The sequence below is a fragment of the Microcoleus sp. F10-B2 genome, from assembly GCF_036704965.1.
Lineage (GTDB): Bacteria > Cyanobacteriota > Cyanobacteriia > Cyanobacteriales > Microcoleaceae > Microcoleus.
Genome location: NZ_JAUBTB010000001.1, coordinates 90959 through 204795 on the forward strand (window position 1 = coordinate 90959; position 113837 = coordinate 204795).

At 44.9% G+C, this 113837-nt stretch carries 89 protein-coding genes; 37 read left to right on the forward strand and 52 right to left on the reverse strand.

Annotated features, from left to right (window positions below; genetic code table 11):
- On the reverse strand, window positions 1-1199 hold a 1199-nt coding region (locus QUA99_RS00440), incomplete at its 3' end, for a sulfotransferase (protein ID WP_333460283.1).
- 1267 nt (window positions 1200-2466) lie between these two features.
- Here QUA99_RS00440 and QUA99_RS00445 point away from each other — a divergent pair.
- From QUA99_RS00445 to QUA99_RS00460, 4 genes are all read left to right on the forward strand, one after another.
- Window positions 2467-3498 (forward strand): class I SAM-dependent methyltransferase, encoded by a 1032-nt coding sequence (locus QUA99_RS00445; RefSeq protein WP_333234455.1) that lies wholly within the window; start codon window positions 2467-2469, stop codon window positions 3496-3498.
- Window positions 3499-3874: 376 nt separating this feature from the next.
- Window positions 3875-4576, forward strand: coding sequence for a DUF1698 domain-containing protein (locus tag QUA99_RS00450; protein ID WP_333234456.1), 702 nt, complete (start codon window positions 3875-3877; stop codon window positions 4574-4576).
- Between the two features lie 138 nt (window positions 4577-4714).
- Window positions 4715-7570: a tetratricopeptide repeat protein gene (locus QUA99_RS00455; RefSeq protein ID WP_333234457.1), complete on the forward strand. Its 2856-nt coding sequence runs from the start codon at window positions 4715-4717 to the stop codon at window positions 7568-7570.
- A gap of 133 nt (window positions 7571-7703) precedes the next feature.
- Window positions 7704-10103 (forward strand): tetratricopeptide repeat protein, encoded by a 2400-nt coding sequence (locus QUA99_RS00460; RefSeq protein ID WP_333234458.1) that lies wholly within the window; start codon window positions 7704-7706, stop codon window positions 10101-10103.
- A 5-nt stretch (window positions 10104-10108) separates the two neighbouring features.
- Here QUA99_RS00460 and QUA99_RS00465 read toward each other — a convergent pair whose 3' ends face one another.
- The 9 genes from QUA99_RS00465 to nadD all read right to left on the reverse strand — a co-directional run bounded on the left by QUA99_RS00465 (window position 10109) and on the right by nadD (window position 18834).
- Complete coding sequence (locus QUA99_RS00465; RefSeq protein WP_333234459.1) at window positions 10109-10873, reverse strand: CmcI family methyltransferase; 765 nt, start codon at window positions 10871-10873, stop codon at window positions 10109-10111.
- A gap of 53 nt (window positions 10874-10926) precedes the next feature.
- Window positions 10927-11838: an NAD(P)-dependent oxidoreductase gene (locus QUA99_RS00470; protein WP_333234460.1), complete on the reverse strand. Its 912-nt coding sequence runs from the start codon at window positions 11836-11838 to the stop codon at window positions 10927-10929.
- Window positions 11835-12368, reverse strand: coding sequence for a dTDP-4-dehydrorhamnose 3,5-epimerase (rfbC, locus tag QUA99_RS00475; protein WP_333234461.1), 534 nt, complete (start codon window positions 12366-12368; stop codon window positions 11835-11837). The genes QUA99_RS00470 and rfbC overlap by 4 nt, the downstream gene beginning before the upstream one ends.
- The gene (locus QUA99_RS00480; RefSeq protein WP_333234462.1) at window positions 12365-13597 is read right to left on the reverse strand and encodes a class I SAM-dependent methyltransferase; all 1233 of its coding nucleotides are present in this window, start codon (window positions 13595-13597) and stop codon (window positions 12365-12367) included. The genes rfbC and QUA99_RS00480 overlap by 4 nt, the downstream gene beginning before the upstream one ends.
- Before the next feature lie 67 nt (window positions 13598-13664).
- The gene (locus QUA99_RS00485; RefSeq protein WP_333234463.1) at window positions 13665-14663 is read right to left on the reverse strand and encodes a GDP-mannose 4,6-dehydratase; all 999 of its coding nucleotides are present in this window, start codon (window positions 14661-14663) and stop codon (window positions 13665-13667) included.
- Window positions 14660-15436, reverse strand: coding sequence for a glucose-1-phosphate cytidylyltransferase (gene rfbF / locus QUA99_RS00490; protein WP_333234464.1), 777 nt, complete (start codon window positions 15434-15436; stop codon window positions 14660-14662). Before rfbF ends, QUA99_RS00485 begins: the two co-directional genes overlap by 4 nt.
- A 90-nt stretch (window positions 15437-15526) precedes the next feature.
- Window positions 15527-16486 (reverse strand): GDP-mannose 4,6-dehydratase, encoded by a 960-nt coding sequence (locus tag QUA99_RS00495; RefSeq protein WP_333234465.1) that lies wholly within the window; start codon window positions 16484-16486, stop codon window positions 15527-15529.
- 421 nt (window positions 16487-16907) lie between these two features.
- Window positions 16908-17927 carry a type I glyceraldehyde-3-phosphate dehydrogenase gene (locus QUA99_RS00500; RefSeq protein ID WP_333234466.1) on the reverse strand — a complete coding sequence of 340 codons (1020 nt, stop codon included), beginning with the start codon at window positions 17925-17927 and terminating at the stop codon, window positions 16908-16910.
- A gap of 190 nt (window positions 17928-18117) precedes the next feature.
- Window positions 18118-18834 carry a nicotinate (nicotinamide) nucleotide adenylyltransferase gene (gene nadD / locus QUA99_RS00505; protein ID WP_333234467.1) on the reverse strand — a complete coding sequence of 239 codons (717 nt, stop codon included), beginning with the start codon at window positions 18832-18834 and terminating at the stop codon, window positions 18118-18120.
- Between the two features lie 629 nt (window positions 18835-19463).
- Here nadD and murC point away from each other — a divergent pair.
- The 4 genes from murC (at window position 19464) to QUA99_RS00525 (ending at window position 23206) form a co-directional block, all read left to right on the forward strand.
- Window positions 19464-21017, forward strand: a complete 1554-nt coding sequence (gene murC, locus QUA99_RS00510; protein ID WP_333234468.1) for a UDP-N-acetylmuramate--L-alanine ligase — start codon at window positions 19464-19466, stop codon at window positions 21015-21017.
- 161 nt (window positions 21018-21178) lie between these two features.
- Complete coding sequence (murB, locus tag QUA99_RS00515; RefSeq protein ID WP_333234469.1) at window positions 21179-22135, forward strand: UDP-N-acetylmuramate dehydrogenase; 957 nt, start codon at window positions 21179-21181, stop codon at window positions 22133-22135.
- Window positions 22136-22197: 62 nt separating this feature from the next.
- Window positions 22198-22548 (forward strand): YbaB/EbfC family nucleoid-associated protein, encoded by a 351-nt coding sequence (locus QUA99_RS00520; RefSeq protein WP_333234470.1) that lies wholly within the window; start codon window positions 22198-22200, stop codon window positions 22546-22548.
- A gap of 166 nt (window positions 22549-22714) precedes the next feature.
- Window positions 22715-23206, forward strand: a complete 492-nt coding sequence (locus QUA99_RS00525; protein ID WP_333234471.1) for a low molecular weight protein-tyrosine-phosphatase — start codon at window positions 22715-22717, stop codon at window positions 23204-23206.
- Window positions 23207-23216: 10 nt separating this feature from the next.
- Here the strand turns inward: QUA99_RS00525 and QUA99_RS00530 are convergent, their stop codons facing one another.
- Window positions 23217-23957 (reverse strand): response regulator transcription factor, encoded by a 741-nt coding sequence (locus tag QUA99_RS00530; protein ID WP_333234472.1) that lies wholly within the window; start codon window positions 23955-23957, stop codon window positions 23217-23219.
- 565 nt (window positions 23958-24522) lie between these two features.
- Window positions 24523-26145: a glucose-6-phosphate isomerase gene (locus QUA99_RS00535; RefSeq protein ID WP_333234473.1), complete on the reverse strand. Its 1623-nt coding sequence runs from the start codon at window positions 26143-26145 to the stop codon at window positions 24523-24525.
- Window positions 26146-26608: 463 nt separating this feature from the next.
- Between QUA99_RS00535 and dusB the strand changes: the two genes are divergently transcribed.
- Together dusB and argF are read left to right on the forward strand one after the other, a co-directional pair.
- On the forward strand, window positions 26609-27622 hold the full coding sequence (dusB, locus tag QUA99_RS00540; RefSeq protein ID WP_333234474.1) for a tRNA dihydrouridine synthase DusB: 1014 nt from the start codon (window positions 26609-26611) through the stop codon (window positions 27620-27622).
- Between the two features lie 196 nt (window positions 27623-27818).
- Window positions 27819-28739, forward strand: a complete 921-nt coding sequence (gene argF / locus QUA99_RS00545; protein ID WP_333234475.1) for an ornithine carbamoyltransferase — start codon at window positions 27819-27821, stop codon at window positions 28737-28739.
- Between the two features lie 125 nt (window positions 28740-28864).
- Here the strand turns inward: argF and QUA99_RS00550 are convergent, their stop codons facing one another.
- From QUA99_RS00550 to QUA99_RS00570, 5 genes are all read right to left on the reverse strand, one after another.
- Window positions 28865-29449, reverse strand: coding sequence for a Uma2 family endonuclease (locus QUA99_RS00550; RefSeq protein ID WP_333234476.1), 585 nt, complete (start codon window positions 29447-29449; stop codon window positions 28865-28867).
- Between the two features lie 250 nt (window positions 29450-29699).
- Entirely contained in the window at window positions 29700-31199 is a 1500-nt protein-coding gene (locus tag QUA99_RS00555) for a family 10 glycosylhydrolase (protein WP_333234477.1), read from the reverse strand.
- Between the two features lie 218 nt (window positions 31200-31417).
- Window positions 31418-31567 (reverse strand): alpha-E domain-containing protein, encoded by a 150-nt coding sequence (locus tag QUA99_RS00560; RefSeq protein WP_445242185.1) that lies wholly within the window; start codon window positions 31565-31567, stop codon window positions 31418-31420.
- Window positions 31568-31571: 4 nt separating this feature from the next.
- Complete coding sequence (locus QUA99_RS00565) at window positions 31572-32354, reverse strand: hypothetical protein (RefSeq protein WP_333234478.1); 783 nt, start codon at window positions 32352-32354, stop codon at window positions 31572-31574.
- Window positions 32347-33714: a ParA family protein gene (locus QUA99_RS00570; RefSeq protein ID WP_333234479.1), complete on the reverse strand. Its 1368-nt coding sequence runs from the start codon at window positions 33712-33714 to the stop codon at window positions 32347-32349. The genes QUA99_RS00565 and QUA99_RS00570 overlap by 8 nt, the downstream gene beginning before the upstream one ends.
- 201 nt (window positions 33715-33915) lie before the next feature.
- On the opposite strand from QUA99_RS00570, the gene QUA99_RS00575 reads away from it, so the two are divergent.
- Together QUA99_RS00575 and QUA99_RS00580 are read left to right on the forward strand one after the other, a co-directional pair.
- A complete protein-coding gene (locus QUA99_RS00575; RefSeq protein WP_333234480.1) occupies window positions 33916-35964 on the forward strand; it encodes an Eco57I restriction-modification methylase domain-containing protein in 2049 nt (682 codons plus the stop codon).
- Between the two features lie 134 nt (window positions 35965-36098).
- Window positions 36099-37463 carry an MFS transporter gene (locus QUA99_RS00580; protein ID WP_333234481.1) on the forward strand — a complete coding sequence of 455 codons (1365 nt, stop codon included), beginning with the start codon at window positions 36099-36101 and terminating at the stop codon, window positions 37461-37463.
- Window positions 37464-37671: 208 nt separating this feature from the next.
- Here the strand turns inward: QUA99_RS00580 and QUA99_RS00585 are convergent, their stop codons facing one another.
- Both QUA99_RS00585 and QUA99_RS00590 read right to left on the reverse strand, forming a co-directional pair.
- Window positions 37672-39027 (reverse strand): calcium-binding protein, encoded by a 1356-nt coding sequence (locus QUA99_RS00585; protein ID WP_333234482.1) that lies wholly within the window; start codon window positions 39025-39027, stop codon window positions 37672-37674.
- A 215-nt stretch (window positions 39028-39242) separates the two neighbouring features.
- Complete coding sequence (locus tag QUA99_RS00590) at window positions 39243-40604, reverse strand: calcium-binding protein (RefSeq protein ID WP_333234483.1); 1362 nt, start codon at window positions 40602-40604, stop codon at window positions 39243-39245.
- A 136-nt stretch (window positions 40605-40740) separates the two neighbouring features.
- On the opposite strand from QUA99_RS00590, the gene QUA99_RS00595 reads away from it, so the two are divergent.
- The 4 genes from QUA99_RS00595 to QUA99_RS00610 all read left to right on the forward strand — a co-directional run bounded on the left by QUA99_RS00595 (window position 40741) and on the right by QUA99_RS00610 (window position 43774).
- Complete coding sequence (locus tag QUA99_RS00595) at window positions 40741-40944, forward strand: hypothetical protein (RefSeq protein WP_333234484.1); 204 nt, start codon at window positions 40741-40743, stop codon at window positions 40942-40944.
- Between the two features lie 4 nt (window positions 40945-40948).
- Window positions 40949-41488 carry a GNAT family N-acetyltransferase gene (locus tag QUA99_RS00600; RefSeq protein ID WP_333234485.1) on the forward strand — a complete coding sequence of 180 codons (540 nt, stop codon included), beginning with the start codon at window positions 40949-40951 and terminating at the stop codon, window positions 41486-41488.
- 551 nt (window positions 41489-42039) lie between these two features.
- Window positions 42040-42786, forward strand: a complete 747-nt coding sequence (locus QUA99_RS00605) for a HEAT repeat domain-containing protein (RefSeq protein WP_333234486.1) — start codon at window positions 42040-42042, stop codon at window positions 42784-42786.
- A gap of 40 nt (window positions 42787-42826) precedes the next feature.
- Entirely contained in the window at window positions 42827-43774 is a 948-nt protein-coding gene (locus QUA99_RS00610; RefSeq protein ID WP_333234487.1) for an Rpn family recombination-promoting nuclease/putative transposase, read from the forward strand.
- A gap of 111 nt (window positions 43775-43885) precedes the next feature.
- Here QUA99_RS00610 and QUA99_RS00615 read toward each other — a convergent pair whose 3' ends face one another.
- From QUA99_RS00615 to QUA99_RS00645, 7 genes are all read right to left on the reverse strand, one after another.
- Window positions 43886-44659: a class II aldolase/adducin family protein gene (locus tag QUA99_RS00615; protein WP_333208643.1), complete on the reverse strand. Its 774-nt coding sequence runs from the start codon at window positions 44657-44659 to the stop codon at window positions 43886-43888.
- Window positions 44660-44720: 61 nt separating this feature from the next.
- Window positions 44721-45458, reverse strand: coding sequence for a hypothetical protein (locus QUA99_RS00620; protein WP_333234488.1), 738 nt, complete (start codon window positions 45456-45458; stop codon window positions 44721-44723).
- A 108-nt stretch (window positions 45459-45566) separates the two neighbouring features.
- Window positions 45567-46847: an NAD(P)/FAD-dependent oxidoreductase gene (locus QUA99_RS00625; RefSeq protein ID WP_333234536.1), complete on the reverse strand. Its 1281-nt coding sequence runs from the start codon at window positions 46845-46847 to the stop codon at window positions 45567-45569.
- Window positions 46848-46871: 24 nt separating this feature from the next.
- Entirely contained in the window at window positions 46872-47030 is a 159-nt protein-coding gene (gene rd, locus QUA99_RS00630; protein WP_333234489.1) for a rubredoxin, read from the reverse strand.
- Between the two features lie 366 nt (window positions 47031-47396).
- Complete coding sequence (locus tag QUA99_RS00635; protein ID WP_333135748.1) at window positions 47397-48164, reverse strand: ChaB family protein; 768 nt, start codon at window positions 48162-48164, stop codon at window positions 47397-47399.
- 174 nt (window positions 48165-48338) lie between these two features.
- Window positions 48339-48710: a DUF5615 family PIN-like protein gene (locus QUA99_RS00640; RefSeq protein ID WP_333234490.1), complete on the reverse strand. Its 372-nt coding sequence runs from the start codon at window positions 48708-48710 to the stop codon at window positions 48339-48341.
- Window positions 48707-49000: a DUF433 domain-containing protein gene (locus tag QUA99_RS00645; RefSeq protein WP_333234491.1), complete on the reverse strand. Its 294-nt coding sequence runs from the start codon at window positions 48998-49000 to the stop codon at window positions 48707-48709. The genes QUA99_RS00640 and QUA99_RS00645 overlap by 4 nt, the downstream gene beginning before the upstream one ends.
- 79 nt (window positions 49001-49079) lie before the next feature.
- Between QUA99_RS00645 and QUA99_RS00650 the strand changes: the two genes are divergently transcribed.
- The 5 genes from QUA99_RS00650 to QUA99_RS00670 all read left to right on the forward strand — a co-directional run bounded on the left by QUA99_RS00650 (window position 49080) and on the right by QUA99_RS00670 (window position 55028).
- Window positions 49080-49754, forward strand: a complete 675-nt coding sequence (locus tag QUA99_RS00650) for a polysaccharide deacetylase family protein (protein WP_333234492.1) — start codon at window positions 49080-49082, stop codon at window positions 49752-49754.
- 132 nt (window positions 49755-49886) lie between these two features.
- Window positions 49887-52034 (forward strand): M10 family metallopeptidase C-terminal domain-containing protein, encoded by a 2148-nt coding sequence (locus QUA99_RS00655; RefSeq protein ID WP_333234493.1) that lies wholly within the window; start codon window positions 49887-49889, stop codon window positions 52032-52034.
- Between the two features lie 89 nt (window positions 52035-52123).
- Window positions 52124-53605, forward strand: a complete 1482-nt coding sequence (locus tag QUA99_RS00660; protein ID WP_333234494.1) for an S-layer homology domain-containing protein — start codon at window positions 52124-52126, stop codon at window positions 53603-53605.
- A gap of 279 nt (window positions 53606-53884) precedes the next feature.
- Window positions 53885-54559, forward strand: a complete 675-nt coding sequence (locus QUA99_RS00665) for an acetoacetate decarboxylase family protein (RefSeq protein ID WP_333234495.1) — start codon at window positions 53885-53887, stop codon at window positions 54557-54559.
- 37 nt (window positions 54560-54596) lie between these two features.
- On the forward strand, window positions 54597-55028 hold the full coding sequence (locus QUA99_RS00670) for a VOC family protein (RefSeq protein WP_333234496.1): 432 nt from the start codon (window positions 54597-54599) through the stop codon (window positions 55026-55028).
- Between the two features lie 224 nt (window positions 55029-55252).
- On the opposite strand, the gene QUA99_RS00675 is transcribed toward QUA99_RS00670, so the two are convergent.
- Window positions 55253-55732 (reverse strand): orange carotenoid protein N-terminal domain-containing protein, encoded by a 480-nt coding sequence (locus QUA99_RS00675; protein ID WP_333234497.1) that lies wholly within the window; start codon window positions 55730-55732, stop codon window positions 55253-55255.
- Between the two features lie 287 nt (window positions 55733-56019).
- Here QUA99_RS00675 and QUA99_RS00680 point away from each other — a divergent pair, with 287 nt between their 5' ends.
- Window positions 56020-56607, forward strand: a complete 588-nt coding sequence (locus QUA99_RS00680; protein ID WP_333234498.1) for a Uma2 family endonuclease — start codon at window positions 56020-56022, stop codon at window positions 56605-56607.
- A gap of 86 nt (window positions 56608-56693) precedes the next feature.
- Here QUA99_RS00680 and QUA99_RS00685 read toward each other — a convergent pair whose 3' ends face one another.
- From QUA99_RS00685 to QUA99_RS00700, 4 genes are all read right to left on the reverse strand, one after another.
- The gene (locus tag QUA99_RS00685; protein ID WP_333234499.1) at window positions 56694-59822 is read right to left on the reverse strand and encodes an MFS transporter; all 3129 of its coding nucleotides are present in this window, start codon (window positions 59820-59822) and stop codon (window positions 56694-56696) included.
- Window positions 59823-60191: 369 nt separating this feature from the next.
- Window positions 60192-60533: a hypothetical protein gene (locus QUA99_RS00690; protein ID WP_333234500.1), complete on the reverse strand. Its 342-nt coding sequence runs from the start codon at window positions 60531-60533 to the stop codon at window positions 60192-60194.
- Window positions 60534-60613: 80 nt separating this feature from the next.
- Window positions 60614-61531: a hypothetical protein gene (locus QUA99_RS00695; RefSeq protein WP_333234501.1), complete on the reverse strand. Its 918-nt coding sequence runs from the start codon at window positions 61529-61531 to the stop codon at window positions 60614-60616.
- A gap of 303 nt (window positions 61532-61834) precedes the next feature.
- Window positions 61835-62140: a hypothetical protein gene (locus tag QUA99_RS00700; RefSeq protein WP_333234502.1), complete on the reverse strand. Its 306-nt coding sequence runs from the start codon at window positions 62138-62140 to the stop codon at window positions 61835-61837.
- An 85-nt stretch (window positions 62141-62225) separates the two neighbouring features.
- On the opposite strand from QUA99_RS00700, the gene proS reads away from it, so the two are divergent.
- From proS to QUA99_RS00715, 3 genes are all read left to right on the forward strand, one after another.
- Window positions 62226-64031, forward strand: coding sequence for a proline--tRNA ligase (proS, locus tag QUA99_RS00705; protein ID WP_333234503.1), 1806 nt, complete (start codon window positions 62226-62228; stop codon window positions 64029-64031).
- Window positions 64032-64367: 336 nt separating this feature from the next.
- Window positions 64368-67340 (forward strand): adenylate/guanylate cyclase domain-containing protein, encoded by a 2973-nt coding sequence (locus tag QUA99_RS00710; RefSeq protein ID WP_333234504.1) that lies wholly within the window; start codon window positions 64368-64370, stop codon window positions 67338-67340.
- A 114-nt stretch (window positions 67341-67454) separates the two neighbouring features.
- A complete protein-coding gene (locus tag QUA99_RS00715) occupies window positions 67455-69515 on the forward strand; it encodes an adenylate/guanylate cyclase domain-containing protein (protein ID WP_333234505.1) in 2061 nt (686 codons plus the stop codon).
- 84 nt (window positions 69516-69599) lie between these two features.
- Here QUA99_RS00715 and rpmB read toward each other — a convergent pair whose 3' ends face one another.
- The 6 genes from rpmB to rppA form a co-directional block, all read right to left on the reverse strand.
- Window positions 69600-69836, reverse strand: coding sequence for a 50S ribosomal protein L28 (gene rpmB / locus QUA99_RS00720; RefSeq protein WP_015177569.1), 237 nt, complete (start codon window positions 69834-69836; stop codon window positions 69600-69602).
- Between the two features lie 245 nt (window positions 69837-70081).
- Entirely contained in the window at window positions 70082-72070 is a 1989-nt protein-coding gene (htpG, locus tag QUA99_RS00725; RefSeq protein ID WP_333234506.1) for a molecular chaperone HtpG, read from the reverse strand.
- A 253-nt stretch (window positions 72071-72323) separates the two neighbouring features.
- Window positions 72324-73655 carry a two-component system sensor histidine kinase RppB gene (gene rppB, locus QUA99_RS00730; protein ID WP_333234507.1) on the reverse strand — a complete coding sequence of 444 codons (1332 nt, stop codon included), beginning with the start codon at window positions 73653-73655 and terminating at the stop codon, window positions 72324-72326.
- A 20-nt stretch (window positions 73656-73675) separates the two neighbouring features.
- Window positions 73676-74023 carry a type II toxin-antitoxin system PemK/MazF family toxin gene (locus QUA99_RS00735; protein WP_333234508.1) on the reverse strand — a complete coding sequence of 116 codons (348 nt, stop codon included), beginning with the start codon at window positions 74021-74023 and terminating at the stop codon, window positions 73676-73678.
- A complete protein-coding gene (locus tag QUA99_RS00740; protein WP_333234509.1) occupies window positions 74020-74250 on the reverse strand; it encodes a hypothetical protein in 231 nt (76 codons plus the stop codon). Before QUA99_RS00740 ends, QUA99_RS00735 begins: the two co-directional genes overlap by 4 nt.
- 86 nt (window positions 74251-74336) lie before the next feature.
- Window positions 74337-75026 carry a two-component system response regulator RppA gene (gene rppA, locus QUA99_RS00745; protein WP_333234510.1) on the reverse strand — a complete coding sequence of 230 codons (690 nt, stop codon included), beginning with the start codon at window positions 75024-75026 and terminating at the stop codon, window positions 74337-74339.
- 206 nt (window positions 75027-75232) lie between these two features.
- On the opposite strand from rppA, the gene QUA99_RS00750 reads away from it, so the two are divergent.
- The 3 genes from QUA99_RS00750 to QUA99_RS00760 all read left to right on the forward strand — a co-directional run bounded on the left by QUA99_RS00750 (window position 75233) and on the right by QUA99_RS00760 (window position 78455).
- Window positions 75233-76237: a multicopper oxidase domain-containing protein gene (locus QUA99_RS00750; RefSeq protein WP_333234511.1), complete on the forward strand. Its 1005-nt coding sequence runs from the start codon at window positions 75233-75235 to the stop codon at window positions 76235-76237.
- Window positions 76238-76394: 157 nt separating this feature from the next.
- Window positions 76395-77423, forward strand: coding sequence for a helix-hairpin-helix domain-containing protein (locus QUA99_RS00755; protein ID WP_333234512.1), 1029 nt, complete (start codon window positions 76395-76397; stop codon window positions 77421-77423).
- Between the two features lie 87 nt (window positions 77424-77510).
- Window positions 77511-78455, forward strand: coding sequence for an FTR1 family protein (locus tag QUA99_RS00760; protein ID WP_333234513.1), 945 nt, complete (start codon window positions 77511-77513; stop codon window positions 78453-78455).
- Between the two features lie 114 nt (window positions 78456-78569).
- Here the strand turns inward: QUA99_RS00760 and QUA99_RS00765 are convergent, their stop codons facing one another.
- The 6 genes from QUA99_RS00765 to QUA99_RS00790 all read right to left on the reverse strand — a co-directional run bounded on the left by QUA99_RS00765 (window position 78570) and on the right by QUA99_RS00790 (window position 87554).
- Window positions 78570-79049: a hypothetical protein gene (locus QUA99_RS00765; protein ID WP_333234514.1), complete on the reverse strand. Its 480-nt coding sequence runs from the start codon at window positions 79047-79049 to the stop codon at window positions 78570-78572.
- 39 nt (window positions 79050-79088) lie between these two features.
- Window positions 79089-82202, reverse strand: a complete 3114-nt coding sequence (locus tag QUA99_RS00770) for an efflux RND transporter permease subunit (protein ID WP_333234515.1) — start codon at window positions 82200-82202, stop codon at window positions 79089-79091.
- Window positions 82203-82452: 250 nt separating this feature from the next.
- Window positions 82453-83694, reverse strand: a complete 1242-nt coding sequence (locus QUA99_RS00775) for an ABC transporter substrate-binding protein (protein WP_333234516.1) — start codon at window positions 83692-83694, stop codon at window positions 82453-82455.
- 398 nt (window positions 83695-84092) lie between these two features.
- Window positions 84093-86036, reverse strand: coding sequence for an efflux RND transporter periplasmic adaptor subunit (locus QUA99_RS00780; protein WP_333234537.1), 1944 nt, complete (start codon window positions 86034-86036; stop codon window positions 84093-84095).
- A gap of 202 nt (window positions 86037-86238) precedes the next feature.
- Complete coding sequence (locus QUA99_RS00785) at window positions 86239-86436, reverse strand: hypothetical protein (protein ID WP_333234517.1); 198 nt, start codon at window positions 86434-86436, stop codon at window positions 86239-86241.
- A 398-nt stretch (window positions 86437-86834) separates the two neighbouring features.
- Window positions 86835-87554, reverse strand: a complete 720-nt coding sequence (locus QUA99_RS00790; RefSeq protein WP_333234518.1) for a DUF305 domain-containing protein — start codon at window positions 87552-87554, stop codon at window positions 86835-86837.
- A gap of 319 nt (window positions 87555-87873) precedes the next feature.
- Between QUA99_RS00790 and QUA99_RS00795 the strand changes: the two genes are divergently transcribed.
- The 4 genes from QUA99_RS00795 (at window position 87874) to gloA (ending at window position 91599) form a co-directional block, all read left to right on the forward strand.
- Window positions 87874-88074 (forward strand): heavy-metal-associated domain-containing protein, encoded by a 201-nt coding sequence (locus QUA99_RS00795; RefSeq protein WP_333234519.1) that lies wholly within the window; start codon window positions 87874-87876, stop codon window positions 88072-88074.
- A 198-nt stretch (window positions 88075-88272) separates the two neighbouring features.
- Window positions 88273-90528: a heavy metal translocating P-type ATPase gene (locus QUA99_RS00800; RefSeq protein WP_333234520.1), complete on the forward strand. Its 2256-nt coding sequence runs from the start codon at window positions 88273-88275 to the stop codon at window positions 90526-90528.
- A gap of 19 nt (window positions 90529-90547) precedes the next feature.
- Complete coding sequence (locus tag QUA99_RS00805; protein ID WP_333234521.1) at window positions 90548-91060, forward strand: cupredoxin domain-containing protein; 513 nt, start codon at window positions 90548-90550, stop codon at window positions 91058-91060.
- A gap of 110 nt (window positions 91061-91170) precedes the next feature.
- Window positions 91171-91599, forward strand: a complete 429-nt coding sequence (gene gloA / locus QUA99_RS00810) for a lactoylglutathione lyase (RefSeq protein ID WP_333234522.1) — start codon at window positions 91171-91173, stop codon at window positions 91597-91599.
- 114 nt (window positions 91600-91713) lie between these two features.
- Here the strand turns inward: gloA and QUA99_RS00815 are convergent, their stop codons facing one another.
- From QUA99_RS00815 to QUA99_RS00825, 3 genes are all read right to left on the reverse strand, one after another.
- Window positions 91714-93486, reverse strand: coding sequence for a hypothetical protein (locus QUA99_RS00815; RefSeq protein WP_333234523.1), 1773 nt, complete (start codon window positions 93484-93486; stop codon window positions 91714-91716).
- A gap of 279 nt (window positions 93487-93765) precedes the next feature.
- Window positions 93766-94731, reverse strand: a complete 966-nt coding sequence (locus QUA99_RS00820; protein WP_333234524.1) for a DUF459 domain-containing protein — start codon at window positions 94729-94731, stop codon at window positions 93766-93768.
- A 5-nt stretch (window positions 94732-94736) separates the two neighbouring features.
- Window positions 94737-96152: an MBOAT family O-acyltransferase gene (locus tag QUA99_RS00825; protein ID WP_333234525.1), complete on the reverse strand. Its 1416-nt coding sequence runs from the start codon at window positions 96150-96152 to the stop codon at window positions 94737-94739.
- A gap of 275 nt (window positions 96153-96427) precedes the next feature.
- On the opposite strand from QUA99_RS00825, the gene QUA99_RS00830 reads away from it, so the two are divergent.
- The gene (locus QUA99_RS00830; protein WP_333234526.1) at window positions 96428-99379 is read left to right on the forward strand and encodes an AAA family ATPase; all 2952 of its coding nucleotides are present in this window, start codon (window positions 96428-96430) and stop codon (window positions 99377-99379) included.
- Window positions 99380-99581: 202 nt separating this feature from the next.
- On the opposite strand, the gene QUA99_RS00835 is transcribed toward QUA99_RS00830, so the two are convergent.
- Entirely contained in the window at window positions 99582-99812 is a 231-nt protein-coding gene (locus QUA99_RS00835; protein WP_333234527.1) for a photosystem II protein, Psb35-related, read from the reverse strand.
- Between the two features lie 589 nt (window positions 99813-100401).
- Here QUA99_RS00835 and treS point away from each other — a divergent pair.
- Entirely contained in the window at window positions 100402-103770 is a 3369-nt protein-coding gene (treS, locus tag QUA99_RS00840; protein WP_333234528.1) for a maltose alpha-D-glucosyltransferase, read from the forward strand.
- A gap of 292 nt (window positions 103771-104062) precedes the next feature.
- On the opposite strand, the gene QUA99_RS00845 is transcribed toward treS, so the two are convergent.
- Complete coding sequence (locus QUA99_RS00845) at window positions 104063-104383, reverse strand: 2Fe-2S iron-sulfur cluster-binding protein (protein ID WP_190663324.1); 321 nt, start codon at window positions 104381-104383, stop codon at window positions 104063-104065.
- Between the two features lie 112 nt (window positions 104384-104495).
- Window positions 104496-105143, reverse strand: a complete 648-nt coding sequence (locus tag QUA99_RS00850; protein ID WP_333234529.1) for a sigma-70 family RNA polymerase sigma factor — start codon at window positions 105141-105143, stop codon at window positions 104496-104498.
- A 217-nt stretch (window positions 105144-105360) separates the two neighbouring features.
- Here QUA99_RS00850 and QUA99_RS00855 point away from each other — a divergent pair, with 217 nt between their 5' ends.
- Window positions 105361-106149, forward strand: a complete 789-nt coding sequence (locus QUA99_RS00855; protein ID WP_333234530.1) for a phage Gp37/Gp68 family protein — start codon at window positions 105361-105363, stop codon at window positions 106147-106149.
- On the opposite strand, the gene QUA99_RS00860 is transcribed toward QUA99_RS00855, so the two are convergent.
- The 3 genes from QUA99_RS00860 to QUA99_RS00870 all read right to left on the reverse strand — a co-directional run bounded on the left by QUA99_RS00860 (window position 106130) and on the right by QUA99_RS00870 (window position 111920).
- The gene (locus QUA99_RS00860; protein WP_333234531.1) at window positions 106130-107254 is read right to left on the reverse strand and encodes a three-Cys-motif partner protein TcmP; all 1125 of its coding nucleotides are present in this window, start codon (window positions 107252-107254) and stop codon (window positions 106130-106132) included. The two genes, QUA99_RS00855 and QUA99_RS00860, sit on opposite strands and share 20 nt — an antisense overlap.
- Window positions 107255-107291: 37 nt before the next feature.
- Entirely contained in the window at window positions 107292-110999 is a 3708-nt protein-coding gene (locus tag QUA99_RS00865; protein WP_333234538.1) for a hydantoinase B/oxoprolinase family protein, read from the reverse strand.
- 72 nt (window positions 111000-111071) lie between these two features.
- The gene (locus tag QUA99_RS00870; protein WP_333234532.1) at window positions 111072-111920 is read right to left on the reverse strand and encodes a M20/M25/M40 family metallo-hydrolase; all 849 of its coding nucleotides are present in this window, start codon (window positions 111918-111920) and stop codon (window positions 111072-111074) included.
- Between the two features lie 47 nt (window positions 111921-111967).
- Between QUA99_RS00870 and QUA99_RS00875 the strand changes: the two genes are divergently transcribed.
- Both QUA99_RS00875 and QUA99_RS00880 read left to right on the forward strand, forming a co-directional pair.
- Window positions 111968-113137: an AAA family ATPase gene (locus tag QUA99_RS00875; protein WP_333234533.1), complete on the forward strand. Its 1170-nt coding sequence runs from the start codon at window positions 111968-111970 to the stop codon at window positions 113135-113137.
- 1 nt (window position 113138) lies between these two features.
- Window positions 113139-113771, forward strand: coding sequence for a phage tail protein (locus tag QUA99_RS00880; RefSeq protein ID WP_333234534.1), 633 nt, complete (start codon window positions 113139-113141; stop codon window positions 113769-113771).
- Window positions 113772-113837: the final 66 nt, after the last annotated feature.

Consider the following 113837-nt stretch of genomic DNA (forward strand, 5'->3'; position numbering starts at 1 on the left):
TGAGACTGGGATTGTTCTAACAAACCCTCTGTTTGGTGCAGTTGAGACTGGGATTGTTCTAACAAACCCTCTGTTTGTTGCAGTTGAGACTGGGATTGTTCTAACAAACCCTCTGTTTGTTGCAGTTGAGACTGAAAATGTGCCAGTAAACCCTCAGTCTGGTAAAGTTGAGATTGGCGTTGTTCTAACAAGTCCTCTGTTTGTTGCAGTTGAGATTGGCGTTGTTCTAACAAGTCCTCTGTTTGTTGCAGTTGAGATTGCGATTGTTCTAACAAGTTCTCTGTTTGTTGCAGTTGAGATTGCGATTGTTCTAATTGTTCTAATTGAGAACACAGGTTTTTATTTTCTTTTTCCAGTTTACATACATTCACCCAATCTCGAAAAGCCCAAACTCTATAAGGAGATGGTTTTATTAGTTCCCGCCATGATAAGTCAGGATTACTTTGTGGAAACCACGCTCTGGAGTCTAGCTCTTGGTATAAGTTTACAGCTTCGGGGAACTGAGACTCTATCAAACTCGGCCTGTAACTATCTAATCCTTGACTGCGAAATAACGAGGGGTCATAGATACTCGCATCCGGCGGGGCTAAATGAAGCTTGAATTTTTGGTTGATTGCTTCTATGGATGCAGCCGGGTTTTGAATGAGCGTTTTTGTGTTCACCAAAAGGCAGCGACTGGATGAGTGATTGTAGAAATTGATAATCTTCTGGTTGTAATGCTTCCAAAGTTTGACTGCTAATTCTGGCTGATCTTTAAACAAGCTATGATTTTGTCGATATAGAGATTCTACGACTTCCCAAGGCGATCTATAGATTAACAAGAAATTTGCTGACGGCAACAAATCCGCCCAAAATTCTAGAAAAAGAGTGGTTCTAGGTTCTTTCCAACCCCAAACGCTACTCACTGAAGCTTGGGCGACAATTTCTTTTGCTTCTTCTCTAAAACGGTCTTCTACTTCTATTTCTTCCTGCAAAGTCCAGCCATTTTCATCTACCCCTTGAGAAGCCAAGACTCTTCTGTGAAAATCATTAAAATCAAGATTTTCATAATAACCCTTGATATTGTTTTCATCGCCCTGTATCAATTTTCGTCCAATGTGCAAGCCCGCACTTTGCAGCACAGAAGCTGTTAATGAGCTACCCGAACGGTGCATACTAATTATTACCAGGATGTCTGATTTTGTGATATAATTTGTCATTTGTATAAACTCCTCCTAACTTGTAACCCTAAAAATTTTAACCAACATAATGTGATTTTCAAAAAAATCTTGAACACTGAGTTTATGCAAGATTAAAAATGTTTTCACTAATTAATTTTTTATAAAAAATTACATTTTTGTAAGAAACAAAACTTCTTCATTTTTTGGATAATTCCAATCACTTATTTAACTTATTGTCTACAATCTAAATTCTGCCTCTCTCTAATGGTTGCTGAGAAATCTATAGTAAAACCATTTGATTTGTAAACAATCGATTCAATGATCACAAGCGTTTCAGGTGGTTCTACATTCATGACTCAAATAGACTTGCTATATCACAATTTAGAGATTTTTTTGCTAATCGTCCGTAATAATCTCAAGCCGTCACTTTACCAAGGATATGACACTAGGATCCCTGTAAGGATGTTCCCGCACGTACCATGTATTATAGACGGTCTATCGCACTGAAACGATAGACCAATACGCACGATCGGCTAAACTAGAAAGGTCGGTCAGACTCTCTACCTGTGTTCGTAAGTGCCAATGAAATCAAGCGCTCGCCCCCAATGAACTCCCACTCAACTCAAGCCGTTGCTTTACCAAAGGTATCAGACTAAGACCCCTCTGAGGAGGTTCCCGCACGCACCAGGTATTATAGACGGGCGATCGCCCCCTTGCCCCAAGCCATCAAATTTACCATAAATATTATCCCAACAATAAACTCAGACGATCGCACTCAAGCGAGCAACAAATACGGGCGATCGGGTGAACTAGAAACGTCGATCAGTCTCTCTACCTCTGTTCGTAAGTGCCAATGAAATCAAGCGCTCGACCAATACGCCCGATCGCCCCCAATGAACTCAAGCCGTTGCTTTCCCAAGGATATCAGACTTCAGCCCTCTGAGGATGTTCCCGCAGGCACCAGGTATTATAGATGGGCGATCGCCCCCAAGCCCTAAGCCATCGAGCTTAACAATAGATCTTACCCCAAAAATCAACACACGAAGACGTTCGCACTCAATCGCTCGACCAACACGCGCGATCGGGTAAACTAGAAACGTCGATCGCATCCCCGTGCCATTGACTCAGGGCATAACTATAGCTTTTCTCATAAAGATGGAGTAGGCCGAAACCCTCTGTTGTCAAGCTTTTGAAGTTTAATTGTGTACCTCATCTACCCAAGAACCGCTATAATGTTGACCTCACTCTCACTGAGGATGACCCATTACTAAACTAACGAGAAAAAAAATAGTTACGGATAGACGCTATGACAATCGAGCAAGACGATAATTTAATCTTGGCGATAGACGACCATTCGTGGTCTGATGACTGCGGACTCAGAATCCAAGGATGGATTCTGAGCAAGCAAGAAGGAATGCTAGATGAAGTAGCAGTGTGCGTGGGAAATACTTGCGTGCCAATTACTACATGGTATCCCCGCCCTGATGTGGCCACAACGTTTCCTCAATACTACAGTGATAACTGTGGTTTTGTTGTGAACCTGGATTATACCGACAAAGGTCGAGTCATCTTTGAGGCTAAAATTCAAGGAAAAATATTGACTAAAAGCGTAGCCATAGGTGAAACAATAGAGGCTCCTCATAGAACTATTGTTACCGAAGAAAATGAGGTGCCCAAGCAATATTTTAAGCTCGATCTAGGCTGTGGTTCCAACAAACAACCAGGAACTTTGGGGTTAGATATCATCAACCAATCAGGAGTGGACTATGTAATAGATTTGCAGAATGAGAAGTTGCCATTTCCCAACCGGAGCGTAGATTATGTCTACTCTGCTCATTTCTTGGAACATCTGACTCCACCTGCACCCATACCTATATTCCAAGAAATTAACCGTGTTTGTACTGAGGGAGCGCATTTAGAGTTTTGGACCCCCTTCATGTGGCACAACGCAGGATTTATTTTCGGACATACGCAATACTATAATGAAGATCACTATATGCACCTGTGCGTATGGTTCTCCGAATTTTGGGAAAAAGGTCTTGGGGCTAGATGGCTTCTCAAGGAATTCGTCTACGTTGTAGATCCAGAAGTTTTAATAGATCTGCACAATAACAAAGTTAAGCTTGAATTTGCTATCAAGTATTATAAAGGTGTTGTAAGAGAATTTGGAGTTATAATCGAAGTTCGTCACGACTATAAAGGAGAGACTATATATCCTAAACGTACCTTTACTACAGAGCGGCATAAAGAACGACATATGCTGCAATTTTATTCCCAAACGATTGATGAAGAAAAAGAGTTGCAGCAAGCAATCAATTGGTTTTCAGGAAATGAATAGAACAGCTTGGCCAGATAAAAAACTGTAACTCATTTAAAAGAAAAAATGAATAATTTGAGGTATGTAACAGGCAAAAAAAACAAATCCGACTTAGAAGGGGTGCAGTGATGAATCTTGCTCCGATGACTGTGCAATAAATATTACTTCAAAAATAAGTAAAAAAAGGGAACTCAAGCGCTAAAATAACACCCGCGTTAGAGTCAACTACAAGGGGCGATCGCCATGTCTCAAAACTAATTGTAAATTCACTTAACCTGTAGCAAAACGCAACTGTATGGAAATTCTGGATTCTTATATAAAGTTGGCGCCGAGCAGCCAGAACGCGCTGAATATTTTCAAAGGTGAGTGGGCATCTAGATTTCCCGGGAATTCGTCATTGGTAGCTGGAACAGTTCCACTGTTTGAAGATAACCGCATCACCTGGGCGGTTGACCAATTAACGGGAGTTCAAGGGAAAGATATTGTTGAACTCGGACCTCTCGAAGCCGGACACACCTATATGCTGGAAAAACTGGGAGCTGCTTCAATTACAGCAGTTGAGGCAAACAGCCGCGCCTATCTAAAATGCCTGATTGTGAAAGAAGTTATGGAACTTCAAAAAGCGCATTTCCTGTACGGAGACTGTGTAGAATACCTGCGGACAAGTCAGAGGAAATTTGATGTTTGCTTGGCTAGCGGTATTCTTTACCACATGGCTAACCCCGTAGAGCTAATTTCTTTGATTGCTAAAGCCTCAGACCAAGTATTTATTTGGACTCACTATTACGACGGCGATATTATCCACAACCAACCTCACCTCAGTCCCAAGTTTACGGCGCAAATAGCGACTGAGTACGACGGATTTAATTACACAGCATACCGCCAAGAATATCAAGTAGCGCTAGAGTATGCTGGCTTCTGCGGAGGTAGCAGTGCCTTTAGCCACTGGCTGAGTCGCGAGGATATCTTATCGTGTTTGAAGTATTTTGGCTTAACTGATATTCATGTTAATTTTGAGCAGCTAGACCATGCTAACGGGCCGTGCTTTGCCTTAGTAGCGATGCGGCCTGGATCGTCCCCAAGGAATGCTAATTTTTAGTAGAGGCGGGTTTAACCAAAGATATATTGGCTTGGTCAAAATATCGGAAACCCGCCCTCCCGGGAACCCACTCAGTTTCAACTGATAATTTAATATTTGTATATAAAAAGTAATCGCAGATATAAGGATGATACAGCTATGAGCGAATTCCACAAGGAGCGGCAATTGCAAGAGGAAGGTAATCTAGAAGAAGCGATCGCTGCTTACCATCGGAAACTCGAGCTAAATAGCGACGATCCCTGGACACACCACCACATGGGAGAAACCTTCGCGAAACTGAATCGATGGGATGAAGCCGTCGCCGCCTACCGTCATGCAATAGAACTCAAACCAGATTTTTGTTGGAGTTACCACCACTTAGGGGATGCCCTAGCGCAACAGCAACAGTGGGAAGAATCGGCTACAGCATTCCGCAAGGCGATTGAACTCAATCCCGAGCATTTTGGAACTTACGTGGGGCTAGGTAATAGTTTAGTAAAATTGGGCCAACTAGATCGGGCGATCGCTGCTTACCGCCGTGCAAGTGAGTTGAACCCTGATGCTGATTGGATTCATTCTGCCTTGGCTAATGTACTGCAACAGCGAAATCAGTCCGCTTTAGCAGAAGCGATCACCTCCTACCGCCACATTATAGAACTCAATCCAGACAACGTAGAAGCTTATCACAATCTTTCGCAAATTCTACCCGATAACTGGGAAGTCTGGTTGCAGTTAGGAAATACTTTGGTAGAGCAGGGAAGACTAGATGAGGCGATCGCCACATATCGTCGTGCTCTAGAACTGAATCCTGAAGCCTATGAATGTCACCATCAGCTAGGGGAAGCTATCTATCAGCGGGTAATGGAAAACCCAGAAACCTTTTTTTCTCAATACAATCTGGCTAAGAATCCTCATAAACACTACCAACTATTTGACCCAGAATTACCGTTCGTCTGTTTCCTCAATGACCAAGCCTTTTTGCAAGCTACCGCCCACCTGGATGATGCTACTTATACAGTGGAATGGTACAGAGTTTACCTAAGACGGTTTCTTTCGGAAGCGGAAAAACAAGGTTGCATTAATTGGCTACAAACTCCGGGCCATAGTCGGGAATTGGGGTTAAAAGTTTGGCGAGAAACCTTAGCAGAATTTCAGACTTTGCTAAAACTTTCCTTCACGATAGTTGGTTTAGAAGAGGCGGTCAAGTGTTATCATCGTGTCCTTGAATTGTATCCCAATCATCATTCATCATATTATCGCTTAGCAGAAGTGTTTACCGCACAATGCCAACATGAGCAAGCTCTCGTTCTCTACCATAAATTAAGTCTCAAGTTAGCTGAAGAGGGCAAGATAGTAGAAGCAGTAGCCTGTTTTCAACAAGCCACCCATCCGCCCCTTCACGAAGGAAAGATGTACGAGATGCTTTGGCGAGGATTAAATCAATTGGCTCCTCTGGAAGCCTCAGATTCCTATTATCCCACTGACCTTCAACCTGAAGCTATTGAACAATACTTCCGTGAAACCAGTCAATATACTATTATGAACCTTTCGTGTTTAACCGAAGAAGACAAAGCTCTCCTAGAAAAAAATGGATTTTTACTAACAAATTTGCAGTTAATTGCCCAAGATAATCTAACCTTAGAAGAAATATATATTAATTATTTTTGTGAAAATAAAAATAGTATGCTTTCTCAACAATTACCCAAGCAAAATAATTATCAATTTATATATCAATCCCATTTGAATCAACCGAATATTTATCAACAAAGTATCGTGGAAACAGGTTATATTTATTCAGTTTGCCCGTTGAGTGGTCAGGTTATCAGGTCAGAGCAATCCTTTTATGATGTAGCATGGCTACCCATGATGAGTTATCGGTTTGTTGGCTGTGAAATTTATTATTTAATCGTTGGACACTTTTGGGGTCCAAAAATGTTTATTTATTTTCCCCGTTTAGAGCTCATTATTCACCTCAATCCATTTGTCCAAGGTTCTGAACAAGCAATTATTAACCGATTAAAAAGCTATATGGTTAGTTGTTGGGAACACACCCTCAAATATATCTCAAAACCCCAGAAAAAAGGCGTAGTGGCAATTTTAGGCTTACTGACGAACATAGGACACTATTTTTGGAATGAAGTAACAGGACTTCAATTTTTGTCCGATAATGGTCTTTTGGATAAACTAGATAAAATATTAATCGAACCAAATGAGTATTTTAATGTCGCGGATGCTTTCCCCGAAATTGCTGACAAGATAATCAGAATTTCGGATAAAAAAAGTATGTTTAAGGATATTATAGAAAATAATTATTTAGCCGTTAGAGTTGACAATGTTTTTGTTAGAGAAACACTGGCAACTAGGATATACGAGGGTTCCTTAAAAAGGTGTTCTCCACAATTCTTAGCTCAAGTAGAGGGAGCAAAAAACAAACACTTTCCTTTGCTGTGGTTTGGTCTTCGCAGCCATGACAAATCTTGGGTTTCTCAAGTAGAAGGAATCGTTAATATTATCAAAAGTCTCGCCGTGGATTTTCCGACTCTAGGAGTTGTCTTGGATGGTTGGTCTCGGATTGAAAGAGAGGATGAGCGTGGAGAGTTAATGATTGCTAAGGATAAAGCCACGGAGCAAGAAATTTTAGAAATTTTACCACCTGATATTCAGGCTTATAGTACAATTGGTAGCATGAGCTATGAGAAAGTTGTCTGGGCTTATGCTATTGATTTATATGTTATACCACTTTCATCAGGAAGTACCGCCGTTTCATGGATTGCTAATAAACCAGGTGTGATGCACGCAAACAGTTCAATAAATACAGAACCTCTCAGAGAACAAGTAACTTATAGTCGCGAAAATGTCGTACCTCCGGTCTTTGTGCCTGTTGAGTGTATCGTCGATCAACAAGCTTCACCTTATATTTTGTCAGTAGCCTGTCAAAATTATGATTTCGATTGGAGAATTGTTTACAATGAAACTCTGAAAATTATCAATTCGTTGAACCTGAACAGAGCTTAATTGTTCGTGGAAAGTAAGGTAACAAATATCAACTTTTCTTACGATCATAAACAATAACTACTCAGAGAAATTTAGAGTCTGTGTCGGAAAACTCAACTCCTAAAAATCGTTAGATCCTAAAAAGGAAAGTAAGATGAACTCAGAAATTACTGTAACAGAAGTCAACAAGGCAAACCAACTGCAACAAGAAGGCCAACTAGAGGAAGCGATCGCTGTCTATCGCGGATTGACTGAAAAACTTTACCAGCAGTTAGGAAAACTCCTATCACAACAAAAAAATTGGGATGAGGCGATAGCCACATATCGTCGCGCCCTGGAACTGAATCCTGAAGCCTATGAATCTCACCATCAGCTAGGCGAGGCTATATATCAGCGGGTAATGGAAAACCCAGAAACCTTTTTCGATCGATACAACCTCGCTGAGATTCCCCATAAAGACTATCAACTATTTGACCCAGAATTACCGTTTGTCTGTTTCCTCAATGACCCAGCCTTTTTGCAAGCTACCGCCCACCTCGATGATGCTGCTTATACAGTCGAATGGTACAGAGTTTATCTGAGACGTTCTCTTTCTGAACCTGAAAAACAAGCTTGTATTCAGTGGTTACAAACTCCGGATCACAGTCGGGAACTGGGGCTAAGAATTTGGCGGCAGGATTTAGCGGAATTTCAGACGTTGTTGAAAAGTTCCTACATGACCGTTGGTTTAGAAGAAGCTGTCAATTGTTATCGTCGTGCCATTGAATTATACCCCTGTCATCACCCCTTCTACAATAGTTTAGTAGAAGCATTGACAAAACAAGGGAAACGTGAGGAAGCAATCAGTATTTATCATCAGCTAGCTATTCGTTTGGGAGAAGCCAACCGAATGAAGGAGGCCACAGCTTGTTTCCAAAATATTCCCAGTATTCTCTTAAATGACGCACCCAAAATATACACTTTAATATGGAATGGATTAAATGAGTTAAGACCGCTTGATACAGTAAATCTGTATTACCCATCTGAAATAAGTCAAAAATCAGCCTATGAATATTTTGTCAATAGCAGTCAATATACATTTGTTAATCTTTGGTGTTTAAGTGATTCAGAGCAATCGCTTTTGCAAAATCTAGGTTTATCTATAGAGAACTTAGGCTTAATTAAGCAAGACAATATTACTTTGGAGGAAATTTATCTCAATAGTTTTGACGAAAGCGAAGGATTTCAGCTTTCAAGAAAGGTAAAAAGACATCCAAAAATGTCTCGCTATTTTCAGTGGGAAAAAGCTATTAATTTACAGCAAAGTATAGTAGAAACAGGTTTTGTATATTCAGTCTGCCCTTTCACTGGCAAGATTCTGCGTTCAAATCAATCATTTTATGTGGAACCATTTATATTATATCGTTTTGTTGGCAAGGAAGTATTTTATTTAATTTATGGTGATTGGATGGGAAGCAAGCAGTGTATTTATTTACCCAACCAAGAACTGATGATTATTTTGGACAACTTTCCTATGGCAAATTTTACTGGTGTAATTAATTTATTCAAAAGTTATGCTTTGAGTAATTGGCAAAAATTTCACTCCTATCTTTCTCAAAACAATAAAAATATTTGTGCTGTTTTAGGTATATCCTATAATGTAGGACATTATGTCTGGAATGAATTGTCAGGAATTTACTATTTGTATAAAAATGGATCCCTCAATAATATTGATAAATTTTTGATAGGTTGCCATGAATATATTCTGGTTGACGATCTTTTTCCAAACATCCCGTCCGATAAAATTATTCGTGTAGATAGCCCTAATGTGGATAGCTTGAATGAGATTTTTTTTAAAAAAATTCTAGAAGATAATTTATTCGCAGTGCGACTCACAGACACTTTTATAGAAAAAGAACTAGCCAACAACATCTATCAAATTTCTGTTAAAAAATGTTCTCAACATTTTTTAGAAAAAGTAGGAACTGCCAATAATCACTTTCCTTTACTATGGATTACACTTAGGAACTATAAAAGAACTTGGTTCTCTCAAATAGAAGGTACAGCCAACATCATTAAAAGCCTGCATGCAATTTTTCCTAACTTAGCTGTTGTATTTGATGGTTGGTCTGTACCTGAAAGGGATAAACAGAATGCCTCAAATGAGACTTCTATCAAGGCATTAGAGCAAGATTGTTTGCAACCTATTCTCAATCTGCTTCCGCCTGAAATTAAAACTTACAACACCATCGGTCATCCCATTTATGAAACTATTGTCTGGGCTGAAGCAATCGATCTTTATGCAGTACCATTTGGAACAGGAATGACTTTCGTAACCTGGATAGCAAGCAAGCCTGGGGTAGGTCATGGAAATAAGGCTTACTATGATGCGGTTGAAGACTCATTTTCACCTGTTTATCGAGAAAACGCTGTACCCCCAGTGTTAATATCTAAAGAATATATCATTGAGGATGAGAATAACCCTGATGCAACGACTCGCAATTATGATTGTGATTGGCAAGTGATTTACAATGAACTGATGCAAATCTTACAAAACTTGCCAAAACGAGTCTAAATTTGTTATTTTCGCTTTAACCAAGCCCCTGGCCAGTGAGTCACATTCTCTGTCAAATCGCTCTCGCTAAACGGCCATTTAGGTTGCTCCAACATAAACTCAGGATGCTTTTGTGCAAACTCCGCAGCCGCCGCAGTAGGATGATCCCACTTCCACTCAGGATTCCCCCGTGGCACATCATCCAAATCCTTCATAATCCCATCGGTGGCAATTATATAAGAGCCGGGTGTTACAAAACTGCAATAAGCCTCTAACTCGTCAGCAACGTGCTGTTTTGTGTGACACGAGTCCAGACTAACCAAGACAGTCTCCCCTGGATTTACCAGTTTTTTAACTTGCTCTACTATACTGGTATCTGTAGAACTGCCTTCCACTAAAGTAATGAACGATGACAGTTCGTGTTCCTCTATAGCCTTGCGATTGTGGGGGCGAATTTCAATATCAACTCCTACAACCCTACCCTTGCCCATTGCTTTAAAAAGGCTAGCATAATAAATTAGGGAGCCTCCGTGAGCCACCCCAGTTTCAATAATTACATCGGGTTTAACCTGATAGATAACTTCCTGAATCCGAATCATGTCTTCGGGAAGCTGAATTATTGGTCTTCCCATCCAGCTAAATGTATAGGTGTATTTTTGATTCCATCCTAATTTCAGCCAGTAGTGAGAAATGAGTTCAAAAGCTTCCTTAGAATAGAGCGGGATAGTTTGACACTCACCGTCTATTTCTTGAATCACTTTTTGGGCGTCTGTATCTAACGTTAATTTCATGATTTTCCCTAGTTATAATTAGATTGAGGTAACGAATCTTAGACAGCATTTTTTTATGACAAAAGCTGTTTTTCCCACCAGATTATAGCTTGCCTTAATCCGATTTCCAAATTAAACTTGGGTAGCCAACCCACCTCATTCGATAAACGGGTCACATCAGCCACTAACAAAGGTGCTTCTTTCGGAGCAGACGGAATAGCACCTAACTGCACTAAATCAGATCGCCCGATTACATCCGCTATTTTATAGACAACATCTTTAATCGCGATCGGCTGTCCCGATCCAATATTAACAGCACCCGTCACCTCACTCTCCAAAAGAGCCACAAAAGCATCAGCCACATCCTGTACATACATAAAATCCCGGATTTGATTACCGTGAGAGCAGCGAGCAGGCTCTCCCTTTAACAGAGCAAGAATCACTGAAGAAACCAGCCGATTTCGGTACTCGTAAGCACCGTAGGGAAAGAAAATACGTCCCCAAGCATTGCTGAGACTTGTAGTCTCGGAATAGGAACTCACTATATCCTGCAAAGCTTTTTTACAAATACCGTAGGGAGTATCTGGATTTCTCGGCGTGACAAATTCCGAGCAATAACCATACTTCCAATCATACTCGGCGCAGGTTCCACCCATCACTAATCTCTCGCCACCTTGCTCTCGAAATTGCCTCAATAATTCCAAACTTGCCTGCACCCACAAAAAGTTATCTTCAGATTTCCAATATTGACCGGGTACAGTATAACACCAGGCAAAGTGCAACAAATGTGTTGGCTTTACTTGACAAACTAACTCTTTAATGGATGTATTATCTAACAAATTTGCCAGATGCCACGTACAGTCAGAACTTAAAGTCGGCAAAGTCTTAGAAGCGACAGCATGAACCTCGAAGCCGCGTTCCACCAGCGTCTTGAGCGAGTGTCTGCCAACAAAACCCCCTGCCCCCGTAACCAGGACTTTTTTCATAGCACAAAATCCGGGAAATTTCGATCTTTTTCCGAAATCACGCGCTGAGATATCTCCGGCCAATCAATACTAAAAGTCGGATCATCCCACCGTACTCCCCTTGCTAATTCTGAGTAATAAAACTCCGACATTTGGTAAAAAACTTCCGTATTATCTGCCAAAGTTTGACAGCCGTGAGCCAGACCTTCAGGAATATATATCATCTTGCGATTTTCAGAGTTTAGCTCTACTGCAAACCACTCTTTAAAAGTATGAGAATCGGGACGCAAATCTATAATTACATCATAAATTCCCCCTTTGATACATCTAACCAACTTCGCTTCCGCGTGAGGTGTAGTCTGGTAGTGCATCCCACGCAAAGTACCTTTCTTCAAGTTAAAAGAAATATTGCACTGCACTAGGTTAGGATTCAAACCATGTTCTGCAAACTCCTTTTGACACCAACTGCGGGCGAAAAATCCCCTCTCATCTGCTATGGGTTCCACATCAATAACATAAGCTCCCTTAAGCTTTGTTTCAGTAAACTTCACGCGATTACCTCCACTTGAGGAATCAGCACCACAAACTTACCTCCCCACTCGCGGATATAATCCATCTGACTTACTATCTCATCTTTAATGTTCCAAGGCAAGATCACCAAATAATCTGGCTTAGTCTCCCGAATTTGAGCTGGATGATATATCGGAATCTGAGTGCCCGGCAAAAACAAACCCTGCTTGTGCGGGCTTAAATCCACCGTATAATCAATCAAATCCGTGCGGATACCGCAATAGTTCAGCAGCGTATTAGCCTTAGCGGGAGCTCCGTAACCCGCAATTGATTTGCCATGGTTTTTGGCATCAATTAGGAAACTGAGCATTTGACGTTTAGTAGACTTAACCTGTTCGCCAAATCCTACATAAATTTCAATCTGATTTAGCCCTGCTTGCACTTCCTTAGCTTTCAGTTGGGAAATGCGATCGCCAACTGCTATACTCTCAAAATCCTCATGCCTCCCGTAAATCCGCAGAGAACCCCCGTGCGTGGGTATTTCCTCCACATCAAACAAAGTTAAACCGTGACTTGCAAAAACTTTCTCAACCGTTAACAAGGAAAAATAAGAGAAATGCTCGTGGTAAATCGTGTCAAACAGATTGTCCTGAATTAATTGCAATACATGAGGAAACTCCATTGTCAAGACGCCGTTTGGTTTCAGGAGAATTTTCATCCCCGCCACAAAATCATTCAGATCAGGCACATGAGCCAACACATTATTGCCCAGCAACAAATCTGCCTGTGTGCCTTCATAAAACAACTCTTTCGCCGTTTCCACGCCAAAAAACTTGACTAAAGTGGGAATTCCTTTTTCCTCAGCCACCTTAGCTACATTTGCAGCAGGTTCAATCCCCAATACGGGAATTCCTTTCTGCTGAAAATACTGAAGTAAATAGCCATCATTGCTAGCAAGTTCAACTACCTGAGTGTTTGCGTCAAATCCAAAGCGCTCCACCATCACATCAGTGTAATTTTTGGCGTGGCGCAGCCAAGAGTCTGAATAGGAAGAAAAATAAGCATAATCGCTAAAGATGCTATCCGGGGATTCAAACTCTTCTAACTGCACTAAAAAACAATTAGCACAGACATAAGTATGAAGTGGATAGAATTTCTCTGCACAATTCAGATGCTGTTGAGATAGAAAAGCATTCGCCAGCGGCGACATCCCCAGATTGACAAAAGTATGCTCCAATGGGTGACTGCAAAAACGACATTTAGATGGCACCGAATTAGCCCCCTTGACTATCAAATAAGAAAAAGAAAATTAAAACCCGAGTCACAGAAATCCTCAATCACACGCTGATGACACAGGTGTTTTCCTCCATCAAAAAGTTTCGATACCACTCTATTGTTTCTTTCAACCCTTCATCTAGAGGATACTTAGATTCCCAACCGAGCATTTTTCGCGCCTTATCTGCCGAGAGATACTGATGTTTGATTTCATTCTTCGCCCGATTCAATACGACAGGCTCTAAATGAGTTTTGTCCATCAATTCCAAAACCTTATCTACCATGCCCCGCACAGAAATTTGCAACTCGTTGCTAAAATTAAACGCCTCTCCCAAAACTTCTTCCCTGTCCATTTGCTCGGCCAAATGCAGATAAGCTAAAACTCCATCTTTCGCATAGAAATAGTCCCGAATAAAAGTACCATCACTGCGAATGACTACCGGCTTGTCTCGTAATGCCGATCGAATAGTAGACGGAACGATCCGATTAAAATTCAAGTCTCCACCGCCGTAAAAGTTGCCGCAGCGAGTAATGCACACCGGCAAACCGTAACTGACGTAGTAAGCCCGACTGATTAAATCAGCGCAGCTTTTAGAAACATCGTAAGGGTGTTCCCCTTGCAGAGGAGTTGTTTCGCTGTAAGGCAACACAAGCTGGTCTCCATAGGCTTTATCGCTCGATGCTATGACAATGCGACTGACACCTCCAACCCGGCGACAAGCTTCTAGAATATTCCAAGTGCCTTTAATATTCGTTTCAAAAGTTGCCAGCGGCTCTCTATTTGCAACTCCCACAATTGTCTGAGCTGCTAAGTGAAACACTGTATCTACTTCATACTCATTAATCGCTCGTTCTACCGTTGACAAATCTTCGACACAACCGCGAACGATATTAATTTGCCGATACCACTCTCCAGCATAAAGTCGGGATTGTGGCACCAAATCACGGACTAATCCTGTTACCAAGGCTCCTCTTTCCAGCAACTCAGCCACTAACCAGTTACCCAAAAGCCCAGTGCAGCCTGTCACCAATACCGATCGATCGCGCCAAAACTCACTCATTCCCACACCCTCCAAGGAGCCTCTCCATTATCCCAAAGTTCATTCAAATATTTATACTCGCGGTAAGTATCCATCGCAAAAAAGAAACCTTCGTGGCGGTACGCCATCAATTGTCCCTGGACCGCTAACCGTTCTAGAGGTTCCCGTTCTAAAAAACAATCATCCCCGCTCAAATCCTCAAATATGCTGCGGTGAAGTACCAAAAATCCCGCACTAGCCCAGCCATCTATTTGAGGTTTTTCGGTGAATTCCAGAACTTTGCCTTGCTTGTCCACATCTAAAATACCATATCGAGATATCGGACGCACTGTACTAACAGTTGCCAGCTTACCGTGAGACTTGTGAAAATCCACCAGCGCCCCAATATCGATATCAGCAACTCCATCACCGTAGGTCACCATAAAGGTATCATCAGTAATGTATTTCTCCACACGTTTCACCCGCCCCCCAGTCATGGTGTCCGGGCCTGTTTCTGCCAGTGTCACCTTAAAATCTTGCTCGCGGTGCTCCTCGTGATAGGTAATCTGATTTTGGCGGCCCAGGCAAATAGTAAAATCATTATTCATGGCTTCATAATTCAGGAAATATTCCTTAATCATGTTGCCGCGATAGCCCAAACACACAATAAACTCGCGAAAACCGTAATGGGCATAGGTTTTCATAATATGCCAGAGAATCGGATATCCGCCCACATCTACTAGCGGCTTAGGACGAAATTCTGTTTCTTCTCGGAGACGTGTCCCCAAACCGCCGGCTAATATAACTACTTGCATGGTTTAACATCTTGAAAATTGTACACAACCGCCGATCGTTCACAACAGGTATTGATTGCAAACCAAGAACTATCTTTTCTGAAAAAATCCTCAAACGTTAGCCCTCCTGGCCTCTACCATCATCCGCACCACATCGGGCATTTTATATTTTGCCTCCCAGCCCAATTTTTCTTTTGCCTTACTCGGATTTCCCCTCCCAACAGCAATCTCTGTCGGTCTGTAAAGACTCGCATCGGTTACTAAATGTTCCTGCCAATCCAAACCCGCAGAAACAAACGCTGTCTGCACAAACTTCTCCAAAGGATAACTTACACCCGTGGCAATTACATAATCATCCGGTTCTTCCTGCTGCAACATCAAATACATCGCCTCCACATATTCCGGCGCCCAACCCCAGTCCCGCTGCACTGAAATATTTCCTAAATGCAGTTTTTCGGAACTACCCGCAGCAATTCGGCACACAACAGATACAATTTTTTGGGTAACAAACCTCTCCGGCCGCAGCGGCGATTCGTGATTGAACAGAATACCAGAACACGCAAACAAATTGTACGCTTCCCGATAATTCGCTACTTCCCAAAATGCGGTTGCTTTCGCTACCGCGTAAGGGCTTCTGGGGCGAAAAGGCGTATTTTCATCCGCTGCACTGCCTCCGGTATCCCCAAAACATTCGCTGGAACTGGCATTATAAAGTTTAATTGTTCCGCCTGTAAACCGAATTGCTTCTAACAGATTTAATGTTCCTGTGGCAATGCTTTCGAGGGTTTCTACGGGTTGTTCAAAAGACAGACCGACGGAACTTTGACCTGCTAGATTGTACACTTCGTCGGGCTGAATTTTCGCTAGTACCTGCAGGACGCTGCGAAAATCGTTGAGAGACATGGATTCTAGTTTTACTCTGTCTCGGATGCCCAAACGGGCCAGGTTTCCGAAACTAGAAATTTGGGCGTCCCTAGAGGTGCCGCAAACTTCATAACCTCGATCGAGCAAAAGTTTAGCTAAATAAGCTCCGTCTTGACCTGATATACCGCTAATTAACGCTTTTTTCATATCAGATTTTGCTTTGAAAACTACACGGTAGCTGTTGCTATTTTTTCAGGTTTTTAACTTTTATAGTCGTAATTTTTATTATTTTTAATATTTGGGATTTTCCGAGGAATGACCAGAGCAAGTTTAAGCGGTTACTCCAAACAAACAACAAATTTATCATCAAGCAGACCCGAAAGCCCGATCGAAGTATTGTTGCAAAAAGTTCGATCGATAGCTGGCAGTAGCAGCATAAGGATATCGCAGGGACACGGCACTGCCATGTCCCTACGATATTTCATTTTGTACTCGCCAACTATCGACTGCCAAAAGTCTCTACCGCTCGAAAACAGAAATAACCAGTCAGCTAGAAATCGACTCAAAAGTACAAAATATCAGCATTTTTACCTTCTGCCGAATGACTGATGCCTTCTGCCTTCGGGTACTAGGCTTCCCACTTTTCGGCGACCAATTCAGCCAAGTCAACCACCCGCTGACTGTAGCCCCACTCATTGTCGTACCAAGCCAAAACCTTCACCATGTCGCCATCCATCACCAGCGTTAAGCTGGAATCCAGAATCGAAGAAGCATCACTTCCGCGATAGTCGCATGAAACTAAAGGCAAATCGTTGTACTCCAAAATCCCTTTCATGGAGCCTTCGGCTGCTTCTTTGAAAACTTGATTTACCTGCTCGGTAAAAGTCTTTTTCTCTACCTGAGCCACAAAATCAACTACCGACACATTGGGAGTCGGCACGCGCATGGCAATACCGTTTAACTTGCCCTTCAATTCAGGAATCACCAAAGCCACAGCTTGGGCTGCTCCGGTAGAAGTCGGCACAATATTCATTGCTGCCGCCCGGGCCCGCCGCAAATCGCGGTGGCTGGCATCCAGCAAGCGCTGGTCGCCAGTATAGCTGTGGGTAGTGGTCATCATGCCTTTGACGATGCCAAAATTTTCGTGCAGCACTTTCAGTACAGGAGCCAGACAGTTAGTAGTACAGCTAGCATTGCTGATGACTGTGTAGTCACTGTGCTTGTAGTTGTGGTGGTTGACTCCCATCACGTAAGTGCCAACTTCAGAACCCTTGCCGGGAGCGGTAATTAGCACTTTTTTAGCGCCGGCTGTGATATGCTTCGATGCACCAGCTTGGTCAACGAAGACGCCGGTCGCTTCAATAATCAGATCAATACCCCAATCTTTCCAAGGCAAGTTTAGCGGGTTGCGATCGCTCACGCATTTAACTGTCTTCCCATTTAGGGTAATGGAATTTTCATCCGCACTGATGTCCACATTCTTCAACGTTCCCATCATGGAATCGTATCTCAGCAAGTGAGCATTACTTCTGGGATCGGAAGTGTCATTAATAGCTACCAACTCTAGCTGGCTGTTTTCTCTGCCCAACCAGCAGCGCGCAAAACTGCGTCCAATACGTCCAAAACCATTGATCGCGACTCTAATCACCTTGTACCTCCTAATGATGGCAGCCTCTAGCTCAGGCTTAAATTTTGGAAAAATTTAAGAATTGACTTATGAGACAAGATCATATCGCAAAGGTCGATCCTTTCTAACTTTTTGTGTTTATCAAAAAAGCTTGAACTTTTCTAGAAGGCAGAAATTGCAAGGCAGGAGGCATTGGGCTTTCTGCCGCTGGTTACTGGTAAAGCTGATGGGCTGCAATATAAGTCCCGACAACTTCCGGGACTAAGTAGCGGAGGTCGATCCTTTCGGCGCAGCAGCGGCGGATGTGGCTCGACGAAATCTGGATCGCGGCCATGGAAAGCACCTCCCAGCGAATTTCCACGTCCAAAAGAGCCATTTGTTCGGCAACTCGCCGGCCCACAGCATTTGCCTGAACCTGCATCCTGTCCCCCCCGGAATCGAGGGGTTTTCCACCCGGACAATCTCCCCACTCCGACACTCCCTCAATCTCCCCGCTTTCTGCTGTCACTCGATCTCCGTGAGTCGGACGCGGGGCCACCAACCAGTCGCACAACCCGGCAATTTCCATGCACCGGTGCCATTTGGGGAGAGTAAGGAGTGCGTCGCTACCAATAATCCAGTACCAGCGATGATCGCCGGGGTACAATTTTTGCAAATACAGCAGGGTGTCGATCGCAAAAGAACTGTCCGAGGGATTTGCCGACCGCGGCGAAAGTACGAAGTCTGGGCGATGGGCGATCGCCAGAGCGAGCATTTCCCGCCGCTGCTCAAAACTTGCCAAATCCGGACGGCACTTGTGAGGAGGAGAGCTATCGGGTACCCAAATAACTCGATCGAGATTAAATTGACTCACAGCCGTCTCGGCCACCAACACGTGACCCCAGTGAACCGGGTCAAAAGTCCCCCCCAAAATCGCTATTTTCGCCATATTTCCCAAAAATCAGGATTAGTAGAGACATCGCCCAAATTTTATGTTTGTACCCTTTTACCCGTAAGCTCTATCGCTTTTCGACTTATTCGACTAACTGCATAACTTGGTATATATACAATTAAGTGAGAATACATACTATTTGTAGTTGCTGTAGTTGAGTGGCGATCGTGTCAATCTCTGACTTTCAAGAAAAAATGACCGTACAACTAGATAAATGACTACAAAATGAGCGAAATTTTGTTGTTCGTGGTAGTGTTTGTAAATCCTTATGGGTTTTACCCTCAATCTTGGTAAAAAGGTTGTGGGGCTTTTGCTGCCGTATCCCAGCACAGCAGGCGGATAGAAATAGAAAGAATGCAGGAGTATGTAACCGCCCAAAATTCGTCTGTTGGCCCAGACCCCAGACCCCATTCTCTCTGACCTGCAATTTTCGAGCTGTGACTGTTCCGGAAAACTACTCGGTACTAAGTCATATAGGATACAAGACAAACATCTCTACAAGTCCCGCAAATCTAGGGACGCGCAGAGAATTTTGTACAAAATCTCTAGCGAACTGTATCCTGAAAAAACAATTCTTGATATGATATCGCGTGTTATTGGCGTGGTGTGGTGTGTGAGGAGCGAAGATGCCGAGTTCTGTTGATTTCAACGGTAGACCATTTCATTTCATCGGCATTGGTGGGATTGGGATGTCAGCCCTTGCCTACATTCTAGCTAAACGCAAGTTGCCTGTGTACGGCTCGGACATTAAATCGAGTCACATAACCGAGCGCTTGCAAGGAATGGGAGCTCACATTTTTTGGCGTCAAGACGCCAGCAATTTTGAATTATTTCAAACTGCCCTCAACGGTAGTAGTCCCGACCGGGGGGCGCTTGGGGCCGTATCCTCGGCAGTCGCCGGCACGGTAGGGACTTCCGTGGCGACAGCCGAAGATCCCAAATTGCACGGCAACGGTTCAAGCGCCCAAGCAATTCCAGGATTGCCTCAAGTAGTATGTTCGACGGCAATTAACCCGGAAAATGCCGAATATCGAGCTGCTTTAGATTTGGGCTGTCCGATTTTTCATCGATCGGATGTGTTGGCAGCGTTAATTCAAGATTACCAAAGCATAGCCGTAGCTGGGACTCACGGCAAAACTACTACTAGCAGCTTAATCGGTTTCATGCTGATGGCTGCGGGTCTAGACCCGACGATTGTGGTAGGAGGCGAGGTAAATGCTTGGGAAGGCAATGCCCGTTTGGGGGAAGGGCCCTACTTAGTTGCCGAGGCTGATGAATCCGACGGTTCTCTCGTCAAGCTAGTAGCCAAAATTGGCATAGTGACGAATGTGGAACTGGATCATCCAGACCATTACGATACCCTCGACCAGGTAATAGACACATTTAAGGTGTTTGCCCAAAACTGTCAAACCTTGGTGGGCTGCATTGACGACCAAATCGTCAAAGATTGCCTTCAGCCTAATGTCAGCTACAGCTTGCAGCAAAACAGCGGTGCTGACTATACGGCTTCAGGCGTGGAATACGGATCCGAAAGCACCAAGGCCGGCATTTGGGAGCGAGGAGCTTTCCTCGGGGAAATGGAGTTGAAGTTGCTAGGCAAACACAATCTCAGCAATGCACTAGCTGCGGTAGCAGTGGGTCGATTGTTGGGGTTAGAGTTTTCGGCGATTGCCAAAGCGATTGCTGGCTTTGAAGGAGCACGCCGCCGTTTTGAGGTGCGGGGTTTTCACAATGACATCCTGTTTGTGGACGACTACGCTCACCATCCTAGCGAAATTCGTGTCACCTTGGCGGCGGCTCGCTTGCGCATCGAAGGTAGCGAAAAAAATACCAAATCCCGAAGAGTGGTTGCGATTTTTCAACCCCACCGTTACAGCCGGACTCTGACATTTTTGCCAGAATTTGCTCAATCTTTTGGGGATGCTGATTTGGTTGTGGCTTGCGATATTTATAGTGCTGGAGAACCGAATTTAGGAGAAATTAGCGGGCTGCAGGTTGCTGATTTGATTGCTAAAGAAGGTCGAAAGGTTGAGTTTGGGCATTCCCTGGAGTCGGTAAGTAAGTTTTTAACCGAAAATCTGCAACCGGGTGATTTGGCTCTGTTTTTGGGTGCTGGTAATCTGAATCAGATTATTCCAGAGGTTATGGCTTTTTATCAACAAGCCGATCGCCCGAATTAGCTCGATCGCACGCCCAAAAGAGTTGAGCCACAGCCAGGGCGGTGCAGGTTATCAGGTTATACCGACACTGCTGAAAGGCTCGCTCACAGGGGTGGCATAAGTTAGGTAAATGAATTTTCAACCACGTCTTCTCTTCGCAGGTATTTTTAAGGATTTTCAAGATGGTGACTATCTCGAATGACTCCTCTGTTAAGGACAATCGGCGAGTTTATTCTCCTATTGCTTTGCGGGGAACTGATTGCAAGATTAACTCTCAAGTTTCGCTGGCGGGCCTGACTTCGTTCCGAGTCGGCGGCCCGGCTGAGTGGTACGTTGCTCCCCGCAGTATGGAGGCTTTGCAAGCGAGTTTTGCCTGGGCGCACGACGAAGGGGTGCCGGTGACTCTGCTGGGTGCGGGTTCTAATTTGTTGGTGAGCGATCGGGGTTTGTCCGGTTTGGTCGTCGGCACTCGCTACCTGAAACAGGTGAATTTTAATCCAGAAACAGGTCAACTTACAGCCGGGGCGGGGGAGTCAATTCCCCGCCTCGCTTGGTTGGCGGCTAAACGGGGCTGGAAAGGTCTAGAATGGGCAGTCGGCATACCGGGCACCGTGGGAGGGGCTGTGGTGATGAATGCAGGCGCTCACAGAGGCTGTACGGCTGATATTTTGGTCAACGCTCGCGTCCTATCCCCTGGCGGCAAGGTGGAAATTCTGACTCCCCAAGAGTTGGAGTACCGCTACCGGACTTCGGTGCTGCAAGGGGGCGATCGGCTGGTAACAGAAGCGACTTTCCAGTTGCAGCCGGGATTTGACCGATCGCAAGTAATGGCAGAAACTAATGACCATTTCAGCCAGCGGCGGACAACTCAACCTTATCACTTACCGAGCTGTGGCTCAGTCTTCCGCAACCCGGGCCCGAAGACGGCAGGTTGGTTCATCGAACAAGCGGGACTCAAGGGATACCAGATCGGCGGGGCGCAAGTAGCTCAGCGCCATGCTAATTTTATTCTTAACTGCGGGTCGGCAACGGCCAATGATATTTTTCAAGTGATCCGCCACGTTCAACAGCAAGTCGAGCAGCGGTGGTCGCTGTTGTTAGAGCCAGAAGTTAGAATACTGGGAGAGTTTCCCTTCTAGGGCATTATTAAAGTAATAAGGAAACGGCAGACTGCCAGCCCACACACCATCACAAAGTAGCTATGACAAAATCAGGACAAGGATTTGGCTTCGGCCTGGGCAAAATGAAAGAACTGACTGAAGCTTTCAAAAAAGCTCAGCAGGTTCAAGAAGGAGCTAAAAAGCTCCAAGAAGAGTTGGATCAAATGGAAATTGAGGGAACTGCCGGCGGCGGCTTGGTCAAGGTTTTTCTCAGCGGCAACCAAGAACCCCGCCGCGTGGAAATCTCGCCGGATGCCCTCGGTGAAGGTGCTGATGTGGTTTCTGAACTCGTCACGGTGGCGATGCAGGATGCTTACGCTAAGTCTACGATGACGATGCGGGAGAAAATGGAAGAACTCACCGGCGGACTGAATCTCCCCGGTTTCGGTTAGTCATCAGTCATCAGTCATTAGTTATTAGCTATCTGTATTTAAAAATGGCTCTATAGCTAATGACTGATTGATTTCTCTGAAGCAGGAAACTTTGGGAAAAAGGAGAAAGGAAAAATTTTCTTTCTTCCTTTCGCTGACCAATTACTCATAATCAATTACTAATTTAATGTCTTATAAATTATTATTTGTCTGCCTCGGAAATATCTGCCGATCGCCCTCAGCAGAAAATATTATGAATCACTTAATTGAACAAGCTGGTTTGAGCGATCGCATTACCTGCGATTCGGCCGGAACAGCTAGCTATCACATTGGCAGTCCCCCTGACAGGCGGATGGCATTGGCGGCGCGGAAGCGAGACATTGAATTGTTAGGCGAAGCCCGCCAATTTACCAGGAAAGATTTTGAAAATTTTGATTTGATTCTGGCTATGGATCGGGACAATTATCGCAATATTCTTGCTCTGGATGCTACGGGAAAGTATAAAGATAAAGTGCGGCTGATGTGCGATTTTTGCCAGAAATACGACCTTAAAGAAGTGCCAGATCCTTACTACGGCGGTCCGGAGGGATTCGATCGAGTAATTGATTTGCTGCACGATGCTCAAGCGGGTTTGTTGGAGTACGTTATCAATCAGGAAAATTTAACAATTACCAATTAACAGTTACCAATTACCAATTACCGACTAAATGGTGTTCCATCGCAAAGCGAACGAGTTCTGCTCGGTTGTTGCTGTCGGTTTTTCTGAACAAGCTGCTGACGTGCTTTTCGACAGTTCGATGACTCAGGTTGAGCCGGGACCCTATTTGAATATTAGAAAGACCTTCTGTCAGCAAATCTAGCACTTCTCGCTCTCGCTGAGTCAAACTCGGAGCATTTTGGCTTGGAGATGCCCGTGAAGCGGAGCTATCCCGTAGGGAATCGCCTGTCTTTGACTTTTGAGTTGAAAAATCCGCTTCTGGCTTGCCATTGGCTCTGCTGCGTGCCTCTGTTGGCGTCGGTTCGGGTTCCGGGGAACGAGAGGGTGCCTGAGCGATAAGAGCATAGCGATCGAGCAAAGAGCGAATAACCGCCCCCAATTCCTGGAGTTCAAAAGGTTTAGCCAGATAATTGTCGCACCCCATCTGATAGCCGCGAATCCGTTCCTGCGTGCTCGTGCGTTCCGTCAAAAAAATTACCGGCAGCAAACGGAAAGAGGGACGTGTCCGAACTCGCCGCACGAATTCGTAGCCATCCATCTCAGGCATTGTAATGTCGGTAACAATCAAGTGAGGCTGAAATTCATCTACCAAACCTAAAGCTTGTTTGCCGTTCTCAGCAGCGATTACAGAGTAGCCGGTAATTTCTAGATAATCGGTAATTGACAAGCGAGTCGCGAAATCGTCGTCAGCAACCAGAATCGTTAATGGCATGGGGGAATTAAAAATTAAACATTAAAAGTGACTAATTTCACTTTTAATGTTTAATTCTACTGTTTAATTCTCTTGTTGACACTCCCCTGGCTGAAGCCGAGGGGATTCTTAATTCAGCGACTGACCTTAAAATGTTCTGTCCTTACGGCAATACTTAAACCTTTCAACCGTGGGGATACCACCAATTGACGAGCCTAATTCAGAAGCATCCCAGCGGGTCTATCTCCAAAAGCGTACTAGGATATTTCCCGCTTTGTTTGGGTATGCCCTACCCTACTTAACAATTCCCAGTGAAAAAGTTTATTTGCTGGATTGAAACCTACATTTTCGGTTTCGACTGTTTATAGTGTTTTCGCCGCACTTTGTCCCCCAGTTTATGCCTAAAAGTGTGTCTCATGTCCTGTTTCACTTCGGGCAAGGGAGTTTAACCCTGACTGTTTCAGTTTACCATACTGTCCCGTTTTGTCCAAAGCTTTTTAAGGAAGTTTTTTGAATTAAAAAGATTGGATTTTGGGTTCATGACTGAGGTAAAGAGAACAGGCAGGATTTATCCTGCAACGCCCTTTCATCCCCGGACTGAAGTCACGGGGTTTTCAGGGTATTCCTTATAAGTTGCAGTTAAAGTAGCCGGTTGCCCTAATTTGCCCTCCAAAGCTACGCCGCGCCCGTTGGCTGCCAAATGCCGCAGAGTTTTGTAAATTGTCTCGATTTGCTCTGGTTTTCCGGCTTTTTTGGCTATTTCTGCTACCGACAGAGGTTTTTGGGCGTCTTTGAGCACTTGCAGTACCCGTTGCTGCAAGTCCAATACAGCAGCGGCTGCTTTTTTGCCTGCTTCAACCCCTGGCTGGTGATAGGCATTGACATTCACCAAGGAACCGTAAAAACCTACGGCTCTTTCGTAGAGGGCGATTAATGCTCCTACTGTCTCCGGGTTGACTTGGGGAATTGTGACAGTAATGGAATCTCGGTGATTTTCGTACAAAGCTTGTCGAGTTCCCTGCAACAAACCCGACAAATAATCTCCTGAAGTGACGCCGGTTTCTACTTCTGGGGAAATGCCTTGCCTGTCTTGCAAAACTTCGATAAATGTTAGGAAGAAATTCGGCACGCCGTCTCGCAGTTGCTGGACGTAGGCGTGCTGGTCGGTGGTGCCTTTGTTGCCGTAAACTGCGATTCCTTGATGAACTGTGTTGCCGTCTAAATCTTCCTGTTTGCCGATCGATTCCATGACTAATTGCTGCAAGTAGCGGCTGAACAATAGCAGTGAATCTTTATACGGCAAAACTACCATATCTTTCTCGCCACGTCCGTTGCAAGCAAAATACCAGGACATTGCTAACAAGGCGGCGGGATTATGTTTGATTTCGGTGGTTCTGGTAGCTTCGTCCATGACTTTAGCGCCGTCGAGCATCGCCCGAATGTCGATGCCTTGCAAAGCTGCTGGCAAAAGTCCGACTGCTGACAATTCGGAAGTGCGTCCTCCCACCCAATCTGCCATGGGAAAAGTGGTAATCCAGCCTTCGGATTTGGCTAATTTGTCTAGTTGGCTGTCAACTCCGGTGATGGCAACTGCCTGTTTGGCGAAGTCTAGTTTTTCGGCGGCGAAGGCTTTTTGAACTTCGATCATGCCGTTGCGGGGTTCGGGGGTGCCGCCGGATTTGGAGATAGTAATTACTAGGGTGCTGGCGAGTTTGTCTTTGATTTTGTTAAGGATGCGATCGATCCCAGCCGGATCTGTGTTGTCGATAAAATGTATTGCTAGGGGCGGAATGTCTGGGGATAAAGCTTCGGCGACAAATTGGGGGCCGAGGGCGGAACCGCCGATGCCGATCGAAATTATGTCGGTAAATTGCGGAGCAAAGGGCGGTTTAATATCGCGGTTTTGAACTTTCTTGACAAATGCTTCGACTTGTGCTATGCCTTCGACTATTTCTTGTTTTAATTCTGGAGTGGGAGCTAAATCAGGGTTTCGCAGCCAGTAGTGGCCCACCATACGGTGTTCGTCGGGATTGGCGATCGCACCTGCTTCCAAAGCTGCCATGTCTTTGAAAGCTTTGTCAAATTTGGGTTTCATTGTGGCGACGAAAGCGTCGTCGAATCCCATACGGCTGATATCGAGGTAAAGTCCCAATCCCTCGTGATAGTAAAGCCAGTCTTGATAGCGTTGCCAGAGTGCTGCGGCGTCCATAGGAATTCTCTACAATTTTTTTAATGTTCGATCGGCGTCGTCAGGAATCCACCAATTGTAGTTTAAAACGATCTGATGTACGGCTTTTGCAGAATCCCAATAAATTTCAGCATTAATCGTCTGAAGGCAGCCGAAGCTGAAGGCAGGCAGAGCATTCGGCAGAATTAAACAGTAAAAATATGACTTGGGCAACACTCTTAGTAGGTAGATCCCCCATTAATGGCCGCACCCCGTAGATAGATCGAAGCGGCACAGAGATTTAAGTGTAGTCGGGGTTGGGCTTGGGGTTCGGGTTTAAAAATATTCAAATGCGCGCGATCGGGATGTGTAAAATAAGCATTGCGGTCAGGTTAAATATACTTTTAGGTGTCACTCAATTATCGGCTAAAAATATAGTTAACAACTGTCAACTATCTGAAGTGTAGTATAATATACAGATATTAGAATTAAAGTGCGATTCACTATGCTTGCTCTATCTCCAGAATTAAAAGAAAGGTTAGCAACTCCGCTCAAAATCGGCGATTTTGAAGTTAAAAGTCGCGTCCTGCAATCGCCCTTATCCGGCGTTACCGATTTGGTATTTCGCCGCCTGGTGCGCCGCTACGCGCCGGATTCGATGATGTACACGGAAATGGTGAACGCTACGGGTTTGCACTACGTGAAGCAACTGCCGAGAATTATGGAAGTTGACCCGAACGAGCGCCCGATTAGCATTCAATTGTTTGACTGCCGGCCGGATTTCTTGGCAGAAGCGGCCCAGAAAGCAGTGGCAGAAGGAGCCGATACTGTTGATATTAATATGGGCTGTCCGGTTAACAAAATTACTAAAAACGGCGGCGGTTCTTCCCTGCTGCGAGATCCGGAAACTGCCGAGGCAATTGTGCGGGCTGTTGTGGAAGCGGTAGATGTTCCTGTAACTGTTAAAACTAGGATTGGTTGGACTGACAAAGAAATTAATATTTTGGAATTTGCGAAGCGGATGGAAGATGCGGGAGCAAAAATGATTACCGTGCACGGCCGCACTCGATCGCAAGGTTACACCGGCCCGGCAAAATGGGAGTGGATTCGCCGAGTGAAAGAAGTTTTATCGATTCCTGTTATTGCTAACGGGGATATTTTTTCAGTGGAAGCAGCGATGCGATGTCTGGAAGAAACAGGCGCTGATGGAGTGATGTGTTCGCGGGGAACTTTGGGCTATCCTTTTTTGGTGGGAGAAGTTGATTATTTCTTGAAAACTGGTGTGGAAAAGATACCTCCGACACCAATTGAACGTCTCGAATGTGCTAAAGAACATTTGCGGGCTTTGTGGGAATATAAAGGTGAAAGCGGTGTCTGCCAAGCGCGCAAGCACTTAACCTGGTATGCTAAGGGTTTCCCCGGCGCTGGGGAATTGCGGGGCGTGTTGGCTGTGGTAGAAACGGTTGAACAAGGTTGCGATTCGATCGATCGCGCGATCGAGCAATTGCCCGCAAGTTGAAATAAACTTAGATATTGCACCATTGTTAATAAGCCTTTCACGGGCGGGCTCTCCTGCCCACCCCACAATAAAATCTAATCTTTGTGGAACAGGCATCTTGCCTGTTCTTGAGAATGGTGCAAGCTAAAATAAACAAAACCCACCTCTGGGGGCTAAGATTTAAGACAAAGTTAAAAATTTGTGTGTGGGGGAAAGCATGGATTCCTTAAAAGGGCGAGATTTATTAAGTCTGGCAGATTTAAGCATTGACGAATTAAATTATTTGCTAGATCTAGCAGCCAGTTTAAAATCGGGAATGGTCAAGCTGAAACGCAATAAAGTTCTCGGCTTGTTATTTTCCAAAGCTTCAACGCGAACGCGGGTAAGTTTTACAGTAGCAATGTATAAATTGGGAGGGCAAGTGATTGACCTCAATCCCAACGTTACACAAGTCAGCCGCGGCGAACCTTTGGTAGATACAGCCAGGGTTTTAGACAGATATTTAGACATTTTGGCGATTCGGACTTTCGAGCAAAAGGATTTAGTTACTTTTGCTAACTATGCGAAAATTCCTGTGATTAATGCACTGACAGATGACGAACACCCATGTCAAGTCCTGGCGGATTTAATGACAGTAAAAGAGTGTTTTGGCAAGTTGAAAGGGGTGACTTTGACTTATTTGGGCGATGGCAATAATATGGCTAATTCGCTGATGTTGGGCTGTGCAATGACGGGAATGAATGTCAGAATTGCTTGCCCTCAAGATTTCCAGCCGAATGCTGAGATAGTGGAAAAAGCTAAGAATATTGCTAATGGAAAAACAGAAGTTACTGTGACGGCGGATTCAGAAGCTGCTGTGAAGAATGCTCAAGTGATTTATACTGATGTTTGGGCGAGTATGGGACAGGAAGAGGAAGCAAAAATCAGGATTCCTTTGTTTGAACCCTATCAGGTAAATGAACAATTGCTGAAGTTAGCAGATAAGAATGCAATTGTATTGCACTGTTTGCCGGCACACCGGGATGAAGAGATTACCGATGCAGTGATTGAAGGCAGTCAATCGCGCGTTTGGGATCAGGCAGAAAATCGGATGCACGCTCAGCAAGCTTTGCTCGCAAGCATTCTGGAAAGCGATTAGGAAGTAGCTAAAAATTAATCTTTCAAGCGGTTTTTAAGAGTCCCTTTAGGGCGGGCTAGGAGCAACGGCCCACAAGAAATTTAATTTTTGTGGAACGGGCATCTTGCCCGTTCTTAATGGGGTTTTCAATTTGATATAATTGGTGGCAACATTTCTTGAATAGCGATATTACAAGCGGGAAATTCCAGCAGTGAAATGCTCGCAGTTTCCCCAAGAATTACTTCGCTTTGATACCCATTTTCAGTAGGTTCTCGAAAAACGTGGAGTTGTCGCTCATTCACATTTAATACCCAATAATCGGCAATTCCAGATCGCGCATAAGCTTTGGCTTTAATTTCGCGATCGTAAGCCAAGCTGCTGTCTGCCACTTCGATAATTAGATATATTTCTGAAGGAGTCGGATGGTGAGTTGCATAGTCTAACGGATCGATGATTACTAAAGCTATATCAGGTTCGGGTTCGGAATTGTCATCAAGGGCGATCGGATCTTGCATTCGTACCCACGCCAGATTCGCAAAAAGGCTTTGCAGCAATCTATCTGTACGGCCTAAAGCGGAGGTGTGAGCAGTTCCTTTTGCACTCATTTTTATGATATTTCCTGAAAGTAATTCGACTCGTTCCTCTGGGTGAAAAAATCCCATCTCTCCCAGTTTGTGATACTCTTTAACTGTCCATTTACGGAGCGTGAAAGGGGCTTCTGTTGTTAGCATAGCTTCAAAAAAAAATCACAATTTGATGTAGTAGGATAATTAGATTATATATCGGGTAAGGCGGGCAGTGAATTATATCAACTCCGGTAGCATCGGAATTAATATTACTAACAGTCAGGACACGGCGCCGTGCCGTGTCCCTACAATTTATCGGGTAGGGAAACGGCACGGCGCCGTGTCCTCTCGGTATCATTCCGATGCTACTTTCGGTTTAAGTTAACACCTATGGTGGGCATTGCCATCCTACTGATTAAGATGCTCCGAGATTAATTTTTGTTACTTCACCGGCGACAACATTAACTGTTTGTTGAATTTGACTTCCGTCAACTTTCAACTGATAAGTTCCCGGAGAAAGCTCGATCGCCCCAAACCATCCTTTACCATCCGCGCGCAGTTGACGCACCTGGCCTGCAGCATCGATCGACTGCAATGTCAAGCTGGCACCGTCGCAAGTTTGAGCGCACCGCTGCAAATTTCCGGCGATCGCACCTGTAGTCGGCCGCGACTTCCAAGGCATATCGGGAACCGCTGCTGCTGTCGCCCACACAGGCTGAGTTTCATAGGTTTTGCCCGTCGCAGCATCAACGTATTGACTCGGCACAGAAAGCGCGGTGTAAAACAAATCGTTGCTTTGGGGAACGTATTTCCAAGGCTGGCGGGGCAGATCGCCGCTACCGCCCGATCGCAGTTCCACATTCGTGTACACGTTGCTGCTAGCGTAGGAATAGAGTACCGTACCTGCGACGTGATTTCCTTTCGCAGAGGGCTGTTCGGCGCGGCGAACCTGCGCTAGGGTGTCTTCGATGTAGTTGAGGTAATTGCCGGGGCCGATCGCAATTTGGCGGTTGTACTGGTGGTCTTTGGCGAACTCGATCCAGCGATCGTAAGCGAGTTTTTGCGATCGTTTGTACTCGCGCTGGTAAGTCATCGGCATCGCCATGTCTAAGATCCCTTCTTCCAGCCAAGCGCGCCAATCCTGCAATACTTCTTTGTAAGGCTGCGTTTGATACCACCCTGCATCGTTTTGCGGGCCGTCTCCCCAGGCGATCGTGGCGGCGGTAATTTTAACCCGCGGTTTAATCGCAAGGCTTTCTACATAAAGCTTCCGCACTAAATTTGTCACCTGATCGCGCCGCCACTGCATCCAGGCGGGATCGGTGGGTGCGGGTTTGCCCGATCGACCTGTTTGCTGATTGAAACGGGCGATCGCAGTCGGATTGTAGCCCCAAGTCGGTCCGCCGTAGCGCACGTAATCCAACTGTACGCCGTCCACATCGTAGCGCGTCAGCAAGTCCAAATAGACGGAAACAGTATAATCTACGGCGTCTGGATGGCCGGGATCGAGGAAACCGGGTGATTCCCCCCCGTAAGTCAGCATTGCCCAATTGTCATTTCCTGGGGCCGAAGGCCCGTGTTGTTGCCAAACGTGACCGGCGGGAAGTTTGGCGCCCGAAACCACCGGCAGCGTCACCATCCAAGCGTGTACTTCAATGCCTGCGGCGTGGGCTTTGTCAATCAAATCTTGCAGGGGATCGAAACCGGGGGGAACGTTGGGATCGAGGGTGCGGGGTTCGATCGCACTCGTGTAAAAAGCATCGCCGCGGCGGCGGACTTGGGCGACGATGGCGTTGGCATTTGCCCGCTGCGCGTCTGCGATCAATTTTGTGACTTCTTGAGGAGTTTTGAAGCCGGGGTTGAAGGCGTCCACCCAGAAGGCGCGAAATTCAGCGGTTTGGGTTTGCGGGGGCATAGTTGCGTTAGCGAAGCCCTCGAAGAGGATCGCGCGGGATGGGAAGTTGGAGAACCAACCAGGAGTCAGCAGAAAACTAATTGTTAAGCCGATCAGGAACCCGCTTGACAAAAAGAATGTTTTGGTATTTCGCATCAGAAGTGTGTGAGAGAGCGTTTAACAGTCCTTTACGGACTTTTGGTTTGAGCGTCCGCTTGACATTTTCGCACAAGGGTACATTAATTGGGCAGATCTGTAAATAGTTGAGTAATACCGCTGGGAGAGTGGAGAATGAGATTAAAATTTACCTGGGCAAAATGGGCGATATTTTCCGATCTTTCAATATAGCGGTTGAGCCAGTAAATTGAATCCGCTACACCACTTAACATAGTTTTACAGGCTAAATAGGGTTTTAATAATTTTCATTTTGGCTGTATCAATGCCGCATTCAAGTTTGGAAATTGGACTGAGGGTTTTCCACTTGCCTTTATTCGCGGTGAAGATAGCTTCGGCTGTTTTTTCGGCATCAATATTTTCAAAGCCTCCTATTTTATTAGTGGATAAGTAATTGAGGCGATCGAAAATCTCATCTCTTGATGCACGTTTCACGCTGACTGCTTCAGGCGGTGGCGGCGGTGGCGGTGGTGGCGATATAGTAAATACTTTTGCAATACAATCCAATCTCGGCTTAGTTAAACCACATTGTAGCTTAGTCAGAGGGATAAAATCTGACCATTGCTCGCGGTTAGATTGTACAATTTTATTAGCCGTTTCAACTGGTTTTACATTATTCCAATTATGCTCTTTAACTAAGTATTTAAGTACAGCTATAATAGTATCTTTTGAGGCTGTACTCAGATTGACTTTGGGATTGGTTTCTCGCGCTAGAATCTTCGCTTGTTCAATATTTGATGGTTTTGGGTCAATGACAATACACCATACTAAATCTAATTTGGCTTGTTGAGCTACAGCATAGACAAAGTGATTGCTCACAACTTGATACTGATAGTCGCCTGTTTCTTTAACGATAATCGGAATCCAATTGCGATTACCTGCTTGCAATACGGCTTCGGCGGCTCCGGCAATGATAAACTCTGACTCAGAGCATGGTTCGGCTGACTCAATTTTAGCTAACTCCAAGTGCATTAACTTACCGATGTTCTCAGAATTACTCATACAAAAAATACTCCTTCGCTAATTTTAAGTAATATTCAGCGGCTTTTTTGTGTTGATAAACCGCTGGTTTTCTAGAAAAAGCGGCAGTTGAAACAACTTCATATTCTGGAACACTGAATATAGTTGTGTCAATCACCGGTTTTGTAGATTTAGGCCAATAATATGGTAACAAATTAAAATCGAAAATATAATTATCTCCTTTTTGAAGTGTAATAATTGCTTTTATTTCTGCATTTGCTCTTTTGATTGAAGCCTCTGTTTCTTTATGTTTATTGAAAAATATCGGCAAGGCAATAGGGCCACCGTCTTGCCTAAGCTTCTTAACTTCAGGTAAGAATACTTTAATCACTTTAGCAGCATTTTTTAAAGATGAAAAGTTATTGTGTTCTGTTGGCATGAGGATTACATCGGAAGCTATCACACAGCTTTTACTAAAAAAAGTCCAGTTCGTAGGTGCATCAATTAAGATGTAATCATAATTACTAACAAAAATCTCAAGCAAATCTCGCAGCCTTGCTGAACCTTTCTCAATTTTTGCTTCATACTCATAACTCATGAACTTCGATAATCCTGAATCAGATGGGATGACATCAAACACCTTAACTAATTGACCTGCTTTATTCTTCAGATTAAATGCTTGAATAGTTTCTTTAACATTAAGTGCTGTCTTACCCAGGCAATCAGATAGTTTGACTTTTCCCTCCTGTAAGCCTAATGAATCTGTTAAATCTCCTTGTTGTGGATCGAAGTCAACAACAAGCACTTTTTTCTGCTGTTGTCGAAGAATCGCAGCCAAGTTGATTGTCGTTGTAGTTTTTCCCACACCTCCCTTATCATTATAGATGCAAATTGTTAAAGCTTTGGGTGGGTTTTCCAGCAAGTTCTTAATTTTAGTAATAATTTTAATAATATTATCTTTGGTTATCCTCATGCAGTCAGTAGCAGGCAATACGATTTTACCATGTTTGCGGAATAGCTGGATATCTGTTGAGTTAGTGATCATACCCCATTGAGATGTTTGGCACTTAGGAGCAAGAAGATAACCTGTTATCTGTTCTTTAGCTTTTTTGTACGCGGGAGTACCTTCTGCTAAGTTAATGATGGCATTTCCTGATACTCTCCCTTTAACTTCAATGATTAAGTCTGGCTTAATCTTAGCCACTGAAAATTTATCATCATCGTGATTCTTGCGAGCAGCAAAATCAGCAGTACCCTTCCCTGTTTTAAACTGTTGTACCCACTCATCAGATGTGAATCCAAGTGCATTTAGAAGGCGTTTGACAAATCGATCTTCGACTTCTGGCTCTTCTGCATTCTCTGAAATACTATCTAAAACTTCATTCCAGTTGACAGTTGTCATAACTTAGACCTAGATACTTAAGTAAAATCATAACGCTTGGTTTCAGTTTGTGTCATCGTTAGCTACCTCCCGATCTAGCTATATGAACACTCAACATACTTTTGGATAAGTTATATATTTTCGAGTGCGCTTGACATTTTCGCACCGAGGTGCAATTTTGGGCGAAAATACAGTGAACTCGCGATCGCACTTTTTGAACAAATGATACTACCGCACTTTCAAACCCTAGCCCTTCCGGCTGCAAGCAATTTACTCGATCGAGTAGATAGCTGGCGCCAAGAAGCAACCCGAAAGTTGCAGCAAAGCCAGAGAGGAGAAAAAGGACAATTTTTAACACCTTCCTCCGTCGCAAGTTTGATGGCGAGAATGTTTGAATTTAACTGTCCCGATATATCGCTTTTAGATGCCGGTGCAGGAATTGGTTCCCTGTTAGCAGCCGTTGTTTGCGAACTTTGCCAGCGCCCAAACAAACCGCACAGCCTGCACGTTACAGCTTATGAAATAGACCTTATTTTGATTGAATACCTCAAGCAAACCTTAGAATTGTGCAGTATAGAATGTCAGCGTTTTGGGATATCTTTTACCTGTGAGGTTCGCGAAATTGATTTTATTCAAGACAGCGCCGATATGTTGCAGCCCAATCTATTTACACAACAAGCAAAACGGGAATTTACCCATGCAATTATCAATCCTCCCTATGCCAAAATAGACGCTAAATCCCAAGCCCGAACCTTGCTGCGTTCTATAGGACTAGAAACCAGCAATCTCTACGCTGGATTTACAGTTGCGGCCGCTCACCTGCTCCAACCAAACGGTGAATTAGTATCGATTACTCCCCGCAGCTTTTGCAACGGTTTATACTTTCGAGATTTCCGCAAAGTATTCCTTCAAATGATGGCTTTACGCCAAGTACACATCTTTGAATCCCGACAGTTGCCATTTCGCGACGATGCGGTGCTGCAAGAAACTATTATTGTGCGCGCCACCAAACAAATAGAACAGCCAGATACTGTACTAATTACCTCAAGCAGCAGCGCGGGCGACGACCTGGTTTTGTCTCACCAACAGCCCTATACCTCCCTAATTAATCCCAATGATTCCGAGCAATTTATTCGGATTTTACCGGATTCAGTCAGCCAGAAAGTAGTCGAGCAAATGGCTCAATTTACTTGCACGCTAGAGGAATTAGGCTTAACAGTTTCCACCGGAAAAGTTGTAGATTTTCGTGTTCGCTCTGACTTGCGGCTAAAACCAGAGAACGGTACAGTTCCGCTGATTTATCCCGCACACTTCTCGGGTGGCGGTGTTGAATATCCCACAGCAACGAGAAAGCATCAAGCTTTAGCTGTCACGGAAAAAACTGCTGCACTCCTCGTACCTAACGAACATTATGTTTTGAGCAAGCGCTTCTCGTCAAAGGAAGAGAAAAAGCGAATTGTTGCCGTTGTCTGGGATGCCAATAAAATTAATAGTTCTCGCGTTGGTTTTGAGAACCATTTGAATTACTTTCACCAACAGGGACGCGGGTTAGACCTCACCCTGGCGCGGGGATTGGCCGTTTATCTAAATTCGAGTTTGGTAGATGCGTTTTTCCGACTGTTCAACGGACACACTCAAGTTAATGCTACGGATTTACGCAATTTGAAGTATCCTACTGTAGAGCAATTACTTTTACTTGGCGCTCAAATAGGAGAAATATTGCCTACACAACGGGAGATTGATCGACTTGTCGAGACACAACTGCTTAAGGCGACCAATCCGTTAGAAAATAGCCCCCTGACAATCAAGAACCGTATTGATGAATCTCTAGAAATACTTGCAGCACTGGGTTTTCCAAAATGTCAGCTTAACGAACGTTCAGCCTTAACCCTTCTGGCTTTGCTTGACCTCAAGCCAAAGGAAGCTTGGGAATCGGCAAAATCTCCACTTCGGGGAATCACACCAATTATGGAATTTATGGAGGAGGAGTACAGTAAAAAGTATGCGCCAAATACGCGGGAAACTGTGCGCCGCCCGACTGTGCATCAGTTTCTAGATACAGGTTTAATTGTTGTTAATCCTGACAGTCCCGAACGTCCGGTGAATAGTCCAAAAACTGCATATCAGATAGAAGAAAGTGCTTTGGAACTGCTGCGAACTTATGACACTTCTGACTGGGAAAAGAATGTTCGCGCTTACCTCGTTCATTTTAAGGAAGAAAAATTATTGCAGGCTTATTCCAAAAATGAAAATATTTGTGAGCCAGGATGATGCTAAAATACACTCTTTATATGGCTGCCGCTGGCATCGGAATGACATATACTGTGATGCAAGCGGTTTAGTTGACCGGAATTGTCGATCGCACTCAGTAAATTAGATAAGTAACTCGCCAAAATATCTGTGTAATGGAAAAAAAGCAAAACGCTGGATTGTGGGTATCAGTATTGTATTTCGCTCAAGGTCTCCCTTACACCGTCGTTAATTTAATGTCGGTGATTTTTTTGAAAGGTATGGGAACCAGCAACGAGCTCATCGGCTTGACAAGTCTTTTGTCTTTTCCCTGGGTATTAAAAGGTTTGTGGGGGCCAGTTGTTGATTTGTATTCCACCAAACGCAAATGGATTTTAACAACCGAAATCATTTGTGCTTTTCTGTTTGCTTTCCTAGCTTTTGGCGTATTAACGCCGGCACCGATTATTATATCGCTTGTTATCTTTACGGCGATCGCCTTTGTGTCAGCTACTCACGACATCGCCATTGACGGATTTTATTTAAACACTCTCAATAAAGACCAGCAAGCCTTGTTTGTCGGGGTTCGCAACACGGCTTATAGAGGTGCTGTCATTGCCGGTAGCGGTGTATTGGTGTTCTTAGCAGGTAAACTGGCCGAACAGCATTTAGTGACTGGAAATACAGGTGACACCAAAATATATCAAAACATTCCGCTGTCACTTTTCGGTTCGGATTTTAGCGTGTCTGCGCTTAACTACGGATGGGCGACAGCCTTTGGCATTTGTGCGATTATGTTTGTGCTGATATATCTCTTTCAGCGGTGGTATCTTCCCTATCCTCGAAATTACGATCTGGAATCCGACACCCCTCAACAAACAACCAGCTTTATCGAAGCATTCAAAACCTATTTTAAGCAAGATAAAATAGGTTGGATTGTGGCTTATGTCTTGATTTTTCGATTGGGCGATGCCTTGACGTTTAAAATGGCTCCGCCATTTTTGATGGATAAAGTTGAGAAAGGAGGATTAGCAGTTTCTACGTCGGATATGGGCTTATTATCCGGTACTTTAGGGGTAATGTTTCTGTTAATAGGAGGGTTGCTGGGCGGCTATTTAATTGCGAAACAAGGATTGAAAAAATGGATGTGGCCGACGGCAATTCTGCAAAATTCAACTAACGTGCTGTATTGGCTGTTGGCAATCAATCAACCGGGGATTGAATGGGCTTATGTCGTAAATTCGATCGAGCAATTTACTTACGGACTTGGCGTAGCTGCCTATACAGTGTTCTTGATGCGGACTGTCCGCCCTGAATACGAAGCATCTCACTATGCAATTACAACGGCTTTTATGGCCGCAGGAGTTCTGATTCCGGGAGTTTTTAGCGGCTACTTGCAGGCAAGTCTCGGCTATCAAAATTATTTTTTGATGAGCGCGCTGGCTGTGATTCCCGGTATGCTGACCATTTTCTTTCTGCCCCTAGACGATGAGAAAAAATTAGCATCCATGCCCAGACCTGGACTGGACGATTTCGATTAATATCAAGTCCGGTCGCTATAAGTATAAGATCCGGGTGGGGCGGATTTACCAATGTCAGCACTACTTTTTCGAGATTTCGGTGAACCCGCCCCTGCAAGAATATGGATGTTTTTAATCACTAACTGGTATAAACTGTGCGTGCTTTCATAAGATAAAATAAGGACACAACATTGTTGTGTCCCTACCGAATATCTGTATTGCCAGCCAACTAAATCGCAATAAAATCAGTGGCTGTTAGCGGACTACTTAGAATGCCAGGAATACTGGCAAGAACTTCGCCATTACGGGCCAGTTCAATCGTCGTTGAAAAATCTCCTTCAGTAACTCTCACTTGGTTGAAGGTCAAACCTCCGCTCAAACCGATTAAATCTTGACCCTTTTGAAAGTCTATAAGTGTATCTGTACCGCCAACCCCTAACACAAATATGTCGCGTCCAGCGCCACTAATTAAGAGATCTGAACCCGCTCCGCCAATGAGGGTATCGTCCCCGTCTCCCCCGTTCAAATTGTCATCCCCTTTGCCGCCGAATAACTGGTCGTTGCCGGCGCCACCGCTGATAATATCGTTGCCTTTATTGCCGCTGAGAGTGTCGTTTCCGCCGTTGCCAGTGATAATATCGTCGCCTGCAAAACCCGATGCTGTATTGTTGGCATTGTCGCCTACTAAATTATTAATTTGGGAGAGATCGAGAGCAGTTTTCATTGCTGCAATGTTTGCTAAAAAGGAGCTTCCCGGAGCGGTTCTTAATTGTTCTAAACTGCTGCGCGATTCCAGCGATGTTCCCAAGGCAGGCAGTGCAAAGTCTAAGCCAGCTAACAGTTCTAAATAATCTGAATCTGTGAAAGTGAAATCCGGGCGGTTCAACTGGTCTACAGAGATTTCGGCCTGAGTTAAGCCGGGAGGAGGAGCAGTTAACAAACCGCTTTGGCTGTGCTTGTCCAAGACCAGTAGTGGGTTGATAATCGGGTTAGTAAATGTTTGAAGAACTACTTTTCCGGGGAGAAAAGCTTCTCCTCCCAAACTAACAAAATCGCCGCTAACTATGTAATGAGTTACATTTTTTCCGGCACCGGCTTTTTGCTTAAATGAATTGACTGTAGTCTGAGCAACTCCCGGAGAATTGAAGGTGACAACATCTCCGATCGCAGATGTGAATTCAGTGGCGGCTAGTTGCGTTATGGCACCGCCCAAGCTGTGTCCGAGAAGGTCTGGTGGCAAGCGGCTGGGGTTTTTTGCTGTATCTTGACTGATTTGGGTCAGCCAATTTCCTAAAGCTTGTTTGTTGGCTTCAAATTGGTTGAAACCGGTGCCGCGCTTGTCTGTGTTGGCAAGATCGTCTACGGGCGAGTCGGTGCCGCGAAATACCAAAACAGGCGGTTTGTCTGGGGTGGTGGAAATTAAGCCGATCGCGTGAAATCCAGTTCCGGGATCGTCAAAGGTGCGATCGATTTTGTAGCCAGCAGCACTCAAGCCTGTTTGAACTAAAGTTTGAAACTGGGGCTGGTCATCTATGTAAGCAAGTTGCTTGGCTATAGTTTCGTAAGCGGCGGGGGAGGAGGGCATATTTTTTTATTTCCTGTCGTTTGATGGGGAATTAGTTTTTAAGCTACTTAATTAAGTTTACTGTAAACTTCGTTTATTGACCATATTAATTGGTCATTTTTATTGGCTTTTTAGGGGGAAATTGAGTGACATTTTTTAATACAAAAAAATACTCTCGCTACAAAACCTATGCGGGTTTCGCGCCACCAAAAATACAAATTTTGCTTGCCCTAAAGCTATACAAAATCTACCCTAGTAATATCGCTGGCAACTACGCCTCTGAGAGTAGCAAGAATTTCCCCAGTAATCGGGATAGTAATTAACGCTCCGTCAACACCTTGGGTTACTCTAACTTGAGGAAAAGTTAGACCCCGCGACAGTACAATTAAATCTTGACTATCTTGAAAATCTACAATCACATCGGCTCCGCCGCCGGATTCCAATACAAAGCGATCGCGCCCCGCGCCGCCTATTAAAAAATCGCTGCCAAACTCGCCGGAAATCAAATCATTTCCGTCGCCACCGTCCAAATAATCGCTATCTCTGCCGCCGTACAAGAAGTCGTCGCCAGCACCACCGGTGATGCTGTCGTTACCTCGATTGCCTCTGAGAGTATCGTTACCGCGGTTGCCGATAACTGTATCCTCTCCAGGGCCGCCAGTAGCAGTATTGTTGCGATCGTCCCCTGATAAATAATTCGGCTGTAATGGAGCTAAACCGTATTGCATTTGTCTGATTAACTGCACGAAAGAAAATTCTGGTGCTGTTCTCACACTCTCTGCGCCGCCTCTGGTTCTGATAGCTACTGACACATTGGGCAGGGCCAAATTCATCGCAGCGATAAACTCGTTAAAATCTGAGTCGTTGTTATAAGCAAACTCGCGACTGTTTAATTGTTCTACAGAAATTTGCCTCTGCAAAAAACCCACGGGCGGAGTAGTTAACAAATTTTCAGTTCGATGTTTTGCCAAAACAGTTAAGGGATTAATACTCGGATCGGTAAAACTTTGGATAAATACTTTACCCGGAATAAATGCTTCACCAAACAAGCTGACGAAATCTCCGCTGACAATGTAGTGAGTGACATTTTTGTTGCCGACTCTGCCGAGATTTCTCCGAAAACTGGTGAATGTACTCGCTGACACTCCCGGAGAGTTGAAAGTAAAGATATCGCCGGTCAGAGTTGTGTATTCTGTTGCTACAATTTGAGCGACTGCTCCGCCCCAACTGTGTCCGATGACATCGGGCAATAATTTGCTGGGGTTTTTACCAGTATTTTGACCGATTTCTGTGAGCCAATTTTTGATATTATCTTTGTTCTTTTCAAATTCAGGTAAACCAATGTCCCGCGAGTCGGAAAAGATAGCGTCGCCGTCGATAAAATCTGTACCTTTAAATACGAGTGCGGGCGGGTTTTCGGGATTGGAGGAACCGAAGCCGATCGCATAAAAGTTGGTTTCTGGGTCGTCGAATATGCGATCGATATAGTAGCCATTAGTATCTAGGAAGCGCGAAACTTCATTTTGCGCGCTCGGCTTTTGATTCAAAAAAACAATTGATTTAGCCAGAGCTTCATAAACAGCAGGCGAGGCACTCATAATATTATATTTTCTGTTTGTTGGTATTTGCGATCGCTCTCTTCTTGAGCTAATTGTCCAATGGCAGCCATTATAGCTGACAAGATTTGTATGGTACACTTGATAAGATCAACTCAAGAATTAAGTTTTTGCGGTTATGGGTATCATTCGTCAATACATTGCTCCATTAATAGCGGTATTAGTATTTTTCGCGGCTCTGGTAGCAGTCAGCGCTCGCATCTTTTTGCCTGGTGACATGGCTGCCCCGGCACCGATTGAGGAAGCGATCCCCCAAAAACAAGCGACAGCAGTCAATCCAATTTTCTTGGGGCTAAATTATGCCGCTCTCGGTGTCCGCTGAGCTGATGTCTGCTCAACTGATACCGGGTTACTGGCTGCGATCTGGATCGGGACTGGATTCGCGGGCAAAACTGGTAAAGTTTATGCACCGGACTTACCGAGAGCTTTACCCGGATGGGGATTTGGGACATTTGCCTCAAACTGTCGAGCAGTATTTTTCTAACCAGACGCCGGTTTGGTGGGTAGAGTGCCAGAAAAACACCCAGGAAGAGGCAGAAATTTTGCCCGTCCTTCCCTCGCAGTATCTCAATCCCCAATCTCAAGCCCAAAATCTGACATCGGTTGTCGGATGTTTGTGGTTGGGAAATGCGATCGACCAAACCACCGGAGAACGCTACGCTCACATTTTTTTGCTGTACGTAGCACCGGAACATCGCCGTTTAGGAGTCGGTGCAGCTTTAGTTATTCATGCTGAAAATTGGGCGCGGGAAAGGGGCGATCGGCAAATTGGTTTGCAAGTATTTCTGAGCAATCAGCCTGCGGTGAATCTCTATCAAAAATTAGGCTATCAAAGTCATTCCCTCTCAATGCTCAAATCCCTTTGAAATATAAATTATACTGGTTTGGAATCAGGGCTAAAGGGGAGCATCTCAATGAAAGCAGTTAAGCTAGAAATTGGAGTTTTAAGGCAGGAGGCAGGAGGCAGGAGGCAGGAGGAAAGAGGAAGAAGGAAGGAGCCAGAAGAAGTGTTTTTACAAATATGAGATGCTCCCGGCTAAAGTCCTGATTCATCCAAATTATGAGGACTGAAGTCCTCACTACTAACTTAAGTAACAGCAGAGATATTCGCTTGTAGTAAGGATTTTAGTCCTGATTCATCCAAATTATGAGGACTGAAGTCCTCGCTACCAACTTAGGTGACAGCAGAGGTATTTGTTTGTAGTAACTCATATGTTGCACAATTCTCAATTAGCCTTTTATGAACAGGCTTTCCGGCCTGTGAAGCGAGAAAATTTATCTGTTGTGGAACAGGCCGGAAAGCCTGTTGCTGACAATGGTGCAAGATCTTAGTAGTAAGGTACGGCGCGCGCACCCTACAATTATTGACTGCGGACTGAGTTGCTTAGGAGCATCCTCTGTGCGGTAAAGTTTTTTTATGAACAATAACGACTACCCCAACGCGCTTGATACTGACACGGAACTGGAAAGCCCTTTGGATCAATTTGACGAATCCGAACCCCCGCTGCCAGATCCCGAGGAAATGCTGCCTTTGCTGGAATCGCCGGAACCTCAGCACCGGATGATTGCGGCGCGGGCTTTTTGCGAACTGCAGGACGATCGAGCAATTTCGCATTTAATTAATTTGTTGAGAGACGGTTGCCCCTTGGTGCGGGTAAGCGCGGCCTATGCGTTGGGGCGAAATCCGAGTCCCGATGCTGTGGAACCGCTGATTCTTCAGCTTAACCGCGACTGGAACGGTTACGTTCGCAAAGGGGTAGTTTGGGCCCTGGGAAATTGCAGGGACCACCGCGCTTTGCCATCTTTAATTGATGCTTTGAAAACTGATATTTCGGCGGTGCGTTTGTGGGCGGCGAGTTCTCTGGGTCAAATGGCAAAAGTTGGTTACTATGTGGTGATTGCTGCGATTCCGCCGTTGATTGAAGCGCTGCGGCGGGATGCTGTGTCTGCTGTGCGAAGTAATTCCGCTTGGGCGATCGGGCAACTGGCGCGGGAATTGCCGAATAATGTAGTGTACGCTGGGGCGATCGATGCTCTGATTGAAGCTTTAGAAGAAGATGAAGATATGGGCGTGCGGGAAGATGCTAAATCTTCACTTTTGCGAGTGGGCGACCCGCGCGGATTGCAGATAATTGAAGACTTAGAAATGGAAGGAATTTTGTGATATAATTACTATCATTAAATACCTTTACTAATTACTAATTATGGAGTTCATCAACCCTAAGACGGATTTTGGCTTCAAAAAAATCTTTGCTTCGCCCCAAAGCAAAGAAGTTTTGATGAGCTTTCTCAATGCTATGCTCTACAACGGAGAGCCAACAATTACAGACTTAGAAATCATCGATCCCTACGCCGCGCCGGCGATTACTGGGTTAAAAGATAGTTACCTGGATGTCAAAGCAAAAATTACAGGTGACAAAACTGTAATTATTGAAATGCAGGTGATCAATGTAGAAGCTTTTACTAAGCGGGTCATCTATAATGCCGCCAAAACCTACGCAACTCAACTCAAACCGAGAGAAGGCTACTCAAAATTAAATCCTCTCATCGCTCTCACGATTACCGATTTTATCCTGTTTGAAAATACCGAAAAATTCCTGTCACATTTTGTCTTCAAAGAAGTCGAAGAAAACTTCGAGTATTATCGAGAAATAGAGTTAGTGTTTCTCGAACTCCCCAAGTTTCATAAAAAATTAGAAGAAGTTGAAAATCTGATTCAAAGCTGGGTTTATTTTATCAAGAATGCTCCCGAATTGGAGGAAATACCGGATGTATTGGCATCAGTACCCGAAATTCAAACAGCTTTTAATATCGCTAACAGGTCTAATTTAAACCTTGACGAATTAGAAGCATTAGAAAAGCGGGAAATGTTCTTTGAAGACCAACGCGGTGCTGTTATCAAAGGGATGCAAGAAGGTCGCCAAGAAGGTCGCCAAGAAGGTCGCCAAGAAGGTCGCCAAGAAGGTCTAATTGAGGGGCAAACAGCATTAATCTTGCGTCAGATCGCGCGGCGTACTGGCGAAATCCCACCAGAAATTAAAACTCGCATCCAGCAGTTATCTCCCGAACAATTAGATAATTTAGGAGAAATTTTGCTAGATTTTACCAGTCAAGAGGATTTGATAGCTTGGTTGGAATCAGCTTCAGCATGAATTTATAACTTTTGCACTCCTGATACTAAATCCGGCTTTAATACCCCCTTCATTCTTTCTTCGCCGCAGGCGGGCTGTGTTTGTTTAGTAGCGGTTTCAACCGCCGAGTTTCTAATCTAATAGGTCGGGTTCGCGGCGCACAATCATGTCATAAAGCGGTTGAAAACTAAACCATCCCATGCGGTGAGACCCTACTTGCTGCTGTGTTAAACGAGCACATTCTGGCTTGATGAGAATGGGTTTTCCCGCGGCTTCGGCCATTAACTGCGCTTGACAAGAACGTTCCATTGCAATAAACCACCAAGCCGCTTCATCTACTGTTTGACCTACTGTTAACAGTCCGTGATTTTGTAAAATAATAGCTTTTTTCTCACCTAAAGTTTTGGCGATGCGTTTAGCTTCTTCGATTTCCAAAACAACTCCGGTGTAATCGTCAAATAAAGCTTGGTCTTCATAAAAAGAACAAGCATCTTGCGTCAGCGGGTCAAGCAGGCGGCCCAAACTCGACCAACTTTTGCCGTAGGGAGAATGAGCGTGGGCTGCTGCGATTACGTCGGGGCGGGCGCTGTGCACTTGGGAATGAATGGCAAATGCTGCTTCGTTTACGGGTTTATTTCCTTCAACAACTTCGCCTTTGTGGTTGACTAAAATTAGGTCGCTGACTCGAATTAAACTAAAGTGCATTCCAAAAGAATTGACCCAGAAATGGTCGAGGTGTTCGGGGTCGCGGACTGTGATGTGTCCGGCAATTCCTTCGCTGAATCCGAAGCGGGCAAATAATCGGAATGCGGCGGCTAAACGTTGTTTGCGGTGGCGGCGTTCTTCTTCAACTGAGTTGAATGTCGGGGGCTGAAAAGTGACTTTTGGGATTTTTATTGCGACCATATATTTTATTTTGTAATGGGAATGCGTATTTGCTAATTGTGGGGCAGGCATCTTGCCTGTCCTACTGACTGGCGACTTCACTAAGGCGCAAACCTGCGATGTTTTTGCAGTCAAAGGTGGCGTTGTTGCCGGGGCGACGTTCTATTAATTCGAGAATTTGTCCGGCGGGGTTTTGCAGAAACCACTGGGTTAATGAGCCGGAGTTTAGAGGATGCTCTGATAGCGGTTTAAAGTTTTTATTTTGCCATATCTTAGCAGCATTCTGCACGTTTTCAACTCGAATCGCGACGTGGTGAACGGCTTCTAATCCTCTTTCTTGCTGGAAGCGGTCTGTTTGGTCGCCCGGTGCGTGGGGCGCATCTAATACTACTAAGCCGCCCGCTGGCATTAATAAGGTCATTAAATGCAGCCACAAGTCGGAGGGAACATTAATGTTTTCCGCACAAAAGTTAATCGGGAACAAGTCGGGGCCTTCAACTGTTTTGGCGCCGAAGGGGTAAAAAGATTTGGCGTAGTTTTCGAGTTCGGTGCGGCTAGGGAATGTGAGGACAAAGTGGTCGATCGCAACTTGTTCGCCGTACAGGTGTGTTTCAAACGTCCAGGCTGTTAAAAATTCGGGAGTGATAAATTTGGGGTTGAGTTCCAGCAAGCCATTTTTTTCGATGAAAGGTGAGTCAAAATGGCTGTCAGTGTGGTTCGGGAATTTTAAGGTTTTCAGCTTAAAGTTTTTCATGTGTTTGACCCCGATATTGAAGGTGGCAAAACTGCAAATTTCTTCTACAGGCTCAACAGCACTCACATTTTGTGCCTCTTAATTCAAAAATAACACAAAATTTAATACTGGCAAGCAGAAGGCCCGATCGCAACTCCCAAACCTTTATATAGCTAGTATCCCGCAATCTAAAATCTAAAATCTAAAATCGGATGGTTTGCCGATCGCGTTCCCGGCCAACCACGCCGTAGTCCAAGCACTTTGGAAATTGAAACCGCCCGTCACGCCGTCGATATCCAAGATTTCGCCCGCAAAGAAAAGTCCCGGACACCGGCGGCTTTCCATTGTCTTGAAATCGACTTCTTTGAGGTTGACACCGCCGCAGGTGACGAACTCTTCTTTAAATGCGCCTTTTCCGGCAATCTGATATTCGCCTTGAACGAGTTCTAGCAGGAGGCGATCGAGGGTTTTGTTAGATAAGTCAGCCCAGCGTTTTTGGTCGTCAATGCCGATCGAACTTGTCAAACGTTCCCACAGGCGGCGCGGCACCGGAAACGGACAGCTAGAGACAATCAATCGGTGCGACAACTGCGACTTAACCGCTAGCAGTTGCTGCCGCAAAACTTCCGCATTGTACTGGGGAAGCCAATTAATCAGCACAGAGGTTTTATAATGGCGATCGTGCAAAAATCTCGCACCCCAAGCCGAAAGTTTGAGGACAGCAGGCCCGCTCAAACCCCAGTGAGTAATTAGCAAAGGCCCGCTTTGTTCTAATTTAGCTCCCGGCAATTTCACCTTAGCATTAGGAACCGAAATTCCGGCTAAATCTTTGATTCTGCTGTCGGAAATATTAAAAGTAAATAGAGAAGGAACGGGCAGTTCTACAGTATTACCTAACTCTTTTGCCCACTTATAACCCGACGGATTGCTGCCTGTAGCGAGAAGAATGCGATCGCACTTAAAACTCTCCCCCGACTTCAACTCAATTTCAAATGTAGGGGCGGTGCCCCCGTGCCCGCCCAAACCCTGTTCGCCCTCTGCGTTATTCCCGGTTAATTTCCTTACAGAAACTACTGCATCGCCAGTGCGAATTTTCACGCCTGCATCCTCAGCAGCCCGGATCAAACAGTTAACAATTGTCCCCGAATCGTCTGTGATCGGAAACATTCGCCCGTCTTCTTCGGTTTTCAACTTCACACCGTGACCGGCAAACCATTCTACAGTATCGCGCGGTTGAAATCGAGTAAAAGCACCGCGCAGAGCTTTCCCTCCTCTGGGGTAATTCTGCACTAAAACACCGGCGTCAAAACAAGCGTGAGTCACATTGCAGCGCCCGCCGCCAGAGATGCGAACTTTTGCCAGGAGTTGCCGGCCAGCTTCTAGTAAAGTGACGCGGGCCTGCGGGTAGGTTTTGGCACAGGTAATTGCACTAAAAAAACCCGCAGCACCGCCGCCGATGACTGTAATTTTAAGGATTCGATCGGACAAATTTTTTCTCGCTTATTCTGGTTCAAAATCGGATTTTGCCGCCCCGCAAGTGGGACAAACCCAATCGTCGGGGATATCTTCAAAGGGTGTACCGGGAGCTATGCCTCCGTCGGGGTCGCCTAGTTCTGGATCGTAGACGTAATTGCAAACTGTACAAACGTATTTTTGCATTTGCTTAACTCAATTTTCTATTGTAAGCCTATAGATTGTACTTGACAACGCAACCTAGTGCAATACCAATTTCAAACAGTAATGAGACTTTCCGTAATTCCCAAGTTTTTACGAATTAATATCGTTTCCGGTAGTATCGGAATTATTAGCCAAAATTAGGACACGGCAGTGCCGTGTCCCTACAATATTATTTTCGGTAGGGACACGGCATTGCCGTGTCCTCTATATCATGTATGAGTGCAACCGGAATTGATATAAGTTTTGCACTTCAAATCTAAAATCTAAAATCTAAAATCGTCAAAGCCTCCAAAACCGCAGTTCTAGAGGCTTGATTGTATTTTTTATTAGTTTGCTGCGATCGGGAAACTAGACTTTCGCTAAAGGCTTAGTCCAAACGCCGTTTTCATCTTCTTCGTACTGCTGGTGAATGGCATTCCAAGCGGTGTGTTCGGCTTGTATCGAGTCGTTGCTTTCATCAAATGCGGCGTTGTAAGATTCCATAAAGGTTTTTTGAGCGGCTTCCGACAGGTGCGATCGCACTTCTGGAGATAAGTCTGCCGGACTGTTGCAGCGACCTTTAACGGCGCGCGGCAGCGTCATTTCGCTAACTGAAACTTCTTCGCCACCTGCACTTTCTAGCAAGAGTTGAAATTCGCCCGATTTATCTGCGGGAACTTCTGCCATCACGAGAAATTCGCCAGCTTCAACGCGGGTTTGATAGATGGTTGCTTTGTCTTCGGGCATTCCCAAAGCGACTAAAGCGGAAACTAGACCCGCACCGGCAGAACCTGCGATCGCGCCGCTAGCTGCACCCAACAGTACCGCACCCAGCGGGCCTGCCGATACTACTGCACCGACAAAGGGAATAAACAGCACGCCGACGCCTGTTAGCAAACCCAAAAAAGAACCGAATAAGGAACCAAAAATCGCCCCGCTTCGCAGACCGCCTAATATCACATCTTTTTTAGTAATAAAGCCGGCAATTTTAGTTTTAGATTGAAAGTTTTTTCCCATTACTGAGATGTGGTCGCGGGAAACTCCGCGATCGAGCAACCGCCGAATTACGCCGTCTAATTGTTCTTCTTCCTTAAATACGGCTGAAACTGTGCGTTCGGCTAAATATTCCTCGGTCATTGTTCCTCCTTGATGGTTTTTCGATTGGTTGTGCTGTTTTTCAGTATAGGAGGACACCGCAGGGCGATCGCATCGACCGCGAGATAGAGGTCGATCGACTGTGGCTAGATTGAGTCTATATCAAAGGAGTTAAAGAGGCTGGTAGTTTCCGGTGCGATCGGTTATTTCAAGCTTTTATTCATCTCTAATGTACTCAGCTAAAAATACCAATTGATTTATCATTTCTTCGGCTGACTTAGCAGCAATCAAGTTGAAAAACTCCCGCAACTGATCGCCAATCGAGTACCGCTGTTGCACTCCCATAATAATTCCAGCATGACCGATATCTTGGGCAATAAAGGTACTGTGCAAACGACAAAAATCTTTAGTGTTGAAACTGTATATGGCACGCCCTTGCTCCGCTGCCCAGATCAGTTGTTCCTCATCTGAACAGCTAAGCTTGTTAGCGTCCGAGGTAGTTATCACGTCTACACCAGAAGTTCGCAGAGCGAGTATCAGCGAGCGTTGGAGAATATCCTCATCCATGTATAAACAAATTCGGCTCACGATAGCTTACCTGCCATATATTCTGCTTCCAAACGGTCATACTCTTCGTAGTAAGCTGCTATTTCGGCGTCCGTTGCTTCCTTGTTCGCGTAATAGTAAGTGAGTGCTGCATAAATTTGTGCTAAAGTCAAATGCGGTATTTCATCAATGATTTGCTGTGGAGTCATCCCGCCATTAAAATCAATAGCAATATTCTGTACCGTAATTCTAGTTCCTGCAATTCGCGGGCGACCACCGCAAGTTCCCGGCGTGCGGACAATTAGCGTTCCAATATCAACGGCAGTTGTCATATTTACCTCGATTGAGTTAACTTTATCCTATTGTAACGCAGCTTCATTTCTACCCGATCGCATTTAACAAGGTTAATCAATGCCACTAGCACCCCTGTTTCCTGTCGTTCATCCCATTCTCAAATCTGCTTTTCCCAGATGTTTGTGGACGGGAGATATCAACAGCCGAGAAATCGCCCTCACATTTGACGACGGGCCGCACCGAGAGCACACACCTCAACTGTTAAAAATTTTAGATAAATACGACATCAAAGCTAGTTTTTTCTGGCTGGGATTTTGCGTTGACAGGCATCCAGAAACGGCTAAAGAAGTGTACGATCGCGGACACTGGATCGGCCTCCACGGCTACCAGCATATATCGTTTCCCAAACTCAAAACCCACGAACTCAAACAAAGTTTAGAAGACACGCAAAAAGCAATTGCCAAAGCTTGCGATTTAGACCCAAAATTAATCCTCGATGTGCGGCCGCCGAACGGCATTTTTACGCCGCGAACATTAGAGTTATTGCAACAGTGGGAATATCGCCCCGTAATGTGGAGTGTTGTCCCGGAAGATTGGGTGCGGCCGGGGGTGATGAAAGTTATTAGTCGCGTCGTCCAGCAAACAGAAAACGGATCTATTATTGTACTGCACGACGGCTATTGCGGCGGTGAAGATGTTGCAGCTTCGGCTGAAAAAATAATTCCGTTGCTTTTGTATAAAGGTTACAAATTTGTGACAGTCGATCGACTTTGGCAACAAATTTCTGCATGATGGCGTCAGTGCGATCGCTCCTGGGAACCCAAAAATCTGGTTTTTAACGGATATTAAGGGGTTTCAGCACGTATTGCGATCGAAAAACCCAGTTTCTGTCCAAAGGTTCAATTTAGGAAAGAGGACGCGAAGATGACACTAAAAGCAGACACTTTTTATGACCCGCCGCGCTTGGTAGGAGACAACACATCGGAAAATATTACGCTTTCTGTGGGACAACTTCTTAATTTTCCTGGGGGAGGCTGGTTATTGGGCGGAGAAGATACTGTAATAGGTTCCTCAAGTGCGGAATTAATTCTGGGAAATGAAGGCAACGATCGCATTTTTGGCAATGACGGCAACGATTCGCTTTATGGCGGCAAAGGTGACGATTCACTGTTAGGAGAAAATGGTGATGACTTACTCATAGGCGAATTAGATAACGATACTCTGATCGGTTTAACTGGCGACGATCTTTTGCGGGGAGGCAAAGGTAATGATGCCCTGCTTGGCGGCTTCGGCAACGATACTCTTAATGGCGATATTGGCGTAGATACTCTTACCGGAAACGAGGGCAATGATGTTTTTGTCCTCACAAATAAACTCGGCGGTTCTACTGTCGATTTAGCAGATACCATTACTGATTTTGACAAGGGCAAGGATAAAATTGCCTTAGCCGGCGGGCTGCTATTTGAAAATCTCAGAATTTTGCCCGACACTCAAAATCCAAATAATACTGTAATTCAGCAAGATACAGGGGAGTTTTTGGCAGTTTTAAAAGATGTTAGCAGTAGCAGTTTAGAGCGATCGAACTTTATCGTTCCCGGTACGCTAGCTTTTAGCACCAATGATTTCATCACCAATGAAAGCAGTGTTTCCAAAACTGTCACCGTGACTCGCACGGACGGCAGTGATACAGCTATCAGTGCCACCGTTACGCTGGATTATTTCGAGCCACTTGATGGGACAAGCCTGCGCCCCTCACACTTAAATACTGCCTTTTTTCCAGTCAAGTTAGGTACTGTCAATTTTGCTGCTGGAGATACTACGCCTAAAACGATTAATATTCCTTTAATTGATGATGGGATTCGTCATTATCCTCGATCGGCTTTGCTGACATTAACCGAACCTACAGGCATCACGAATATTAGCACGCAGAATATAACTAAATTAAAAGTTCTAGAGGATAGCAACCCACCCTCTCCGATCCAAACTTTTTCTGGTGGCCAATCTATCGAATCGATCGCAGCCGATGGCAATCTACTGCTCATTGGAAAGAGAGGTAGCGATCCAAGAAGTCCCGGAGGAGATCCTAGTTTGTTGGATACCAATACGGGGAAATATGTGCAAAATTTTGAATTTCCTGCAAATGATCTTGATTTTAGGTTTGGTTTTGGTCGTAACGTCGCTTTAGCCGATAACAAAGCTTTGATTTCATCCAGTAAACAATCATATTTGTTTGATGCGAACACAGGTGCTTTATTGCAAAGCTTCAGCAGAGGCGCTGGTCAATTAGTAGATATTAGTCGTAGCATAACTAGAAAACTTGCCTTTGTTGGTAACAACGTTCTGATTTCTCCCGACCCAGACGTAGATTTCAGATATCAAAAAGTTGCTCCTGCATACCTGTTTGACTCGAATACAGGCGCGCTACTGCAAAGCTTTTTCAGCCCCATCCCCAGAAATCTATTTCCAGTTGAATATGCCACTGCTGTCGGTAACAAAGTTGCGATCGCAGCATCATCAACACAACCGTCAGAAACATCGATTAATCCAGCAGTTTATTTGTTCGACAGCATCACAGGTGAACTCCTCCAGACTTTGCCAAGCCCAGATACTGCCGACAATAGCGCTACTTATGGCACTGCAATGGTAGCAGTTGGCAATGATATTCTCGTCGGAGCAGCATTTGCCGATCGCGGTAGGGGCGCAGCGTACCTGTTTGACGGCAATACAGGCTCATTAATCCGCAAGTTTGCTAACCCAAACCCTCCCGATTTCAACTTATACACCAACGATGGTTTTGGAGGTAGCTTAGCAGTCATAGGCAATGACATTTTGATTGGAGCAGAGTCTTATGAGTCTCAAGGCGCTGTATATCGCTTTAACAATACCACAGGGAAGCTCATTGAGACTTATTTGGGTAAAGTTCCGCCAGGAGGAGGATTCGGTGAATTTTTGGGTCAACCTGCAAAAGTTCGTTCCTTTGGTGAGCAAATCGCGATCGTAGGTGACAAAGTTGCGATTACCCAGGTGATTCCGCGCTTCCGTTCATACGAGAGTATAGTTTCTCTGTTTTAGTAAGGGCAGTCAGAAACTAAGTTTCTTTAATCTGAGTGCACAAGTCCTGTAGGTTTTGATATATTGGCGAATTATGAGGAGAATGCTGTATGGTTCGATCGCACAGATGGCAAGCTATCACCGGTTTACTGGTAGCCCTGGGGATAATCATCGGGAATTTAGTGTTTCCGGGCCTGAATGTAGCGCCGGCATTTGCTGAACCCAAATTTAAGGATGTTAACGACCATTGGGCGCAAGCTTGCATTGAGGAGTTAGCAGAGAAAAAAATCATCAGCGGCTACTACGAAGACGGCACTTTTCGCCCGAATCGCCCAGTCAGCCGCGCTGAGTTTGCGGCGATGGTTCGGAGGGCTTTTCCCGATGCGAAAACCGTCCGCAATCCGATCGACTTTGCAGATATTCCTACAAATTACTGGGGTTTTAAAGCAATTCGAGAAGCTTATCAAACAGGTTTTATGTCTGGATACAGCGGGAGTATCTTTAACCCCACTTTGAATATTACCCGCTGGCAGGCTTTGGTAGCTTTAAGCAGCGGCTTGAAATATACACCTGCGGGGTCGGCGGCTGAGATTTTGGATGCGACTTTTGAAGATGCGCGGGATATTCCCGAACTAGCCAGAAGTGCGATCGCCGCCGCCGCAGAAAAACAACTCGTGGTCAATTATCCCGCCGTCAAACAGCTAGAACCTACGCGCAATGCTACTCGCGCCGAAGTAGCAACTTTCCTGTGTCAAGCAATTGCCAAACCCGGCCAAACTGCCTTAGTTCCTGCCCAATATATCGCCCAAGTTCCGGCGAATATCGGCCCGCCGAGAACAACAGAAATTTCGGAAGCGGGGAAAGTTCGGGCGGAAGTTTCTTTCGTAAAAGAAGCAGAAAATGCTAAAAATCTCCGCATCAGAATTATCCGCGACGGTAAAAGTTTATTAGAAGAACCAGTGCTGATTCCGACTCGTTCTCTAGTAGATAACCCCGACCAAAGAGCCAGCGAGGAAATATCAGAAGGACGTTTTTTATCGCTAAGAATCCGTGATTTAGACGGCGACAATGAACCGGAAGTGCTGGCAGATTTAGTGTCAACCAAAAGCGGCGTCCGCTGCTGCAATTATTCGTTTATTTACCGCTATGATTCTGGAGCTAACAAATACACTCATATCAAGCATTTCTGGGGCAATGTGAGTTACGAAATTGTCGATTTTGGCAAAAATGATATCCCAGAGTTCAAGAGTCAGGACGGCAGATTTTCCGAGGCTTTTACAAATTACGCTGATTCTCGCTTTCCGCTGCAAGTTTGGCAGTACCGCGCCGGAAAAATGCAAGATGTTAGCAAACAGTATCCGGTGGAAGTATACACGAATTCTGCTGAGCTTTGGCTGGAATCTAACAAGCGTCTGAGTGAAAATGGGGAGGCGAAAGGCGTATTGGCGGCCTTCGTGGCAACCAAGTATGTCATGGGCCAGGAGGCGGAAGGTTGGCAGTTGTTGGAGAGGATTTATCAAGGGCGCGATCGCACTCAATTCTTTGGGAAGTTGCGGGAGTTTTTAGTGAGTACGGGTTATGCGAGTAAGTAGATTTGGAGGTTTTTAACCGCAGATGAACGCGGACAAACGTTGATAATATCTGTAGGGGCGGGTTTTACGAATAATATCTAATTCCTACTAACAATATTACTAAACCCGCCCCCATACAACAGATAACCCACGTCAACTATTCATCAAATTTATCGTCACATATTAATTTGTTTAAATAAAGTAAATTACTAACAACTTGTGAAGAAATACCAAAAATTGTTGCTTTTTGAAGCGCTAAGCTAAAATAAATATAAAATATCATAAATTTAATCACTGAAAATGGTATATCCATCTGCACCTTGGCATCTGCAAGGTTATGCTGTTCAGACTTTACAATTGGTAGATGTGGCACGAGTGCGCCCCTTGGTTCCCTCTGATTTAGAAATTGTCTCTTTATTGCCAGGAAAAACCCTAGCTGGCATTTATATATCCTCCTACGGGTTGGGTTCGGTGATGGAGTACAATGAGTTAATTGTAGTTAGCGCGATCGCCAATTATGCCGGAGAATGGGGCGCTTGGATTTCTCACATTTATGTAGACAACCCTAACTCGGTAGCCGGCGGACGCGAAATTTGGGGACTTCCTAAAGAATTAGCGCAATTTAGTTGGGAAGGTAGCCATTCGGTAAAGGCAGCACCGCTAGGCTACCGCGTCACAGTTAGCCAAGGAAACCGTCAACTGTGCAGTCTCAATTACAGCAAGCAAACTTTAGCTTTACCCCTGTCTTTGAGCGGAAATGTTTTCAGCGCTGACCGCAGCAATTTGCTGTTGTTTAAAGGAGAATTTAAATCTCGAATCGGCTTGATTAGAGGCGAATTAGAAATACCTGAAGAGAGTCATTTTGCCCATTTAAACTTAGGTCAGCCCTTGCTAACAGTTGCCTGCGAAGATATGCGTTTAATTGCAGGTGCACCGGAAGTTGTGGGGAACATAACTGCTGAATTCAGTTATTAGCGCTAAAATTTGCGTACATTATAGGAGGAAAGTTCCAATGAGCGATCTTGGTTTTACCCACATTGCACTGTCAGTTAGCGATGTAGACAAAAGCATCTCGTTTTACGCGAAGTACGCCGGCTTCAAAGTGGTTCACCGCCGGGTAGATCCAATTACATCATTAGATGTTGCTTGGATTTGTGATTTGATTCAACCGTTCGTCATTGTGCTAATTAAAGCACGATTAGTGAATGGCAAACTTTTGCCAGATTCCCATCTGGGCGTCGCCTGCGAAAGTCGTGAAAAAGTCGATCGGCTTTGCAGTGAGGCTGAGTCAGAAGGGCTTTTATTGAACGGCCCGAATGACTCGGAACCTCCTGTCGGTTACTGGGCTTATCTCCGAGACCCGGACGGTCATACGCTGGAAATTTCCTACGGTCAGGAAGTTAGCTCGCTGTTAGAAAACTTATTAGCGCAGGCAAAGTTATGAGGTCAGCCATTAAGTTTTCTAGACAGGATTTACGCAAAGCCTATGTGTCATGCTGAGTGAAACGCAGTGCAACGAAGCATCTGTAATATTCTTCGCAACGTTTATGAATGACAGCATTAGGTTGAAATGCGTCCAGGATTGCTAGATTGAGCAACCCCAGCTAATTTAAGCACAAATTAACTGGGGCTGCGGGCAATTAATTCGCTGAGTAATTACTAATCTTTTTAAATGCCAGCCCCCGGAGCGGCTTCAGCACCCATTTCTAAAATTGTACCGCGAAGAAAATCAATTTGCTGCTGGAAATCCATGCCCTCAATCTTTCCTAGTAAAGCTTTTCCTGCTTCGGGCAGTTGATAGTCTGGAGGCACAGGAATAATAGTTCCTTCGTCCATTCCTACTGCTAGGAAATACCAAAAAGCCAGCTTGGTTTCAGGACTCATCGAGCCGTACATCCGGCTGAGTTCTGTATTGGCTTTTGAGGCAATGTCGCGCATTACTTGTAGTTGTTCTGGGTGGGGCAGCGGCTTGACTTGCTCGAACAAACCCTGAGCGATTTCCGAACCGGAAGCACCGGGAGCCGCTGGCGTTATTGACTTGCCCATTTGGGTGTAAACAAACCACAGCAAACCTAATTGGTCGTCTACACTCAACTTCTTAATATCTGCTTTTCCTTGGTCGTAAGCGCTGGTAGTAGTAAATGTCATTCAAGCCTCCAAAATAATATCTATTGCTCAGTTTTCTTCTTTTTTAGAAAACTTTTGTTTGCTACTTAGTTAAAGTACCTAATAAATAGTGAGGCTAGAATCTTGCTTAAGACAGAGATGGTTCCCAACATAAGTTCGGGGAGTAAATACACCAAAATTGGAAAAATTTGCAACCAAAGGATGAGGCAAATTTGACAAAATTGTTGTTATCGGAACTCATGATTAGCATTGTTTAGCCGATCGACGATCGCCTATAATCGCAACAGACCTGTATTGAGGTGGCTGTTATGTCGATCGCAACTGCAAAACGCTTCACCATAGCGGAATATCATCGCCTCACAGAACTGGGGTTCTTTGGTGAGGACGATCGAGTTGAGTTAATCAAGGGAGAACTTGTCAACATGGCTGCTAAAGGTACCCCTCACTCGGTTTGCGAGACACGCTTGGAACGCGAGTTATTTAAGCTGCTGGGAGAAAGGGCGACACTGCGGGGACAACAACCGATTATTCTGCCTGATGACAGCGAACCAGAACCCGATCGTGCGATCGTGCACAATCGCCCTGATGACTATCTATCCTCTCACCCCTGTCCAGGGGATATACTGTTGCTGATTGAGATTGCAGATTCTTCTTTGAGTTACGACAAACAGGTTAAGCTCCCCCTTTATGCTGAAGCCGGAATCTCTAACTATTGGATATTTAATTTATCACAAACTTGCTTGGAATGTTACAGCGAGCCGTATCAGAATGCCCCTGGCCAATTTGGTTATCGCAGGACGCTAATTTTTCTGCCCAACGAGTCTGTTAATCTGCCTTATTTTCACGACTTGGCGCTCGATTTATCGAGAGTGTTTCCGCCAACTATAGAATCCTGAAGGACTCTGATATTATTCCAAAGAAAATAGGCTGGCAAACAGCCAGCCTAGAATCAGGAGAATTTTATTTCAAACTCGTTGAAAATCTAGCTAAACAAACCAGAAATACCGTTGACTGCTATTGCTCCAGCTAAAGCGGAAACAACCACAGAAGTCAGAGCCGTACCGAACAGCCACCAAGCTGCGGCTGCTGCCGCTTCGCGCGCATCTTCGGCTTGCTGCTTGGCCTTGTTTTTGAGCTGTTTGATGCGTTTTTTGGCTTCAGATTGCAGGCGTTCCGAGCGCAATAAAACGCTGTCCCGGGCTCCTTCCATTTGGTCAACAATTCGGTGAGCCTCTGTCTCGGAAATATCGGAACGAGAACTCAGCAGGGCAACTAAAGTACCGCGATCGAACTCACCTAAACGCTCTTTAATCGCGTCAAATCCGGCCTGCGGGTCGTCAAACACTTTGCGGAAGTCCCGCTTGATGCCTTCGTAGTTGAGCTCTGGTCGATCGAGCGAATTAAGGTAATCCCGGATTTTCCCGAAAATACCATCCATTGCTGACTGAAACTTGTCCTGAACCATTTGAACTTGTTCGACAATTTGGTTGCGGACAGATTCAATTTGGTCGGCAATTTGGTTAGCTTCCTCTTCCGAGATGTCTTCCCGCTGCGACAACAATGCTACCAGAGTCGATCGGTCAAAATGCTTCACGCGATCGCCCAAACTTTGCATCCCCATTCCCGGCTCGCTAAACAGCAACTGCAAATCGCGTTTGATGCCTTCAGGATTGAGTTCTTCCTTGTCCGTATTCCGCAAGTAATTTTCCAAACTTCCTTGGAAATCCCGGACTGTTTTTTGAGCGCGAGATGCCAAGCGGCGGGGCGATTTCACGATGCTGCGAATCGAATCTTGCACGCGATCGATCGTCCGATCGATCTGTTCTTCGCTCAAATCTTCCCGCTGCGAAAGCAGCTTGACTAAAGTTTCGCGATCGACCTGAGAAAGTCTTTCCCGAAGTGCCAAAGCACCCTCTTTCGGATTTTCAAACAATTTAGTCAAATCCCGATTGATGCCTTCTGGATCGAGTTCTTCCAGGTTGGTATTCCGCAGGTATTCGCCAATTTTTGCAGTAACTTCCTCGTACTGCTGCTTAGCTTTATCTGCCACTATTTGCGGCGCGTGGATAATGTTGTCGCGCACAGATTCGATCCGGTCGATCGCCTGATTGATCTGTTCTTCGCTGAGGTCTTGGCGCTGTGACAGCAACTGCACCAGCGTATCGCGATCGAATTGAGACAAGCGTTCTCTCAGCGCTTTAAATCCGGCTTCCGGGTCGTTTAACAGCGTTTGAAACTCGCGCTCGATCGCTTCTGGATTGAGTTCTTCCTTATTAGTATTGCGGAGATAGTCTTCTACCTTTTGCCGCAATTCTTGGGCTTTCGATTGCGCTTGCTCTTGCAATTCTTGAGCTCTTGAAATCACGCGATCGCGCGAACTTTCGAGCCGCCCGATTAACTGATCGGCTTCCTCTGGACTGAAATCTTCCCGCTGACCCAGCAACTGCACCAAAGTATCGCGGTTAAACTGCGACAGGCGATCGCGCAAAGCCTCAAAACCAGCATCCCGGTCTTCCAAAAGCGCTTGGAAATCCCGTTCAATACCTTCAGGATTCAATTCCTCCTTGCCGGTCGATCGCAAATAATTTTCAATCCGGCTGCGTAAATCTTGAGACTGCTCATCACCAGCAGCATCTCGCACAATTTCCAACACTTCTTGGCGGACACCTTCAAGCTGTTCGGCAATTTCCGTCACCTGTTCCGGAGCAAACCCCTCGCGGCGGCCCAGAATCCCTACAAAATAATCGGGATTAAACATCTCTAACTGGCGCAAAACAGCCCCAGGAGAGGCTTCCGGGTCGTAAATAACATCCCTAAATTCCTGCTTGATTGTCTCCCGGTTGAGATGCCACGGCTGGGCATTCATCAAGTAATTTTCCACATCAGCCTTAGCTGTATTGAAAGGCAGCGCAGGCAATTTGTCGCCCACCTGAGAAGCAAAAGATTTAGCTTTTTGAGTCCCTTGTGCTGTCAGTTGTTGTAACTGACCGGAGATTTTTTCAACATCCAAATCCGACAAATCCGTCCGCGACAAAACAGTGCCCACAAGAGCTTCGACACCCAACTGCATCGCTCGCTTCATGCCGCTGCTGGATTCCGATTTGTTTTCCCGACTTTCCAGAATTTGAGACAGCTTGGCGTTTAGTTCGTCAGACTTCAGCAAATCAGGAGCCGCAAACTTGAGAAAATCAACCAACTCTAAATTCGGGTCTTTCTGCTCTTGCTGCTTGCCGAAAGTTTGCTTCCAAACGCCTTCGAGTTGGTCAACAATTTGATTTATTTCCTCTTGAGAAAAGTCGGTGCGACTCTTAACTAAATCCACAAAAGTCTGGCGGTTAACATTCTTGAGAACGTCGGTTCCCGCAAGAGATTTGATATCGGCATCGCCCAGCAACTTTTCAAATTGACCGCGAATTTCCTTGACATCTAACTTCGGCAACTGCAAAGAACCCACATAATCTTGCAGTGTTTCGCGAATGCTATCCGGGTCTACCGCCGAACTCAATTCGCGGCGGACAGCGGCAACAGATGCCTCTACAGTGTTGACCATTTGGTCGCTGGCCATCTTGCCGCCGATCGCAGCACCAGCAGTACCCATGACCCCTTGAACGCCTGAAAAAGCAGTTTTTATCAAGGAACCGATCATAGAACCGACGGCGCTAGAACCGAGCCACACCAGCGTTAAAAAGTACGCCGACCAAATGACTACACCAATAATTGCCGCTCCGTCTACCGAGGCAATTGAAGTTAGTTTGACTGCCAGAAAACAAGCCAAAAATAAAGCCAGGTTAACGGTGACTAAAATCCAACCCCCGACTAGACCTTCAGTCTTGCGAACTTTTGTCCCCAAACTTTCAGATTCATCATCGTCATCGTCGGGTAAAGCCTCGTCCCAATTTGAGATTTTGGCGGCGATCGAGAAATTTGTTAACAGGAATTGGAAGCCGAAAGCCATAATGACTCCGGCGATTAATGCCACGAAAAACTGCGGGCTTAAAAACATCAGCCCTCCGATATCGGGGTGGTCAAATCGCGCATCTATTTCTACTGGCATTTGGGCAATATTGAATTTGGGACTGTACAGCGACATTAATAACTCGCTTTCAAACATAAATTACCTCCTAATTTTTGATGCCTAACTCGGCATAGCGAAAATTATCCCCAACTTGTTTATAGGGGATTTTGTAATCTTTAGATGATGGTTTGTTTTGGTTCGGCTTTATCTTACGGAAAGCCTTATTAGTGAAATTGAGATGAGTAGTAAATCAGTTCTCTAGTTATCTCATCCTTACTGCTTATTATGGCTGTGGAAGCTAAAAAATAAATCCGTCTAAAGTCAGAAATCAGTCTTTCTGGGACTAATAGCAGCAGAGTTCGCATAAAAGTGGCAAGTTTGAGGCGGGGGGCGATCCCCACCAGTTCTAAATAGTAGTAAAGTGCGATGTGGTGTACTCTACATATCGTAGAGTGCGCTAGCGAGTTAGGATTCCGTTGGATTTTTAGGCTCAAAACGAGCGAGTAATTCCGATCGATCGAGCTGCATACTCAGTCGCGCGATTTCAAGAAATTCTAGTTGAATCAAAGGCTCAATTATTTGGGCTAATTCTTCATCAATTTCGCCAAATCTTACTTGTAATATACTTTCAAGATTCTGGCGTTTACCTTGCTGAATACCTTCCTCGATTCCTTGCTCGATACCTTGCTGAATACCTTGCTCGATACCTTGCTGAATACCTTGCTCGATACTTTGCTGAATACCTTGCTCGATACCTCGCTGAGTTGCTTCTTCAAGCCGTTGTAAATAGAGCGGTGACAGTTCCATAATTAACTCCAGATTTTCTCAATAATAAATAGTAAAGTGATATTTAGCGCACTCTACAATCGGTAGGGTGCGCTGCTGAGTCAGGATTCCGGTTGATTTTTTTGTTCAAAATGAGCTAGCAATTCAGAGCGATCGAGCTGCATAATCAGCCGCGTGATTTCGAGGGCTTCTAGTTGAATCAAGGGCTCGATTATTTGGGTTAATTCTTCATCAATCTCGCCAAATTTTACTTGTAGCAGACTCTCAACCATCAGGCGTTTAGTGCGCTGCATACCTTGCTCGATACCGCGCTGAGTTGCATCTTCCAACCGTTGCAAGTAGAGGGGTGACAGTTCCATAATTAACTCCCGATCTTCTCGATCTATGTCTTGGCGGACTTCTAAAATAGTTCGCAAGTTGTACAACAATTCTAACGCATTCAACCGAAAGACATTATCTGAGGGTAACTCTCTCAATTCGGCAATAGCTTGCTTCTGCACGTTTCCCTTCCCTAAAACTCTCAGCCACAGGGTTTCTGGAGTCCGGGGGAGTTGGTGAATGGCAATAATCGCTGCTTTCAGAGACGCACCCAGAAAATAAACTCCACTTACCCAATTTTCCGGTTCGGGAATCGCTCGAAATCCAGCTAGCATCGTATCGGAAACAGTCGGCGACAGTATCCAGAGTTGGGGCAAGTCTGCCTCTGCAATACGGGTATTTTCTCTAGCTGCGGCGCGTTCAAATTCGCCGTGGATATCGAAGAGTTTGCCCAGACAACTGCGAATTTCTCCGCTCTGGACTGGACTGCGGAAGGGTTCAAATACAGCGGGTTTTGCTGCGATTTGACCCAGAATGCCGAGGGCTGTTGCTTCGACTTCCGGTTCTGCTTTCGGGGAAAATAAAACGTCAACCTGCCTCACTTCTCCAGCAACATCTCGGCTGGTTTCTACATTACCGAGAGGAGTTAATAGTTCTTTCAAATACTGTTTAGCAAATTGGTCGTGGATGAATCTGGTCATGCGATTTTAGATTTTAGATTTTAGATTTTAGATGGGGAATTAGTTACTGGATATGGGTTTGGCGCTTGCCTAAAGTTGCATGGTTTTTTGAATCAGGTCAATCGATTTGAGATTTGAGATTTGAGATTTTAGAATTGAAGCATTGAGCTCACGGATAAATTCGGGGGGCAAGTTTCATCGGATACAGGTTTTTTATTTGTCCACGGATGAATCCGGGGGCTTGTATCCTGGATGCTTGATTGTCATTAGAATGTAACTGCGGGTCATTCAACAAAAATGATATCGGGTGCGCCGCAGCCTAGGCTACGAATTTTTGCCGCAGCATTTACCCTCACAGTTGCGAAGGCTGCGAATACAGCCGTACTCCTCGAAACGTTGACTGTGTTTGCGAACAGTAGGATAGGCAAGTAAATTGAAAGGAATTCCGGTTAGTTTGTAAAACAATCGACCAGCAGCATGAACAATATCCCAAATTTCGCTTGAATTAGGTTCTCGAACAAATTCTTTTATTTCATCTTTTAAAGCAAGCCACTGAGATTGCACAGTAGGAGAGTGACAATTATCAAATACTCCCATACCTTTTTCGTAGTTTTGCCAAATTTTATTCATATATTTAATCAAATCCGCCTCACGTCTGATAATATCAGAAGTTAATCTGAGATTACAATCATTCGGTATTTTAAGGAAATCAGCTATGCGACTCTCTCAAATGCTTTTTGTCACCCTGCGCGAAGACCCCGCAGAAGCAGAAATTCCCAGCCACAAACTATTACTCCGTGCCGGATATATCCGGCGCATCGGTAGCGGCCTTTACGCTTATCTCCCTTTGATGTGGCGAGTTCTCAAAAAAGTCTCTCAAATTGTCCGCGAAGAAATGGACGCTACCGGCGCTCAAGAATGTCTCCTCCCGCAATTGCAACCGGCAGATTTGTGGCGGGAATCCGGCCGCTGGGATACCTATACTCAAGCTGAAGGTATTATGTTTGCCATGACAGATAGGCAGCAGCGAGAATTGGGACTGGGCCCAACGCACGAAGAAGTGATTACTACAATTGCTAAAGATATGATTCGTTCCTATCGGCAATTGCCTTTACATCTTTATCAAATTCAAACTAAGTTTCGCGATGAAATTCGCCCGCGTTTCGGGTTGATGCGCGGTCGCGAATTCATTATGAAAGATGGCTATTCTTTCCACACTAACGAAGAAAGCCTGAAAAAAACTTATCAGGATATGGCTCAAGCTTACAGCAATATGCTGCGCCGATCGGGCTTGCAATTCCGAGCAGTCGATGCTGATTCTGGCGCAATTGGCGGTTCTGGTTCTCAAGAGTTTATGGTGTTGGCAGAAGCGGGAGAAGATGAAGTTCTCTATACTGAAGACGGTCAGTATGCAGCTAATGTGGAAAAGGCTGTATCGATGCCTGCTGATGCCGAACCATCGCCCTTTGCAACTTTTGAAAAGCTGGAAACGCCGGGAACTGAAACAATTGATAAACTTTGCAAGTTTTTGAAATGTTCTCCGACGCAAGTTGTCAAAAATGTGCTTTACCAAGCTGTTTACGACAATGGCATGACTGTTTTGGTATTGGTAAGCATTCGCGGCGACCAAGATGTGAATCAGGTAAAATTGCTGAATGAATTGACGAAGTTAGCGGGCAATTATCAAGCTAAAACTGTTTTATTTTTGACTGTTCCCGATGCGGAAGCTCAGCGGAAATGGGCGGCTAAATCTTTACCTCTCGGTTATATGGCTCCCGATGTTGCTGATGATTATATCGCTGGGAGCAAGGAGGTAAACTCTAAGTTTTTGCGTTTAGTCGATCGCACTGCAGTTGACCTGACAAACTTTGTTACCGGTTCAAACGAATCAGGATACCACGTTGTCGGGGCGAATTGGAACAAAGAATTTCCCCTACCAGCAACGGTTGTAGGTGTCAGAAGCGCCAAAAAGGGCGATCGGGCCGTGCACAACCCCGAACAAACCTTGCAAAGCGCCAGAGGCATCGAAGTCGGTCACATCTTCCAATTAGGAACCAAATACTCCCAAGCAATGGGCGCCACCTACACCAGCGAACAAGGCGAAGAAATGCCCTTTGTGATGGGCTGCTACGGCGTCGGCGTGTCGCGGCTAGCTCAATCGGCCGTAGAACAATCCTACGACAAAGATGGGATAATTTGGCCGGTGGCGATCGCCCCGTATCACGCCATTATTAGCATCCCCAATATTTCCGACGCCCAACAAGTAGAAGTCGCCGAAAAACTCTACGCAGAACTCAATCAATCTGGGATTGAAACCTTGCTAGATGACCGCGACGAACGAGCCGGAGTTAAATTCAAGGATGCCGATTTAATCGGGATTCCCTATCGCATTGTTCCGGGCCGTTCCCTGAAAGTCGGTAAAGTTGAAGTCGTGGAAAGAGCAACTCACAAATCACATGAAATTCTTGTTGATGAAGTCAATTCTACTTTGAAACAGTGGATTGAAGCCGCCATCAAATAAGCCTTTTTAATTGGTAAGGTGCGCTAGGCGCACCTACATTTAGGCTCGCAATGTGCGCGGTGAACGCCCTAAATTAGCTCCCCTCTTGGGAGCATCTCAATGAAAGCAGCAAAGCTAGAAATAGGAGTTTGGAGGCTCTCTTGCTGCGAGGCAGGATGCAGAAGGAAAGAGCAAGAAAGAAGGAGCCAGAAGAAGTGTTTTTACAAATATGAGGTTCTCCCCCCTTTTGCTTCTTCCCTCTTCCCTCTTCCCTCTTCCCTCTTCCCTCTTCCCTCTTCCCTCTTCCCTCTTCCTTCTTCCTTGAGATGTGAAATTATCTAAAACTTAAAACTCGATATGAATCTGAACCTAAATCAGTTTCTTCGATTCCCTCAATCCCGAATTGGGCGGTACTTAGCCCAAGTAACGGTCGTTGCTGTCGTTTACGCCGTGGGGGCGAGGCTAGCAATTTCAATTCAAGGTGTTAGTCCCTTTGCTTCCTCGGTGTGGCCACCCGCAGGAATTGCACAAGCTGGACTGTTATTATTTGGGAGTAAAGTCTGGCCTGCCATAGTTTTGGGTACATTTTTGCTCAATTTGGTTAACCCAAATGAACAGATATTCGCGGTTTGGTTGGGAGGAAACGCCGGGGCGATTCTGCAAGCTGTTTTTGCAGTAACTGCCCTGCGTTGGCTCGGGTTTCGTCCATCTCTCGCTCGCTTGAAAGATGTAGTTAATTTAATATTGTTTGGCGGTCTAATTTCTACTCAAATCAGTTGCACTATTGGCGCGTTTTCTATATATTTAGCCGGAAAAGTAGATTGGGCAGGATATTGGTTGCTTCGGTGGAATTGGTGGTTGGGAGACACAATGGGAGTTTTAATTTTCACTCCCTTAATCCTAATATTTATTCGCCCTAAAGTAACCGCAGATCGTTTAAAAATACAAACAGATAGCAAAAAAAAATATTTAATTGGGCGGGGAGTATGGTTAATATTATTAATCGGGGCGAGCTGGCTGGTCTTTGAGTCGAAACATGAAGCTTCTATTGCTCGTTATCCCCTAGAATATTTGCCATTTCCTTTGATAATTTGGGCGGCGATCGAATACGGTCAGCGAGCCGCTGTCCTCGCATCGTTTGTTGTCTCAATCATCGCAATTTTTGGCAGTTCTCATGGAGGGGGGCCCTTCACAGCCAAAGCCGACAATATTAATCAGGCTATCTTATTTTTACAAGCTTTTTTGGCTGTAGTTACAATTACCTCGCTGTTATTGGCCGCGACAGTAGCTGAACGGACATCAGCGGAGTATTCTTTACGGGAGAGCGAAATTAAATATCGAGAATTGGTGGAAAATGCTAACAGCATTATTCTGAAATTGGACGGAGACGGCAATATTACTTTTTTTAACGAATTTGCAGAAAATTTCTTTGGTTACAAGGAGGAAGAAATCCTGGGGAAAAATCCAGTGGGAACAATTATTCCCCACAGAGACCTCGAAGGGAATAACTTAGAGTTGGTTTATAATGAAATTTTACAGAATCCCGCTCGCTTTATCAGCTATGAAAATGAAAATATGCGGCGGAATGGCGATCGCGTTTGGGTATCTTGGGCAAATAAACCGCTGGTTGATTCAGCGGGAGAACTCCTGGGAATCCTCTGCATCGGCACAGATATCACCGATCGCCGAAAAGCTGAAATAGCGCTGCAAAAGCTGAATGAAAAGCTCGAAATCCGAGTTGAAGAGCGGACAAATGCCCTGAAACAAAGCGAACTTCAGCTACAAAAACAGAAATCGGCATTAATTGATTTAGCCAAAAATAAAGCGCTGAATCAAGGCGACTTAACAAAAGCGCTTCAAGAAATAACTGAAACTGCTAGCCGTACTCTGGAAGTTACCCGATCGAGCGTCTGGCTGTACGATCGCACTAAATCCAAGATCGAGTGCCTGGATTTGTTCGATAGCGCTCTCAACCAACATTCACACGGCTTGGAATTAGCGGCAGCAGACTATCCTGTCTATTTTCAAGCACTGCGAGAAGAACGCGCAATTGCTGCCTTTGACGCACAAAAAGATTTTAGAACTAGAGAATTTGCGGAATCTTACCTAATTCCGTTCGGCATCACTTCCATGCTAGATACGCCGATTCAAATAGGCGGAGAAACAGCAGGAGTTGTCTGTTTAGAACAGGTAGGAATGCCCCGCTATTGGACGATTGAAGAACAAAGTTTCGCTGTTTCTCTAGCAGACTCTGTAACTTTCGCAATGGAAGCGCGAGAACGCCAGCGTGCTGAAGAAGCGCTGCGGCAAGCTGAGGCAAAATACCGCAGCATTTTTGAAAATGCGATCGTCGGCATCTTTCAAACTACTCCAGATGGGGAATATCTCAGCATCAATCCTGCTTTAATTCGTATTTACGGTTACAGTTCCTCTGAGGAGTTGAGGCGCAACTTAACTAATATTAACCGCCAGCTATATGTAGACCCAGAACGCCGCGCCGAACTCATTAATTTAATGCGAAAAAACGGCAAAATATCAGATGTTGAATCTCAAGTTTACCGCCAAGATGGCAGTATCATTTGGATTTCTGAGAATGCTTATACTGTCTGCGACCGAGATGGAAATTTGCTTTATTACGAAGGTACTGTTCAAGATATCACAACTCGCAAACAAGCTGAGGCAGCTTTGCGCTTAGAACAAGAAAAATCCGACCGTCTCCTACTCAACGTTTTACCGCAACCCATCGCCGACCGATTAAAACAAGACCAAAGCATCATCGCCGATACTTTTTCCGAAGTAACAGTATTGTTTGCAGATATAGTGGGTTTTACTCAAATTAGTTCCAAAATTTCTCCGCCGGAATTAGTTTCCTTGCTTAACGATATTTTTTCCACATTCGATCGCCTAGCAGAAAAGCACGGATTGGAAAAAATCAAGACGATTGGCGACGCCTACATGGTAGTAGGAGGGCTGCCCATGCCCCGCAGCGATCATGCAGAGGCGATCGCCCAAATGGCCCTCGATATGCAGCAAGCAATTATTGACTTCAGCCATACCCACAATCAAGATTTCAGGATCAGAATCGGCATCAACAGCGGCCCAGTTGTCGCCGGAGTAATCGGTATTAAAAAATTTATTTACGATTTGTGGGGAGACACCGTTAACACCGCTTCCCGTATGGAATCTCACGGCTTACCGGGGTGTATTCAAGTCACGTCGGCCACTTATGAGCGATTGCAAGACAAGTATTTATTGCAAAGTCGCGGCACAATTGAAGTCAAAGGCAAAGGCGAGATGAACACTTATTTTCTTACAGGGAGCAAGTTATAGCAGAAGGAATAATTTACAAGGGATAAGCAATATAATAACTCATATTTCAGCAATTAAAAATCTCATAATATTCCGGCGCGGTTGCTATAGTTAGTTAAACATATAACACTCAGTATGAACCCAAACAAAAATCAGTTTCTGCGATTTACTCAATCTAGAAATTGGCAATACTTAGCAAAAGTAGCTGCCATTGCTTTTGCTTACGCTTTGGGAGCAAAAATAGCAGTTTCAATCCCCGGCGTAAATAAATTAGCTACCTGCGTCTGGCCGCCCGCAGGAATTGCCCAAGCTGCAATGTTATTATTTGGTAGCCGCATTTGGCCGGGAATAGCTTTAGGCGTATTTTTTTACGAGACTATTAACCTTCAGGTATCTTTAACACTTGCAGCAATTAGTGCCTTTTGCGCTTGTTTACAAGCTTTGTGCGCATTTACTTTGCTGCAAAAGCTCAAGTTTCGCCCCTCACTCCATCGGCTGATCGATGTAGTCAATTTAGTCTTTTGCGGTGCTGTAGTTGCCACTCAAATCAACTGCACTCTCGGCACGCTGCGGCTTTGTGTAACTGGTTTAGTTGACTGGAGCCAATATTGGCAAATTCGCTGGAATTGGTATCTAGGAGATACATTAGGAGTTTTAATTTTTACTCCCCTGCTGTTGATTCTATACAACCAAAAACAAGCGCCAAGCACTTCACAAATTTCAGGTTATCAAACTATTGTAAATCGCATCAGTTCCGGAATATGCCTGCTGTTATTAGTAACAGTGAGTTGGCTAGTATACAACTCAAAAACTGAAAGTAATCTCTCCGGTTATCCCCTCGAATACTTGCCATTTCCCTTAGTAATTTGGGCAACCATTCAATTCGGTCAGTGCGGGGCTGTTTTAGCATCTTTCATTGTATCCAGTATCGCCATTTGGGGAGGTTCTCAGGGAAGCGGCCCCTTTATTGCCAAAGCGGAAAATATCAATCAGGCTATCTTATTTTTGCAGGCTTTTATGAGCGTAATTGTAATTACATCTCTGCTGTTAGCCGCCACTGTAGCCGAACGCGCCTCAGCAGAGGATTCGCTGCGGCAAAGCGAAATTAAGTATCGGGAATTAGTCGAAAATGCTAACAGCATTATTTTAAAAATAGATACGGAAGGAAATATTACTTTTTTTAACGAATTTGCACAGAAATTTTTCGGTTTCGACGAAAAAGAGATAATTGGCAAACACGCAGTGGGAACAATTATTCCCGAGATAGATACAAAAGGAAATGACTTAGGAGCAAAATTGAGAGATATTTTGCAAAACCCAGAACAATACACGCGAAATGAAAATGAAAGTATCCGACGCAGCGGCGAGCTGGTTTGGGTATCGTGGGCAAATAAACCGCTGTTTGACGCGGCAGGAAAGTTCGCAGGAATGCTGGGAATCGGTACGGATATCACAGAGCGAAAGCGAGCTGAAATGGCGCTTTACAAACTCAATGAAGAGTTAGAATTTAGAGTGAAAGAACGAACTAATGCTCTGAATGATACTTTAAATGCACTGCGAGTTCAACAGGAACAATCAGAACGCTTACTGTTGAATATTTTGCCTGAAGAAATAGCAAATCGGTTGAAGCGGGGAGACAGTACGATCGCAGACACTTTTGCTGAAGTTACTGTCTTATTTGCGGACATAGTAGGCTTTACTCAACTCAGTTCGCTAGTTTCTCCAACGCAATTAGTAGCCTTGCTGAATGACATCTTTTCGACATTTGACAACCTAGCAGAAAGGCACGGTTTGGAAAAAATTAAGACGATTGGCGACGCTTACATGGTAGTTGGAGGGCTGCCAATTCCTCGCCCGGATCACGCAGAAGCTATTGCAGAAATGGCCCTCGATATGCAGGAGGCCATTACTGACTTCAGCAATACCCACAGCCAAGCTTTCAGCATCAGAATCGGCATCAACAGCGGCCCGGTTGTCGCCGGAGTCATCGGGATTAAAAAATTTATTTACGATTTGTGGGGAGACACCGTTAACACCGCTTCCCGCATGGAATCTCACGGGTTGCCGGGGAGTATTCAGGTAACAGAGACAACTTATCAACAGTTGCAAGAAAAGTATTCCTTTGAAAACCGCGGCGCGATCGAAGTTAAAGGCAAAGGCCAGATGACTACTTATTTACTGCAATGCCGAAAATAGCTTTAGTAAAGGTTTTTCTCTAAAAGTAAGGGCGATCGCACTGTCAAGTGTGCGATCGCCCTCATTTTAATTTAGCCAAGTTTTTTAAAGCTTGTACAGGTTAATTCCAGCTTCCTTCGCCATGATTTCTAAACCCTTGTTTTGCAAGGTTTTAATCGCCTTTGTAGAAAGGTGCAATCTTACCCAGCGCTTCTCCTGCGGCCACCAAACCCGCTTCCACTGCAAATTTGCGTCTTGCAATTTGTGAGTGCGGTGGTGCGAGTGAGAAACTGCAAAACCGTTATTAGCCTTCTTCCCCGTTAGCTGACATTTCCGTGACATATTGCTCTCCAGATTACCGTTTTTTGCGTGCAGCCTTTTATTATATAGCAACAGCGCAGAACCCCCCTAGCCCCCGTTGTTAAGGGGGGGACAAGAAAACCCCCGATCGCCCGCTCAGCAAGGGAAATAAACTCTTGCTCCCCCTTGACCAACAGAAATAAACTGATTAGGTAAAGCTCCTGCTCCTACTAACAAAAATAAACTCTTGCTCCCCCCCTTAGCAAGGGGGGGTTGGGGGGGGTTAATTACATAGCACGTTCAGTCAACTTTGTCAAGACTTGATTCGAGCGCTCGACAAACTCTTTCATCCCTTCAGCATCGAAACCCTTCTGGGCCATCAAAGCCAAGTCGTAAACGTGGTGACAAATCATACTCGCCAACTCGGCAGACGGAGACTCGCCGCCACCTTGAATAATCGCACCCTGACTCAAACTAGCCAAATTTTGAATCAGCGGGTGAGAGGTATTCACCAACAAAACGTGTTCTTCGGGGAATTCCGCCGCTTGCTGCTGCAACAGCGCCGTCATGTCGCGCATCCGGCGCAAAGCTTCCGGCAAAAGTACGATCGCAGGTGGCGTCGCCTCCGCAGAGTCAGACTTCAAAGCTTCTGTGCGAATGTTCACTTTCGGCTTATTGAGAGCTTTTTGGAACATTTCTTTAACTTGTTCGCTGCGAGTTTTATTCGTCGCAGGATCGACAATTTCCGCTTCTTTCTCTTTGTCAATTAGCGTTTCGTCGATGTCGGCATCAACCCGCGAGAATTTGACATCTGAGTATTCTCTTTCCAAGAAGCTGATAAAGTGCGTGTCGATGAAAGAATCCATAAACAGCACTTCTAAACCTTGGCTTTTGTGCATAGCAACGTAAGTTGCTTGAGACGCCGGATCTGTACAATAAAACACCCGATTTTCGTGGCGTTTTTGATTGCGTTCCAAATACTCTTTTAGAGTCGTGTAAGGCTGCGTGGAACTAGACTTTTCCGACTTCGGAGTGACATCTTGCCACAAATCTCCTTCCTCTGTTTGCACCTGAACTTCGGGCGTTGCAGTTTCTGGCTTGTCGGCTGTTGGTTCGTAAGTGCTGCGGTAGATTAAAATATCTTCGACTTGCTTTTTGAACTTGTCATCGTTGAGAGTTCCAAACTTGACAAAAGTGCCAATATCTTGCCAGCAGCGGATGTATTCGTCACGGTCGTCGCGGTAGAGTTCTTTCAGGCGATCGCCCACTTTTTTCGCAATATAATCAGCGATTCTCCGTACAGTGCGATTGCTTTGCAAAGAACTGCGAGAAACGTTCAGCGGAATGTCGGTACTGTCAATAACTCCCCGCAGCGGCATCAAGAATTTCGGGATAATTTCTTCGCAGTGGTCGCTGACAAAAACCTGGTTGCAGAATAGCTTAATATTGCCTTGGGTAACATCGACATCCGGCCGCAGTTTTGGAAAGTAAAGAATGCCGTTGACAATAAAAGGATAATCTGTATTCAGGTGTACCCACAGCAGCGGCTCGTCTTGGAACGGGTAAAGGTAGCGGTAAAGTTCTAAGTAATCTTCTTTTTGCAAATTGCTGGCTGATTCCCGCCAAATTGCTTTGTGCTTGTTGAGTTCTTCTCCTTCAAATTTGATGGGAACGGGCATGAAATCGCAGTAAGTTTTGATTAACTGCTTAATGCGACTGGGTTCTACATATTCTTGTTCTTCGTCTTGGAGGGTAAGAGTAATAGTAGTGCCGCGTTCCGTGCGGGAAGATTCTGATAGTTCAAAAGCGGGAGAACCGTCGCAAGACCAGTGTACTGCTTGGGAGCCTTCTTGGTAAGAAAGAGTATCAATCTCTACTTTCTTCGCCACCATGAAAGAAGAGTAGAAACCTAGGCCGAAGTGACCGATGATTGCGTCGTCGCCGCTGCCTTGGTATTTTTGAATAAATTCTTCTGCGCTGGAGAAAGCGACTTGGTTGATGTATTTTTTTACCTCATCGGCGGTCATGCCGATGCCGTTATCGGAAATTGAGAGGGTTTTGTTTTCTTTGTCGATCGCTATGTTGATTTGCGGTTCGCCCATGTCGCCGCTGTATTCGCCGGAACGGGAAACCATTTTGAGTTTGGCAATGGCATCGACGCCGTTAGAAATTAATTCCCGCAAGAAGACTTCGTGGTCAGTATATAGCGACTTCTTGATAATCGGGAAAATATTTTCGGTATGGATTGAGATTGTTCCCTGTTCTAAAACTGTCATAATTTTTCTCTCTGATGACTGCTAATTGCTGAGAAATAGCTATTTAATTATTTTCGGCGATCGTGATCTCTTCTGCAAAAGGGATTACCACAAAAAGATGATTCGGTTTTCCCCACATCTTGCACAATTGTCAATAAGCCTTTCACTGGCGGGCAGGATGCCCACCCCACAACAAGAATCACTCTTCGCTTCACAGGCCCGAAAGCCTGTTCTCGAACATGGTGCAAGATGTCAGTTTCCCTCACATAGTAGCTCACAAAGGTAACTGCAAGAGAAAGGTGCTGCCGGAACCCAATTCGCTGCGGGCGCTGAGGCTGCCCCGGTGCGCGCGGGCGATGGTTTGGGCGATCGCCAATCCCAGTCCCGAACCGCCAGTATGGCGCGATCGATCGCTGTTGACTCGGTAAAATCGATCGAATATTCGATCTAAATCTGCCGCCGCGATCCCAATACCGGTATCTTGAACCTGAACGATCGCCTCCTGGTGGGTGCAATCTAAAATAACTGTTACTTTCCCGCCCGCCGGAGTGTATTGAATGGCATTAACAATTAAATTAGCAACTAAGCGATAAAGTTGGTCGGAATTGCCGACAACATTTAATTGCTGCTGCACTCGCACTTCGGATGTTAACGCTACCTTAGAAGCGATCGCCATTGCTGCCAATTCCTCGACTAAATCGCTAACCAGGTCATTCAAACAACACAATTGAGGGCGATCGCGTATCGCTTGATTATCCATCCGAGCCAGCAGCAGCAAATCAGCCACTAACTGAGTCAGTCGTCGGTTTTGGCGATCGATCGTCCGCAAAATTTCCCGCGCTTCTTTTTCATCTAATTGAGGCGTCAACAGCGCTGATTCTACTGTCGCCTGCGAAGCCGCTAAAGGCGTCCGCAATTCATGAGCTGCATCCGCTGTAAACTGTTGAATTTGTCGGTAGGAAGAATAAATCGGTTTCATGGCTAATCCTGCCAATAACCAACTAGCAAAGCCTATCAAAATCAATGCTGTAGGCAATCCTAATTTCAAAACCCATTTCACTGTACTGAGATAATCATTGAAGTCTTGCAGGCTCCGCCCAACTTGAAAATATCCCCAATCTTGCTGTGTTTGGGTGTGTAGCGCTACAGAAATTTGGTGGTAAACATTGCCTTTGGCGTCAGTTATTGTTTGCCAGTATTGGGAGTTAAATTCTGGTGGTAATTCTTCGGGATAAGCGCCTGCGGTAGCAATTAATTTGCCCGAATCATCAAATAAACGAATATAGTAATAGCCTTGGTTGATAGCGCTTAAAATATGGCGGCTTGGCAACTGTTCTGTAATGCCTTTAACTCCCATTAGGCGGAGGTTGGGCAAAAGTTCGTTTACTATGGGTTCCAAGCGTCCGGGCTGCTGCAATTTGAGTTCTAGGCTGTCGTGTAGCGTCCCCGCTACCGATTCTAATTCGCGGTCTATGGCTACCCAGTGAGCGTGGGCGATCGCCTTATATACGCCAAATCCCAGCAAGCTTAAAATCAAACCCATTACTGCTGCATAGGAAATGGCTAATTGCCAGCGCGTTCGGTTAAATAGTTTATTTTGATTCACATTGAGTCTAGCGCTCTTTTTTAAGGTAAATATCCCAAGGTAAATAATACATTATTTTCTAATTTTACCAAGATATCTGAATTAACTTCACCAATTTTATTTCGCAAGCGTGTTTTATCCAAAACTCGCATTTGATGGCACAATGCAACGGAATCTTGAGTCAATCCTCCCTCACCGCTGGGAATGAAAACACATGAAGGGAGAGAAGCACGGCGCAGATTAGTTGTTAGAGGAATACTGATAACAGTAGTCGTGTATCTCGCAATAGTATCGTTCTGGAAAATAATTATGGGACGTACACCTGCCTGTTCGGAACCTTGTGTAGGATCTAGGGCTGCAATCCAGATTTCACCTCGTCTGACTGTCATGCCAAATCCTCATGTTTTAGGAGTTCTGCATATTCGCTTATTCCGAGTTCCGCAAGTTGTCGGTCTTCTTCGGCAAATTCGCCGTAGAGTGCAGCTAAGTTAGTTTCATCGATTGCTGGAATAGTAGCTAATCGGGCACGGAATTTTAGGAAGGCAATAAATTCAAATACTTGTTTGAGTTGTTCTAGATCGAGCTTTTCTAACTCTTGTTGGATTAAATCTTTCATAGCAGTCATTTTGACGATCGAGTTTTCTATATTATAGCCAGATACTGGAAACGAGATATAATCCGCCCGCTGTTGCCCCTACCGCTTTAATTTCTCATGCGGTATCCGACGCCGTGTACAGTTTCAATTAAATTCGTGCCGCCAACAGACTCAAGTTTTCGCCGCAGCAAGCGCACTTGAGCTGCTACCACATTGCTAAAGGTATCTGCACTCGCCTCCCATAGCTGATTCCGAATTTGGTCAGTGGTGATAATTTGGTTGGGATGTTTCATAAAGTATTCTAGCAGTTGAAACTCTTTGTTTGTTAGAGAAATTATCTGGCTGTTACCACTTCTATCGAGATGGCACACAGTTCGATTTCCGCAGTCCAAAACCAGATTTCCTACCTGTAGCTGTTGCGGTTGAATTTGGGGCGATCGCCTTTGCAAAGCCCGCAATCTAGCTAATAGTTCCGCCATGCCAAACGGTTTAACTAAATAATCGTCAGCTCCGGCGTCTAGTCCCGAAACTTTATCTTCCATTCGGTCTTTTGCTGTTAGCATCAAAACTGGCAGAGCGCTATTTTTAGCACGCAATCTCCGTAGCAGTTCCAATCCTGACAATCCTGGTAGCAACCAGTCAAAAATAGCCAGGTTATATTGCATCCAGTGACTGTCTAAATATTCCCAAGCTTCACTGCCATCCAAAGCCCAATCAACTATATATTTTTCCTGCTTTAAGGTTCGCTCGATCGCTTTTCCTAAATCTGGCTCATCTTCAACTAGCAAAACTCTCATAACTCTAATTTATAGCGGTCAATCCTTATACATTGTTAGCGATCGGCAGCATCTACCCCAATCTTTAAGCTCACATACTGAGATGAAATCAGCATGAAATTTTCTGAATTCGCAGAAAAAGAGAACTGTTGACAATAATTGACAACAAGCTGGTAATGTCTTATAATCAACCACGAGTGAATATTTGAGAAAATTTTTCAATAAGTATGACAGATTTATCCGATCGTCCCGGCATGAAAAAGCCGGGGCGCTGGAGTCGCCGCCAACTGCTACAGCTAGGAATAGCTGGTGCTGGGGTAGCGGGCAGCGCGATCGCACTTCAAAACTTGACTCGCAAACCGACATCAGTGGCGAGAATTCCGCCAATCCCGGCAGATGCACTCACCGTCAGCAATATCAACCCGATGCAAATTGCGCGGGATTTTGATTACGGCACGGTGACGCGCGAAAACGGGCGCACGGTTCGGGAATTTCGCCTGGAAGCTAATACTTCGATCGTCCAACTTAACAGCGCCGTCACTTTCAACACCTGGAACGTTAATAATCGCGTGCCGGGGCCGACATTAAGGGCAACAGAGGGCGATCGTATCCGCGTCATCTTTTCTAACAAAGGTGGACATTCTCACTCGCTGCACTTTCACGGCATTCACCCCACAGAAATGGATGGGGTTAAACCAGTGAGAAACGGTTCGGTATTTATTTATGAATTCGATGCTAATCCTTACGGAGTGCATCTATATCACTGCCATATTGCTCCCGTAACACGCCACATCGGTAAAGGACTTTATGGAATGTTCATCATCGATCCGCCAAAACCCCGTCCTCCCGCTGATGAAATCATGTTAATTATGGGGGGATATGACGTAAACGAGGACGAAAAGAATGAACTTTACGCTTTTAACGGGTTGCCCAATTATTATATGAATAACCCGATACCTATTTACAAAAATCAGTTAATCCGGCTCTACGTTCTCAACCTGATTGAGTACGAAGCAGCAGTAACGTTCCACTTGCACGCCAACTTTTTTGACGTATATCGCACGGGAATGACTTTAACTCCCAGTGAAAGAACTGATGTCATCACCATGGGAGTAGCTGAAAGACATATCTTAGAATTTACTTACGGCTACCCTGGAAAATATATGTTTCATCCCCATCAAGATGCGATCGCCGAAGCTGGCTGCATGGGTGTATTTGAAGTCATCACTTAAACCGCATCCTGCTACCAGGGTGCGCCGATTCAAATAAAGTATGAAATTATTTGACAAGCTCGATCGCAAATAGGTAGAATGAATAGCTCACAAGTTGAGAATTATTCTTAATAACTTGTGAGTCCAAATGCACCTAAAGTAAAAATTAGCAACTGCCATGTTACCATCCTTTCGCTTATTACCGACCGCCACTGCTACAGCCATCCTCGTTGCTCTGACCGGTTGCGTTTCCCCCACAGCCAGCAACACCGACAGCACATCCTCACCCGCTGCCACAGCCAGTCCCGCATCCACAAGCGGTCACAGCATGAACCACGGCGGCAAAGGCGGCATCAACATCAATACTGCCATTCTTTCAGAGTTAGATAAACTCGAAGCCAAGTTAGGAGTACCGGCACTTTCTAACAAAATTCAAGCCAGCCGCCCTTACGGGAAAGTCGAAGAATTGGTTTCAAAAAATGTCATTACTCAAGCCCAATTCGACCAAATCAAAGACTTGGTAACTATTGAAAATGTGGTGCTGACAGGCGAACCCAAAGATGTAGACTACATGACTAAACTCGGCTTGATGAAAGGGCATCTTTTCGTAGCCCAAGAACTCTTGGATCAAGGCAAACCAGACCAGGCAGAACCGCACATCGGGCATCCAGTCGAAGAAATTTATGCCGATGTGGAAGATCAGCTAAACGAGCGTAAAATTCCCGAATTTAAGGCTACTTTAATTAAATTGCAGGATTTAGTTAAAGCAGGTGCAAAAGATCCGGCTCAAGTGAATGCGGAATTTACCACATCCATGCAAGCTGTAGATGGAGCAATTGCCGCCCTTCCCGAAACGCAGCGAAAAGATCCGAAATTCGTGCTGCAAGTGATTAACGGCTTGCTGGATACAGCTAATTCCGAATACGGAGCGGCAGTTGCTAACGGCAAAATTTCCGCAATTATTGAATATCAAGATTCGCGGGGTTTTGTCATGTACGCGGAAATGCTGTACAAAGATATTGCCGAGCAAGTGGCTAAAACCAGCCCCGAAATTGACAAAGCAATTGTTGCAAACATGAATGAACTGAAGACAAATTGGCCAACTGCGATCGCACCCCCCGCCCCCGTAAAAACAACCGAACAAGTCAACCAGCTAGTTAAAGCGATCGAAAGCGACAGCCAAAAAGTTCTCAAACCAGCATCCTAAAAACACCACTCTCATCAAGAGCGGTAATTGGTAAATAATCTGCCAATTACCTCGCTCATTAACCACTCTCATTCCCACCATAAAAAAATGAATTTTGGCGAAGCATTGCCCACATTTGTAATTACCCTCCGCGAAGGAGTCGAAGCCGCCTTAGTTGTCGGAATTGTTCTAGCTTGCCTCAAAAAATCACGACAAAGCTATTTAAGCCCTTGGGTTTTTGGGGGGGTGGGAGTTGGACTTATTGCCAGCGCTTTGATAGGTGTACTGTTGGTCTGGACGATGCAAATTTTGTCCGCATCCAATCAGCCTTTTGCACCGATTATGGAATTGCTGCTAGAAGCAATCTTTGGGCTGATAGCAATAGCAATGCTGAGCTGGATGCTGATTTGGATGACCAAGCAAGCGCGATTTATGAAAGCCGAAGTTGAAGGCGCTGTAAGTGCTGCTTTAACGCAAAACTCTCATGCCGGTTGGGGCGTATTTAGTTTAGTTTTTATTGCTGTTTTGCGCGAAGGGTTTGAAACTGTTTTGTTTGTCGTCGCCAAGTTTCAACAAGGCATTATTCCAGCCCTCGGCGCTTTGGCGGGCATTCTCTCAGCCACCGGACTTGGTGTCCTGCTGTTTAAATGGGGAGTCAAAATTAATATCCGCCTGTTTTTCAAATATATGGGCATTTTATTGCTCTTCATTGTAGCAGGCTTAGTGGTATCTACTTTGGGACTTTTTGACAGCGCGATGAATATTTTATCGCAAACAAATCGCGAATCAGCAGCACTGTGTTTCTATTACGAAAGATTTACTAAAATCCACTCTTGCATTCTCGGGCCGATGGTCTGGAATACCTCGCAACTGCTTCCCGAAGAAAAGTTTCCCGGTTTGTTGTTGAGTGCGCTGTTTGGCTACACGGATAAGCTATATGTCGTGCAGGCGATGGCTTATTTCGTCTTTTTAATTACCGTCGGCGGCATTTACTTTCAAAGTTTGGCAGGTAGAGTGTTTTTCCCGTTCAAAAAAACTCAGTTAATGAAATAGGAAACTAAGTGCGATCGAAATACGATCGGCTTTGTAGTCGAAATGCAGGAGGCAGTTGTTTGTGGCTAATAACTAATGCGCCCCTAAGTTAGAGCGCATTAGGAAATCAGCTATCTATTGATTGAATGTAAAACGACCGTCAACTTTTTCTCCGTTAATATCCGCAGTAACTTTCACGGGATAACTTCCTGCATCTTTGCCGGGAAACACCACAGCGTAATGTTTGCCCTCAGCATCATACTTGAGAGCTAGGGTTTGCTGCTTTCCATTCGGCAACTGCACTTGAGCCGTCACTTTGGCATTAGGAACTGGTTCCTTTTTCTCCCCTTTTTGCAAAAAAACATCTAAATGAGTTCCGGTAGCTTCTTTTTCAGGTACAAACTCTAAATAGTAAGCTCCAGACTTTACAACTTGTCCCCCTTTAGTTGCTGTTGCAGGAGGAGTGGCGGGGGCTGAAGACGCAGGTTGAGAGGCGACAGGAGGGGAGGCTGGAGTGCTATTTGGATCGCTTGCTTGGTCGCCTTTACTGCAACCTCCCAAAAACAGCAATCCGACACTACCGAGAATAACTAAGCTAGACTTGAGCGATTTCATTGGTTTGACTCCTTGCTAACTGACAATAATTAGAAAATATCACACCTTAACTACATTCCCGTCTTCAATAACTGGCTGAGGTTGTTGAGGTCGTAAAAAATGCCCAAATTGAGCATACAAAGCTGGCAAAACTAACAGAGTTAAGGCTGTAGAAGTAAATAACCCTCCTAAAACTACGACAGACAGCGGTTGCAAAATTTCCTTGCCCGCCCCGCCTTCAAATACTAAAGGTGCTAAACCCAAAGCTGAAGTTAAAGCGGTCATGAGGATGGCGTTGAGCCGTTCCATCGAACCTTTAATAATTGCTTCCTTAAAAGGCAGTCCTTCAGCAAATTTAGTGTTGTAGTTGTCTACTAAAAGCAAGCCGTTACGGGTAGCAACGCCGAATAATGTGACAAAGCCAACCAGGGAAGCTACAGAGATGATGCCGCCAGTCAAAGCTACCGCAATTACTCCTCCTACTAATCCGATCGGCAAATTAATCATAATCATAGCAGTTGAAGGAAGGGACTTGACGGACAAGTACATCAATACTGTAATTACCAAAAAGGCGATCGCACTAAATATCATAATATTTTGCGAAGCTCTTTGCTCAGCTTCAAATTGACCGCCGTACTGGATAAAATAGCCAAAAGGCAACTCTACCTCTCGTTTGACTTTAGCTTGAATTTCATTCACAACCGATCGCAAATCTCGACCTTTAGCATTAGCCGCCGCTACAATCAAGCGAGAAACATTCTCGCGGTTAATTGTATTGGGGCCCGTACCGTATTTAACAGTCGCAACTTGGGCGAGGGGAATCTTGTTACCGCTTGGAGTATCAACCAACAAATTCTGAATAGTTTCTAAGTTATTTCGGGCTTCCGGCTGCAACCAAACAACTAAGTCAAAAGTTTGCTGCACCTCCAAAACTTGAGAAACAACTTTGCCGTTTAAAGCTATCTCAATTATTTCAGAAAGCTCTCCGATTTTCAAACCGTATCTACCCGCAGCTTGACGGTTAAACTTAATTTGAATTTGTTGCACTGGCACCTGCGGTTCGAGTTGCAAATCCACAATTCCCTCAATTGTTTTCATTTGCTCTTCAACTTTGGCACCGATGCTGCGAAGCTGATCCAAATCCGGGCCAAAGATTTTGACAGCAATCTGGCTTCTGACACCAGATAAAACCTCATCCATCCGGTGAGAAATAAAACCGCCGATATTTGGTGCAACTCCCGGCAATTTAGCAAACTCCTGCCGCAGCGCTTCCAAAGTTTTCGGCCTGTTTTTCATGCCCTCCTCGCTTAAACCAATATCAATGTGAGCCAAATTAACTCCCGCAGCATCAGCATCACCCGGAGCTCTGCCCGATCGCACTTGCACGTATTGAAACCTGGTATCATCCTTAAGTGCATCTTCGATCGCAAAAGCCGCGCTATCTGTTGTCTCCAAAGACACCCCCGGATAAAGCTGAATAGTATTCACCAAAGTTTGCTCCTGAAACTCCGGCAAAAACACCCGTCCAAAGGAGGGCAAAATAATTAATGCCACCACCATACTAGCAGCAGCAAAAGCTAAAATAATCGCCGAATAACGCATTGATATCCTGATACAAGAATGATAAATATGCTTGCAAAATCTCGGCAACCAAGGTTCTTTACCACTCATACGTTTGTTAGGCAATAAAATAGCGCAAAGGGCCGGAGATATTAACAGCGATTCCAGACTAGAAATCACCACAACTACCAGATAAGTAATCCCCATCGGCGTAAAAATGCGACCTTCTACACCGGGCAAAGTAAAAATTGGCGAAAACACCACAATGCCAATAACAGTCGCTCCAATTAACGAATCGCGCACCTCTTGACTGCCGTCAAAAATCACATCCATCACCGGGCGCGGATGAAGAGAAGACGTATTTTCTCTCAAATTGCGGTAGGTATTTTCCGCATAGACGATCGCATCGTCGATCGCAGTGCCGATCGCCACGGACAAACCCCCCAAAGTCATCGTATTCAGCCCCAGCCCCATCCAATACATCGCCAGCAGCGCCAACAGCCAAGTCAGAAAGAAATCTAGCAAAACAACCGCCAGAGTGCGCCAATTCATCAAAAACGGGATGAGAATCAGGGTGACGATAATGCTACCTTCAACTAAAGCCGATCGCACATTCTCCACCGAGGAATTAATATATTCTTCCTGTCGAAAAGTCACAGTAACTTTAATATCTTTTGGCAGAGCTTGCTGCACCTCAGCCATTGCTGCCTCAACCGCTTTCGTTACCGTCGGAGTATCAGCAACTGGCTGTCTGTTTACCATCACAATCACAGCTTTTTTGCCGTTAAAACTGCCATCGCCCCGCTTGATTGCAGCACCAATCTTGACATCAGCCACATCACTAATTCTGACGGGTGTTCCGTGGCGAGAGGCGATCGCCGATTGCTGCAAATCTTCCAGAGACTCAATCCGCCCCACCCCCCGGATTAAAGTTTCTCGATCCGGCGTAATTAAATACCCCCCCGGCGCGTTAACATTCGCAGCCGCCGCCGCTTCAGCTACTTGCTGCAAAGACACATTAAAAGCTTTCAACTTGGCAGGTTCTACTAATACTTGATACTGCCTTTCTTCGCCTCCATAAGCCACCACTTGAGCAACGCCAGTCACTGCCAAAAGCCGATTTGTGACTTGCCAGTCAACAAGACGCCGCACTTCCATCAAAGGAGTAGTTTCTGACGTAAAAGCATAGGTAATAACAGTGCCCACAGGAGAAGTTGTGGGAGAAATTTGTGGTGTTTCTACCCCAGCCGGGAGTTTGCTTTGCGCTTGCTGCAACCTTTCTGTGATCAACTGCCGCGCTTGATAAATTTCAGTTCCCCAATCAAAGATTACCTTAACCGCAGAAAGGCCCACAGCCGAAGACGATCGCACTGCTGTCACCCCAGGAGTTCCATTAATTGCACTTTCGATCGGCAGTGTTACTAAAGACTCGATTTCTTCCGGCGCGAGTCCCGGTGCTTCCGTCTGAATTTCGACTTGCGGGGGTGCAAAAGGAGGGAAGACATCAAGGGACATTTGGGGGATGATAGAAAATGTCCACAGACTAACAATAATCGTGGCGACAACGACTAGCCAGCGACGGTTAATTACCCATCTCAGAATTGTGCTGAACATTTTATGATTTTATAGAGGTAATGACTACCAGCCACCGTTGGGCGATCGACCATTTAACAATAAAATTTAGCCGATATTAAAGGCTCCGGCTGCCCTAGCTTTTCCCGCGATTCCTTGGCTGAACAGTGTTAAATAGCCATTCTATTTAGCTTGACACCCAAAAATGAAATTAGGATGAAATCTTTTAACTTTCAACCCGAATTCATAAGTCATCTCAAATCTCAAATCATATAATATGCACTCTTTTGACTTACTTCAAAAAGATGAACTTGCCATTATTTCCATCTACATCCATCTTGATTTGAGCAATGTAAAACTGGCTCTGTACAACTTCACCTTCAGGGGTAAAGGCAATTTCACCGAGAGGAGTATTGTACTTGCCAGCTAGGATTTGCTGATTCAGCTTTGTGCGTAACTCTGACAATGACAACGCGCTGAGTTTGGTTTTACTATCCAAAGCTTTCAAGGCTTCCACGAATACTTGTACGGCAGTGAAGGCTTGAGCAGTAAACTGCGGTGGTTCCTTCTTGTTTTGCTTTACATAAGCATTGCGGAAGGCAGCATTGATTTCGCCGGGGGCTTCGGGACTATAGGCTTGAGCAATGATAATACCATCGCAGAGTGCTTGACACACCGAGAAGATATTAGACGTGTTCAAACCATTGCCGCCAACGATCGTACCTTGATAACCCAGTTCCCGCAGTTGCCGGATCGAGTTACCTCCATCGGCTGCCAATCCTGAAATAACAACTAAGTCGGGTTGGAGAGCGAGTGCATTACCAATTTGAGCTTGGAAGTCCGTGTCAGTAGTTTGGAACTTTTGGACGGTGACGATATCCAGCCCTTGGTTTTTAATCGCTTGCTGGAAAATTTCTGTCTCCGATGTCGTGAAAGCGTCATTTTGAGCATAAAAGACAGCGACTTTTTTAATCTTAGGATTAAGCTTAAGCGCTGCCTTTACTGCATTGGGAGCTACAAGCGAAATAGGTGCAGAGACACGCGCAATATACTCACCAATCTCAGGAATCCCTTTGGCAGTATTCGATGCGCCAATGACTGGCACTTTTGCTCGTTCTGCGATTGGATTGGCACTAAATGCCTGCTGAGAAGACGATGGCCCAACAATGCCAACCACTCGATCTTGATTAATTAGAGTTTGGAAGGCGTTGATGGCTCCTGCTTCATCTCCTCCAGTGTCTTGAAACACCATTTTAATAGGAGTACCATTAACACCTCCCCTGTCGTTGAAATATTTCTCAGCAATTTTGGCACCACCCACTGATTCCTGAGCTAAAAGAGCATAGTTGCTGGTTTGCGAGAATGCTGCTCCAATTGGAAGGGCAGTGGCCCAATTGGGTGTAGCTGCTGCTGGTGTATTGCTCGGAGTATTAGTGGTGGTGGTGGTAGGTTGATTGGTTTGACTGCAAGCAACAACCAGTACAAAAGTGATGAACGAGGTGAGAATTTGAGTAAAGATACTTTTCTTAAACATCTTAGGACTTCCGCAGTGAGTATGTGCAACTACAATAGTCCTGAACATTTAGTTAGGTAATTGGTAATTGGTAATTCTATCTTACTCCGAACTTTCGCCAACTGGGATAAGGCGAAACTAGCCAGCGGCGGTTAATTACCCATCTAAGAATAGTGCTGAACATTTAATAATTTGGGAATTGGGAATTGGGAATTGGGAATTGGGCATTGATAAAAACAACTATCCCTGTATCCGTGACTTCCGTGTCGTGCTGTTACTTCAAACTCTTGACCGAAAGCATCCAGGATACAAGCCCCCGGATTCATCCGTCCAGAAATAAAAAACGTGTATCCGAGAAACTTGCCCCCCGAATTTATCCGTGGGGTCAATGCTTCAATCTAAAATCTCAAATCTCAAATCTAAAATCGATTGACTTCTGCCTCTTGAGTTTTAAGGTGATGGTTGTCATTGTGTAACAGCAGTTCATTGTCCAACGCCGATGCAGAGGCGGAAAAACCATTATTTGCAGCATTGTTTCCAGAATCCGCTGCTATTGCTGGCAATTTGCGCCGATTTCCCCACAACACGCCGGCTGTGAAAGTCAGCGATGCGATCGCAACTCCTCCCCCTATTCCCGCCCACCATAAAAACACGGGTAAATTATTAAAATTAACCTCTGTTACCTGTGGAGTTGCGTCTTTCTTTGCCTCGTCTTTTGAGGGCTTGCTGTCGCCCCGTAAAGATTGTGCGTAAAGTTGAGGTGCTCGCTGCGTTACTATCAAATCTCCCTCGAATAAACCCCTCTTCACTTCAACTAAATCTCCGGCAGTTTGACCGAGTTCAATTTCAACCGCTTGATAAGCATTGCCATTTTGGACGTAAACGGTTTTTTTCCCGCTAACATCCACTACCGCCGCATTCGGAATTGCTAAAATATTTGTGGCAGTTTTGTCGGTTAAAATCTCCAATTCCGCAAACAGTCCGGGCTTTAATTCGCCGTTAATATTATCTAGTTCTGCTTTCACCGGCACAACCCGCGTTTCTCCTGACACGGATGACCCAATTAAGGCGATTTTTCCCTTGAAAGTGCGATCGGGTAAATTAGCGACTTTTACCCTGACTTCCTGACCCTGTTTAACTTGATTCAGGTCTTTTTCGTAAATATTGGCTGTGGCAAAAACGCGGCTGTCATTTAAGAGACTCATCAACGGTTTTTCAGCGTTTACTGACTCGCCTGGGGTGATTTCGCGATCGGCTACCGTCCCCGAAATCGGAGCAACTACGGTAACAAGTCCTCGATCGTTGGCGACAGTTCCTAATTGTTGGAGCCGCGCTTGATAGGCTGCGTCAGCCAAGCGAATGCGCGATTGAGCGACTTCGACTGCAGTTTTGCCGCGTTTGACTTGGTTCTCGGCTTCTAGGACTTCCCGGCGGCTCTGAGCTCTGGTAAGTTGAGCTTTTGCTTCTGCTACTCTGCCTTGAGATTCCCGCAATTCGCGCATAGGGAGGTCTACTTCGGCTTGTTTAATTTCGGTTTGGGCTTTGATAACTTCTGGACGGCTTTTTGCCTTAGCAACAGCGGCTTTTGCTTCGGCGAAGTGGGCTTGCGATTCCAGCATTGTGCGCCGCGCGATCGCCCCTGATGCCGCTAATTCTCGATCGCGATCGAACTGTTCTTTAGCAATAGTTAATTCTGTTTCTGCCCGCGCTATTTCGGCTTGCGCTATTTCAACTTGACGCTGATAGTTTTCTTTAGCGGCTTGCACCACGGAACGATTATTTACTAATTCTTGTTCTCGCTGGTACTGCTTAGTTACTGCTGTCAATTGGGTTTGGGCTTGGGCGATTTCTGCTGCGGATATTTGAAGTTGGCGATCGTAATTTTCTCGTGCTAGTTTGAGATCGCCTTCCGCTTGCTGCAAATCTGCCTCAGCTTCGGCACGTTTTGAGAGAGATTCAACCCGCAACTGTCCTAATTCTGAACTCGATAAAACCGCAATTGGTTGACCTTTTGATACTTTGTCCCCAGGCTTAACCAGCAACTCTACTACTTTCCCAGCAACAGGAGCCGTAACTTCTACTTTTTCGTTGGGTAAAGTTTCAATTTGTCCTGTGGTTTTAATGCCGATATCTAGTCGCTGGGGCGCAGCAGGGGAGACTTTAATTCCTAATCGTTTTGCTGTTTCGGCATCCACAGAAATAGCAGCAGGAGTTTGAGTTGTTTCGCCGCTTTGGTGAAATTCATTTCCGTGGCCAGCGTGGGCAAAAACAGCGGCAGGAGAACTTAGCAAAATTATGCTGAACAAACTTCCCGAAAAGCTGCTAATAATTGCCGGAGATTGAGCATATTTGTGGAATATCATCGTTGGCATTGTCCTTGAAATCAGGTTGAGTGCCACAGGTTTAGCAGTTGGTATTTTGCCAAGGTAAGTAAGTGATACCCATTAAGTAAAGTTACTTATTAGCATTTTCCAAGAAGCGACCGCTAAGCAATGACCGAGAGCTAGAAATGCTCTACTCAACCTAGTATTTCACGGTCAAATGAAATTAGGATGAAATTTCGCATCAGCAGCCCAGATGCCCACCAGCTTCTAAAATACGAAGATAAGTTTCGCCTAATGACAAGCGATTGTGCTGTAGATTTTTTTCAGGTTTTTTTATCTCTGCTCGCGCTTCAATTTCGTTTGTTAATGCGCTCACTAGCTCCTCTACGGCTGCATTTGATTTATAAGTTGTGTTTAATTCCAAGCTGTTCAAGATCATAAAGTACCCCGTCTATCTATATAGCTTTTTGCTGACTTATCTACTACTTTAGAGGTAGGAATGTTCAATAGTCTACAGTATTTTTACGTAACTTTTTACTACTTTAGACGTAGAGCCGCTCAATAGTCTACAGTATTTTTACGTAACCTTCTACTACTTTAGACGTAGAGCCGCTCAATAGTCTACATTTAGGTAATCTAAGGAAACTGAGGTGGAGTCAGACAAATGCTGACAGCCACAGTCGAGCTAAATTACTGTTTGTACCAAAGTTGTCGCCACTTTTTCATGTCTTCAATTTCTGGCTTTTGTAAAGCAAGTATTTCCTGAACATTTGACCTAACGTGATTCATGTCACTCATGTTGTGGATTTGTATCAGGTTTTGTTGAGGTGAGCTAAATTACTGTTTGTACCAAGCTTGCCGCCACTGTTTCATTTGCTCAATTTCTTGCTTTTGCGAAGTCAGAATTTCTTGAGCTAATTTCTTCATTTCCGGGCGTTTTGACTTCTTCAAAGCATCTTCAGCCATCACCAAAGCTCCCTCGTGGTGGGGAATCATCGCATTGATAAACCGCAAATCAAACTGATCGTCAGCAGCCCCTAAATCCATACTCATCATCATGCTTTGCATTTGTTCGGGAGTCATTGCCATCATGTGACCCATTTGAGCGTGATAAGCCATTGGCGTACTGCTGGCTTTGGGATACCAAGTTTTTCGCCACTCTTTCATTTGATTGATTTCGCGGTTTTGAGCAGCAATAATGTTATTTGCTAGTTTTTTCATTTCCGGACGTTTGGATTTATTGAGTACCTCTTTAGCCATGTTTACAGCACCTTGATGGTGTACTGTCATGCCATCAATAAATCGCAAATCGTAGTCGGCATCAGCCGGGCCTAAATCCATTGACATATTGTGATTCATGCCATGATTCATGCCACCCATGCCGCCGCCTTGTGCCATGTCTTGCTTGTTGCTTGCTTCGGTTGCAGCCGTAACATTTGGGGCTTGAGTTTCGCTGGAAGGGGCTTTTGAACAAGCTGCAAGCACTCCGCTGGTTAAAGCGGCTGCGGCGGTCAATATCAGGGCTGCAAAGCCTGTTTTTAATGAAATTGGTTTCATCGATTTTATATCCTTAAAACTGCCATTTATCTTCAGCTTTCCACATATAAATGAAATTAGGATGAAATTTTTGTCTCGGAATTGTAAAGAATTATTGCTGTGCTGTCGATCGAACTCAAATTTAAAATTTACAGGACTGACAACCGAATTATCTAGGGTGCACAGTGCGCGCCTTACCCCTATGGGTAGCGTGTCAAACCACTTTTTTCAGAATTTCTGATTTATTTCGCAATTCCCCTTGACTCTCCAGTGAACTGGAGACTTTACAATGGAGTTAATTCATTTATTGAGCAGAGTAGTTTCTGCTGAGGTTCAAACTATGACTTTACAGCTAAAAGTTCCTAAGATGGCTTGTTCTGCTTGTGCGAATACAATAACAAAAGCAGTCCAAGCCATTGACTCAGCCGCTGGTGTTGAGGCGGATCTCAAGACAAAATTGGTTGCGATTCAAACCGCTAAGTCGGAAAGTGAAGTTAGGAAAGCGATCGCATCTGCTGGCTATCCAGCAAGTCAATTTTAGATTTTAGATTTTAGATTTTAGATTTACTTGCAGCTTTGAATCTGGGAGATTTAACAAGAGTCTAAAATTTTTGATTCTCCACGACAGGAGTACGTCGCACGTTAATTGATTCCACGGATAAATCCGGGGGCTTGTACCATCAATAAATTATTGGTCATTTGAAGATAGAAGGTAACTTTATAACTTAGGAGGGCATCTATGGACAATCTCACACTTAAATTGCGGGGCATGAGTTGTGCTTCTTGTGCTGCCTCTATCGAACAAGCAATTGAATCTGTTCCCGGCGTAATTGAGTGTCACGTCAATTTTGGGATGGAACAAGCAACCATCCAATACGACTCCAAGCAAACAAACTTAGAAACAATTCAATCGGCTGTTGATGCTGCGGGATACCAAGCTTTGCCACTTCCAGAAATGGCTGCCACAAAGGATGATTCCGAACAAGCCGATCGCAAATCGGAATCTCAAACCTTGCAGCGGAAACTCTGGACAGCAGGCATCATCAGCATCCTGCTAGTTGTGGGCGCTATTCCAGCGATGACCGGCTTGCACCTGCCATTTATTCCCGCATGGCTGCACAATTATTGGCTGCAATTAGTCCTGACATCCCCCGTACAATTTTGGTGCGGGAAATCGTTTTATGTGGGAGCTTGGAAATCCCTAAAACGGCGGGTGGCGACAATGGATACTCTGATTGCCTTGGGTACAAGTGCTGCTTACTTTTATTCTGTATTTGTGACATTTTTCCCAGGTTTATTCACAGCCCAAGGTTTAAATTCTGGCGTTTACTACGAAGTTGCAGCCAGCGTTATCGCCTTAATTTTGTTGGGGAAAACCCTAGAAAATCGGGCGAAGGGAGAGACTTCCGAAGCCATTCGCAAACTCATGGGTTTGCAAGCAAAAACTGCTCGGATAATTCGCAACGGGGAAGAGTTGGAAGTGCCGATCGCCCAAGTGGAAATTGGCGATGTCGTGCAGGTGCGGCCGGGAGAGCAAATCCCCGTAGATGGAGAGGTAATTGAAGGCTATTCCACAGTAGACGAAGCAATGGTTACGGGAGAAAGTTTGCCTGTCAAAAAGCAGCTTGGCGACGAAGTTATCGGAGCCACAATCAACAAAACTGGCAGCTTCAAGTTTCGGGCAACAAGAGTTGGCAAAGATACATTTTTAGCTCAAATTGTCAAGATGGTGCAGGACGCACAGGGTTCAAAAGCACCGATTCAAAAGTTAGCAGACCAAGTGACTGGTTGGTTTGTTCCTGTAGTAATTTCCGTCGCTTTAGCTACTTTTATTATCTGGTTTAACGCGACGGGAAACTTCACTCTAGCCACAGTGACAATGGTGGAAGTCCTGATTATTGCCTGTCCCTGCGCTTTGGGTTTAGCTACTCCGACTGCTGTAATGGTTGGCACGGGTAAAGGTGCAGAAAATGGGATTTTAATTAAAGGAGCAGAAAGTTTAGAATTGGCTCATAAAATCCAAATTATCGTGTTAGATAAAACTGGCACTCTCACAGAAGGCAAGCCGACTGTAATTGATTTTGTGACAATAAAAGGAACGGCGAACAGCAATGAGTTAAAGTTGCTGCAATTGGCGGCGTCTGTAGAGCGAAATTCGGAGCATCCTTTGGGCGAAGCTGTTGTTAGGTACGCTCAATCTCAAGAGGTGAATTTGACAGATGTTAAGGATTTTGAGGCGATCGCCGGGAGTGGTGTTCGCGGGGTTGTAGGCGGAAAGTCGATCGCCCTGGGAACGCTGAGGTGGATGCAGGAACTAGGCTGCGATACTGAATATCTGGAACTGCGCGGGAGAGCTTTGGAAGCTGCGAGCAAAACGGTTGTTTGGATGGCTGTAGAGGGCAAAATAGAGGCAATTCTGGGGATTGCGGATGCTCTCAAACCATCGTCCGCGCAGGCCGTGAAAGCGCTTCAAAAACTCGGTTTGGAGGTGGCGATGCTGACGGGGGACAACCGCGCGACTGCGGAGTCGATCGCCCGATCCGTGGGCATTACTCGCGTTTTTGCCGAAGTTAGACCCGACCAAAAAGCAGCTCAAATCCAAGCCCTGCAACGGGGAGGAAAAATTGTCGCGATGGTGGGAGACGGAATTAACGATGCACCGGCTTTGGCCTTAGCAGACGTGGGAATTGCGATCGGCACCGGCACAGATGTGGCGATCGCCGCCAGCGACATTACCTTAATTTCTGGAGATTTGCAAGGCATAGTTACAGCAATTAAACTTTCCCGCGCCACCATGCGGAACATCCGCGAAAATCTGTTTTTTGCGTTTATTTACAACATCGCTGGAATACCGATCGCGGCGGGCATTTTGTACCCGATTTTCGGCTGGCTGCTCAATCCAATTATCGCCGGTGCAGCAATGGCTTTCAGTTCAGTATCTGTAGTTACTAATGCTTTGCGATTGCGGAATTTTAAACCAAAATCTATTGCCTAAATTTGGAGGAATTAGAAAAATGTTACAGCCCAGTCAAATTTGGGGAAGTCTCGCGAGTTTGGGACTTGTGATGGGAATTGTATCGGGAGTTCAAGCTTCAGAAATGTCCGTCCAGCATTCTAATTCAACGACTCAATTCCGCAGCATTGAACAGCCACTAGGTTTAAAAGTTGGCGTCACAATAGGTGGTTTGACATTAATTGGTTTGGAATTGTGGTGGTTTTTGTTCAGTAAATCTCAAGGGCAGCAAGCTGAATATATTCAGGGGATACAAGAGTTGACTATTACTGTAGACGGGGGTTATGAGCCTGCCACTGTAGTTGTAAAAGTAGGTCAATTAGTCAGGCTCAATTTCTTGAGACGCGACCCCAACAGTTGTCTTGAAAAAGTGTTGTTACCAGATTTTAATATTGTGCGAGAATTACCTCTAAATCAGGTAACGGCTGTTGAATTCACCCCTGATAAACCTGGACGATACCTATTTACTTGCGGCATGAATATGTTTAGGGGTGTGGTGGAAGTACAAAGCTAAATCAAATAGACAGTTGTCAACCTGCGGCAACTGCGACGGTTGAGGCGCCAGTTTTTTTAGCAAGAAATCGCTAAAATAGATGAAAGCTTAAAGAATTTGGAGTGAGCTAAATGCAACTACTACACACGATGCTCCGAGTCGGCAACCTGGAAGAATCCCTCAAATTTTACACTGAGGTTCTGGGCATGAAATTGCTGCGGCAAAAGGACTATCCAGATGGTAAATTTACTCTGGCTTTTGTGGGCTACGGCGATGAATCCGACACTACAGTTTTGGAATTAACATACAACTGGGGCGTCACAGAGTATAATTTAGGGGATGCTTACGGTCATATTGCGATCGGCGTTGACGACATTTACGGTACTTGCGAAGAAATTAAAGCTCGCGGTGGTAAAGTTATTCGGGAACCCGGCCCGATGAAGCACGGTTCAACTGTCATCGCTTTTGTGCAAGACCCAGATGGATATAAAGTTGAATTAATTCAACTGCAAAATCAAGGTAGCAACACCCAGAAAGTAGCAGCAACAACCGCATCCTAACTTTCTTAAGAGGGGGAAGGGGAAGGAAAAACTATCTTCCCTCTTCCGTTTTCCTTTTGACAACAGTCAACTGTCAAAAGTCAACTGTCAACAGTCAACAGTCAACTGAAACTTTTAATGCGATCGCACCGACGGTACAAACTGCTGCAAGTAACTCTTTTGCCACAAAATAGAAAAACTGTTGCCTATTTGACTTAAACTATCAAATTTAGGGATTAATTTAGCTTCTCGGCGCTTGTCTAAGGCAGCTAGCGCCGAAAAGAAGACAGCTAATAATGACAAAAATACCACCATCACAATAAAGAAAATAGTCCAATAAACTACAAATTCGCTTTTGTAGTTGACGGTGAATATCGAGTTAATCACTGAATCCGATAAATACAAGAGCAGCCCTACTGAAAACCACACCCCGAACAATACCCACGTCCACTTAAACATATCTGTTGCAGTCTTGTTATTTTTAGACACAGAAAGTTCTAAATCTCTAATTAGACTGTTAATTTTTGATGTGACTTCATACAAAGTATATTGCAAAGACTCTCTGATATAATTTAGCTCGTTGTCGAGGTTTATGCACTGCTCGGAGGTGCTTTTGTCAAAACTGAGATTTTGGAGTTTCTTGCGGTACACAGACAGTTTATGGCCTAGGGTGTAATCCCATTTTTGCAGCCGCTCTATAGTCAAATACAAAAGTTCCCTATTAGCATCTAACAAGCTCTGGCAATCTACGATCGACTTAACTAACTTGCTGAGATTGTTGATCTGGTCGTCTACAGTATTTTGGTATTCCCTCTGTTTAGCTGACAAGAAACTTGCCATCTCGACATCCCCATCGCCGCACAGCGACAAAGCCTCACTATACACCTTGTCAATTTCCATTTTATCTAGATACAGTGACGCTTTGCACTCCTCTATTTCGGGAATAGTCAGACATTCTAAGGGCTGATGTTTTACATTAAATTTATATACGAGCGCTGTCAGAATCTGCGCCGATTTCCGGTCAAGCTTGTCTTTGTAAGGTTCTAAAATAATTGCAGCTAGATTTTTGACTCTCGCTTCCGGGTGGTGCAGGAACTCAAAAATTTTGGCAAGTATTTTGGAGAATTCCAAGTCATTAAAATTATTTTCCGCAACTTCCAAAAAGTTTGTTACCGCTGCATCCTTTTTGGCATTCAATTTGTACGGGCCCGCAAGTGCGATCGCAGCAAATACTCTCTCGATCCAAAACAGATATTCCTCGCAATCCATTGGCAGGCCCGGCAGCAGCCAGCTAGGGCCGTACACCCAAAAATCGAGACAATTCTCATATTCCTTGCTGCTGTCATTTCTACTGTCGCCCAAAGCAAATTTGTTGATTCCTAACAGTTTAATTTGCTCTTCTACAACCAGCCGCTCAATTTCCCCTGCATTGATTGTGACATTGACAGCACCTTCTTTTCCTTGTCGTTGTCCAGCTTCATCCAACCAAATTGACTTAATAGTAACAGCCGCAGACCACCGGATTAAAGGAGTCGATCCCCCTACCGCTTCCTGTTCTAACGCCGCCAGCAGATTTTTGCTAAAATCACTTGCTCTAGCCGCTCTCTCACTTGATATCAGCTCATCTCGCACCTTCCCCAATGCCTGAATCCCCAAAGCGCGAAACAGCAAATTCGGATGCGGTTTTCTGACGGATTCGGGTATATTTTCTCTGAATATTCCGCTTTTCGGTACGCCCACAACTTCAGCAAAAGGCTCGCTACCGCACTGTTGCAGGGTTTTTTCAACTATGTTTATTCTTTGCCAGGGTTGAGTATATTTAGTGAGAATGAAGATTAGCGCTGTGCCGCTGCACCCGATTGACTCAGGGATGCTAGTGCGATCGACTTTCCACAGATTGCTCGTCATAATTTGTCGCCATGACAATTGTTAGATATTGACGCCGTTATTTTATGCTTTATTCAACTTTACATCTACTACTGGTTTTTGTCAATATTCTTCCCGGAAGCATAGGGAGCTAGAAACGCGGTTTCACAAGTAAATTTCTCCTGACTAAATCCCAGATTTTTCCTCTCAACCTGGTTTAGCAAAGCAAATGTGCATCCCCAACTAAATCTAATATTATTTTGCAATAATCGGTCAAATGTCAAAATTTTAGGTATGGTCACGCAACCCAACCTACTACAGTCATTTCTTTGTCGGAGCTTTTAATATTTTGTCCGTCACCATTTCGTCAACGATTAAGTCGCTGATAATTTGAGCTCCGTGGGAGGTAAAGTGCAACCCGTCATTATTTTTTACATAGCCTCGCTTACCCGATTTATTAGCAACTACTGGAACAAATTTCCCGCCTTTTGCAAAAGTCTCCCAAGTCGAAATAAATTCAATTTTTGCTGAAGATTTGCTGGAATTTTTATAAATATTGTTCATGACGGGAAAAGCTTTGATATAAAAATTTTTCTTAGGTATAGATTGACCGATCCAATACACTTTTCTTACGGATGACGAATCCAGTAAATTTGCATATTTTTCAACTCTTTCTTGATAAGCTTTTTGCCATTCTTGGGTCATAAAAACCCGAGCTTTTCCTTGAGAATCAATGATATTTTGAGGGTCGTTTGCTCCGAACAAAACTATCACTACATCGGGCTGATAATTATTAAGAACTTGGCGAGTTCTGGCATACCAGTCATAATAATCTATCCGATTTAATCCGGTCGATACCTTGTAGTCAATTTTTGTATCGGAGATATTGTATTTTTTCTTAAGAGTGTACTGGAGTTGAATTCCTAAGTCGAACATTACGGAATCTCCTATAAATAAAAATCTGCGATAAGGTCTGGTCAGCTTGGGTTTAGCTGGAGTGGGTTTTTTAGCAGGTTTTGGGGGCGCAATTGCCGCTTTTGTTTCGGTTTTGACAGGAGGAAGTTCTGATTTTTTGGGGAGGCTATCGAAGTTAATCTCTTTAATTTTGCTCCAAAAATCTTGTTCTGATTTTCGGAAACCGTCTATTTCAATCTGGCGCGCGGCTTGTTTAATTTCGGGACTGGCGAAAGGAGTTGAAGCAAAGCTTTTCAGAAATAATGATAAGTTTGAAAATATTAAAGTGAGAATTACAGAAGTAACAATCAGCAAAATTTCCCGGTCTTTCATATTTCTTAGAAATTAAAGTAAATAAAAGGCGGAACGGTACTAGGCCCCAACATCAAGATAGTATACACGAGCAGCGAAACTAAGACAACCCGAAAGAAAATGTTTTTTAATGACAATACGGTTTGCAATAGTTTCGCGATGCGATCGCCCCAGAAGTTGATCGCGCCGATGACTGCAATTACTAAATACAATTGCCAAAAGTTAAATTGAAAAGTTGCGACGGCAGGATGGACAATTCCTTCCAAAAAACTCACCGCAGTTTCCCAGTTGGGAGTTCCGAAAAATACCCAGCTACAAGTAACAAAACTAAATGTTAACAACCAACTGCAAAATTTAGCAAATCTGGGAAAGGCATAGTCTAATTTAAAGTGAATAGCTTGGGGGATATCTTTACATAAATGGTTGACAATTAATCCTAAACCGTGAATTGCTCCCCAGAAAATAAAGTTTAAACCTGCGCCGTGCCAAAATCCACCGATCGCCATTGTCATCAGTAAATTTACGTACTTCCTCAACTTGCCGTATTTGTTGCCACCTAACGGAAAATAAACGTAATCCCTCAGCCACTCCGAAAGGCTGATGTGCCACCTTTTCCAAAATTCTTGCAAGCTGAGCGATCGGTATGGCATATTAAAGTTGGCAATGGGTTTGAAACCCAGCAAACAGGAGATGCCGTTGGCTAAATCCGAGTAGCCGCTGAAATCTACGTAAATTAAACAGGAATAGGAAATTGCCGCGAGGATTAAATCGATGCTGCTGTACTGCTGGGGGACTTTGAATGGCAATTCAGTAAAGTTAAACAAAAAACTCGATAAAGTATATTTTTTGAAGAGTCCAGACAGAATCAAAACTATAACTTCTTCGATTTGATAGTCGTACTTTTCCGGGGAATTTAGCTGCGAGTAAAATTCGCGAGCTCGCGAGATTGGCCCGGAGGCAATTTGCGGAAAGTAGGTAATGTAGGCGGCATAGTCTACAAATTTCGGACAGGGGATTTTTTGCTGGTAGCAGTCGATTAAATGAGAAATCGTTCTAAAAGTGTAGAACGACACGCCGACGGGGGCGATTATTTGCACAACTTGAAAGCTGGCTGGAATTTGTAGCTGGTTAAGTACCTCAAATAAAGAAGTGACAAAGAAGTTGCAATATTTAAAGATGCCGAGATAGGCAATGTTGACAATTAGGCCGGAGATGAAAGCAAGTTTTTTATATTTACCGTTGCCGAGAACCCGGAGAATGATATAATTGCAGACAGTACATAAAACGAGGAGCAAGAGAAAGTCGAAACTCCAAAAGGAATAAAATAATAAACTGGCAACTAACAAGACAATTTTATACAACTCGACTTGGGGTTTCACAGAGACGATCGCGCTAAAAATAATTAGGAAAAATACTAAAAATTGGTAAGTGGGAAATAGCATAAATCTCAGCCGATTAAAAATCTTGTTTCTGGCAATATTTTTATAAGTACCGTCAGCCAACCTACCCCGAAGGGTATCGCCAGAGTCGGTCTGAACGCACCAAAATTCGGGGTGGATTGCGGAGTGTAAGCTTTTGCAAGAGGTCAATTAGGTCACAAGTTCCGCCTTAGTTAACCGCACTCATAAATTCATAATCCTGTTTAAAGATTATGATGGTTGTGAGACGATGTATTAACGGATAACAACAGGAATCCCCTTGATTGCGAGGAACCAACGTGCAGCCAACAGACCCTAGCAAATTTACAGATCAAGCCTGGGAAGCGATTGTCAAATCCCAGGATGTAGCCCGCCGCTTTGCCAATCAGCAGCTAGAGGTTGAACATTTAGCCATCGCCCTTCTCGAACAGCAAGGTCAGGTCAACAGCATTCTCAGCAAAGCTGGAGTCGATGCCGCCCGCTTTGCCCAGCAGTTAGATGCTTTTGCCAAACGACAGCCCAGAGTTGCCAACGCTGACCAACTATACCTCGGCCGCGGCTTAGAAGTGATGTTAGATGTTGCCGAGGCCACCAGGGCGACTTGGCAAGATAATTTTATCGCCGTTGAACATTTATTAATTGGCTTAGTAGAAGACGAACGAGTCGGCCGCAGGTTGCTGACAAAAGGCGATGGGCCGCCGGGCCGCCCCGGTTACGATCGCAAACCCCCAGCCGGTACACTCGATCGACCAAAACTAGAAGAAGCAATCAAATTAGTCCGCGCCACTGCTAAAACCCAAGAAAAAAATTCCGAAACGGGGAAAGGCAGCCGCAGCAGCGCTAAAGCCCAAGATCAAGATGGCGAAGCTAACTCCGACGCCCTCAGCAAGTACGGCCGAGATTTGACAGAAGCCGCCAAAGCCGGCAAACTCGACCCAGTAATCGGCCGCGACGAGGAAATCCGCCGCGTGGTGCAAGTTCTTTCCCGCCGCCAAAAAAACAATCCAGTGTTAATTGGCGATCCCGGAGTCGGAAAAACTGCGATCGCCGAAGGTTTAGCGCAGCGAATTGTCAACGGCGACGTACCCGAATCTTTGAAAAATCGCCAGCTATTTAGCCTCGACATGGGCAGTTTAATTGCTGGGGCAAAATTCCGGGGCGAATTTGAAGAACGATTGCGATCTGTCCTGCGGGAAGTCATCGATTCCGACGGGCAAATTGTCCTATTTATTGACGAATTGCACACCGTTGTCGGGACTGGCGGCGGTGGCAGTTCCGGTTCGGGAATGGATGCGGGAAACTTGTTAAAACCGATGTTAGCCAGAGGCGAATTGCGCTGCATCGGCGCTACAACTCTCGACGAATTCCGCAAGAATATTGAAAAAGATCCTGCACTGGAACGCCGCTTTCAACAAGTATTTGTCGGCGAACCCAGCGTTGAAGATACTGTTTCGATTTTGCGCGGTTTGAAAGACCGTTACGAACGCCACCACGGGGTAAAAATTACTGATTCGGCCCTGGTAGCTGCTGCAACTTTGTCTTTCCGCTATATTTCCGATCGCTTTTTGCCGGACAAGGCGATCGACCTGGTAGATGAAGCGGCCGCCCACTTGAAAATGGAGATTACCTCTAAACCTGTGGAATTGGAAGGAATCGACCGCCGGCTGATGCAGTTGGAAATGGAAAAATTGTCGATCGAAGGGGAAGGAAAAGGTGCTCTAGCCCCTGGGCTCGGCTTCCGCGTCGAACGCATCACATCGGAGATTGACATCTTAAAAGTCAAGCAGGAAAAATTGTCCTCTCAGTGGTTGGGCGAAAAGCAGTTGTTGGATGCAATCAATAAATTGAAAGCAGAAGAAGACCAATTGCGAGTCCAAATTGAACAGGCAGAAAGGGCTTACGATTTGAATAAAGCCGCACAGTTAAAGTACGGCAAGTTGGAAACTGCGGTGCGCGATCGCGAAGCGAAAGAAGCGGAACTTTTGAAACAGCAAGCTCAAGGTTCTTCCCTGCTGCGCGAAAAAGTTACTGAGGGCGATATTGCGGAAATTGTCGCCAAATGGACGGGCATTCCGGTGAACCGGTTGTTAGAATCCGAACGCCAAAAATTGCTGCAATTGGAAAAACACTTGCACCAAAAAGTCATCGGTCAAGAGGAAGCTGTAACAGCCGTGGCAGCGGCAATTCGGCGCGCTAGGGCGGGGATGAAAGACCCCGGAAGGCCGATCGGCTCTTTCTTGTTTATGGGCCCGACAGGCGTCGGCAAAACTGAGTTAGCGAGGGCGTTGGCGGAGTTTTTGTTTGACAGCGATGATGCGATCGTCCGCATCGATATGTCGGAATACATGGAAAAGCACAGCGTTTCCCGGTTGGTAGGAGCTCCCCCCGGATATGTCGGTTACGATGAAGGGGGACAACTTTCCGAAGCAGTGCGGAGACATCCTTATTCGGTAGTGCTATTTGACGAAGTGGAAAAAGCGCACCCGGACGTATTTAACATTTTGCTGCAAGTGTTGGATGACGGCAGAATTACCGATTCTCAAGGTCGAGTGGTTGACTTTAGAAATACCGTAATTGTGATGACTAGCAATATCGGCAGCGACCACATTTTAGACGTGTTTACTAAGAAGGAAAAAACCGTCAAAAAACCTGCTAGCCGGAAGCAGGAAATGAAAGATTTGTCAAGTCAAAAGACAGATTATAAAGTGGCGGCAGACGGTACTGTCGAGGTGTCGGCCGAGCGAGTTGATGTTGATACTGTAACTAAGAGTGAAAACAAGACTGAAAATAAGAGTGAAAATGAAAATTTATTGACTCAAGACCGGGAGACAGATCAAGAGTACGAACAGATGTTAAAACGGGTGATGACAGCGCTGCGATCGCACTTCCGGCCTGAATTTCTCAATCGGGTGGACGAGACAATTTTGTTCCACACTTTGAGCAAGGTCGAACTGCGGCAAATAGTCAGTATCCAAGTGAAGCGGATCGAGCGTTTGTTGGCAGAGCAAAAAATTACTTTGGAACTGTCGGATGCGGCGAAAAACCATATCACAGATGTCGGTTACGACCCGGTTTACGGCGCTCGTCCCTTGAAACGCGCCATCCAGCGGGAGCTGGAAAACCCGCTGGCCAACAAGATTCTGGAAAATGCGTTTGTGGAGGGTGATACAATTGCGATCGACTGCGAAAATAACACTTTGCAATTTCGCAAAAAAGATTCTCGCCCAGCGCTAGTCGGTAATAGTTTGTAGTTGCGTTAGGAACAGGCAAGATGCCTGTTCCACAAACCATCAATTCTCTTGTGGAACAGGCATCCTGCCTGTGATTGAAAATTAGCAACAGGCAAGATGCCTGTTCCACAAATAATAAGTCTTCTTGTGGAACAGGCATCCTGCCTGTGATTGAAAATTAGCAACAGGCAAGATGCCTGTTATTGAAAATGGTGACTTGATATCAAGAATTCGAGATGGTGCGGCTGCCGTAAGCATCCAGGCTGTAGGCGGGAACGCGAACGCTGTAATCCATCTCTGTTGCTGTGATTGCTACAGCCAATTTTTCAAAAGATTCATCGTTCCAATTCCGCTCGTGGATGGGCTTTGACTGTTCGCCCAGAAAATATGCTTGAGTGCCAATTAATGCTGCTGCGACCCAACCGACGATTAAAAGAGCGATTACAATAGCCATATTTGCTTTTTCCTTAACTTTTGTTGCTTTATGTAAACTAATGTAACGAAAATTTGTAATAAACGTCAAGGTACTGTAATGTCGTGGCAACCGTCCGGCAGGTAGTAAATACCGCACCTAATCCTGAGTCTGTAGGGTGCGCTTAGTGTCAACAAGGGCTCGATCCCCCCTAGCCCCCCTTAATAAGGGGGGGACAAGAGTGTTCTCAAAGTCCCTCTTATCAAGGGGGATTTAGGGGGATCTAGACTGGGCTATCAGCGAGAGATACAGAGGGGTTTCAGGCTTAAGTTGACACGCCTTGGTAGGGTGTGTACCGCGCATCGGTCTTTCGGGTGTGCACTGCGCATATGTATCGGAATTGTGAACTGTATCCGAAATAGCAAAACAGATTGTTGAGATTTTATAGTTAAGAACTTATAAGTTTTGCATTAATAAATTACGATTAAAACTCTGCCGCTGGCATGAGGAATAGCGGCCAAATTATAAGTTATGATTTATCAGTTTGGATGGGAACTAACAAATCCCAATTACCAAATTTTAAGTACAAATTACCAATTACCAATCATCGCTACAAATCATGCCAAACTCAATGTTAAATGACGACCCGTTGTGGTTCAAAGACGCGATTATTTACGAAGTGCCAGTTCGGGCTTTTGCCGACAGCAATGCAGACGGTATCGGCGACTTTAGAGGACTGACAGAAAAACTGGATTACCTGCAAAACTTGGGAGTAACAGCAATTTGGGTACTGCCATTTTTTCCCTCGCCGCTCCGAGACGACGGCTACGATACATCTCACTATACCACCGTCAACCCGATTTACGGCACATTAGAGGATTTTAAAGAGCTTTTAGAAGCAGCGCACCAGCGGGGAATTCGAGTCATTATTGAGTTAATTGTCAACCACACTTCCGACCAGCACGCTTGGTTTCAGCGATCGCGCCGCGCCCCGAAAGGCAGTAACGAAAGAGACTTTTACGTGTGGAGCGACACCCCGGAAAAATATCAAGATGCTCGGATTATTTTCCAAGATTTTGAGACCTCTAATTGGGCGTGGGATTCTGTAGCAAAAGCTTATTACTGGCACCGTTTTTATTCCCACCAACCAGATTTGAATTACGACAATCCGGCCGTCCGCCAAGCCATCTTAGATGTGGTAGATTTCTGGTTGGCACTGGGAGTAGACGGACTGCGGATGGATGCGGTGCCTTACCTGTACGAACGCGAAGGTACTAACTGCGAAAACCTGCCAGAAACTCACCAATTCCTGAAGCAATTGCGGCAGCACGTAGATGAGAAATTTCCGAACCGGATGCTGCTTGCTGAGGCGAATCAATGGCCGGAGGATGCGGTTGAATATTACGCTGCTGGGGATGAATGTCACATGAACTTTCATTTTCCGCTGATGCCGCGTTTATTTATGGCTTTGCACATGGAAGATAGCTTCCCAATTAGCGACATTCTCCAGCAAACTCCGCAGATTCCCAATAACTGTCAGTGGGCATTATTTTTGCGGAATCACGATGAATTGACGCTGGAAATGGTGAGTGATGAAGACCGAGATTATATGTATCGGGTTTACGCTCAAGATACTCAGGCGAGAATTAATTTGGGCATCCGCCGCCGCTTGGCTCCTTTGATGGGAAATAACCGCCGCCGCATTGAGTTGATGAATGCTTTGCTGCTGTCTCTGCCGGGTACGCCGGTGCTTTACTACGGCGATGAAATTGGCATGGGAGACAATATCTATTTGGGCGATCGGAACGGGGTGAGAACTCCGATGCAGTGGAGCGGCGATCGCAATGCCGGTTTCAGCCGCGCTAACCCGCAGCGGCTGTACGCACCGCCCATTGTTGACCCTGAATATCACTACGAATCTGTTAACGTGGAGGCGCAGCGGGCTAATCCGAGTTCTCTTTGGTGGTGGATGAAACGCCTAATTGCAATTAGGCAGCGCTTCCAGGCATTCGGCCGCGGAACTTGCGAGTTTCTGTACCCGGAAAATCGCAAAGTTTTAGCTTTTGTGCGCACTTATCAAGACGAACACATCCTCGTAGTGGCTAATTTGTCGCGCTTCGTTCAGACCGCAGAATTAGACCTTTCGCCCTTTAAAGGTGCTGTTCCAGTGGAGATTTTCGGCCGCACTGAGTTTCCGGCGGTGGGCGAGTTGCCTTACTTTTTGAGCTTGAGTCCTCACACGTTTTACTGGTTTACTCTGACTGTTAAACAAGAAGATTTTTCGTTGCACAGTTATCACACAGACTTGCCGAGTTTGGCGGTCATCGGCAATTGGAAAACCGCTTTTGCTACAAGTCAGTTAAGCGATATGCTGCTCTCTATTTTGCCGAATTACTTGCGATCCAGTCGCTGGTTTATCGGTACAGACAGGACTACTCAATCATTAGAAATAAGTGAAGTTGTGCCTGTTGAAATTAAAGATAGTGCGGGGGAGCAATCTACAGTTTACATTCTGTTTTTGCAGTTAAATTATACTGAAGGTATGCCGGAAACTTACGTTTTGCCTTTAGGTTGGGAAGAGATGAAAGGCGATGCGGACGATCGGGCGATCGCGCGCCTGCACTTCCCAGAAACCAACGAAGTCGGGGTACTATTTGATGCTGCGGGCGACAAAGGTTTCCTGAGCGCGTTGCTGGGGGCGATCGCCAGTTCTCGCAGTTACAAAGGTACAGCAGGTCAACTGGTAGGAATTGCCGACAGTCCATTCAGCTCAGAACAAGATTTATCCCACCTCGAACCTCACCTGTTCAAAAAAGAACAAAGCAATACATCAGCAGGTTACGGCGACCGCTTCGTCCTGAAAATATTGCGAAAAGTCGAGGAAGGCATCAACCCCGAATTAGAAATCGGACGCTTTTTAACAGAACGCAACTCGATTCAACACTACGCTCCAATTGCCGGAGCATTGGAATATCACACCCAAGGAAAACAAGTCGTTACAGTCGGAATATTACAAAAATTAATCCCCGACAGCATAGACGCTTGGTCTTATACATTAGACACACTGCGCGACTATTTCGAGCAAGTAATGACAGTAGAAGCAAAGCATTCCGGCGATAATTTATCAACTTCCCCCGCAAATTATTTACCGAGCACTTTGACTGCACAAATGCAGCGGCCGTCCAACTCGCTAGTAGCCGATTTATCCCTAGAAATTCCCGCCTTAGCTCGGGAACTCATCGGCTCTTACTTAGCGTCAGCAGAACTTTTAGGTCAGCGGACAGCCGAACTTCACCTCGCTTTAGCTTCTGACATAGAAAACCCCGCTTTTGCCCCAGAAAACTTCACATCATTTTACCAGCGTTCGATCTATCAACAGATGAGAAATCTAGCAGGAAGGACTTTGCTGCTACTAAAAAAACGGCTGTCCCACCTGCCACCTGCCACCCAAAAATTGGCACAAACTCTGCTCAACCGCGAAGACTTGCTGATGGAACGTTTCAAGTCTATTTTGAACTTGAGAATCACGGCTGATAGAATTCGCTGTCACGGAGATTTTCATTTCGGGCAAGTTCTTTATACAGGTAAAGACTTCGTAATTATTGATTTCGGAGGAGAACGGAATCGACCCTTAAGCGAGCGGCGGATGAAAAGGTCGCCCCTGCGAGATGTTGCGGGAATGCTGCAATCTTTTAATTACGCTGTTACTTTGGCACTCCGCAATGAAGTAGAAAGCGGCATGATTCGCCCTGAAAATCTCCCGGAGATGCAGCAGTGGGCGAACGTTTGGCATCGCTGGGTTAGCCTGACTTTTGTCAAGAGTTATTTGGCGACAGCAGCCGATGCAAATTTCTTGCCAAAATCTATCCCGGAACTGCAAGTTTTGCTCGATGCTTACATCTTAGAAAAAGGGGTTGCCGAACTGGTATACGAACTCAATTACCGCTTGGATGGGGTAGAAATTCCCCTTCAGCGGATTCTACAGTTGTTGCCCCGTTGAGTAAATACAGCGTATTCCAGGTTTGTGAAGTGTAGGGACACGGCAGTGCCGTGTCCCTAGGGGAAAGCTCACTATAGACGGGTGTACTTCATAAATGTGGAATCTGCTGTAAGTAGGATGCGTGACTTTCTAGTTGTTCAATTAACAGCGAGATGCTGGAGAGTCACGCACCTTACACCATACCAAATCTGCTTTGATAACGACTTTATCGACCAAGAGAATTCGTTGCTATACAAACAAATTACGCGCGACGCGAGACTGCAATAAACAATAGTAAAAAACAGATTTCCTATTACTTAAAATAAAGAGCTGCTTGATACAAAACTTGTTCTTGATGAGTTAACAAAGTGCAGTCAGAAAGCGGGTAAGCCACACAAGTAACAGCGTAGCCAGCTTGCAATTCTGACGGCTTCAAAAACTTTTGTTCGCTTTGGTCGATTTCACCGCTCAGCAGTTTGACAACGCAAGCAGAACACTCTCCTTGCTTGCATCCATTCGGCAAGCGGATGCCGGCATCTTCTGCTATATCTAAGATATACTGGTCGTCTGGTACTGCGATCGTGCGATCGAGCGCGAGAGCCTCATTCACCAACCGAACTTGATAAACTGCCATTTTTTTCTTATTCCTCGCGAAAAGGCGGGTTTACGATGCTGTTAGTCCTAGCAAATATTTCGGGTAAAACCCGCCCCTACAACTAGAAAGGGCGGATTTATATCGTGTATATCTAGACAAGTGCTTCTTGATAATCGAGATTTTCATCTAGATAAATAGCCCGAATATCCTCCGGCAAGTTTGATTCTAAAGTTTGATATCCTTTTTGCAGCAAAGCCTTCACCTGAGCCGGCGAAATAGCTTCGCCTTCTGCTTGCAAATAAGCTGCTATTCGAGTTTCGCTCCAGCGGAAAGTCTGAGCCATCAACACCACTAAACGCGGCAGCGGCGCTAACAATTCTAAGGCTTGTTTGACGTAACACCACAGGGGAGGCGGAGCCGATTGCAAAGAATAATGAATCGTCTCAACAGGGGGCAATTCAGCTTGATTTATGCAGACTGCGGTGACATTAATCAGCCAGTTTTGGAGACTGAGATTTCCGCCATCAGACTCTTGGATCTCGCGGCGCAAATCGAGGCCTCGGAGTTCGTGATAGATGTGCAGCCAAGTGTGGGCAAATAGGTAATCGCCTTGTACGGGCGATCGCACGGAATGGCGAATCAGGGAGTGTACAATTTGAGCGTAGCGACAAAAAATCGCCGTGAAGAAGCGACCCTGATCCGGATGGTTTTGAAACAGAGTCAATAATTCCTGGTCGCTGTGATGGAACAGGGATTTGACCACAGGATGGTTGAGTTCTGAAAAATTAGGTGTTTGCACAATTGTTATGGAAAGGTTTGGAGAATAAATGCGGGTGCAGCCCGATTCTACAACACGATATACATTTGATGCAAGTGTTTAAAAAATATGTTGATAATAAAGTCAAATTAATTATATAATTAAGTTGTAGGTGACGGTGAATAAACCTCAATTAGTAGAGCGATTTTTATTTGTTCACCGTCACCTACAAAGGTTGTTTAAATGGTAAATTATTTGTATGTCTAGCATTAATACTGGTATCGAATGGACTGACAGAACGTGGAATCCAACGACGGGCTGCGATAAAGTCAGTCCGGGCTGCACGCATTGTTATGCCGAAGCATTAACAAAAAGGTTTCACACTAATTTTCCTAACGGTTTTGATTTAACACTGCATCGCGAGCGGCTGCAAGAACCCAAACGCTGGCGAAAACCGAGTCGCATTTTCGTGAATTCGATGAGCGATTTATTTCACGAAGAAGTTCCTTTTTCATTCCTTCAAGAAGTTTTTGAAGTGATTCGAGAAACTCCTTGGCACGTATATCAAATTCTGACCAAAAGACACGAACGCCTTCGCGAACTAGCAGATAAATTAGACTGGCATGACAACATTTGGATGGGAGTTTCTGTGGAAAATCAAAAGTACGTTGACAGGATTGATTGTTTGCGAAAAGTACCTGCCAAGGTCAGATTTCTCTCGTGCGAACCGCTTTTAGGTGCTTTGGATATTGATTTAAAAGGCATTCATTGGGTAATAGTTGGGGGAGAATCTGGACAAAAACACCGTCCCATGCAAGCAGAATGGGTTGAAAGTATTCAACAGCAGTGTGAGGAGGCTGAAGTAGCGTTTTTCTTCAAGCAATGGGGAGGTAGAACACCTAAAGCTGGTGGGCGACTTCTGGATGATAAAATTTGGGATGAGATGCCGGAAGCATGGGATAAACATCAAAGGCAATTTAATGGCTACACTTTCAGGATGAGTCGTAACTCAAATAAAGTAGTAGCACCTACTTTGGTGAAAATGTAACTGTCACCTTCTCTCCAAATGTAATTTCTCCTTTGTACTTCCTTCGTTTACTGGCAGGTGGATCTGCTATTATTTTACCTTGTTGTTCGAGTTTCTTAAGAGCTTCTTTGTAATTTTTACTAATGTAGCGCTTGCCAACATGATGCTGATTGTAAATTTGTTCCATAGTCATCGTCTGAGCGGCAAATTCATCCAACAACAAATTTTCAAGCTCATCCAGAGGACGGTAAAGCTCATATAAGAGGGGATATCTAGGTGGAGCGGGATTGTATTCAAAAGAAGAAACACCTTGTTTAGCGCTAGAGCTTTCTCCAGCCATGATTTCTTTCATGATTGAATAACCCAAAACATTTTTTGATACAAAAATTAAATGATGGGTAGTCCGATTACCGCCTTCATTTTTAAAGCAAAATGGGAGTACATATGAGCCACCTATTTCTTTCAAAGCCTGAGAGATAGCCTCCACAATTATTAACTCTCGCTCCTCTGGTTGCTTCGATTCAAGCTGTCCCCTAAGATTGTCGGCTCGTTCTTTACCGAAGAGAGAATTCATGTGCTTCTCTACGGCTGTATTATGCAATCCCATGTTGATCCGGTTGTAGTTAAAGAAAAATATACAATCACAACCCCAATCTTTGATGACCGATCCAATTAGCGCAAGTGACAAGCCTTTATAACCCCAAGGGTCGATAAAGAATAGTGTAGGAATCTTAGTGATTTGTTTAATTGCTTGAACAATTTCTTCTCCAACCTCCTTATTTAAAAGTATTGGCTTATGAGTTAACCTGCCTATATCTGGGATGGATTCTATAGCCTGCTGGAGAGACTGAGTATTATTTGAGTCCTTATCATTAAACAACGTTACTAGCATTTGTGACATATCTGGCTCGGCAATAGCACGTTCCAAGATAAGTAATGGAGTAGACTTAGAACCGTCTTTATAGCGACCGGGCCCAGAGAACAAATCAATATAGGCAATTTTATTACTCCATTTCTTTGCTGTGGGTATAATTACCTTTGCCCAGGCCCAAAAGTATTTAGCAACTATTTCTGATTTTACTAAAGAATTATCTCTGGACTCATCAAAGAAAGAACTGTCAGCCATCACAGTCACCTCTACACTTTAGTTAATTTTACTGTGGCTAAACAATAGTACCATAACCTCCGCCCCCAGGAGTCTCAATGACAAACACCTCCCCCGGCTGCATTTCCACACTCGCCGTACTCCCCAATTCCTCAACTTTACCCTCAACCTTTTCAACATAATTCCGCCCAACTTTCCCCGCTTCCCCCCCATTCAAACCGCAAGGAGAAATTACCCGCCGCCCCGATAAAATTCCCGCCGTCATCGCCTCCCGAAACCGCACTCGCCGCACCACTCCATTACCGCCGCGATGATATCCATTCCCCCCGCTATTAGCCCGAATTGCAAAACTTTCTAACAACACTGGAAACCGCCATTCTAATACTTCGGGATCGGTTAAACGCGAATTAGTCATGTGAGTTTGAACCGCATCCGTACCATCAAAACTTGCACCCGCACCCGCACCGCCGCAAATAGTTTCATAATATTGATAGCGCTGATTTCCAAAGGTAAAATTATTCATAGTTCCCTGAGAAGCCGCCATCACTCCCAAAGCGCAATACAAAGCATCGGTAATATTCTGCGATGTTTCCACATTTCCCGCAACTACCGCTGCTGGATAGCGAGGATTCAGCATACAGCCTTCGGGATTGATGATTTCGAGAGGTTTCAAACAGCCCGCATTTAGAGGAATATCGTCATCTACCAACGTGCGGAAAACATACAAAACAGCGGCTTTGCACACGGCTGCAGGAGCATTAAAATTGTTGGATTGTTGAGCAGAAGTGCCAGTAAAATCTATTTTTGCACTGCGCGCAGATTTGTCAATTGTAATCGCTACCTTAATTTGTCCGCCACTATCCATCGGATAAGTAAACTCGCCATCTTGCAACACATCAATTACCCTGCGTACCGACTCTTCCGCATTGTCTTGTACGAAGCCCATATAAGCTTGCACAGTCTCTAATCCATAATGTTCTACCATCTTAATAAGCTCTTCGGCGCCGCGCTTGTTAGCAGCAATTTGTGCTTGCAAATCAGCTATATTTTGAGCGGAATTGCGAGCCGAAAAATCCCCCTCGTTCAGAAGTTCTAGTAATTCTTTTTCTCTAAAATTGCCCTTGCTAACTAACAGAAAATTGTCAAGCAATACACCTTCTTCAGTTATTGTTGTACTGTTAGGAGGCATGGAACCGGGACTGATGCCGCCGATGTCGGCGTGGTGTCCCCGCGAGGCTACATAAAACAAAGGAAGGGAGGAATCACGATCGCATACTGGAGTAATAACGGTGATATCTGGCAAGTGTGTGCCGCCGTTGTAGGGATTGTTAGAAACATAAACATCGCCCGGTTGAATCGCATTGCCTTGTGCTAAAATTAAAGCTTCAACGCTTTCGCTCATCGAGCCTAGATGTACGGGAATGTGCGGCGCGTTGGCAACTAATTGCCCGTTTTTGTCGAAAATTGCACAGGAAAAGTCGAGGCGTTCTTTGATGTTGACTGATGAACTTGTGTTTTGCAATGTGACGCCCATTTGTTCCGCGATCGCCCGAAACAAATTATTAAAAATTTCCAGCAAAACTGGATCTGATTTAACCGCAGATAAACGCGAATCAACGCGGATATTATCTGCGTCCACCTGCGTGCATCTGCGGTTCAAAATTAGATCGTTATTTTCGGTGATTTCCCCTTCCCAGCCCGGTTCTATGATATTAGTTCCCGTAGCTTCAACGATCGTAGCAGGGCCTTCTATGCAGTCGCCCGATCGCAAATCGTCTCTCTGATAAACAGGCGTTTCCCGCCACCCACCAGCAACGTAGGTTTGCACCGTTGAAATTGGTTGCACAGGCAAGATGCCCGTACCACCAGAGGGGGAAATTGTCGATGCTTCCGGCACATCCATTCTTTCTACAACTTCCACCGAAACCGCTTCCACAATCAGCGGTTTTTCTGGCATAATAAAACTGTAACGCTGTCGGTGTGCTGCTTCAAATTCAGCCTGCATGACCTCAATAGTGTCAGCAAAATCTACCGCCAAAACCGAGTCACTTCCCTGATATTTTAAGCGCAGCTTCCTAATAACTAAAACCTCTGACTCATTCTCTGCGTTCTCTGCGCCTCTGCGGTTCAATTCCCTCTTCCCCTCAGCCTCCAATGCAGTTAAAATATGATGTAAATCAGTAATTAATTCGAGACGTAATTGTTGCTCGATCGCCCTTTCCCGAATAGCCCGCACATCAGCCAAACCCATACCGTAAGCCGACAACACACCCGCATAAGGGTGAATAAACACCCGTTTCATCCCCAAAGCATCGGCGATCGCGCAAGCGTGTTGGCCGCCCGCACCACCGAAACAGCACAATGTATACTCCGAAACATCGTAACCGCGCTGAAGCGAGATTTTTTTGACAGCATTTGCCATCTTTTCCACAGCGATCGCCAAAAAACCCTCCGCCACCTGTTCCGGCGTCCTCTCGCCCCCAATTTCCCCCGCTAGTTGCACAAATTTTTGGTTTACTACGTCAGGGGCGATCGGCAAATCTCCATTCAATCCAAATACTTTCGGGAAAAAATCCGGTTGAATTTTCCCCAACATCACATTGCAATCAGTCACCGTCAAGGGGCCGCCTTTGCGATAGCAAGCAGGCCCAGGATTGGCCCCTGCAGACTCCGGCCCGACGCGGTAGCGAGCTCCGTCAAAAAAGACAATTGAACCGCCGCCGGCTGCTACAGTGTGAATTGCCATCACGGGCGATCGCAATCTCACCCCAGCAATTTCCGTCTCAAATTCGCGTTCGTATTCGCCGTTAAAATGGGCAACATCTGTGGAAGTTCCGCCCATATCAAAGGTAATAATTTTATCAAAACCTGCCTTTTTGCTCGTTTGAACTGCACCGACAATTCCCCCAGCAGGCCCGGATAAAATACTATTTTTTCCTTGAAATTGGGCCGCGTCCACTAAGCCGCCGTTGGACTGCATAAACATTAATTTAGGCAGTGGGTAAATTTCCTCGTTCCCAGGCTGTGCCTGGGAACCCATATCCAGAGGCTCTGCCTCTCTTAATTGACTGGTTACTTGTTCGACATAACGCCGTAAAATCGGAGATAAATAAGCATCGACAACCGCAGTATCTCCCCGCGAAACTAATTTCATCAGCGGGCTAACTTCGTGAGATACTGAAATTTGAGTAAAGCCAATTTCTCGGGCTATTTTAGCAACTTGTTTTTCATGTTCCGAGTAGCGGTAGCCGTGCATGAATACGATCGCACAACTGCGAACTCCCTCATCGTATGCTTGCTGTAAAGAGGGGATAAACTGGGGATTGACAGCAGTTAACTCCTCACCCTGAACACTGTAGCGTTCCGCAACTTCAATCACTCGATCGTACAGCATCTCCGGCAGGACAATGTGGCGGGCGAAAATATTCGGGCGGTTTTGATAGCCAATTCTCAGCGCATCGCGGAAACCTTTGGTGATTAACAGAATTGTGCGATCGCCCTTTCGTTCCAGCAAAGCATTTGTCGCTACCGTCGTCCCCATTTTAATCGCTTCAATTTGTGCAGCGGGTATGGGGACATCTGCCCCAATTCCCAAAATATCGCGAATTCCTTGAACTGCGGCGTCGGTGTAGCGTTCTGGGTTTTCCGACAGCAGCTTGTGAATGACTAATTTACCGTCGGGGCTGTTGGCGACAATATCGGTAAAAGTGCCACCGCGATCGATCCAAAATTGCCAGCGAGTGCGATCGTCAAAAACAGCATTCATATCTTTACCACTCATCTTCTCTTTCATTCCTTCACGGCCTTTGCGCCTTCGCGGTTTGTTAAAATAAAACTGCTATATATATCGAATAGCCTCAACCAATCCCTGACAAACACCAGCCAGAAAATCTAAATCCAAAGTCTCAATCCTATCACTTTCTCGATGATAATGCGGATTTCGCATATTAGCAGTATCAGTCACCATAATAGCCGGATAACCATTATCCCAAAAAGGAACATGATCGCTGCGGCGAGTATCGGGGACAATTAAACCTCGATTCGGCACCGGCAGCCACTCGCAGGGCTGACCAGATTTGCGAATTTTGCCACTCAAATTAATCAAATCGGGAACCGTCCGCAAATTGCCAATTAAAGCAATAAAATTACCACTATTTGGATAAAAATATTTCAAGCCAGGGGGGTAGCTTTGAGAATTAGGATTGTGGTTGCAATAACCCAACATTTCCAAAGAAATCATTAACCGGATTGACTTTTGCTGTTGCTTGTATTTAGCTGCATGATGACTGCTTCCCAAACAACCGTATTCTTCCATATCGAAGGCGACTAATTGCACTGGATATTTGAGCGGCCCAGATGCGATATCCCTTGCGAGTTCCAGCAAAACAGCCACACCAGTAGCATTATCATCGGCCCCAGGCGATCCGGGTACAGTATCGTAATGAGCACCAATTACGATCGGCGGCAACCGCTTCTTAACCGCCCGATCGGAGGGGGGTAAATCCAAAATCAAATTGTGATGAATTCGCCCGCGCACCGAAAAATCGTCAATTTCTACAGTTCCCCACTGTGCCAACTGTTCCCGGATGTATTGCTGGACATAAAAATGCCCTTCGGATGCGAGGTATGGATTGCGATCGCGTACAATTTGAATCAGATGGCTGTGCAGGCGTTCCTTGAGATTCATGCGATCGGAGATACAATGAGTACACTAAGATTATATGGGATTGAATTATGATTGGAGAAGTCAGAATCGAAAATTATAAGTCCATTCAAAAGCTGAAGCTGGAACTAGGACGAGTAACTGTATTGATCGGTGAAAATGGCTGCGGCAAGAGCAATATCCTAGAGGCGATCGCCCTTGCTTCTGCTGCTGCTAATTATAAGCTTGATAACGAGTTCTTAGCTGCAAGGGGCCTTCGAGTTACAGAACCTCGATTTATGCGAGCAGCTTTTGAAAAGGAAAATTTAGTTAAAAATATCAAAATTGAGTTAAGAGCAAATAACAAACAACAATTCCGTTGTATTTTACAAAATGATAATGCTCCTTATTCTCAGTGGATGACTAAAAACTTTTGGGGCAACAATGAAACCTCTACAGAGAATCTTTTTAATCTTTTTCTTCAGAAATACGGGGGGCTAGACAGATTTCTATCAATTTTAAAAAACACAACGGAACTACCAGAACAAGACTTATCAAAATTGAACCACGATATAGACTCCTTTATTGAAATACTTCACTTACATCTATTTATAGTTTACTCTCCTGAAAATGCCGCTTTACGAACATTTGAAAAAGAAGGGCAAATTCAACCGTTAGGCATTAATGGCGAAGGCTTGTTTAAACTTATTAATTTTTTGAGTTTAGATGAAAATCAATACAAATTTAATGAAATAAAAAAAAAGCTGCGCTTGATAGATTGGTTTGAAGATTTTGAAGTTCCTCATAATTTAGCAGCAATGCAAACTTCTATCCAAATCACAGATAGGTACTTAGATACTGATTTAAGTTATTTCGACCAAAGAAGCTCGAATGAAGGCTTTTTGTTTTTACTCTTTTACTTTACCTTGTTCATCAGCGATCTCACACCTAAATTTTTCGCGATAGATAACATTGATGCTTCTCTCAACCCCAGATTGTGCCGTCGATTAATGCAAGAATTAGTCGAATTAGCAAAAAAACATGACAAACAAGTCATTTTTACAACTCACAACCCGGCAGTTTTGGACGGTTTGGATTTAGATGATGACGAACAGCGACTGTTTGTCATTTATCGTAACCAATTAGGACATACTAAAGCTAGACGGATTCTCAAACCTAAAACTATCGACGGACAGGAACCTGTTAAATTATCAGAGGCTTTTTTGAGGGGCTATATCGGCGGACTTCCTAAGAATTTTTAATATGACTAATTTTGGATTAATTACAGAGGGATTAACTGACCAGATTGTGATTGAAAGTATTTTAGCAGGATATTTCAATAACCCGGATATAGATATTAGACCGCTTCAACCAGAAAGAGATAAAGATGATGAGAATAAATCTCATAACTATGGAGGTTGGAGTCAAGTTTTTGCTTACTGCGAGTCAAATAATTTTAAGGAAGCATTTCAATTTATCGATTATATTATTATCCAAATAGATACTGATGTTTCAGAAGATTATAATATCGCCAAGCAAGATGAAAATGGTGAGTGGACTCCTCGGCAGTTGATTGAAAAAGTCATAGATAAGTTTAAAAGTTTGATAGGGGAAGATTTTTACACCAAATACGAACAGCGGATCGTATTTGCCATATCAGTACATTCTATTGAGTGCTGGTTGCTGCCGTTGTACTATACAGATAAGAAAAAAGCTAAGTTGATAAATTGTCTGGATACGTTAAACCAGCAGCTTAGTAGAAAAGATGGTTTTACAATCGATCGCAATGCTAAAAATCCTGACTACTACCGACAAATAGCCCGCAAATATTGCAAGCAGAAGGTTTTAATAGCCAGTTACCCAGACAATCCTAGTTTCAAATTCTGGCGTTGCTGAATTACGGTATGATACGGGCAAAAATACGAGAGGGAACCCGAAAATGATTTTTGAGATTTTGATGGG

What these genes read in the sequence shown, in the direction of transcription:
- QUA99_RS00445 (WP_333234455.1), top strand. Translation starts at nt 2,467, where the DNA reads ATGACAATCGAGCAAGACGATAATTTAATCTTGGCGATAGACGACCAT.
- QUA99_RS00455 (WP_333234457.1), top strand. Translation starts at nt 4,715, where the DNA reads ATGAGCGAATTCCACAAGGAGCGGCAATTGCAAGAGGAAGGTAATCTA.
- QUA99_RS00460 (WP_333234458.1), top strand. Translation starts at nt 7,704, where the DNA reads ATGAACTCAGAAATTACTGTAACAGAAGTCAACAAGGCAAACCAACTG.
- QUA99_RS00465 (WP_333234459.1), bottom strand. Translation starts at nt 10,873, where the DNA reads ATGAAATTAACGTTAGATACAGACGCCCAAAAAGTGATTCAAGAAATA.
- QUA99_RS00470 (WP_333234460.1), bottom strand. Translation starts at nt 11,838, where the DNA reads ATGAAAAAAGTCCTGGTTACGGGGGCAGGGGGTTTTGTTGGCAGACAC.
- QUA99_RS00485 (WP_333234463.1), bottom strand. Translation starts at nt 14,663, where the DNA reads ATGAGTGAGTTTTGGCGCGATCGATCGGTATTGGTGACAGGCTGCACT.
- rfbF (WP_333234464.1), bottom strand. Translation starts at nt 15,436, where the DNA reads ATGCAAGTAGTTATATTAGCCGGCGGTTTGGGGACACGTCTCCGAGAA.
- QUA99_RS00495 (WP_333234465.1), bottom strand. Translation starts at nt 16,486, where the DNA reads ATGAAAAAAGCGTTAATTAGCGGTATATCAGGTCAAGACGGAGCTTAT.
- nadD (WP_333234467.1), bottom strand. Translation starts at nt 18,834, where the DNA reads ATGGCGAAAATAGCGATTTTGGGGGGGACTTTTGACCCGGTTCACTGG.
- murC (WP_333234468.1), top strand. Translation starts at nt 19,464, where the DNA reads ATGCCGAGTTCTGTTGATTTCAACGGTAGACCATTTCATTTCATCGGC.
- murB (WP_333234469.1), top strand. Translation starts at nt 21,179, where the DNA reads ATGGTGACTATCTCGAATGACTCCTCTGTTAAGGACAATCGGCGAGTT.
- QUA99_RS00520 (WP_333234470.1), top strand. Translation starts at nt 22,198, where the DNA reads ATGACAAAATCAGGACAAGGATTTGGCTTCGGCCTGGGCAAAATGAAA.
- QUA99_RS00525 (WP_333234471.1), top strand. Translation starts at nt 22,715, where the DNA reads ATGTCTTATAAATTATTATTTGTCTGCCTCGGAAATATCTGCCGATCG.
- QUA99_RS00530 (WP_333234472.1), bottom strand. Translation starts at nt 23,957, where the DNA reads ATGCCATTAACGATTCTGGTTGCTGACGACGATTTCGCGACTCGCTTG.
- QUA99_RS00535 (WP_333234473.1), bottom strand. Translation starts at nt 26,145, where the DNA reads ATGGACGCCGCAGCACTCTGGCAACGCTATCAAGACTGGCTTTACTAT.
- dusB (WP_333234474.1), top strand. Translation starts at nt 26,609, where the DNA reads ATGCTTGCTCTATCTCCAGAATTAAAAGAAAGGTTAGCAACTCCGCTC.
- argF (WP_333234475.1), top strand. Translation starts at nt 27,819, where the DNA reads ATGGATTCCTTAAAAGGGCGAGATTTATTAAGTCTGGCAGATTTAAGC.
- QUA99_RS00550 (WP_333234476.1), bottom strand. Translation starts at nt 29,449, where the DNA reads ATGCTAACAACAGAAGCCCCTTTCACGCTCCGTAAATGGACAGTTAAA.
- QUA99_RS00555 (WP_333234477.1), bottom strand. Translation starts at nt 31,199, where the DNA reads ATGCCCCCGCAAACCCAAACCGCTGAATTTCGCGCCTTCTGGGTGGAC.
- QUA99_RS00560 (WP_445242185.1), bottom strand. Translation starts at nt 31,567, where the DNA reads ATGTTAAGTGGTGTAGCGGATTCAATTTACTGGCTCAACCGCTATATT.
- QUA99_RS00565 (WP_333234478.1), bottom strand. Translation starts at nt 32,354, where the DNA reads ATGAGTAATTCTGAGAACATCGGTAAGTTAATGCACTTGGAGTTAGCT.
- QUA99_RS00570 (WP_333234479.1), bottom strand. Translation starts at nt 33,714, where the DNA reads ATGACAACTGTCAACTGGAATGAAGTTTTAGATAGTATTTCAGAGAAT.
- QUA99_RS00575 (WP_333234480.1), top strand. Translation starts at nt 33,916, where the DNA reads ATGATACTACCGCACTTTCAAACCCTAGCCCTTCCGGCTGCAAGCAAT.
- QUA99_RS00580 (WP_333234481.1), top strand. Translation starts at nt 36,099, where the DNA reads ATGGAAAAAAAGCAAAACGCTGGATTGTGGGTATCAGTATTGTATTTC.
- QUA99_RS00585 (WP_333234482.1), bottom strand. Translation starts at nt 39,027, where the DNA reads ATGCCCTCCTCCCCCGCCGCTTACGAAACTATAGCCAAGCAACTTGCT.
- QUA99_RS00590 (WP_333234483.1), bottom strand. Translation starts at nt 40,604, where the DNA reads ATGAGTGCCTCGCCTGCTGTTTATGAAGCTCTGGCTAAATCAATTGTT.
- QUA99_RS00595 (WP_333234484.1), top strand. Translation starts at nt 40,741, where the DNA reads ATGGGTATCATTCGTCAATACATTGCTCCATTAATAGCGGTATTAGTA.
- QUA99_RS00600 (WP_333234485.1), top strand. Translation starts at nt 40,949, where the DNA reads ATGTCTGCTCAACTGATACCGGGTTACTGGCTGCGATCTGGATCGGGA.
- QUA99_RS00605 (WP_333234486.1), top strand. Translation starts at nt 42,040, where the DNA reads ATGAACAATAACGACTACCCCAACGCGCTTGATACTGACACGGAACTG.
- QUA99_RS00610 (WP_333234487.1), top strand. Translation starts at nt 42,827, where the DNA reads ATGGAGTTCATCAACCCTAAGACGGATTTTGGCTTCAAAAAAATCTTT.
- QUA99_RS00615 (WP_333208643.1), bottom strand. Translation starts at nt 44,659, where the DNA reads ATGGTCGCAATAAAAATCCCAAAAGTCACTTTTCAGCCCCCGACATTC.
- rd (WP_333234489.1), bottom strand. Translation starts at nt 47,030, where the DNA reads ATGCAAAAATACGTTTGTACAGTTTGCAATTACGTCTACGATCCAGAA.
- QUA99_RS00635 (WP_333135748.1), bottom strand. Translation starts at nt 48,164, where the DNA reads ATGACCGAGGAATATTTAGCCGAACGCACAGTTTCAGCCGTATTTAAG.
- QUA99_RS00645 (WP_333234491.1), bottom strand. Translation starts at nt 49,000, where the DNA reads ATGACAACTGCCGTTGATATTGGAACGCTAATTGTCCGCACGCCGGGA.
- QUA99_RS00650 (WP_333234492.1), top strand. Translation starts at nt 49,080, where the DNA reads ATGCCACTAGCACCCCTGTTTCCTGTCGTTCATCCCATTCTCAAATCT.
- QUA99_RS00655 (WP_333234493.1), top strand. Translation starts at nt 49,887, where the DNA reads ATGACACTAAAAGCAGACACTTTTTATGACCCGCCGCGCTTGGTAGGA.
- QUA99_RS00660 (WP_333234494.1), top strand. Translation starts at nt 52,124, where the DNA reads ATGGTTCGATCGCACAGATGGCAAGCTATCACCGGTTTACTGGTAGCC.
- QUA99_RS00665 (WP_333234495.1), top strand. Translation starts at nt 53,885, where the DNA reads ATGGTATATCCATCTGCACCTTGGCATCTGCAAGGTTATGCTGTTCAG.
- QUA99_RS00670 (WP_333234496.1), top strand. Translation starts at nt 54,597, where the DNA reads ATGAGCGATCTTGGTTTTACCCACATTGCACTGTCAGTTAGCGATGTA.
- QUA99_RS00675 (WP_333234497.1), bottom strand. Translation starts at nt 55,732, where the DNA reads ATGACATTTACTACTACCAGCGCTTACGACCAAGGAAAAGCAGATATT.
- QUA99_RS00680 (WP_333234498.1), top strand. Translation starts at nt 56,020, where the DNA reads ATGTCGATCGCAACTGCAAAACGCTTCACCATAGCGGAATATCATCGC.
- QUA99_RS00685 (WP_333234499.1), bottom strand. Translation starts at nt 59,822, where the DNA reads ATGTTTGAAAGCGAGTTATTAATGTCGCTGTACAGTCCCAAATTCAAT.
- QUA99_RS00690 (WP_333234500.1), bottom strand. Translation starts at nt 60,533, where the DNA reads ATGGAACTGTCACCGCTCTATTTACAACGGCTTGAAGAAGCAACTCAG.
- QUA99_RS00695 (WP_333234501.1), bottom strand. Translation starts at nt 61,531, where the DNA reads ATGACCAGATTCATCCACGACCAATTTGCTAAACAGTATTTGAAAGAA.
- QUA99_RS00700 (WP_333234502.1), bottom strand. Translation starts at nt 62,140, where the DNA reads ATGAATAAAATTTGGCAAAACTACGAAAAAGGTATGGGAGTATTTGAT.
- proS (WP_333234503.1), top strand. Translation starts at nt 62,226, where the DNA reads ATGCGACTCTCTCAAATGCTTTTTGTCACCCTGCGCGAAGACCCCGCA.
- QUA99_RS00710 (WP_333234504.1), top strand. Translation starts at nt 64,368, where the DNA reads ATGAATCTGAACCTAAATCAGTTTCTTCGATTCCCTCAATCCCGAATT.
- QUA99_RS00715 (WP_333234505.1), top strand. Translation starts at nt 67,455, where the DNA reads ATGAACCCAAACAAAAATCAGTTTCTGCGATTTACTCAATCTAGAAAT.
- rpmB (WP_015177569.1), bottom strand. Translation starts at nt 69,836, where the DNA reads ATGTCACGGAAATGTCAGCTAACGGGGAAGAAGGCTAATAACGGTTTT.
- htpG (WP_333234506.1), bottom strand. Translation starts at nt 72,070, where the DNA reads ATGACAGTTTTAGAACAGGGAACAATCTCAATCCATACCGAAAATATT.
- QUA99_RS00735 (WP_333234508.1), bottom strand. Translation starts at nt 74,023, where the DNA reads ATGACAGTCAGACGAGGTGAAATCTGGATTGCAGCCCTAGATCCTACA.
- QUA99_RS00740 (WP_333234509.1), bottom strand. Translation starts at nt 74,250, where the DNA reads ATGAAAGATTTAATCCAACAAGAGTTAGAAAAGCTCGATCTAGAACAA.
- rppA (WP_333234510.1), bottom strand. Translation starts at nt 75,026, where the DNA reads ATGAGAGTTTTGCTAGTTGAAGATGAGCCAGATTTAGGAAAAGCGATC.
- QUA99_RS00750 (WP_333234511.1), top strand. Translation starts at nt 75,233, where the DNA reads ATGACAGATTTATCCGATCGTCCCGGCATGAAAAAGCCGGGGCGCTGG.
- QUA99_RS00755 (WP_333234512.1), top strand. Translation starts at nt 76,395, where the DNA reads ATGTTACCATCCTTTCGCTTATTACCGACCGCCACTGCTACAGCCATC.
- QUA99_RS00760 (WP_333234513.1), top strand. Translation starts at nt 77,511, where the DNA reads ATGAATTTTGGCGAAGCATTGCCCACATTTGTAATTACCCTCCGCGAA.
- QUA99_RS00765 (WP_333234514.1), bottom strand. Translation starts at nt 79,049, where the DNA reads ATGAAATCGCTCAAGTCTAGCTTAGTTATTCTCGGTAGTGTCGGATTG.
- QUA99_RS00770 (WP_333234515.1), bottom strand. Translation starts at nt 82,202, where the DNA reads ATGTTCAGCACAATTCTGAGATGGGTAATTAACCGTCGCTGGCTAGTC.
- QUA99_RS00775 (WP_333234516.1), bottom strand. Translation starts at nt 83,694, where the DNA reads ATGTTTAAGAAAAGTATCTTTACTCAAATTCTCACCTCGTTCATCACT.
- QUA99_RS00780 (WP_333234537.1), bottom strand. Translation starts at nt 86,036, where the DNA reads ATGATATTCCACAAATATGCTCAATCTCCGGCAATTATTAGCAGCTTT.
- QUA99_RS00785 (WP_333234517.1), bottom strand. Translation starts at nt 86,436, where the DNA reads ATGATCTTGAACAGCTTGGAATTAAACACAACTTATAAATCAAATGCA.
- QUA99_RS00790 (WP_333234518.1), bottom strand. Translation starts at nt 87,554, where the DNA reads ATGAAACCAATTTCATTAAAAACAGGCTTTGCAGCCCTGATATTGACC.
- QUA99_RS00795 (WP_333234519.1), top strand. Translation starts at nt 87,874, where the DNA reads ATGACTTTACAGCTAAAAGTTCCTAAGATGGCTTGTTCTGCTTGTGCG.
- QUA99_RS00800 (WP_333234520.1), top strand. Translation starts at nt 88,273, where the DNA reads ATGGACAATCTCACACTTAAATTGCGGGGCATGAGTTGTGCTTCTTGT.
- QUA99_RS00805 (WP_333234521.1), top strand. Translation starts at nt 90,548, where the DNA reads ATGTTACAGCCCAGTCAAATTTGGGGAAGTCTCGCGAGTTTGGGACTT.
- gloA (WP_333234522.1), top strand. Translation starts at nt 91,171, where the DNA reads ATGCAACTACTACACACGATGCTCCGAGTCGGCAACCTGGAAGAATCC.
- QUA99_RS00815 (WP_333234523.1), bottom strand. Translation starts at nt 93,486, where the DNA reads ATGACGAGCAATCTGTGGAAAGTCGATCGCACTAGCATCCCTGAGTCA.
- QUA99_RS00820 (WP_333234524.1), bottom strand. Translation starts at nt 94,731, where the DNA reads ATGAAAGACCGGGAAATTTTGCTGATTGTTACTTCTGTAATTCTCACT.
- QUA99_RS00825 (WP_333234525.1), bottom strand. Translation starts at nt 96,152, where the DNA reads ATGCTATTTCCCACTTACCAATTTTTAGTATTTTTCCTAATTATTTTT.
- QUA99_RS00835 (WP_333234527.1), bottom strand. Translation starts at nt 99,812, where the DNA reads ATGGCTATTGTAATCGCTCTTTTAATCGTCGGTTGGGTCGCAGCAGCA.
- treS (WP_333234528.1), top strand. Translation starts at nt 100,402, where the DNA reads ATGTTAAATGACGACCCGTTGTGGTTCAAAGACGCGATTATTTACGAA.
- QUA99_RS00845 (WP_190663324.1), bottom strand. Translation starts at nt 104,383, where the DNA reads ATGGCAGTTTATCAAGTTCGGTTGGTGAATGAGGCTCTCGCGCTCGAT.
- QUA99_RS00855 (WP_333234530.1), top strand. Translation starts at nt 105,361, where the DNA reads ATGTCTAGCATTAATACTGGTATCGAATGGACTGACAGAACGTGGAAT.
- QUA99_RS00860 (WP_333234531.1), bottom strand. Translation starts at nt 107,254, where the DNA reads ATGGCTGACAGTTCTTTCTTTGATGAGTCCAGAGATAATTCTTTAGTA.
- QUA99_RS00865 (WP_333234538.1), bottom strand. Translation starts at nt 110,999, where the DNA reads ATGAATGCTGTTTTTGACGATCGCACTCGCTGGCAATTTTGGATCGAT.
- QUA99_RS00870 (WP_333234532.1), bottom strand. Translation starts at nt 111,920, where the DNA reads ATGAATCTCAAGGAACGCCTGCACAGCCATCTGATTCAAATTGTACGC.
- QUA99_RS00875 (WP_333234533.1), top strand. Translation starts at nt 111,968, where the DNA reads ATGATTGGAGAAGTCAGAATCGAAAATTATAAGTCCATTCAAAAGCTG.
- QUA99_RS00880 (WP_333234534.1), top strand. Translation starts at nt 113,139, where the DNA reads ATGACTAATTTTGGATTAATTACAGAGGGATTAACTGACCAGATTGTG.